Source organism: Bacillus sp. AL-1R (assembly GCF_052180195.1).
GTDB lineage: Bacteria > Bacillota > Bacilli > Bacillales > Bacillaceae_G > Gottfriedia.
In genome coordinates, this window is the sequence record NZ_CP197469.1 from 4,232,672 (window position 1) to 4,348,014 (window position 115,343).

118 protein-coding genes, 9 tRNA genes, 3 rRNA genes, 1 pseudogene, 1 riboswitch and 2 other annotated features are annotated in these 115,343 nt (G+C 35.7%); of the genes and pseudogenes, 13 read left to right on the forward strand and 118 right to left on the reverse strand.

From position 1 onward, the window contains the following. Positions 1 to 275 precede the first annotated feature (275 nt). From acpS to msrA, 9 genes and pseudogenes are all read right to left on the reverse strand, one after another. Positions 276 to 629: a holo-ACP synthase gene (acpS, locus tag ACSBO6_RS20135; protein WP_097978941.1), complete on the reverse strand. Its 354-nt coding sequence runs from the start codon at positions 627 to 629 to the stop codon at positions 276 to 278. A gap of 26 nt (positions 630 to 655) precedes the next feature. Further along, positions 656 to 1,621 (reverse strand): UV DNA damage repair endonuclease UvsE, encoded by a 966-nt coding sequence (uvsE, locus tag ACSBO6_RS20140; RefSeq protein ID WP_498843933.1) that lies wholly within the window; start codon positions 1,619 to 1,621, stop codon positions 656 to 658. 111 nt (positions 1,622 to 1,732) lie between these two features. Beyond that, positions 1,733 to 3,274, reverse strand: a complete 1,542-nt coding sequence (cshA, locus tag ACSBO6_RS20145) for a degradosome RNA helicase CshA (protein WP_098846280.1) — start codon at positions 3,272 to 3,274, stop codon at positions 1,733 to 1,735. A gap of 419 nt (positions 3,275 to 3,693) precedes the next feature. After that, positions 3,694 to 5,076 carry a UDP-N-acetylmuramoyl-tripeptide--D-alanyl-D-alanine ligase gene (locus ACSBO6_RS20150; protein ID WP_098846279.1) on the reverse strand — a complete coding sequence of 461 codons (1,383 nt, stop codon included), beginning with the start codon at positions 5,074 to 5,076 and terminating at the stop codon, positions 3,694 to 3,696. 79 nt (positions 5,077 to 5,155) lie between these two features. Continuing rightward, the gene (locus ACSBO6_RS20155; RefSeq protein WP_142339220.1) at positions 5,156 to 6,256 is read right to left on the reverse strand and encodes a D-alanine--D-alanine ligase; all 1,101 of its coding nucleotides are present in this window, start codon (positions 6,254 to 6,256) and stop codon (positions 5,156 to 5,158) included. 225 nt (positions 6,257 to 6,481) lie between these two features. After that, positions 6,482 to 7,753, reverse strand: coding sequence for an MDR family MFS transporter (locus ACSBO6_RS20160; protein ID WP_098846277.1), 1,272 nt, complete (start codon positions 7,751 to 7,753; stop codon positions 6,482 to 6,484). 168 nt (positions 7,754 to 7,921) lie between these two features. Continuing rightward, positions 7,922 to 8,149, reverse strand: coding sequence for a hypothetical protein (locus ACSBO6_RS20165; RefSeq protein ID WP_098846276.1), 228 nt, complete (start codon positions 8,147 to 8,149; stop codon positions 7,922 to 7,924). A 264-nt stretch (positions 8,150 to 8,413) separates the two neighbouring features. After that, complete coding sequence (gene msrB / locus ACSBO6_RS20170; protein WP_483295188.1) at positions 8,414 to 8,860, reverse strand: peptide-methionine (R)-S-oxide reductase MsrB; 447 nt, start codon at positions 8,858 to 8,860, stop codon at positions 8,414 to 8,416. Next, a pseudogene (msrA, locus tag ACSBO6_RS20175) lies at positions 8,846 to 9,361 on the reverse strand (peptide-methionine (S)-S-oxide reductase MsrA); the annotation flags it as partial. The gene msrB and the pseudogene msrA, both read right to left, overlap by 15 nt. A 150-nt stretch (positions 9,362 to 9,511) precedes the next feature. Here msrA and mscL point away from each other — a divergent pair. Continuing rightward, positions 9,512 to 9,913, forward strand: coding sequence for a large conductance mechanosensitive channel protein MscL (mscL, locus tag ACSBO6_RS20180; protein WP_098846274.1), 402 nt, complete (start codon positions 9,512 to 9,514; stop codon positions 9,911 to 9,913). Positions 9,914 to 9,995: 82 nt separating this feature from the next. Here mscL and ACSBO6_RS20185 read toward each other — a convergent pair whose 3' ends face one another. Continuing rightward, on the reverse strand, positions 9,996 to 11,207 hold the full coding sequence (locus tag ACSBO6_RS20185) for a C40 family peptidase (protein ID WP_498843934.1): 1,212 nt from the start codon (positions 11,205 to 11,207) through the stop codon (positions 9,996 to 9,998). A 207-nt stretch (positions 11,208 to 11,414) separates the two neighbouring features. Then, positions 11,415 to 12,734, reverse strand: coding sequence for a diaminopimelate decarboxylase (gene lysA / locus ACSBO6_RS20190; RefSeq protein WP_098846272.1), 1,320 nt, complete (start codon positions 12,732 to 12,734; stop codon positions 11,415 to 11,417). Positions 12,735 to 12,868: 134 nt separating this feature from the next. Then, positions 12,869 to 13,042: riboswitch (Lysine riboswitch) on the reverse strand. Positions 13,043 to 13,348: 306 nt separating this feature from the next. Here lysA and ACSBO6_RS20195 point away from each other — a divergent pair. Continuing rightward, positions 13,349 to 14,287, forward strand: coding sequence for a cation diffusion facilitator family transporter (locus ACSBO6_RS20195; RefSeq protein ID WP_098846271.1), 939 nt, complete (start codon positions 13,349 to 13,351; stop codon positions 14,285 to 14,287). Positions 14,288 to 14,359: 72 nt separating this feature from the next. Here the strand turns inward: ACSBO6_RS20195 and ACSBO6_RS20200 are convergent, their stop codons facing one another. From ACSBO6_RS20200 to ACSBO6_RS20210, 3 genes are all read right to left on the reverse strand, one after another. Next, the gene (locus tag ACSBO6_RS20200; RefSeq protein WP_098846270.1) at positions 14,360 to 15,016 is read right to left on the reverse strand and encodes a VC0807 family protein; all 657 of its coding nucleotides are present in this window, start codon (positions 15,014 to 15,016) and stop codon (positions 14,360 to 14,362) included. Between the two features lie 206 nt (positions 15,017 to 15,222). After that, the gene (locus tag ACSBO6_RS20205; RefSeq protein ID WP_098846269.1) at positions 15,223 to 15,690 is read right to left on the reverse strand and encodes a DinB family protein; all 468 of its coding nucleotides are present in this window, start codon (positions 15,688 to 15,690) and stop codon (positions 15,223 to 15,225) included. A gap of 129 nt (positions 15,691 to 15,819) precedes the next feature. Continuing rightward, positions 15,820 to 16,206 carry a DoxX family protein gene (locus ACSBO6_RS20210; protein WP_098846268.1) on the reverse strand — a complete coding sequence of 129 codons (387 nt, stop codon included), beginning with the start codon at positions 16,204 to 16,206 and terminating at the stop codon, positions 15,820 to 15,822. A gap of 177 nt (positions 16,207 to 16,383) precedes the next feature. On the opposite strand from ACSBO6_RS20210, the gene ACSBO6_RS20215 reads away from it, so the two are divergent. Then, the gene (locus ACSBO6_RS20215) at positions 16,384 to 17,028 is read left to right on the forward strand and encodes a TVP38/TMEM64 family protein (RefSeq protein ID WP_098846267.1); all 645 of its coding nucleotides are present in this window, start codon (positions 16,384 to 16,386) and stop codon (positions 17,026 to 17,028) included. Between the two features lie 110 nt (positions 17,029 to 17,138). Then, positions 17,139 to 17,447: a magnetosome magnetite crystal formation protein family gene (locus ACSBO6_RS20220; protein ID WP_098846266.1), complete on the forward strand. Its 309-nt coding sequence runs from the start codon at positions 17,139 to 17,141 to the stop codon at positions 17,445 to 17,447. Positions 17,448 to 17,559: 112 nt separating this feature from the next. Here the strand turns inward: ACSBO6_RS20220 and ACSBO6_RS20225 are convergent, their stop codons facing one another. The 3 genes from ACSBO6_RS20225 to ACSBO6_RS20235 all read right to left on the reverse strand — a co-directional run bounded on the left by ACSBO6_RS20225 (position 17,560) and on the right by ACSBO6_RS20235 (position 20,812). After that, complete coding sequence (locus ACSBO6_RS20225; protein WP_498843935.1) at positions 17,560 to 18,441, reverse strand: TVP38/TMEM64 family protein; 882 nt, start codon at positions 18,439 to 18,441, stop codon at positions 17,560 to 17,562. A 293-nt stretch (positions 18,442 to 18,734) separates the two neighbouring features. Beyond that, positions 18,735 to 19,565 (reverse strand): aldo/keto reductase, encoded by an 831-nt coding sequence (locus ACSBO6_RS20230; protein WP_498843936.1) that lies wholly within the window; start codon positions 19,563 to 19,565, stop codon positions 18,735 to 18,737. A gap of 44 nt (positions 19,566 to 19,609) precedes the next feature. Further along, positions 19,610 to 20,812 carry an MFS transporter gene (locus ACSBO6_RS20235; protein WP_353616069.1) on the reverse strand — a complete coding sequence of 401 codons (1,203 nt, stop codon included), beginning with the start codon at positions 20,810 to 20,812 and terminating at the stop codon, positions 19,610 to 19,612. 398 nt (positions 20,813 to 21,210) lie between these two features. On the opposite strand from ACSBO6_RS20235, the gene ACSBO6_RS20240 reads away from it, so the two are divergent. Next, the gene (locus ACSBO6_RS20240; RefSeq protein ID WP_098846263.1) at positions 21,211 to 21,576 is read left to right on the forward strand and encodes a winged helix-turn-helix transcriptional regulator; all 366 of its coding nucleotides are present in this window, start codon (positions 21,211 to 21,213) and stop codon (positions 21,574 to 21,576) included. 51 nt (positions 21,577 to 21,627) lie between these two features. On the opposite strand, the gene ACSBO6_RS20245 is transcribed toward ACSBO6_RS20240, so the two are convergent. After that, positions 21,628 to 22,299, reverse strand: a complete 672-nt coding sequence (locus ACSBO6_RS20245; RefSeq protein ID WP_098846262.1) for a DUF4352 domain-containing protein — start codon at positions 22,297 to 22,299, stop codon at positions 21,628 to 21,630. Positions 22,300 to 22,327: 28 nt separating this feature from the next. After that, a complete protein-coding gene (locus tag ACSBO6_RS20250; RefSeq protein ID WP_098846261.1) occupies positions 22,328 to 23,716 on the reverse strand; it encodes an alkaline phosphatase in 1,389 nt (462 codons plus the stop codon). Between the two features lie 292 nt (positions 23,717 to 24,008). Between ACSBO6_RS20250 and ACSBO6_RS20255 the strand changes: the two genes are divergently transcribed. Continuing rightward, positions 24,009 to 24,551: a copper resistance CopC family protein gene (locus ACSBO6_RS20255; protein WP_098846260.1), complete on the forward strand. Its 543-nt coding sequence runs from the start codon at positions 24,009 to 24,011 to the stop codon at positions 24,549 to 24,551. Beyond that, positions 24,548 to 25,630 (forward strand): CopD family protein, encoded by a 1,083-nt coding sequence (locus ACSBO6_RS20260; RefSeq protein WP_498843937.1) that lies wholly within the window; start codon positions 24,548 to 24,550, stop codon positions 25,628 to 25,630. Before ACSBO6_RS20255 ends, ACSBO6_RS20260 begins: the two co-directional genes overlap by 4 nt. Before the next feature lie 46 nt (positions 25,631 to 25,676). Here ACSBO6_RS20260 and ACSBO6_RS20265 read toward each other — a convergent pair whose 3' ends face one another. The 4 genes from ACSBO6_RS20265 to ACSBO6_RS20280 all read right to left on the reverse strand — a co-directional run bounded on the left by ACSBO6_RS20265 (position 25,677) and on the right by ACSBO6_RS20280 (position 27,977). Then, positions 25,677 to 25,841, reverse strand: a complete 165-nt coding sequence (locus ACSBO6_RS20265) for a hypothetical protein (protein ID WP_180232932.1) — start codon at positions 25,839 to 25,841, stop codon at positions 25,677 to 25,679. Positions 25,842 to 25,894: 53 nt separating this feature from the next. Then, the gene (mgsA, locus tag ACSBO6_RS20270) at positions 25,895 to 26,347 is read right to left on the reverse strand and encodes a methylglyoxal synthase (RefSeq protein ID WP_098846286.1); all 453 of its coding nucleotides are present in this window, start codon (positions 26,345 to 26,347) and stop codon (positions 25,895 to 25,897) included. A 419-nt stretch (positions 26,348 to 26,766) separates the two neighbouring features. Further along, entirely contained in the window at positions 26,767 to 26,931 is a 165-nt protein-coding gene (locus tag ACSBO6_RS20275) for an aspartyl-phosphate phosphatase Spo0E family protein (RefSeq protein WP_498843938.1), read from the reverse strand. Between the two features lie 146 nt (positions 26,932 to 27,077). Continuing rightward, positions 27,078 to 27,977: a LysR family transcriptional regulator gene (locus ACSBO6_RS20280; RefSeq protein ID WP_098846257.1), complete on the reverse strand. Its 900-nt coding sequence runs from the start codon at positions 27,975 to 27,977 to the stop codon at positions 27,078 to 27,080. Between the two features lie 958 nt (positions 27,978 to 28,935). Between ACSBO6_RS20280 and ACSBO6_RS20285 the strand changes: the two genes are divergently transcribed. The 5 genes from ACSBO6_RS20285 (at position 28,936) to ACSBO6_RS20305 (ending at position 34,663) form a co-directional block, all read left to right on the forward strand. Beyond that, entirely contained in the window at positions 28,936 to 30,135 is a 1,200-nt protein-coding gene (locus tag ACSBO6_RS20285; protein WP_498843939.1) for an epoxide hydrolase family protein, read from the forward strand. Between the two features lie 130 nt (positions 30,136 to 30,265). Beyond that, positions 30,266 to 30,814, forward strand: coding sequence for a pyridoxamine 5'-phosphate oxidase family protein (locus ACSBO6_RS20290; RefSeq protein ID WP_483295187.1), 549 nt, complete (start codon positions 30,266 to 30,268; stop codon positions 30,812 to 30,814). A 163-nt stretch (positions 30,815 to 30,977) separates the two neighbouring features. Beyond that, positions 30,978 to 32,468: a spore germination protein gene (locus ACSBO6_RS20295; RefSeq protein WP_098846254.1), complete on the forward strand. Its 1,491-nt coding sequence runs from the start codon at positions 30,978 to 30,980 to the stop codon at positions 32,466 to 32,468. Beyond that, positions 32,449 to 33,573, forward strand: coding sequence for a GerAB/ArcD/ProY family transporter (locus ACSBO6_RS20300; protein WP_098846253.1), 1,125 nt, complete (start codon positions 32,449 to 32,451; stop codon positions 33,571 to 33,573). The genes ACSBO6_RS20295 and ACSBO6_RS20300 overlap by 20 nt, the downstream gene beginning before the upstream one ends. After that, positions 33,563 to 34,663 carry a Ger(x)C family spore germination protein gene (locus ACSBO6_RS20305; protein ID WP_098846252.1) on the forward strand — a complete coding sequence of 367 codons (1,101 nt, stop codon included), beginning with the start codon at positions 33,563 to 33,565 and terminating at the stop codon, positions 34,661 to 34,663. The genes ACSBO6_RS20300 and ACSBO6_RS20305 overlap by 11 nt, the downstream gene beginning before the upstream one ends. A gap of 168 nt (positions 34,664 to 34,831) precedes the next feature. On the opposite strand, the gene ACSBO6_RS20310 is transcribed toward ACSBO6_RS20305, so the two are convergent. From ACSBO6_RS20310 to ACSBO6_RS20400, 19 genes are all read right to left on the reverse strand, one after another. Next, positions 34,832 to 35,410 (reverse strand): TetR/AcrR family transcriptional regulator, encoded by a 579-nt coding sequence (locus ACSBO6_RS20310; RefSeq protein WP_098846251.1) that lies wholly within the window; start codon positions 35,408 to 35,410, stop codon positions 34,832 to 34,834. 411 nt (positions 35,411 to 35,821) lie between these two features. Then, the gene (gene glmS, locus ACSBO6_RS20315; protein WP_498843940.1) at positions 35,822 to 37,624 is read right to left on the reverse strand and encodes a glutamine--fructose-6-phosphate transaminase (isomerizing); all 1,803 of its coding nucleotides are present in this window, start codon (positions 37,622 to 37,624) and stop codon (positions 35,822 to 35,824) included. Positions 37,625 to 38,157: 533 nt separating this feature from the next. Continuing rightward, positions 38,158 to 39,501, reverse strand: coding sequence for a phosphoglucosamine mutase (gene glmM / locus ACSBO6_RS20320; protein ID WP_098846249.1), 1,344 nt, complete (start codon positions 39,499 to 39,501; stop codon positions 38,158 to 38,160). Between the two features lie 13 nt (positions 39,502 to 39,514). Further along, on the reverse strand, positions 39,515 to 40,810 hold the full coding sequence (locus ACSBO6_RS20325) for a CdaR family protein (RefSeq protein ID WP_498843941.1): 1,296 nt from the start codon (positions 40,808 to 40,810) through the stop codon (positions 39,515 to 39,517). Then, on the reverse strand, positions 40,803 to 41,621 hold the full coding sequence (cdaA, locus tag ACSBO6_RS20330) for a diadenylate cyclase CdaA (protein ID WP_098846247.1): 819 nt from the start codon (positions 41,619 to 41,621) through the stop codon (positions 40,803 to 40,805). The genes ACSBO6_RS20325 and cdaA overlap by 8 nt, the downstream gene beginning before the upstream one ends. A gap of 332 nt (positions 41,622 to 41,953) precedes the next feature. Further along, entirely contained in the window at positions 41,954 to 42,853 is a 900-nt protein-coding gene (gene rocF, locus ACSBO6_RS20335) for an arginase (RefSeq protein WP_098846246.1), read from the reverse strand. Positions 42,854 to 43,093: 240 nt separating this feature from the next. Beyond that, a tRNA-Ala gene (locus tag ACSBO6_RS20340) sits at positions 43,094 to 43,169 on the reverse strand. Between the two features lie 20 nt (positions 43,170 to 43,189). Continuing rightward, positions 43,190 to 43,264 (reverse strand) — tRNA-Gly (locus ACSBO6_RS20345). 16 nt (positions 43,265 to 43,280) lie between these two features. Next, positions 43,281 to 43,353 (reverse strand) — tRNA-Lys (locus tag ACSBO6_RS20350). A 27-nt stretch (positions 43,354 to 43,380) separates the two neighbouring features. Then, positions 43,381 to 43,455: transfer RNA gene (locus tag ACSBO6_RS20355), tRNA-Gln, on the reverse strand. An 8-nt stretch (positions 43,456 to 43,463) separates the two neighbouring features. Next, positions 43,464 to 43,548 (reverse strand) — tRNA-Tyr (locus tag ACSBO6_RS20360). Between the two features lie 18 nt (positions 43,549 to 43,566). Continuing rightward, positions 43,567 to 43,642, reverse strand: a tRNA-Val gene (locus ACSBO6_RS20365). 9 nt (positions 43,643 to 43,651) lie between these two features. Continuing rightward, a tRNA-Glu gene (locus ACSBO6_RS20370) sits at positions 43,652 to 43,726 on the reverse strand. A 16-nt stretch (positions 43,727 to 43,742) separates the two neighbouring features. Then, positions 43,743 to 43,815, reverse strand: a tRNA-Thr gene (locus ACSBO6_RS20375). 13 nt (positions 43,816 to 43,828) lie between these two features. Beyond that, positions 43,829 to 43,903: transfer RNA gene (locus ACSBO6_RS20380), tRNA-Asn, on the reverse strand. Positions 43,904 to 43,914: 11 nt separating this feature from the next. After that, a 5S ribosomal RNA gene (gene rrf, locus ACSBO6_RS20385) occupies positions 43,915 to 44,030 on the reverse strand. Between the two features lie 120 nt (positions 44,031 to 44,150). Next, positions 44,151 to 47,088, reverse strand: a 23S ribosomal RNA gene (locus ACSBO6_RS20390). A gap of 153 nt (positions 47,089 to 47,241) precedes the next feature. Further along, positions 47,242 to 48,792: ribosomal RNA gene (locus ACSBO6_RS20395) — 16S ribosomal RNA — on the reverse strand. The 16S, 23S and 5S rRNA genes sit together here with 9 tRNA genes alongside, the layout of an rRNA operon. Before the next feature lie 345 nt (positions 48,793 to 49,137). Then, positions 49,138 to 49,314 carry a hypothetical protein gene (locus ACSBO6_RS20400; protein ID WP_180233024.1) on the reverse strand — a complete coding sequence of 59 codons (177 nt, stop codon included), beginning with the start codon at positions 49,312 to 49,314 and terminating at the stop codon, positions 49,138 to 49,140. 159 nt (positions 49,315 to 49,473) lie between these two features. Here ACSBO6_RS20400 and pdaB point away from each other — a divergent pair, with 159 nt between their 5' ends. Further along, entirely contained in the window at positions 49,474 to 50,241 is a 768-nt protein-coding gene (gene pdaB / locus ACSBO6_RS20405; protein ID WP_098848428.1) for a polysaccharide deacetylase family sporulation protein PdaB, read from the forward strand. Positions 50,242 to 50,262: 21 nt separating this feature from the next. Here the strand turns inward: pdaB and ACSBO6_RS20410 are convergent, their stop codons facing one another. From ACSBO6_RS20410 to ACSBO6_RS20785, 76 genes are all read right to left on the reverse strand, one after another. Beyond that, on the reverse strand, positions 50,263 to 50,850 hold the full coding sequence (locus ACSBO6_RS20410) for a KinB-signaling pathway activation protein (RefSeq protein ID WP_498843942.1): 588 nt from the start codon (positions 50,848 to 50,850) through the stop codon (positions 50,263 to 50,265). Between the two features lie 192 nt (positions 50,851 to 51,042). Then, a complete protein-coding gene (salA, locus tag ACSBO6_RS20415) occupies positions 51,043 to 52,104 on the reverse strand; it encodes an iron-sulfur carrier protein/transcriptional regulator SalA (RefSeq protein WP_098848430.1) in 1,062 nt (353 codons plus the stop codon). Between the two features lie 99 nt (positions 52,105 to 52,203). Continuing rightward, positions 52,204 to 52,914, reverse strand: coding sequence for an N-acetylmuramoyl-L-alanine amidase CwlD (cwlD, locus tag ACSBO6_RS20420; RefSeq protein ID WP_498843943.1), 711 nt, complete (start codon positions 52,912 to 52,914; stop codon positions 52,204 to 52,206). 58 nt (positions 52,915 to 52,972) lie between these two features. Further along, a complete protein-coding gene (locus ACSBO6_RS20425) occupies positions 52,973 to 53,404 on the reverse strand; it encodes a DUF2521 family protein (RefSeq protein WP_098848432.1) in 432 nt (143 codons plus the stop codon). A gap of 141 nt (positions 53,405 to 53,545) precedes the next feature. Continuing rightward, the gene (locus ACSBO6_RS20430; RefSeq protein WP_498843944.1) at positions 53,546 to 54,814 is read right to left on the reverse strand and encodes an S-adenosylmethionine decarboxylase related protein; all 1,269 of its coding nucleotides are present in this window, start codon (positions 54,812 to 54,814) and stop codon (positions 53,546 to 53,548) included. 163 nt (positions 54,815 to 54,977) lie between these two features. After that, a complete protein-coding gene (locus tag ACSBO6_RS20435; protein WP_498843945.1) occupies positions 54,978 to 56,273 on the reverse strand; it encodes a phage portal protein in 1,296 nt (431 codons plus the stop codon). A 248-nt stretch (positions 56,274 to 56,521) separates the two neighbouring features. Beyond that, a complete protein-coding gene (locus ACSBO6_RS20440) occupies positions 56,522 to 57,454 on the reverse strand; it encodes a response regulator (protein ID WP_098848435.1) in 933 nt (310 codons plus the stop codon). After that, a complete protein-coding gene (locus tag ACSBO6_RS20445; RefSeq protein WP_498844690.1) occupies positions 57,451 to 58,740 on the reverse strand; it encodes an ATP-binding protein in 1,290 nt (429 codons plus the stop codon). Before ACSBO6_RS20445 ends, ACSBO6_RS20440 begins: the two co-directional genes overlap by 4 nt. Positions 58,741 to 58,878: 138 nt before the next feature. Continuing rightward, the gene (locus tag ACSBO6_RS20450; RefSeq protein WP_098848436.1) at positions 58,879 to 60,573 is read right to left on the reverse strand and encodes an NAD-dependent malic enzyme; all 1,695 of its coding nucleotides are present in this window, start codon (positions 60,571 to 60,573) and stop codon (positions 58,879 to 58,881) included. A gap of 232 nt (positions 60,574 to 60,805) precedes the next feature. After that, positions 60,806 to 62,242 carry an aspartate ammonia-lyase gene (aspA, locus tag ACSBO6_RS20455; protein WP_098848437.1) on the reverse strand — a complete coding sequence of 479 codons (1,437 nt, stop codon included), beginning with the start codon at positions 62,240 to 62,242 and terminating at the stop codon, positions 60,806 to 60,808. Between the two features lie 18 nt (positions 62,243 to 62,260). Beyond that, on the reverse strand, positions 62,261 to 63,532 hold the full coding sequence (locus ACSBO6_RS20460; protein ID WP_098848438.1) for a cation:dicarboxylate symporter family transporter: 1,272 nt from the start codon (positions 63,530 to 63,532) through the stop codon (positions 62,261 to 62,263). 335 nt (positions 63,533 to 63,867) lie between these two features. Beyond that, positions 63,868 to 64,260: a 30S ribosomal protein S9 gene (rpsI, locus tag ACSBO6_RS20465; RefSeq protein WP_056467505.1), complete on the reverse strand. Its 393-nt coding sequence runs from the start codon at positions 64,258 to 64,260 to the stop codon at positions 63,868 to 63,870. Between the two features lie 21 nt (positions 64,261 to 64,281). After that, positions 64,282 to 64,719 carry a 50S ribosomal protein L13 gene (rplM, locus tag ACSBO6_RS20470; protein WP_088014592.1) on the reverse strand — a complete coding sequence of 146 codons (438 nt, stop codon included), beginning with the start codon at positions 64,717 to 64,719 and terminating at the stop codon, positions 64,282 to 64,284. A 158-nt stretch (positions 64,720 to 64,877) separates the two neighbouring features. Continuing rightward, positions 64,878 to 65,621 (reverse strand): tRNA pseudouridine(38-40) synthase TruA, encoded by a 744-nt coding sequence (truA, locus tag ACSBO6_RS20475; protein WP_098848439.1) that lies wholly within the window; start codon positions 65,619 to 65,621, stop codon positions 64,878 to 64,880. 12 nt (positions 65,622 to 65,633) lie between these two features. After that, positions 65,634 to 66,428, reverse strand: coding sequence for a cobalt ECF transporter T component CbiQ (gene cbiQ / locus ACSBO6_RS20480; protein ID WP_098848440.1), 795 nt, complete (start codon positions 66,426 to 66,428; stop codon positions 65,634 to 65,636). Beyond that, entirely contained in the window at positions 66,425 to 67,291 is an 867-nt protein-coding gene (locus ACSBO6_RS20485; protein WP_098848441.1) for an energy-coupling factor ABC transporter ATP-binding protein, read from the reverse strand. Before ACSBO6_RS20485 ends, cbiQ begins: the two co-directional genes overlap by 4 nt. Further along, the gene (locus ACSBO6_RS20490; RefSeq protein WP_098848442.1) at positions 67,267 to 68,109 is read right to left on the reverse strand and encodes an energy-coupling factor ABC transporter ATP-binding protein; all 843 of its coding nucleotides are present in this window, start codon (positions 68,107 to 68,109) and stop codon (positions 67,267 to 67,269) included. Before ACSBO6_RS20490 ends, ACSBO6_RS20485 begins: the two co-directional genes overlap by 25 nt. A gap of 113 nt (positions 68,110 to 68,222) precedes the next feature. Beyond that, on the reverse strand, positions 68,223 to 68,585 hold the full coding sequence (gene rplQ, locus ACSBO6_RS20495; RefSeq protein ID WP_056467487.1) for a 50S ribosomal protein L17: 363 nt from the start codon (positions 68,583 to 68,585) through the stop codon (positions 68,223 to 68,225). An 84-nt stretch (positions 68,586 to 68,669) separates the two neighbouring features. Then, complete coding sequence (locus tag ACSBO6_RS20500) at positions 68,670 to 69,614, reverse strand: DNA-directed RNA polymerase subunit alpha (RefSeq protein ID WP_056467484.1); 945 nt, start codon at positions 69,612 to 69,614, stop codon at positions 68,670 to 68,672. Between the two features lie 166 nt (positions 69,615 to 69,780). Next, complete coding sequence (rpsK, locus tag ACSBO6_RS20505; protein WP_056467481.1) at positions 69,781 to 70,170, reverse strand: 30S ribosomal protein S11; 390 nt, start codon at positions 70,168 to 70,170, stop codon at positions 69,781 to 69,783. Positions 70,171 to 70,199: 29 nt separating this feature from the next. Then, positions 70,200 to 70,565: a 30S ribosomal protein S13 gene (gene rpsM / locus ACSBO6_RS20510; protein WP_056467478.1), complete on the reverse strand. Its 366-nt coding sequence runs from the start codon at positions 70,563 to 70,565 to the stop codon at positions 70,200 to 70,202. 21 nt (positions 70,566 to 70,586) lie between these two features. After that, positions 70,587 to 70,700, reverse strand: coding sequence for a 50S ribosomal protein L36 (gene rpmJ, locus ACSBO6_RS20515; protein ID WP_000868344.1), 114 nt, complete (start codon positions 70,698 to 70,700; stop codon positions 70,587 to 70,589). 38 nt (positions 70,701 to 70,738) lie between these two features. Next, entirely contained in the window at positions 70,739 to 70,957 is a 219-nt protein-coding gene (gene infA, locus ACSBO6_RS20520) for a translation initiation factor IF-1 (RefSeq protein WP_056467475.1), read from the reverse strand. Positions 70,958 to 71,184: 227 nt separating this feature from the next. Then, positions 71,185 to 71,835: an adenylate kinase gene (locus ACSBO6_RS20525; protein WP_098848443.1), complete on the reverse strand. Its 651-nt coding sequence runs from the start codon at positions 71,833 to 71,835 to the stop codon at positions 71,185 to 71,187. A gap of 49 nt (positions 71,836 to 71,884) precedes the next feature. After that, positions 71,885 to 73,189, reverse strand: a complete 1,305-nt coding sequence (gene secY / locus ACSBO6_RS20530) for a preprotein translocase subunit SecY (RefSeq protein ID WP_098848444.1) — start codon at positions 73,187 to 73,189, stop codon at positions 71,885 to 71,887. 1 nt (position 73,190) lies between these two features. Further along, positions 73,191 to 73,631, reverse strand: a complete 441-nt coding sequence (rplO, locus tag ACSBO6_RS20535; RefSeq protein WP_056467467.1) for a 50S ribosomal protein L15 — start codon at positions 73,629 to 73,631, stop codon at positions 73,191 to 73,193. 30 nt (positions 73,632 to 73,661) lie between these two features. Then, entirely contained in the window at positions 73,662 to 73,844 is a 183-nt protein-coding gene (rpmD, locus tag ACSBO6_RS20540) for a 50S ribosomal protein L30 (RefSeq protein WP_088003827.1), read from the reverse strand. Between the two features lie 15 nt (positions 73,845 to 73,859). Beyond that, positions 73,860 to 74,360: a 30S ribosomal protein S5 gene (rpsE, locus tag ACSBO6_RS20545; RefSeq protein ID WP_098848445.1), complete on the reverse strand. Its 501-nt coding sequence runs from the start codon at positions 74,358 to 74,360 to the stop codon at positions 73,860 to 73,862. A gap of 20 nt (positions 74,361 to 74,380) precedes the next feature. Next, positions 74,381 to 74,743: a 50S ribosomal protein L18 gene (gene rplR / locus ACSBO6_RS20550; protein ID WP_098848446.1), complete on the reverse strand. Its 363-nt coding sequence runs from the start codon at positions 74,741 to 74,743 to the stop codon at positions 74,381 to 74,383. Positions 74,744 to 74,776: 33 nt separating this feature from the next. Further along, positions 74,777 to 75,313, reverse strand: coding sequence for a 50S ribosomal protein L6 (gene rplF / locus ACSBO6_RS20555; protein ID WP_098848447.1), 537 nt, complete (start codon positions 75,311 to 75,313; stop codon positions 74,777 to 74,779). Between the two features lie 30 nt (positions 75,314 to 75,343). Then, the gene (rpsH, locus tag ACSBO6_RS20560; RefSeq protein WP_056467453.1) at positions 75,344 to 75,742 is read right to left on the reverse strand and encodes a 30S ribosomal protein S8; all 399 of its coding nucleotides are present in this window, start codon (positions 75,740 to 75,742) and stop codon (positions 75,344 to 75,346) included. Positions 75,743 to 75,775: 33 nt separating this feature from the next. Then, a complete protein-coding gene (locus ACSBO6_RS20565; RefSeq protein ID WP_056467450.1) occupies positions 75,776 to 75,961 on the reverse strand; it encodes a type Z 30S ribosomal protein S14 in 186 nt (61 codons plus the stop codon). 34 nt (positions 75,962 to 75,995) lie between these two features. Then, the gene (rplE, locus tag ACSBO6_RS20570; RefSeq protein ID WP_098848448.1) at positions 75,996 to 76,535 is read right to left on the reverse strand and encodes a 50S ribosomal protein L5; all 540 of its coding nucleotides are present in this window, start codon (positions 76,533 to 76,535) and stop codon (positions 75,996 to 75,998) included. Between the two features lie 28 nt (positions 76,536 to 76,563). Next, complete coding sequence (gene rplX, locus ACSBO6_RS20575) at positions 76,564 to 76,875, reverse strand: 50S ribosomal protein L24 (protein WP_098121861.1); 312 nt, start codon at positions 76,873 to 76,875, stop codon at positions 76,564 to 76,566. Positions 76,876 to 76,931: 56 nt separating this feature from the next. Next, entirely contained in the window at positions 76,932 to 77,300 is a 369-nt protein-coding gene (rplN, locus tag ACSBO6_RS20580; RefSeq protein ID WP_088014602.1) for a 50S ribosomal protein L14, read from the reverse strand. A gap of 46 nt (positions 77,301 to 77,346) precedes the next feature. After that, complete coding sequence (gene rpsQ, locus ACSBO6_RS20585; RefSeq protein WP_056467437.1) at positions 77,347 to 77,610, reverse strand: 30S ribosomal protein S17; 264 nt, start codon at positions 77,608 to 77,610, stop codon at positions 77,347 to 77,349. Positions 77,611 to 77,631: 21 nt separating this feature from the next. Continuing rightward, positions 77,632 to 77,832: a 50S ribosomal protein L29 gene (gene rpmC / locus ACSBO6_RS20590; RefSeq protein WP_056467434.1), complete on the reverse strand. Its 201-nt coding sequence runs from the start codon at positions 77,830 to 77,832 to the stop codon at positions 77,632 to 77,634. After that, positions 77,822 to 78,256, reverse strand: a complete 435-nt coding sequence (gene rplP / locus ACSBO6_RS20595) for a 50S ribosomal protein L16 (RefSeq protein WP_098848449.1) — start codon at positions 78,254 to 78,256, stop codon at positions 77,822 to 77,824. Before rplP ends, rpmC begins: the two co-directional genes overlap by 11 nt. Positions 78,257 to 78,258: 2 nt before the next feature. Continuing rightward, positions 78,259 to 78,918: a 30S ribosomal protein S3 gene (rpsC, locus tag ACSBO6_RS20600; RefSeq protein ID WP_088014603.1), complete on the reverse strand. Its 660-nt coding sequence runs from the start codon at positions 78,916 to 78,918 to the stop codon at positions 78,259 to 78,261. A gap of 3 nt (positions 78,919 to 78,921) precedes the next feature. Then, positions 78,922 to 79,263, reverse strand: coding sequence for a 50S ribosomal protein L22 (rplV, locus tag ACSBO6_RS20605; protein WP_056467425.1), 342 nt, complete (start codon positions 79,261 to 79,263; stop codon positions 78,922 to 78,924). Positions 79,264 to 79,280: 17 nt separating this feature from the next. Next, positions 79,281 to 79,559: a 30S ribosomal protein S19 gene (gene rpsS, locus ACSBO6_RS20610; protein WP_069033610.1), complete on the reverse strand. Its 279-nt coding sequence runs from the start codon at positions 79,557 to 79,559 to the stop codon at positions 79,281 to 79,283. Positions 79,560 to 79,616: 57 nt separating this feature from the next. Further along, positions 79,617 to 80,447 (reverse strand): 50S ribosomal protein L2, encoded by an 831-nt coding sequence (gene rplB / locus ACSBO6_RS20615; RefSeq protein WP_088014604.1) that lies wholly within the window; start codon positions 80,445 to 80,447, stop codon positions 79,617 to 79,619. A 31-nt stretch (positions 80,448 to 80,478) separates the two neighbouring features. Continuing rightward, a complete protein-coding gene (rplW, locus tag ACSBO6_RS20620) occupies positions 80,479 to 80,769 on the reverse strand; it encodes a 50S ribosomal protein L23 (RefSeq protein ID WP_056467416.1) in 291 nt (96 codons plus the stop codon). Next, positions 80,769 to 81,392, reverse strand: a complete 624-nt coding sequence (gene rplD, locus ACSBO6_RS20625) for a 50S ribosomal protein L4 (RefSeq protein WP_498843946.1) — start codon at positions 81,390 to 81,392, stop codon at positions 80,769 to 80,771. The genes rplW and rplD overlap by 1 nt, the downstream gene beginning before the upstream one ends. A 27-nt stretch (positions 81,393 to 81,419) precedes the next feature. Then, positions 81,420 to 82,049 (reverse strand): 50S ribosomal protein L3, encoded by a 630-nt coding sequence (rplC, locus tag ACSBO6_RS20630; RefSeq protein ID WP_056467410.1) that lies wholly within the window; start codon positions 82,047 to 82,049, stop codon positions 81,420 to 81,422. A 33-nt stretch (positions 82,050 to 82,082) separates the two neighbouring features. Continuing rightward, a complete protein-coding gene (rpsJ, locus tag ACSBO6_RS20635) occupies positions 82,083 to 82,391 on the reverse strand; it encodes a 30S ribosomal protein S10 (protein ID WP_056467407.1) in 309 nt (102 codons plus the stop codon). Between the two features lie 337 nt (positions 82,392 to 82,728). Continuing rightward, positions 82,729 to 83,916 carry an elongation factor Tu gene (gene tuf / locus ACSBO6_RS20640; protein ID WP_098848451.1) on the reverse strand — a complete coding sequence of 396 codons (1,188 nt, stop codon included), beginning with the start codon at positions 83,914 to 83,916 and terminating at the stop codon, positions 82,729 to 82,731. A 132-nt stretch (positions 83,917 to 84,048) separates the two neighbouring features. Further along, entirely contained in the window at positions 84,049 to 86,127 is a 2,079-nt protein-coding gene (gene fusA, locus ACSBO6_RS20645; RefSeq protein WP_098848452.1) for an elongation factor G, read from the reverse strand. A gap of 236 nt (positions 86,128 to 86,363) precedes the next feature. Continuing rightward, entirely contained in the window at positions 86,364 to 86,834 is a 471-nt protein-coding gene (rpsG, locus tag ACSBO6_RS20650; protein WP_088014608.1) for a 30S ribosomal protein S7, read from the reverse strand. Between the two features lie 31 nt (positions 86,835 to 86,865). Continuing rightward, entirely contained in the window at positions 86,866 to 87,288 is a 423-nt protein-coding gene (gene rpsL / locus ACSBO6_RS20655) for a 30S ribosomal protein S12 (protein ID WP_056467392.1), read from the reverse strand. 245 nt (positions 87,289 to 87,533) lie between these two features. Further along, positions 87,534 to 91,142 (reverse strand): DNA-directed RNA polymerase subunit beta', encoded by a 3,609-nt coding sequence (gene rpoC / locus ACSBO6_RS20660; protein ID WP_098848453.1) that lies wholly within the window; start codon positions 91,140 to 91,142, stop codon positions 87,534 to 87,536. Positions 91,143 to 91,188: 46 nt separating this feature from the next. Beyond that, positions 91,189 to 94,719: a DNA-directed RNA polymerase subunit beta gene (rpoB, locus tag ACSBO6_RS20665; protein ID WP_098848454.1), complete on the reverse strand. Its 3,531-nt coding sequence runs from the start codon at positions 94,717 to 94,719 to the stop codon at positions 91,189 to 91,191. Between the two features lie 247 nt (positions 94,720 to 94,966). Then, complete coding sequence (locus ACSBO6_RS20670) at positions 94,967 to 95,566, reverse strand: class I SAM-dependent methyltransferase (RefSeq protein WP_498843947.1); 600 nt, start codon at positions 95,564 to 95,566, stop codon at positions 94,967 to 94,969. A gap of 110 nt (positions 95,567 to 95,676) precedes the next feature. After that, positions 95,677 to 96,036 carry a 50S ribosomal protein L7/L12 gene (rplL, locus tag ACSBO6_RS20675; RefSeq protein WP_098848456.1) on the reverse strand — a complete coding sequence of 120 codons (360 nt, stop codon included), beginning with the start codon at positions 96,034 to 96,036 and terminating at the stop codon, positions 95,677 to 95,679. A gap of 56 nt (positions 96,037 to 96,092) precedes the next feature. Further along, complete coding sequence (rplJ, locus tag ACSBO6_RS20680) at positions 96,093 to 96,593, reverse strand: 50S ribosomal protein L10 (protein WP_098848457.1); 501 nt, start codon at positions 96,591 to 96,593, stop codon at positions 96,093 to 96,095. Between the two features lie 43 nt (positions 96,594 to 96,636). After that, positions 96,637 to 96,773: a sequence feature (ribosomal protein L10 leader region), on the reverse strand. A 54-nt stretch (positions 96,774 to 96,827) separates the two neighbouring features. Further along, positions 96,828 to 97,517, reverse strand: a complete 690-nt coding sequence (gene rplA, locus ACSBO6_RS20685; protein WP_098848458.1) for a 50S ribosomal protein L1 — start codon at positions 97,515 to 97,517, stop codon at positions 96,828 to 96,830. A gap of 115 nt (positions 97,518 to 97,632) precedes the next feature. Next, the gene (gene rplK, locus ACSBO6_RS20690) at positions 97,633 to 98,058 is read right to left on the reverse strand and encodes a 50S ribosomal protein L11 (RefSeq protein ID WP_056467373.1); all 426 of its coding nucleotides are present in this window, start codon (positions 98,056 to 98,058) and stop codon (positions 97,633 to 97,635) included. 169 nt (positions 98,059 to 98,227) lie between these two features. Beyond that, positions 98,228 to 98,761 carry a transcription termination/antitermination protein NusG gene (gene nusG, locus ACSBO6_RS20695; RefSeq protein WP_098848460.1) on the reverse strand — a complete coding sequence of 178 codons (534 nt, stop codon included), beginning with the start codon at positions 98,759 to 98,761 and terminating at the stop codon, positions 98,228 to 98,230. Positions 98,762 to 98,875: 114 nt separating this feature from the next. Beyond that, positions 98,876 to 99,058, reverse strand: a complete 183-nt coding sequence (gene secE / locus ACSBO6_RS20700) for a preprotein translocase subunit SecE (RefSeq protein ID WP_098848461.1) — start codon at positions 99,056 to 99,058, stop codon at positions 98,876 to 98,878. Between the two features lie 125 nt (positions 99,059 to 99,183). After that, positions 99,184 to 99,330: a 50S ribosomal protein L33 gene (gene rpmG / locus ACSBO6_RS20705; RefSeq protein WP_082459366.1), complete on the reverse strand. Its 147-nt coding sequence runs from the start codon at positions 99,328 to 99,330 to the stop codon at positions 99,184 to 99,186. Positions 99,331 to 99,460: 130 nt separating this feature from the next. Beyond that, positions 99,461 to 100,111 (reverse strand): RNA polymerase sporulation sigma factor SigH, encoded by a 651-nt coding sequence (gene sigH, locus ACSBO6_RS20710; RefSeq protein WP_056467364.1) that lies wholly within the window; start codon positions 100,109 to 100,111, stop codon positions 99,461 to 99,463. Between the two features lie 65 nt (positions 100,112 to 100,176). Next, positions 100,177 to 100,656, reverse strand: coding sequence for an NYN domain-containing protein (locus ACSBO6_RS20715; RefSeq protein WP_483295215.1), 480 nt, complete (start codon positions 100,654 to 100,656; stop codon positions 100,177 to 100,179). A 34-nt stretch (positions 100,657 to 100,690) separates the two neighbouring features. After that, a complete protein-coding gene (rlmB, locus tag ACSBO6_RS20720; protein WP_088014618.1) occupies positions 100,691 to 101,434 on the reverse strand; it encodes a 23S rRNA (guanosine(2251)-2'-O)-methyltransferase RlmB in 744 nt (247 codons plus the stop codon). 1 nt (position 101,435) lies between these two features. Continuing rightward, positions 101,436 to 101,852 (reverse strand): Mini-ribonuclease 3, encoded by a 417-nt coding sequence (locus ACSBO6_RS20725; RefSeq protein WP_098848463.1) that lies wholly within the window; start codon positions 101,850 to 101,852, stop codon positions 101,436 to 101,438. A gap of 4 nt (positions 101,853 to 101,856) precedes the next feature. After that, positions 101,857 to 103,257 (reverse strand): cysteine--tRNA ligase, encoded by a 1,401-nt coding sequence (gene cysS / locus ACSBO6_RS20730; protein ID WP_498843948.1) that lies wholly within the window; start codon positions 103,255 to 103,257, stop codon positions 101,857 to 101,859. Between the two features lie 5 nt (positions 103,258 to 103,262). Further along, on the reverse strand, positions 103,263 to 103,901 hold the full coding sequence (cysE, locus tag ACSBO6_RS20735; protein ID WP_098848465.1) for a serine O-acetyltransferase: 639 nt from the start codon (positions 103,899 to 103,901) through the stop codon (positions 103,263 to 103,265). A gap of 82 nt (positions 103,902 to 103,983) precedes the next feature. Then, positions 103,984 to 104,202, reverse strand: a binding site (T-box leader). Positions 104,203 to 104,244: 42 nt separating this feature from the next. Further along, entirely contained in the window at positions 104,245 to 105,705 is a 1,461-nt protein-coding gene (gltX, locus tag ACSBO6_RS20740) for a glutamate--tRNA ligase (RefSeq protein WP_098848466.1), read from the reverse strand. A 42-nt stretch (positions 105,706 to 105,747) separates the two neighbouring features. After that, the gene (gene ispF, locus ACSBO6_RS20745) at positions 105,748 to 106,227 is read right to left on the reverse strand and encodes a 2-C-methyl-D-erythritol 2,4-cyclodiphosphate synthase (RefSeq protein WP_098848467.1); all 480 of its coding nucleotides are present in this window, start codon (positions 106,225 to 106,227) and stop codon (positions 105,748 to 105,750) included. Between the two features lie 11 nt (positions 106,228 to 106,238). Then, positions 106,239 to 106,925, reverse strand: coding sequence for a 2-C-methyl-D-erythritol 4-phosphate cytidylyltransferase (gene ispD, locus ACSBO6_RS20750; protein ID WP_098848468.1), 687 nt, complete (start codon positions 106,923 to 106,925; stop codon positions 106,239 to 106,241). A 20-nt stretch (positions 106,926 to 106,945) separates the two neighbouring features. Further along, complete coding sequence (locus ACSBO6_RS20755) at positions 106,946 to 108,016, reverse strand: PIN/TRAM domain-containing protein (RefSeq protein ID WP_098848469.1); 1,071 nt, start codon at positions 108,014 to 108,016, stop codon at positions 106,946 to 106,948. 50 nt (positions 108,017 to 108,066) lie between these two features. Beyond that, positions 108,067 to 109,140, reverse strand: a complete 1,074-nt coding sequence (disA, locus tag ACSBO6_RS20760) for a DNA integrity scanning diadenylate cyclase DisA (RefSeq protein ID WP_098848470.1) — start codon at positions 109,138 to 109,140, stop codon at positions 108,067 to 108,069. 2 nt (positions 109,141 to 109,142) lie between these two features. Further along, on the reverse strand, positions 109,143 to 110,522 hold the full coding sequence (gene radA / locus ACSBO6_RS20765) for a DNA repair protein RadA (RefSeq protein WP_098848471.1): 1,380 nt from the start codon (positions 110,520 to 110,522) through the stop codon (positions 109,143 to 109,145). A 179-nt stretch (positions 110,523 to 110,701) separates the two neighbouring features. Then, on the reverse strand, positions 110,702 to 113,143 hold the full coding sequence (gene clpC, locus ACSBO6_RS20770; RefSeq protein ID WP_098848472.1) for an ATP-dependent protease ATP-binding subunit ClpC: 2,442 nt from the start codon (positions 113,141 to 113,143) through the stop codon (positions 110,702 to 110,704). A 20-nt stretch (positions 113,144 to 113,163) separates the two neighbouring features. Next, positions 113,164 to 114,231 carry a protein-arginine kinase McsB gene (gene mcsB, locus ACSBO6_RS20775; RefSeq protein ID WP_098848473.1) on the reverse strand — a complete coding sequence of 356 codons (1,068 nt, stop codon included), beginning with the start codon at positions 114,229 to 114,231 and terminating at the stop codon, positions 113,164 to 113,166. Between the two features lie 5 nt (positions 114,232 to 114,236). Continuing rightward, positions 114,237 to 114,785 (reverse strand): protein-arginine kinase activator protein McsA, encoded by a 549-nt coding sequence (mcsA, locus tag ACSBO6_RS20780; RefSeq protein WP_098848474.1) that lies wholly within the window; start codon positions 114,783 to 114,785, stop codon positions 114,237 to 114,239. Positions 114,786 to 114,804: 19 nt separating this feature from the next. After that, positions 114,805 to 115,266, reverse strand: coding sequence for a CtsR family transcriptional regulator (locus ACSBO6_RS20785; RefSeq protein WP_098848475.1), 462 nt, complete (start codon positions 115,264 to 115,266; stop codon positions 114,805 to 114,807). Positions 115,267 to 115,343: the final 77 nt, after the last annotated feature.

The window sequence follows — 115,343 nt, forward strand, 5'->3', positions numbered from 1 at the left end:
AAATGTGCGCGAGTAGCTTAGAAGTAAAATCTAGATTTATTCATGCACGTTGCAACCTTGCTTCTCATATCCTCATAGAACTATATGAGGTCAAGCTTTAAAATATGCAGACTAGCATGACAAGCTAAATTAAAAAATTTAAGAAGATTTTATGATTGCAGAGGGCTGTAAGTGAGGACAATGGTGCAGGTACTTATATTAAAAATCCTTAAAATTAGCAATTTGGTCGGTACAAAAAAGTAAAGCCACTCAAACGAGTGACTTTTAAAAGTGTGTTATACCTGCTGTAAGACAACTTGAGCAGCCGCGTAATGTTCAGTATGCGTAATTGATAAAAACGGTATAAACGGCAAATCAACGGTTAAAACAGGCTTACCTTTTTCATCATTTAAGATTTCAATATCATGAAACCCTAATTCCTTCCCAATACCGGTACCAAAAGCTTTAGAACAAGCTTCTTTTGCGGCGAATCTTCCTGATAAAAATTCTAGTTTTCTTCGTTCTGATAGGTTTTCGTATATTTCATATTCTGCTTCTGTTAAAATTCTTTTCGCAAACCTTGGCTGTGAGCTTATTATTTCTTTCATTCGTTCAATTTCTACTAAATCTAATCCAATACCTACGATCATATTTTCCTCACCCTAACTTTCAAGTACTACGGTTTAAAATAAAAGCTTGAATCATTAATAATCTCAATAGACGGATGAGCTTTCAAATCATCCATTAATTGAAATAGTGCATTATCTTTTTGTTTTGCTTCAATCATACAATCAATTTGCCTAACCGAGCCATAAATATCATTTAAAAATGTTATAAACATGTTAGGGTCGACAAAATCAGCATGAGCTCGTTTGTCTTTCTCATCTCTAGGACTAGATATATGCATTTTCATCGGTAAGCTCGAAGCTTTCCAAGTATCGACCGCATAACTCCAATTTTTTATCCAGTCATCATTCGTATGATTAACTAGATGATGATGATAGTCAAATACAAGTGGAACTCCTAATTTTTCACAGGCAAATAATGTTTCATCAAACGTAAAGGTTGTATCATCATTTTCAAACATTAGCATTTTTTGAATTTGCGCTGGAACAAGGCTAAAATTCTCTATTAATTGTTCCAGTGATTTTTCCTTATCATCATACCCTCCACCAATATGGAGTACACATCGTTGTTCTGTATTAATCTTCATCGCTTTTAAAAGCTGATAATGCATTTTTAAGGTTTTTACAGATGATTTTAATAACTCTTCATCAGTTGAATTTAAGATTACGAAATGATCCGGATGAAAATCAATCCTCATTTCATTTGCAATCGCAAATTTACCCAACTCAAGTAAACTTTCCTTTAAAGGCTTTATGTAATTCCAATCCGCTACTTCTTCATGGTTAACTAATGGAATTAATTTACTACTTAGGCGAAAAAAAGATATATCATGTGCCTTATTGTGCTTAAGTAGTCTTAAGGAGTTATTAATATTTGTATTAGCAATTTGCTCTAGCTTACGAATAGCCGCATCTTTATCTTTTTGTTTTAAAAATTGAGCAACCGTCATTGTCTTTGAGGGAGAGGCGTTTTGTAAATTCATACTCATTGCGACATATCCAAGTCTAACCAACATATTTATTCCAACTCTCATACGTTTTTAGTTAGTGTATGGAATCTGTCAAAATTCACACAGTTTGCATTAAAAAAGGTACATGGATTATTATTCCATGTACCTTGAATTATCTTATTTGTTGCTATCTTGATGTCTACGTTGTCCGCCACGATTACCATCGCGAGAACCTTCACTACGTTTGTTACGGAAGTTTCCTCCGCGGTTGTCGCGATCTCCACGACGTCCATCACCGCGACGTCCATCTCCACGACGGCCTTCGCCACCGCCACGTCTGTTTTCACCACGACGGTAACCGCCGCCGTTTCCACCACGTCCGCCACGATCACGTTTTGAAACCATAGGTGGCTCATCAGTTAGGCGAATTGGAGTTTCATTTGGTTCTTTTGTTAACATTTTTAATGCAGCAGCTACTACGTTTACTGAATCATGCTCTTCTAGTAATTCTTCAGCAATACGTTTGTAGAACGCTAAGTTATCACTTTCCATAGTTGAAGCTAATTTTTCAGCAATAATGCGTTGTTGGCTTTCAATTGCTTCATCTAATGTCGGTGCAGTCATACGCTCCATACGTTTTTTTGTTGTACGCTCAATATTTTTTAATTGACCGAACTCACGTGGAGTGATGAATAACATTGCAATACCTGATTTACCTGCACGACCTGTACGACCGATACGGTGTACATAGCTTTCAGGATCTTGAGGAATATCAAAGTTATATACATGTGTAACGCCAGAAATATCTAATCCACGAGCAGCTACATCTGTTGCTACTAATACGTCGATTGAACCATTTTTGAATTTACGAAGTACTTGTTCACGCTTTGCTTGTGATAAATCACCATGAATACCTTCAGCAGCATAACCACGTAGATTTAATGCTTCAGATAATTCATCAACACGACGTTTTGTACGACCGAAAATAATAGCTAATTCTGGTGTTTGAATATCTAATAAACGTGTTAAAACGTCAAACTTTTTCTTTTCTTGAACTTCAATAAAATGTTGTTCAATGTTTGGCATTGTAACTTCTTTTGCTTTTACTTTAACGATTTGTGGATTTGTCATGAAAGTTTCTGCAATACGACGAATTGGGTCAGGCATTGTTGCAGAGAAAAGAAGTGTTTGTTTATTTTCTGGAACTTCTTTTAGGATTGCTTCAATATCTTCAATGAATCCCATGTTTAACATTTCATCTGCTTCATCTAAAACAACTGTATTTACATTGTTTAGGCGAATTGTACGGCGGTTAATATGGTCTTGAATACGACCAGGAGTTCCAACAATAATATGTGGGAATTTTTTTAATGAACGCATTTGACGATTAATATCTTGTCCACCGTATATTGGAAGGATTTTTACACCTTTATTCATACCAATTTTGTGTAATTCTTCACCAACTTGAATAGCTAACTCACGTGTAGGTGCGATAACAAGTCCTTGAACATCGTTACTATCTACATCAATTTTTTCTAGTAATGGAATACCAAAAGCGGCAGTTTTACCAGTACCAGTTTGCGCTTGACCAATTACATCATGGCCTTGTTTTGCTAATGGAATAGTCTGCGCTTGAATTGGAGTAGCTTCCTCGAAGCCTAATTTTTCAATCGCAAACAGGATCTTACTACTTAATCCTAATTCTTGAAATGTTGTCAATTTGGTTAATCTCCTTTGTATCTCAATTGATCTATAAAAATTTAAAAAATTATATGTTTCGTGACTGTTCATATGGAAGGTTCGTTTTTAGTGGAAAACAATAGTCCGAAGTATCATGAAAAGGAAACAATATCTACCCATTATACGGACATTCTAACTAAAAAGCAAATGAAGTTATATTCTAACAATTTGGTTTCCAGTCAATATTTTGCCCTTTTATTAACGTTAAATTCGCCATAAAATCATATTTAGAGCCTTCTTAACCCCTTTTATTACGAACAGTTTTCATATGTTAAATTACGCGTATAAAGTTTTCACTTCGTATATTTCAGGGACGCAACAAACAAAGAGCAAAACTAAGGGAATAAGGAGAATCTTTATTCCTATTTCCCTTGTTTTCAACTCCCTAGATTATATGATTACCCCTGATTTACTAACGCATTTACTACTTCTTCTAATTTCATTCCCCTAGAAGCTTTAACTAATACTAGGTCATTTGGTTGAACTTGTTGTAATAAATCTTCAATTAACTTATTTTTATCTTCGAAGCTTTTTACTCTTGAAGAGTCCATTTTTTCAAAAGCTGACGTTGCTGCAAATTTACTTAATGGTCCAAAAGTATAAAGAAAATCGAAATGAAGATTTACAACTTCTTCTCCAATTTCTTCGTGAAAAGCAATTTCTTGATCACCTAATTCTAACATGTCGCCAAATACAACAAATTTTCGATGATAACCCTTTAGTTCTGAAGCAAATAAAAGAGCCGCTTTCATAGATGTAACACTTGCATTATAGGCATCATTAATAATTGTTATTCCATTTTCATTCTTTAATAGTTCCATGCGCATTTTAGTCATTTCTAAATTCTGCATACCCGAACTAATTTCATCCCATGTTAACGAAAACTTTCTCGCAACTGCAATAGCTGCTAATGTATTACTAATATTATGTTTGCCTAGTACGCCCAATTTGAAACGGACATCCTTAGCTTTATTTATTTCAAATTCACTACCAGATTCATTCATTTCAATAAATGTTGGATAAACATCATTACTTTCACTAAAACCAAAAGTTTCAATTGTATAGATTAAATTTTTGTCTTTTGTACCTTCGATTAATAGTGGTTCATCACCATTAATGACAAGTAATCCATTTTTAGATAGCCCGCTAGCGATCTCAAGCTTCGCCTTTGCGATACCAGCTCTTGAGCCTAGTTCCTGCATATGAGACTCACCGATGTTTGTAATGATTGCTGCATCAGGCTCAGCTAAATTAGATAGAAATTCAATTTCTCCAAAATTGCTCATACCCATTTCTAAGACAGCGACCTCTGTATCTTCTTCCATCGCTAATACTGTTAACGGAAGTCCGATATGATTATTAAAGTTCCCTTGTGTTTTATGTACTTTATATTTTGCTGAAAGAATGCTAGTTAAAATGTCTTTTGTCGATGTTTTCCCATTACTTCCTGTAATACCAACTATTTTTCCATTCCACTCACGTAAATATGATTTAGATAGTTTCTGTAAAGCTTCTAACGTATCGTCAACTAAGATGACAGACGTGTTTGTTGGTATATTTGAAAACTTTCTAGAACAAAGTACTGCGCTTGCACCATTTTCAATTGCTTGAGGTAAAAATTGATGTGCATCGAATTTTTCACCGATTAGCGGTATAAATAATTTCCCATTTAAATCTACACGAGAGTCTGTTGAAACTCCTTTGATTGTTAAATCTTCACCTTGTAATTGGCTACCAGGGATCATATTAACAATTTGAGATAAAGTACGTATGATTGACATTGTCACCAACTCCTCTTCTAACCATTTTTCTTTTATTCACATGAAAACACTATTCAATCATGAATAGTGTTTTCAATTGTTAAATATTATATTTAATTTGTTGTTTTTGCTCGTAACGTTCAATTGCTAGGTCTATTAATTTTTCAATTAATTTTGGATATGTTAATCCAGTTGCCTGCCATAATTGAGGATACATACTGAACGGAGTGAATCCAGGCATTGTATTAACTTCATTCATTAATACGCCACCATCTTCAGTTACAAAGAAATCAGCACGAGTTAAGCCTGAGCCATCGATTGCTTTGAAAGCAAGTTCTGCATAATGCTTAATTTTTTCATATGTTTCTGTTTCTACAGGAGCTGGGATAATTAAACCAGTGTCGCCACTCTCATATTTTGCAGTATAATCATAGAATTCAACTGACGGTTTGATTTCGCCAACAACAGAACATTTAACTTGATCATTACCTAATACAGCAATTTCAATTTCACGTCCAACAATGTTTTCTTCAATGATGATTTTACGGTCAAATTGGAATGCTTCTTCAAACGAAGCTATTAGTGCTTCACGATTCTTAGCTTTTGTAATACCAACGCTTGAACCTAAGTTTGCAGGTTTAACAAATACAGGATAACCTAATTCTTTCTCAACCATTACATAGCAGGATTCTGCATTTGATTTCCACTCTGATTTTAAGAAATGTACATATTTAGCTTGAGGAATTCCAGCTTGAGCAAACAAGTTTTTCATAATTACTTTATCCATCCCAGCCGCTGAAGCTAATACACCATTTCCTACATAAGGAATATTTAATAGCTCAAGTAAACCTTGAACTGTTCCATCTTCACCATTTGGTCCATGTAATAATGGGAAAATAACATCAACTGGGCCAGTTGAATCTTGATTTGAAGCAGCAGGAATAATTGATGAAGTTAACGCAACAGGAGCGATTTCATTTACATGTTGATCTTCATTTGAGAATTTTAAAGCTGCAACACTTTCTACTTTCCCCTCAATTTGTTTCCCTTGTAACCATTCGCCTTGTTCTGTTATATAAATTGGATACACATCAAATTTTGTGTGATCTAAAGCAGAAATAACGGCAAAAGCTGTTTGTAATGATACTTTGTGTTCCGCAGATTTACCGCCATATAATAATCCTAACTTAATCTTCATGATGTTCCCCCTACTATTTTTTGCTCTCCCTATTGTACCACTTTATACAAATGTGTATAAGCTTTTATGGGTAGAAACCTATATTTCTTTACAACATATGCAATGATATCTGTTTTGTGATTTCATTACAACTAAAAAAAAGCATAGCTCTACTTGAACTATACTTTGTCTATTAGAGTAAAAAGCACTGTTCCTTTGACTAAGCAATCAAAGTGAGTGCCTTTGGAACTATTGCGCGATACCCTGTTGATTTTCTCTGATTGCTACTTTTTCATCAAGCGAGCGATACATTATACCTGAAAGTACAACTCCTGTTCCTAGAATGATAAATAGCCATATCCCTAATTTTAAATCGAATAAAAAGCCCCCAAGTAAAGGTCCAAGAAATCCACCTATCGTCCATTTCATGCTACCAACCGCCATATAGGTCGCTCTTAAATCTTCAGGTGCAATATTTGCCACAAATGTCATTTGAACTGGCGACATGACCATTTCCCCAAATGTGTAGTATATGAAGATCATTGCTAAGAAAAAAAGAATCATCCATTTCCCTAATCCTATTGATATGAATAATGGAGGTGCAAAACCGATTGATAAAATGCCTAAGCCAAATAAGATTGTTCCATAAAACATCGTTTTTCCAATTGAACGATTCGATAAATAACTTGAAATTGGAAATTGCAAAAGAACAACTAACAATCCATTTAGCGACATTAAAAATGGATAAGGATTCCACACACCAAAATGCGATTGAAAGCTTTGTTTAAAATAAAGAGGTAGCATCCCCTCAATTTGTGAGAAACCCATTGAAATAATCACACCTGTTGCTACGTAAAAAAGTAATAATTTATCTGAACTAATGATTTTCATAACTTGTTTAAAAGGTATTTTTGTTTCTTCTTTCTTTTCTTTAACATTTTTATCTACAGGAAGTGTTTCTTTTAATAGAATTAATTGCGCAATGCTATAAAGTCCTAAAGTGATTGCTGCAATATAAAATAAACTATCCTTAGAAAAGTAAACAACCGAACTTCCTAATAACGGACCGACCACAGTACCTACATTACTTCCAACCCTTAATAATCCATACGCTTCAGTTCTTTCTTCTGGTTCAGTTACATCAGCCACCATTGCAGAAGCTGCTGGACTAAAGAATGAGTTACTAATACCTAGTAAAATCGATAAAATTAAAAATGCCATATAGCCTTCTACTAAAGCAAAGGATACTAAAATAAGCGATGTTCCAAGGGTCGAAAAAACCATCATACGTTTTCGACCATATAAATCAGCGAGTCTACCACCTACCATCGAACCAAATAACGATGCGATAGGTGAAATTGACATAATAAATCCAACCTTTAGCATTGAATCAACTTTTCCTTCTAGATAGAGAGCAAAAAATGGCATAAGCATCATCATCGCACTACTCGTAATTGTTTCTCCTATCACTCGAATCCACACATTACGATCCATACCTTTTAACTTTTTATAAAAATTCATCCTAAGCGACACCTCCTAGTGCATCAAAACTTCCTTATTTAAATCGTATCGGAAGAATTTTAAGTTACAGATTACTTTATACACAGTTCTGGTAAAATATGTTACACAAAACAAAAGGGCGTTCAAATTGACTTTTTGCCAATTGAACACCCACTCTTTTTTTAACTTTTAAACTTGTTCTTTAGTAGAGACTGAAAACATCAATCCCAAAAAAGTACCTAATAGAAATAAGGTTGAACAAGAGCCCATCAATACTATGCTCACTGTTAGGCTAACGCCAGTATGTAAGAAACCGCTTCCAGTGAAATATAGTAAAAAAAGAATAAGACCAATAAAAAAGGCAATACCAGAATATTGAGTATATGTTTCAACGATTTCATAATCAGTGCGCTTCATAATGATTAACCTCCCGTTTCGGCTTTTTTGCGAATTGCAATACCCAATTTGTGACAACTTTGTGACACTTTTATATTAACACACTTATTTCTCAATTGTAAATATTTTCAGAAAACTTTTTAGAAATATTTAGGACAATATTTTATAACTTATGTTGATGTTAGATAAATACCCCCTACTAATAAGCAAATAAAAAAACCGAGACGAATAAACATCTCGGTTTAATTTTAATTATTTCAATTAGATGAAAAATATCCTTAGAGACTATTTAAGAAAGATACTCTTATAATTACCATAACCCTCTTCATCCATTTTTTCATATGGGACAAATCTTAAAGCTGCAGAGTTTATGCAGTAGCGAAGGCCATCAGGTCCTGGTCCATCATCAAAAACATGCCCAAGATGTGAGTCAGCTTCCGCACTTCTCACTTCAATACGCAACATCCCATGGCTATAGTCCTTCTTCTCTTCAATTTCACCTTTTAAAATCGGTTTTGTAAAACTTGGCCATCCACAACCTGAATCAAACTTGTCTAATGAACTAAACAAAGGGAGTCCTGATACAATATCAACATAAATTCCTTTTTCTTTATGATTCCAGAACTCATTTCTAAATGGTGGTTCAGTTGCATCTTCCTGCGTAACAGCATACTGAATTGGTGTAAGTTTTTTCTTTAACTCCTCTTGGCCCGTTTTCCAGTGTTCCTTTATAAATTTTTGACGACCAGACCCTTTAAAGTAAAGCTGGTAACGAACTGGGTGCTTTTTATAATAATGCTGATGATATTCTTCTGCTTCATAAAATGGTTTTGCAGGTAAAATTTCAGTTACAATTGGTTTCTTGAAAACACCACTTTTCTCTAGTTTATCTTTTGAAGCTAGAGCTTGTTCTTTTTGATTTTCATTATGATAAAAAATTGCCGTTTTGTATGAACTACCTCGATCATTAAATTGCCCACCTTCATCTGTCGGGTCAATTTGTTGCCAAAATAAGTCCAATAGCTTCTCATACGGATAGACTTCTGGATCAAATGTAATTTGAACAGCTTCATAATGACCCGTTAAATGAGTGCATACTTCTTCGTATGTTGGATTTTCTTTATCCCCACCTGTATAGCCTGAAACAACTTTTATAATTCCGTCCTGTTGATCAAATGGTTTTACCATACACCAAAAACATCCACCAGCAAATGTAGCTAATTCTGTGCCCATACCTATACCCCTCCTAAAAATTGTCATTAATTATATTTACCATATCTAAAAGCCAGTATAAATATTTTTGCTTAAAAAGAGTAATTGCTAACTTGAAAGAATTAAGATTTGTATGTAAACTTATACGATAATTATACAGGAGGAAATAAAATGTTAGAAGAATTTAAAAAGTTTGCTTTAAAAGGAAATGTGCTTGATTTAGCAGTCGGGGTAATTATTGGTGGTGCTTTCGGTAAGATTGTATCTTCATTAGTGGGAGATATTATGATGCCTCTAATCGGATTGATCTCTGGTGGCGTAGATTTCAAGAATTTAATGTACACATACAATCAAACTGAAATCAAATACGGAATGTTCATCCAAACAGTAGTCGACTTCCTTATCATCTCGATCTCAGTATTTTTCTTTGTTCGTTTAATTAATAAACTTTCATTTAAAAAGAAAGAAGTAGAGGAAGCTAAACCTGTTGTTCCTACTAAAGAAGAAGCTTTACTTATTGAAATACGTGATTTACTAAAGGAACAGGTTTCAAATCAAAAAGGTATAAGCTAAAGCTTATACCTTTTTAATTTTTCCGTAAGACAATATAAAAAACCTCGTACCATACTAATTATAATACGAGGTTAATAAACTATTAGAATTTTCCATAGCCTAAGAAGTGAGAACGAACCCAGCTATTACTTAAGCTGATTACGCTGATTCCTTTACTTCCAGCATGAACCATTTTATTTCCACCAATATAGATACCCATATGTGATGGACCATTAATATAAGTATTTTGTAAGAATACTAGGTCACCAGGTTGTGGAGAGCTGATTCTTGTAGCATTGCTCCAATATGTTTTTACATTTCCACGAGAGATGCCGTATCCATTATGTGAATATACATACCAGATGAAACCACTGCAATCAAAACCGCTTGGAGACGTTCCGCCAAATACATAAGGTACACCTTGGTATTTTAAAGCGTAATCTACAATTGAGTTTCCAGTTGCTGCTGGACCATCATTATTTGAACTTGTAGTAGGTTTTGAATCTGGTTTTTTACTAGTAGATTTTGTACTTGGTTTCGAATCAGAATTTGAACTAGATTTAGTAGCTGTAGTGCTAACGCTGTCATCTTCATCATCATCACTAGATAAAGCAGCTAGTTCAAGAGATTGTTGCTCAATACGTTGAAGACGTTGAACTCTCTCATCTTCTTTTGCATTCTCTAGTTCTTTAACAGCCAGCTTTAAGTTAGCTTCAGCAGTATTTAATGATTTTTGTTTTTCTGCTTGTGATTTAGAAAGCTCACTTTGTTGAGCAACTAAATCTTCTTTTGCTTTTACTAAAGATTGTTTCTTTTCATCAACAAGTCTTTTTTCTTTTTCTACTTCTGCTTGTTCAGACTTTTGTTCTTTAATGATATTTTGATCAGCTTCAAAAAGTGTTGAAATTGAATTTACTCGATTAAAGAAATCTACGATTGAATCTGAATCAAATAAAACATCAGTTACTAGATTAACTTTCGGTTGCTTTTGCATAGCAACTAAACGATCCTCTAATAAATCGTTACGTTTTTGAATTCTGTCTTGTAAATATGTAATTCTTGCATTTTTATCTTTAATAACTTCTTCTGTTTCAGAAATTTCTGCTTTTTTTGCTTCTATGTTTTGCTTAGTTGTTTTAATTTGATTATCTATTTTCGCTATCTCGTTGCTTAATTCTTTAAATTGTGATTGGAACTTATCTACTTCAGCTTGCTTTTTTTCTACTTTGCTATCAGCTAAAACTGAAGCATTTGGCGCTAATGATAATACTATTGTACTTGCCATTGCCAGCACTGCTAGTTTTTTTCTTAACATTTCAGCGTTCTCCTCTCGCTAATCTACGTACATATTTATACCATAGATTCCCGAAGAGAGTCGCAATTGTTACAATATTGTAATATAAATGATAAATATGTCTTTATATGTCGATAAATTATCATCTACTATTAAAGAAAACGAAACAAAACACTTCTATCTTTATAGAAGTGTCAGTAATTGAAACAACTATTACAAAACCGTTAATTATCTACTAGAGTTTTCGATGTACACTCTATCGTTTCTAACTAAATCTTCATATGTTTCTCGACGAACTACCTCTCTTGAAACACCATCTTTAACAAATACTACAGCTGGGCGGCGGATACGGTTATAATTATTAGCCATTGAATAGCCATAAGCACCAGTGCAAGATACAGCTAATATATCATTATTTTCTACAACTGGTAAGTTACAATCCCAAATTAGCATATCGCCACTTTCACAGCATTTACCAGCAATTGATACAACTTCTTTATTCACATCATTTGCTCGATTTGCAAGCATCGCTTCGTATTTTGATCCATATAGTGCAGGACGGATGTTATCAGTCATTCCCCCATCAACAGATACATATTTACGAATTGAAGGAAGAGTTTTTGTAGAACCAATCGTATAAAGTGTTGTTCCAGCTTCACCAACAATACTACGTCCAGGTTCTAACCATAATTCTGGTAATTTGTAGTCTAGCTCTTCACATTGTTGTTTAATAATCGTTGTAATTTTTTCTATATGGTTAGAAATAGCTAAAGGCTCATCTTCTGAAGTATATCGAATACCAAAGCCTCCACCTACATTTAATATTTCAGCTGTAAAACCTAAATCATTTTTAATTCCATTTAAAAAGCTCATTAATACATTAATTGCATGAACAAAACCATCTGGTTCGAAAATTTGAGATCCAATATGTGAATGTACCCCTAATAATTTTAGGTTATTTGAATTTAATGAAACTTCCACTGCTTCATTCGCTTGACCAGACATAATATCAAATCCAAATTTAGAGTCTTCTTGGCCGGTCATTACATATTCATGTGTATGTGCTTCAACGCCTGGCGTAACACGTAATAATATCGAAACTTCTTCATTACGTTGTTCAGCTAATGCCTGTAATACTTCTAACTCAAAGAAATTATCGACTACAAAACAACCGATTTTTGCATTTAAAGCTTCTTCAATTTCTTCAATTGTTTTGTTGTTTCCGTGAAAGTGAATTTTCTCAGCTGGATAACCTGCTTGCAGAGCTGTATATAACTCTCCACCAGAAACAACGTCTAAACATAGGCCTTCTCTTTCTATTAAGCGGGCTTGTTCAACACATAGGAACGCTTTACTCGCATATGCAACTTGATATTTCATTCCAGTTTTTCTTAAAGCTTCATGGAATTCCCTACATTTTGATTCAATTAACGCTTCGTCATAAATGTATAGAGGCGTACCGTAATTTTTTACTAAATCTACAGTATCACAACCTCCAATTTCTAAATGTCCTTCATTATTAATTCGACTATTACCATGTAAATACATCCGTATTCTCCCTTCAAGTCAAATGTAAGATCATTCTAAGAAGCTTCCTTCAATGTATTAGTGTATTAAAAAAGACACATGAAGGATATGTTCATGTGCCCATCGCTTTTAAAAAAGGACTTAGCCAATCACATCTCTTCAATAGCTCTTCACAAACACATGTGACAGTACTACATTTATTAAATGTAGTCCCAGAAATAAAATGTGTGGCAATTTATTTCTTCGGCATAGGATCCTTTCTCATTTCGTCAACAAACCCACAGTTCTCTAAAATGATACTCATATACAATGCAACCTCTACGAATAGACTGTTATTTTTTATATTAGTCTATGTATAACACAGTCTAAAAATAGATGTCAAACCATTTTTAAAATACTTGTCGATTTATATTCACTTTCACACACATTTTTATCTTTCCAAAAATAGCATTTATAATATAGAATATGTTTGATGCTAGAGAAAAGGTGATTCAAAAATGAAAAATCATTTCAAAATATATAATTTAACTTTTAAAAAAACAAACCACTAACAAACTGTTAGTGGTTTTTCTTTTTTGTTGCCTTATTACAAAACTCTTAACTTAAGTAGAAAAAATTGGACAGGGGTGAATAGATTGCGTTCAAGCAAAATAGCAGTACTTTCAATCTGTAGTAACACATTCATCGTTATATTAAAATTAATAGTCGGGATTTTTACTGGTTCCGTAGCAATTATCTCTGAAGCAATTCATTCTTTATTGGATCTAGTTGCTTCAGTCATTGCATTTTTTTCAGTAAGAATTTCAAACAGACCCCCAGATAAGGAGCATCCTTATGGTCATGGTAAGTTTGAAAATATTTCAGGTACGGTTGAAACAATCTTAATATTTGTAGCTGGTATTTGGATTATCATTGAATCTGTTGAAAAGCTACTTCATCCTACCTCAATTAAAATGCCAATAATCGGTGTAGTCGTCATGTTAATTGGAGCGTTAATCAATTGGAGAGTAGGAAAAATCGTTCAAAAAGTAGGAAATGATACTCATTCTGTAGCAATGCAATCAAACGCTTTGCATTTATTAACGGATGTTTATTCATCAATCGGAGTAGCAGTCAGTTTAATTTTAGTCAGTCTTACTGGTTGGGAGTTTCTCGACGCATTGATCGGAATCGGAATCGCAATTTATATAATGAAGGAATCGATCGAACTTGGACGTAAGTCATTTACCCCACTACTTGATACAGGACTTTCCACAGATGAGTTAAAACAAATCGAAAATGTACTAAATTCTTTTAAATCCCAATTTATCGAATACCATGACTTACGTACAAGGCGTTCAGGTGCACAGGAGCATATCGATTTCCATTTAGTATTACCATCACACATGAGCATTGAAGAGGCTCATTTACTATGTGACAAAATAGAAGATGAAATAAAAAAGGTTTTAGTAGATCCTAAAATATTAATTCATGTCGAACCCGAAAATGAAAGAATACAAAAACTTGATAGTTTAAATGCAAGATTAAGAGAAGAGCAGGAATTACAAGAAGTAGGAAATTCATTAGGGGGATAATTGAACATCAGAAATAAAAAAACCACAAGGATTTTATTCCTTGTGGCATTCATTCTATTTAAAAGACTTTTACTAAATGATAATTTCATCGGAATTTTGATCTGAGTCGTCTCCTTTTAATTTTTGAGCTCTCATCGTGACCATTGCATAGCCAATTGCCATTATTATGCCAAAAACATATCCACCAATTGTAAAGATAATTGTACGAGAGTAGTATGCTTTTAATCCATACGTATCTACCATCCACCATTGCGCAACAGCAAATACTATATCTTTAATAATCCATGCGACAAACAAGTACTGAAACACTTTAAATAGTGAAGGATGTTTATATAATTTTTTACTTTCTTCACGATCTTGCCCCTGTATTGCAGCAATATCAATCATAAAATAATATGGTAATGGTTTTTTCAAAGCCAATAAAATTAAAAATACAACTACAACCCCAAAGTGATAATACACATTGTACAAAATTAAGTTTTTTGCAGAACCTAATGCCATTAAATCAACGGCAGTACTAACAGTTAATGTTGAAATAATAAAAAGACCAGTAACATTAAACTGTTTAGTATACCAAAAACGAAATAAAGTATATAAAATCCCTGGAATCGTCGGTAGTAGCATCGCCCAATAGTCACTAAAATAGTTCTGTAAAACTTTATATAAAACAAGCGGAAATACTAAATACAAAATTAGATCGTAAATAATTAAATTACTTTCTTTCTTCATTATATATAACCTCGTTTTTTGGGCCGTTTTCGTCATAATTGTTGCTAACTAAAAAACAAAAATCAATTGGAAAGAGCCATATTTTATTTTGAATTAACACAATTTTCAAACTATCAAATTAACAAATTGTTAAACATGATTATAACAAAAAAATCTAAGAGCATAAACTCCTAGATTTAGTGCGTGGACAAAAGGTAAAAATAACTCTATTGGCCAAGTGATCTTTTTAAACCGTTTATTAATCCCGCATGTAGCCCTTCGTGGAAAATGTTAAAGCTAATCATGTCTCGAACAGTCTTTATTTCAAAACTACCTAATTTCATCTCTTTTGGAATGATTTCATCTAAGCGTCCTTCATATGTAGAAATAATTTGTTCAACTTGCTGTTCTAATAATGTAATAATTTCCTTAAATGATGGCGGCTCTTCTTGCCAGTCACTTGGTTTAGTTCCACCCTTAAAAAAATCAATGAATTCCGTTGAAAGTTGACCAGTATCACCAGTGTTTGCATAAAGTAATTGCTCATATGCCCCTAATACGTGACCTGCATTCCAAAGAATATTATTATTGAATCCTCCTGGAATTACATCTACTACTTCTGTTGAAACAGTACTAAGAACTTTCAAAGTATAAACTCTTGTAAACCTAAGTTGTTCAAAAATAGCATCTGCCATCTTGATCCCTCCATCTTATCATTACTGACCTTATCGTATCACGAATGAGGAATATTTTTCATAAAAAAGATGAACAAAAAAGAAGCCTCAAAACATGAGACTCCCTCCAGACTTAAACCTATCAATCCCTTAAAATAAAACCATTGATCCTGGACCAGTGAGTAATAACCCAACTGCAGCTGCAATAATTAATAGATTAAACTCAAATCCATTTGAACTATTCCAGAATCCGTTCTTTATATGAACCTTTATTACTGCTACTGCCATCACTACTATAATCAACCATGCACCTATTTCAGTATATACACCAGCCGCTACGAAGAATCCACCTACGATTTCTGCCACTCCTGTTATAAAAGCAAAAAATGCACCAGGTTTGATTCCAATCGACTCTAACCATTGTCCAGTTCCTTTAATACCATAACCACCAAACCAACCAAATACTTTCTGCACCCCATGACCTAATAAAATAATACCTAAAACAAGTCGAATAACTAATAGGCCTTCATCAAGCATATCTCCACCTCAATTCTCTTTGATTTGAGATATTTAGTGCTTAATTATTTTTATTCATTTTTTGACATGTTTATGACCTTTATTATTAATTTTTAAAAATGAATCAGTTTTCTTGTACTTGAGGAATAGAATACTATAACTGAAGATTTTCTAACTTAAAAGGAGAGAGCATACATCATGAAAAAAGTCGTTCCACTAACTGTAATCGGCTTTTGGATTTTAATGCTACTACTCGCTATTCGATATCATTTATTTCATTTGTCATTGCAAGATATAAAACACTATATTGCCAACTCTTCCATCAATCCTATGTTATTATTTGTCGCTATTTTTTGTGCCAGAATCTTTCTTTTCATTCCTAGCTCTTTATTAATTGTAGTAGGTAGCTTGTTTTTTCACCCGTTTGAAACCATTTTCTTATCATTAATCGGAATGGCCATCACAGAAACAATTATTTACTTATTAAGTAGAAGTATTTTAAGTGATTCAATTCAACAATTCATGGAAAATAAATATCCCTCTCTATTTGAAGAGATTATTTTGAACCGAAGGAAATACTTATTCCTAACAGTCGCAACTCCTCTAGCTCCAACAGATGGTGCTTGCTTTATCGCCGCCTCCACTAATATGAAATACTTGTCCTATATTGCAATTGTTTTTGCTGGTAATATTCCAATCGCAGTTCTTTATACCTTATACGGAAATTTCTTGCTTGGCTCTCCATGGATTACAATCTGTATTACCGCAACTATCATAGTCGGTTTTTTCATTTACATTTCTTTAAAAAAGAAACAAAAAAAGGATACACATTTCTCAGCCTAAACTTTTTTAATTAAGTATCAAAAAAATTGTTAATAAAAGAATCGATTTTTATATATAAATTAAACTATACTAAGATTAATTAAAATTTATTAAGAAATCGAGGTAAAAAGATGGAAACAAATAAGATTTTGTCCTCATTATGTTATTTTAGTGTATTCTTTGCGCCTTTCTTATTCCCAATAATTGTTTATTTCGTCGCAAAGGATCAACAACTAAAATCGCATTCTAAACGAGCCTTTTTTTCACATATTCTACCATTTCTAACAATTATTATTTTAGCGCTTATTTCCTTTTTCACATTTATGTCTTTGGGTGACGGAGCAGGTTTTGCTTTAGTTGGTGGATTTGTATTAGTACTAATCGTTAATTTAATTGTCTTTATATGGAATATCGTTCAAGGTATTAAAGTATTGATGTAAATTCGTCATGTTTTCTACATTATTTCTCAGGAAATTTTCAAATTCGACAAATGCAGTTTTTGAACTAAGTAAAAAGGCAATGTAATGGTTTAACCTTACATTGCCTTTTTTATTATTCACTTTCTGTTACGTAAGCTTCTTTTGAATTGGTTCGTTTAATTGTTTTCTTAATCATTAATGATAAAGAGAAGATGCAGGCAATTAAAATGGAACTAGTTAATACTATTTGTGATGTTGTTAAAGAGAAAATTTTAGCCAAATACACAGAGTATGATAATAGAGATGATGTAATTAATTTTGAAATCGAAGCAATTATAAGGAATTTTTTAAAAGAGACTTTGCTAATCCCTGCCCCGACACAAATAATTTCATCCGGTAAAATTGGAATAATAAACATTAATGTCAAAATAATTGTTTCATTTTTTTTGATATATTCCTGATATTTCTTTATCTGACTTTCTTTAACAAACTTCGAAACTAATTTAAGTCCACCTATTCTTGCTATGAAATACATAATGACAATACCTAAAGTTGAACCTAAAAATCCTAATAACGCTCCCGAAAACGATCCGATTACAGCACTACCTGCAGGAATAGTAAGGGCTTCTGGTAAAGGTAAAAAAATCGGTTGAGATAAACAGATTAAGAAAAATAATAATTTTGCCGTTGCTATATGATTGGTTAATATTCGCTCAATTCCGTACGCATCTACGAATACTAGAAATTGACTAGCATAAAATAAAATGCCAACTACCGTTATACAAAGTAGTAAACAAATTAGCGCTATTTTTGTAACCTTTAAAAATCTTTTATGATTCGATACTACCAGATAAAAATCTAAAAGCAGAATTACCATGATTGCTAAAATAATCGATATTTTATAGATCGTTATGACAGTAGGTAAACTAGTGACTAATATTACGATCGATATCGTAGCTAATACTATGTGTAACGTCAGTTCTTTCATTGTATTGAACTTAGTTTCTTTCTTCAAAGTAATCAACTCCTATACTACAACTTGACCGTTCTCCAATATTTTTCACTACTTATTTATCGTAACGAAACAATATATACTTTGAAACGAACTTAAGTATTAAACTTAGTAAGTCTTAAGTCTTATGGTGCGGAAGTTTTTGTAAATGAAATTGTTATATTCGAATATTCGACTCTTAATAAAAAATGCCTCTATGATTTAATTAATTTTTTGAGAATGTGCAAACACTTCACTTTATAAGAAATAAAAACGACTGCCAAAGAATTTAGCAGTCGTTTACGTTTATATTTTATTTAAAAATCAAAATTGTCAGGGTCTGGACCAACACGGTGATTTTGGTTCAGTGAGTTGATTTGGTTCATATCTTCTTCTGTTAGTTCAAAATCGAAAATATTTGCGTTTTCTTGAATACGATGTTCTTTGATTGATTTTGGTATGATGACAACACCATTTTGTAAATGCCAACGTAATACAACTTGAGCAATTGATTTATTATGTTTGTTTGCTATTTGTAATAAAGTTTCATTGTCAAATAATTGCCCTTGCATTAATGGCGCCCATGCTTCTACTTGAATTGAATTTTCTTTTAAAAATTCTCTTAGTTCAACTTGACTTAGCATTGGATGTAATTCAACTTGGTTGATCATAGGCATTATTTCAGCATTTGCCATTACTTCTTTCAAGTGGTGAATTTGGAAGTTACTCATTCCAATTGCTTTTACTTTCCCGTTTTTGTAAAGTGTTTCAAGTGCTTTCCATGATTCAACATATTTACCTTCAACTGGCCAGTGAATTAAATATAGATCTAAATAATCAAGACCTAGTTTTTTCAAACTTAATTCAAAAGCATCTAAAGTTGGTTGGTAGCCTAGATCAGCATTCCATACCTTTGATGTAATAGATAAGTCTTCACGTTTTAGACCATTTTCTTCAAGAGCTTCTCTAATACCTTGCCCTACACCTTCTTCGTTTTGATAAATCGCTGCAGTATCGATACTACGGTAGCCATTTCTTATTGCAGCTTTTACAGAATCAATTACCACTTGTCCGTCTTCTACTTGGAAAACTCCTAACCCAATTACTGGCATTTCTAAACCATTATTTAATTTAACTAAATTATTCATTTTTTATTTCTCCCTTTAAATTATTTATTTATTATTTTAAAAATTTACTTATTCTTTTCTAAAGAAGCGCTCCAGATGCTTAACCCAACAGCTCCTAATACCATGATCCCACCAATCCATGGTGTATGAATCAGGCCGATAGTATCTACAACTAAACCACCAATAAATGCTCCAATTGCAATACCTACGTTGAACGCTGCTATATTTAGCGCTGATGCAATATCTACAGCAGATGGGACATACTTCTCAGCTAATTTCACAACATAAATTTGTAGACCAGGTACATTCATAAAAGCAAGCAAGCCTAAGAAGAAAATCGTTACAATTCCTACTAGTTTAAATGGAGCTGTAAACGAAAGAATAATAAGAACAATAGCTTGAACAGCAAACATCCATGTTAGTGCTTTTAAAGGATTTTTATTAGCCGCTTTTCCACCGATCGTGTTACCAAGTGCTACTGCAATACCATAAACAAGTAAGATAATACTTACAGAGTTTGGAGCAAAGCCGGTAATTTTTTCAAGAATTGGTGACAAGTATGTGAAAGCTACAAACGTACCTCCATACCCTAAAGCTGTAATAGCAAAGGCTAAAAGTAATGGTCCATTTTTTAAAACTTTCAGGTTATCACTAAACTTTGATGCTGGTGGCTGTTTAATTGTTTTTGGAACTAATAACGCAATTGCAATGATTGCAATAACACCTAATATTGCTACGGCTCCAAAAGTTGATCTCCATCCGAAATGTTGACCAATAAATGTACCTAATGGAACACCCGTTACAGTCGCAACAGTCAAGCCTGTGAACATAAAGGCAATCGCACTTGCACGTTTATTTTCAGGTACTACATCGGCTGCAATTGTTGAACCGATTGAAAAGAACACACCATGCGAAAATGATGTAATGATTCGCGCAACTAACAATAGACCAAAACTACTTGAAAAGGCTGCAACACTATTCCCAATGATGAAAATAATCATTAATAGCATTAGTAATGATTTTCGACCAATTTTGTTTGTTAATGCAGTTAAAATTGGTGCTCCAAATGCAACACCCATCGCATATCCAGAAATTAATAATCCCGCTAATGTGATTGAAATGTTCAAATCACCAGCAAGAGTTGATAATAAACCTACAGGAACAAATTCCGTTGTCCCAATCCCAAATGCACTAATAGCAAGAGCCATTAACGCAGGAGTGCCACTTTTTTTCTCTTGTATCTTAATCGAAGCAGCAGTTGAACTCATATATAAATCCTCCTTGTTATTTTTATTGTGCGTTTTATTTTTAGTTTGAATACAAAGAGACATGGCGCCTGAATAAAGTCTCATTATCATTCAAAACATAAATGAAAAGAAATAGTAAAAGATTAACGTATTCCTCTATACATTTAAGGAACAATGGAAAAATACTTTTCGTAAATGTGTGTGTTAATCAATTAACTATTGTCATTATGACCGATAGGATTAAGTAAAAGAAGTATGTACTTTGAAGTGATATAGTTACTTTTTAGTAACATTTAAGAGAATAAAGGTTTAAAACAGTGAAAAATTCTCAAAAAAGTTTTTTATCGAACTAGAAACTACACAGTTTGCGAAGAGAATGTTATGATATTTGAATCATTAATAATGAAGGAGAGGAGAAAATGAAAAAATACAATATTCCGGTTGAAGCTTCGTTAGATGTAATCGGTGGTAAGTGGAAAGTTGTCATTCTATGTCATTTGACAAAAGGTACAAAAAGAACTTCTCAGTTGAAAAAATTGATGCCGAACATTACCCAAAAAATGTTAACTCAGCAGCTTAAAGAATTGCAGGAAGACAATATCGTTCACCGAAAAGTATTTAATCAAGTTCCGCCAAAAGTGGAATATTCCTTAACGGATTACGGATGGTCATTAAAAGAAGTATTAGACCTACTGTGCTCTTGGGGAGAAAATCATATTGAAACAATGTATCCTGATAAAAATGACGTACTCCTTCCACCAGTTGAGGATGAAATCACCTTATAAAATAAAAAACTCCTTTTTCTATTTTTTAGAAAGGAGTTTTTTTTGTGTAATCTAATGAAAATCCACTTTTATTTTTTGTGCTTTAGCAATCACTTTATGTTGATCATCTAATACATCACTAGTTGTTAACTCAATCCATTTCAAGCTAGGATCAGTATGATCAACAATAAATCCCATTGCGCCTTGTTTTGAACTATTTGGATTGATTTCTCCACCTAAATATTCAATATAGAAGTCATCTTTAAATTCCTTTACTTCATGATTACTTGTCATCAAATGGGCAACTGGACCAAAGTGTAATTGTTTATTCGAGTGATTTATGATTTCTACCTCAACCTTAATGAATCGAAAACTTTCATAGCTTTCTGTATAATAATGAAAATAATCCATAAGAGAATACGTTGGTAAGTTTTTAATCAGCTTAACTTGTTTAATTTTCATAACGATTGGTCCAATTGTGTAAGACTGATTTAATGAAGCAATGTCTTCTAAAGTAACTTCACCTTTCTCATCTTTTTGCGTTTGACCTTTAAGAATTAACCTCGTATCATCTGAAACCTGTGGATTTGTTACATATACATCGTCTAAAGTCTTTGCCCGGCTTTTGGAGATCGTTGAGACGTTTTTTATATTCTCTGCTGAAGCAGTTGTTTTCTCCTTCTCAACTAAACTACATCCTGTAAGCATGAATGAAAGTAAAATAAATGGAATCAATTTTTTCATCTAAATCCCCTTTCATCACTAAATCCCGTCATTTAACTGGATCTGTTTTTACTTCTTTACCATTCTTTAAAATTCTAAAGATATTTTTTGCTTGATCAGTATTATCAATTTTCCCTGCAAATAATTGGCTACCAGGTCCATACGCATAAACATTTACGTCTTCACCTGTGTGGCCACTAGTAGTCCATCCAGTTACTGAACGGTTATCAATAATTGCTTCGATTGCATTATCAATCTCTACCATATTTTTTGATTCTGCTGCTTTTTTTACAGATTGAATTTCTTCGGGCTTTAATTCTAAGTTAATATTCGATTTCAATGTTTTTTCTACATCTGCGCCTTTACTAATTTGTTCAGCCATGAAATCTGGCGTACGTTTTGCTGCAGCAACCGGTTCCCCGTGCCAATTGTAATCACCTTTTGCACCAATAGAATAGCCCCCAGTTGAGTGATCTGCAGTTGCAACGACTAATGTATGCTTGTCCTTTTTAGCATAAGCAATAGCAGCTTTAAATGCTTTTTCAAAGTCTTCCATTTCACTCATTGCCGCAACGATATCGTTATCATGTCCAGCCCAATCAATTTGACTACCTTCTACCATTAAGAAGAAACCGTCTTTATCTCTACTTAATTTATTAATCGCTGTATTTGTCATTTCACTTAATGACGGAGTAGATGCCTCACGGTCGATCATCTTTGGCATTCCACCAGGAGCAAATAAACCTAATATTTTATTGTTTTTATCCTTTAACAGTTGATTTTTATTCGTTACGTAAGAGTAGCCATCTTTTTTAAACTGCTTTGTTAAATCACGATCTTCTCGTACAAAGTTATTTAATCCGCCACCAAGCATGACATCTATTTTATGTCCACCTTTAATTAGTTCATCATAATAATCATCAGCAATTGCATTCATATTTTTACGACTTACATCATGCGCCCCATATGACGCTGGTGTAGCATGTGTAATTTCTGAAGTAGCTACAAGCCCTGTTGCTTTTCCTTTTTCCTTTGCAGCTTCTAGTACTGTTTTTACTCTTGCTCCATCATTATCTACGCCAATTGCAGCATTATATGTTTTAACTCCCGCTGACATTGCAGTTGCAGCTGCTGCCGAGTCAGTAATATTTTGTTTTGGGTCCTCAGGATATGTCATTTGTTGCCCTACTAAGTAATGATCGAATTCTGTTTGTTCAACTTCTTTTGTTTTTGGATTATCTTTTAAATAACGATAAGCAGTAGTATATGATACACCCATTCCGTCACCAATTAAAAAAATTACATTCCTAATTTCGTTCTTGTTTGCTTCCTTAGCTTGTACTGTATGGTTAGCAAATGAGCCAATAATTGAACCAAATGCCATAGTTGAAAGCACTGCCACTGGAATTAACTTTTTCTTAAGTTTGTTTTTAAACATAAAATAACCTCCTAAAAAATTAAATTTTCATTATTTTCCACTTCTTAATTTTAATGAAATTTTATTAATTTACTTTGGAGGTTCTGTAAATAATAAATTAATTTTCTTTATTAAAACTAACAATACTATTCTGTAATTAGTTACATCTACTTCACAAATACATCACATTTTTGAGCTAAAATGTGTAATTGAGAAGAGTGGTTAATTTAACTAAGATAATATAATTTCATAATTACAAGTTTTTACATTATATTAAATTAAGCACAAATTTTTACATAAGAAGGAGATTTATATGAAAAAAGGTTTATCAATCATTATTTTAATGCTATTTTTATTCCCTACTTTGGCGAGTGCGCATACTAAGCTTGTTTCTTCTAATCCATCAAATGGGCAAATTATCACCGAACCAATTAAACAAATCACACTTGAATTTGAAGAAGCTCTTGAGCAATTAGGTACAATCAAATTATATAAAGCTGGAAAAGCTACGACAGTCACAAATGTTTCTATTAAAGGTAATAAATTAATTGCTGATCTACCAAATGGGTTAGAAAATGGCGACTATAAGATTGAGTGGAAAGTATTAAGTGAAGATGGCCATCCAATAACAGGTCAGATTCCTTTCAAAGTAGAATTAAAGCAGGCTGAAACTAAAACGACAGCAGATACTAAAACAACTGACAAAGCAGTGAAGGATCAAACCCCAACTAAACAAAAACAAAAAGAAGCTACTCCTAAAAAAGAAAGATCTAAATATTTTATTCCACTAATTGCAATCGGTCTTTTTGGAATCGCATTAATGGTTGGTGGAGTTGTTCTTTGGAATAGAAAATGAGTTATACCATTCCAATCACTGAGTTCATAACATATATTCTTTATTCAATATTAGCAGGAAAGTTTGTATTAGATTTTGTTCCGTCAGACAAAAAACCAACAATCAACATTACAAAAGGTACAGTTTATTTAGTTATTGTCGGCATACTTTTCTTTTCACTATTTCCTGCTCTACAAATTATTACTTTTTTCCTAGATGATGTTCATCTTAAAACAGCCATTTATTCTGTATTCATAAAAACAGCTGTAGGTAATGCATGGATTTACTTGAGTATGTTTGCCATTATGCTTGTCATTAATATTTATAGCGATGGTAAAAGGTTTTTTAATTTCTTTTGGTTATTCATGATGATCTTAAGTATCGGTTATGCAGGTCATATTACCTCTATGAACTTTTGGGATGGTTTTATCTTTCAAAGTAGTCATTTTCTAATGGTTTCTATCTGGAGTGGAATTCTATTTAATGTTACATGGCTAGCTAAGGATTATAAAAACTATGGTAGATTCTTAAAATGGTTTACACCTTTAGCCATCATATGTGTCGTTATTATTTTCATAAGTGGTTTAGTGTTAATGCTAGAAGTCGTTAAATTAGAAGACTATTCGAATGCTTGGTTACTTCCTTATGGACAAATGTTACTTTTAAAGCACATTAGTATCATACCAGTATTGTTTTTTGCTTTTTTCAATGGTGTACTAATGCGAAAGTCCACTGAAGGTCCTTCAAGTACTATTCGTAGTTGGTTAAAGGCAGAGTATATTACAATTACGCTAGTATTCTTTTTTACGGCTATAATGGGCACTAAATCTCCACCGCATAATATTAACTTAACTTTGCAAAACGAGGGTCCGTCTAAATGGATTGAATGGATTATGGGGATTGACCTTACCTTACCTATTAGAATAGCTGTTACTTTTACGGTAGAAGGTACAATGTTAATAAGCATGGCAATCATCTTCTTAGGGTTATTAGTCATCAGTTTTATTAAAAAGACAAAAATCATGCTATCAATTGCATTTAGTCTATGCTTTGTGATTACAATGTATCTTGGAGTAATGTATAGCGTATCTATTCAGTAAAAAAAGATTGTACATCGTACAATCTTTTTTTACTGAACTTCTGCTATTAACGTCCGTGTCTCCATTTCGTTGGCTTTCCTGATGAAGGGCAGTTAGGGAATTTTTGTCCTGCTTGTAATTCAATATGCTCTCCGTCTTGGTCAGTATAATAGCCAGAAATCTTGACTGTTTCACCTGTATCATGTGTATGTCCAATTCCTTGATTATCCATCATAAACCTCCTTATAAACGAACTAGAATTACTATTTCCTTCATCAAAGTTTATTATTCGATTCCTTCATCTATTTTAAGATTTTTGCTTATATTTTCTTTATTTTGTTTACCATGTACAATGTTTCTCCACTTTAAATCCCCTCGCTCTAGACCATGGATTAATATTTCTGCAGTACCCATGTTTGTGGCTAAAGGAATTGAGTAAACATCACATAGACGAATTAAAGCTAAAATATCCGGTTCATGTGGTTGTGCTGTAAGTGGATCCCGAAAGAAGATAACAATATCCATCAAATTCTTCGCTATTAAAGCACCGATTTCCTGATCTCCACCAAGTGGTCCAGAATTAAAACGATGTATGTTTAAATTTGTATTTTCCATTATTCTTGTTCCAGTTGTTCCTGTAGAATATAATTCGTGTTTAGATAAAATAGATTCATATGCCATCGCAAAATTTACTAAGTCATTTTTCTTTTGATCATGTGCAATGAAAGCAATTTTCAAGGTCAACATTCCTTTCTTTTTGGAAAACACATTATTTTTTGTACTAAAAACAACACCTAATATGAATACTTGAATAGTACTATTATGTATTTCTACAATCCATTTTGCAATTACCAAGCCTAATCTTTGGCTTCCAATTCGTCTTAATCTTGCTTTATTGGATCTAAAAACAAGTCAAATATTCTAGCATAGTCTTCTCGTTTAGTTCCATTATCTAATTTCCTAATAAAATAGGGAGAAGAATCTTAACTAATAAAAAAGAGGCTATCGTAATTAATATACGAAAATAGCCTCATTACTTATTGTATTTCATCCTGATTCGGTTTTTTGATTACAACACGCTCATCATGAAACACTCCCAATCTTCATTATTTTAAAGGTTGTTAATATTATGATGACTCTTTTTGCGTGATTCATTCTTATATCTTTTTCATTACACTTTTATCATACCTATTTAATAAGCTATCTAAGTTTTGACTAATTTTTAATACTTCTGGATACGAAAAGGATTTTTGAATTGTTAATTTAACCACACGCATTCTTAGATTTTCAATTTCTTCAAGTAATTTATTTTCTTTACACATCCCCAAGATCCCTCTTTATCCCTGGACTTTTATTAATAAATTAAATTCTATTCTTGATGAAAAAACAGTTTAGTTCCCTACAGTTAACAAATACCAAGGCGGCCAGGTTTGAACCCTAGTTTCCTTTCTTCACTTTTTATTTATCTTTACACAATGACTTTCTTTCTACTAAATTTCTCTACATGTGAATTCAATAAATTTCTAAAAATATTCATTGCTGAACCGATAAACTTTTCCTTATGATGAATCATTACTACATTTCTTTGAAGCGAAGGGTTTAACTTTATTGCCATTAATTGGCCGTTATCCACTAGATTATAAAGTGTCTTTGATAAAATTGTGGCTCCTAACCCCTCCTTAACTAAGTTAACAATCGACGTTGCATCAGAAGTTTCAATAATTGGTTGAATCATTATACCCAAATTTCCACATATAGAATCAATCCATTTTCTAAGGCAATGATCTTTTTGGTTTATTATAAATGGTATATCTTTAAGATTAGTGATTTCGAGTAAGTTTACATCAGCTAGTATATGTTCAGAATGGACAACTAGATAGTATTCCTCTTCATATAATGGGATAATCTTTAGTCCATCATCATCTATTGGCATTATTGTTAATGCTAAATCGAATTCGTTTTGTCTTATTTTTTCGACAACATTATCTAAAACAAAAAACTGTATCTGTATATGGGGATACATGGAATGAAACTCAAGTAATGCTAGTAACGCAATTTGGCTTAATTCTCCTGATGGTGCACCAATTACTAACTTACCTCTATCTAGTTTTTGTAGTTCTTGTAATTGTTCATTCGCACCTTTGATTGTATTAAAAATTTGATGTGAGTGTTCTAATAAAATCTTACCCGCTTCGGTAAGAGCTATTTTTTTGCCTAATCTGTCAAATAATCTGACGCCAAGCTCATCTTCTAATCCTTTAATTTGATAGCTTAAGGTAGGTTGTCCTATCCCAAGTTTATCTGCAGTCTTAGTAAAATGCATCTCTTCACAAATCGCCACAAAATATTCTAATTGTTTCAACTCCATGTTATTCACCACCTTTTATTTTATTTCAACATAAAGAACATTTGTCTAAAGATGCCTACCATAATAAATAACTAAACATTTTCTAAGTTAATTGCCTTTAACATTTTTATTAGACTAGGCTTAATATTAAAAGTATTGTGTTTTATTAACAATACAGGATTTTCAATTAAAATGATTTAATTAATAAATGAACTCAATCCGAATGCCCTTTTATAAATATCTGGGTCATTTGAATTAGTGGTTTTCAAACTTTCCACTTGATTAATTTAGTCTTATAAATACAAAAGTGTTCTAATGATTCATCATCCATTGTTATTGATCATAATTATTTTTGAATGATAAAAAACTTTATTAACTACAATTTTTCTATGTCATTTAAACTAACTATTTTATTGAAAAATAGGACAAATGAATTAAAGTAATTTAATCACTTTTTTGATTTTCTTATTATCTTGATATAACCATATATTTTTTAGAACGAATGGTCAAGAATAGGTTGGTTCCAATTTTTTCTTTTTCTTCATTGAGCAAATGGTTTCAAGTTATGACTATAACTATCTTTATAAGTCCTAAAACTGGCTAAATAAATTTTTTATATGGGTTTTCCATTTATTATCCCTATTAAAGAACGAACGGTCAAAAATAATTCTTGACCGAACGTTCTTTAATGTGCTAAATTTGTTCTCGAAAGGAGGTTACATCGCAAGCAGGAAAAATAAAATCGTTTTAGTAGCTTATTCAATGGTTTTTTTATCATAAAAGCGTCCATTATGAACTGGTCTCGCATAGTTGGATTAAATAGAATTGATGTCTTCTGCTTAAATAAAAAATAAACCCTGACTATAACACTGTAGAATATAAAAGTTTAGTTTTGATGTTTGAATTATATTCATAAACAAGATGTTAATTTTAGTACCCTGAAGCACGACAAATAAATCAATAATAGGGAGAGATATAAATGACTCAAAATAAAACTTTAGAAAAAAATGCAATTCGTCCATTTCATGTGAATGTACCAGAAGAGGAATTAATTGAATTACGTAGACGCATCAATGCTACTAGATGGCCAGAGAAGGAAACTGTTTCTGATCAATCTCAAGGTACACAACTTGCAACAATGCAAGAGCTTGCACGATATTGGGCAAATGAGTATGATTGGCGCAAGGTTGAGTCTAAGTTAAATGCCGTACCGAATTATATTACTGAAATTGACGGACTAGATATTCACTTTATTCACGTTCGTTCGAAGCATGAAGATGCTATGCCGATTATCATTGCACACGGTTGGCCTGGTTCAATTATTGAGCAAATGAAACTAATAGAACCACTTACTAATCCTACAGCGCACGGTGGTAGTGCATCAGATGCTTTCCATGTAATCATTCCATCAATGCCTGGATATGGATTCTCAGGAAAACCAACTTCAACTGGATGGGATCCTAAACGTATTGCACGTGCATATGGAGAGTTGATGACTCGCTTAGGTTATAAGAAGTATGTAGCACAAGGTGGCGACTGGGGTGCAATTGTTGTAGATTTCATGGGTGCTCAGGAGCCAGATGGCTTAGTTGCAATTCACACTAACATGGCTGGCGTAATTCCTCCTGAAGTTGATGCGGCGATTTGGTCTGGAAACCCGCTGCCGTCAGGTCTTTCAGATGAGGAGAAAAAAGCAGTCTCTCAAGTTCTTGAAAATAAATTCGCATACGCATCTCTGATGGGTACTCGCCCACAAACGCTTACTGGATTAGTGGACTCCCCTGTAGGTTTGGCAGCATTTATGCTTGATCATGATTGGAAAAGCCTTGCCCTAATCACTAGATCTTTTGAAGGGGTTAAAGAAGGTCTAACGCGTGACGATGTATTAGACAATATCACACTTTTTTGGTTAACGAACTCTGCTATATCTGCTTCACGTCTATACTGGGAAAACGGTAAAGCTGGAATTTCATTCTTTGGAGTGAAAGGTGTAAAAATCCCTGTTGCTGTAAGCGTCTTTCCTGATGAATTATATGAAGCACCAAAGAGTTGGGCAGAAAAAGCATACCCGAACCTGTTCCACTATAACAGACTTCCAAAAGGTGGACATTTTGCAGCATGGGAACAACCAGAATATATAACATCAGAACTTCGTACAGCTTTCAAATCACAACGCTAAATTAAAGCAGTCCCCTTGGGCTGCTTTATAAATAGCTATTTTAAGACGAGTATGAAAAACATTAAATCAATCATTCCAGCCTATATTTTTTGCACTCTATGAATAATCAACTAAGAGGGAGATGGTTTCTTTGTTTTCACTTCGTAATTATGACCGTATTTGTACTGACCCAGTAAAAATTAAACACTTTCTAGAAGATGCACAAACTGGTTTTTTAGGTTTATCTTCCGAAAACGTTCCATATGTCATTCCACTTAACTTCGTTTGGCTGAATAACGCCATTTATTTTCATGGTGCATCTGAAGGAAGAAAAGTCACTTACATGGAGAACAATGCTTTAGCTTGTTTCACGATAGGAACGAGCTATGGTACAATTACTAGTCCTATACCAGCCGGGACGGACACAGCTTATATGAGTGTAATCATAGAAGGATCAATAAAACCCGTCTATGATTTAAATGAGGCAACGGCTGCTATGCAAGTAATGTTGGATAAATATGTGCCAGGCTATTATAGTCGCCCATTAAGTAGTAGTCATGTAGAGCGATATGTTTCCCCATTAGGTGGTAAAACGGGTATCTATAAGTTAGTTGCTAGCTCAGTTTCAGCTAAAGAAAAAGAAGAAATCACAAATCGTATGTTCCAAGATGGAATGACCGTACTTCCCCAACGGTCATAAAAGTAAAGTTCATACCTTTTTAAATCATATCTAAACTGCCATGGTTTTGTTTCCTGGCAGTTTTTTCTATTTAGGTCACTGTTCTATGTAGTATTTGAATACATACTTGTACAATTCTTGGTAAATATTATAAGGTATATTGGTTTAAAAGGAAGGTACTTGAATGAGTCGCTTTCGAACAAAAGATAAAAAGATTTTCTTACAAAAAGGTTTTGTTAGTTCTCATAATACTGAATTAGATTCTGAGGAGAATACAATTTCAGAAGCTACTTATGAAACAACACTAAATTATTTTGATGAAAGTTTTGATCTTGTCCATCGTTCATTTAATCAAAATGATATTAAAATTATTTATTTAAACTCTCTAGTTGACTCCAATACGCTAGAGAAAGAGGTACTTTCTCCTTTAAGAGAAATAGCATTTTATAATTATGAAAAACTATTTCAACAATCATTGTTTAGAATAGAAAATAATCAGAAAGAAGTAATCAATGGAATTTTAGACGGTAATGTTGCCTTGTTTAATGGAGAGGATACATATCTAATCAATGTATCCGGACTAGAGGAACGTGCCATTGCCCAGTCTGAAACGGAAACTGTTATAAATGGGCCACATGATTCGTTTAATGAAGCTTTAAATACGAATGTATCATTAATAAGAAGAAGAGTAAGAAGTCCTCGTTTGAAAATGATTAATCTATGTGTTGGAGAGATTTCTAAAACGAAAGTTCTTTTGATGTATATAGATGGTATTGCTGATTTAGATAAAGTGAATCATCTTAAAGAAAGAATTAAATCGCTCAAAGTTGATTCCATTACTGACTCTAATGTATTAATTCAAATAATAGATGATTATCAAAATTCACCATTTCCTCAATTTTATACGACTGAAAGACCAGATGTAGCCGTATCAAAATTATATGCTGGGAAGATCATTGGACTTGTAGATGATAGTCCGAATATTTTTTGCACCCCTTCTACATTCTTTGATTTTTTTGAATCAACAGATGACTATAACCAGCGTTGGATCATGGGGACTATGGTTAGGATTTTGCGATATATGGCTTTATTTATTACATTAATTCTTACAGCATTTTATGTTTCAATCTGTACATTTCATTACGAAATGATCCCACAATCCCTACTTCAGAGCATTATGCAATCTAGAAGTAGAGTTCCCTTTCCTCCTTTAGTCGAAGCAATATTTCTAGAAATTGTTATTGAACTGCTTAGGGAGGCTGGTGCAAGGCTTCCTACAAAAATAGGGCAAACAATTGGAATCGTTGGCGGTATTGTTATTGGACAAGCAGCTGTAGAAGCTGGAATTACAAGTAATATCTTAATTATTGTTGTTGCTATATCAGCCATTGCTTCGTTCATCGTCCCTAGTTATATTATGAGTGCTTCGATACGAATCGTAAGGTTTTTATTTATATTAATGGCTGGGTTTTTAGGGAATATTGGAATTTTCTTCGTTTTAGGAATACTGACCATTCATTTAACAGGTTTGACAAATTTAAAGTCGCCTTATTTTATGCCAATTTCACCAACCTTTGTCAAAGATTGGATGGATAGTATTGTGAGAGGGCCTTTTTACAAAATAAGGAAAGCTCAAACAAAGATGCATTACAAAGGTGATCGAGAAAGGAATTGATGGTGATCATATGAAGGAACGACTTCATCCACTTCAACTATCTATCTTAATTTACATGATGCAAAATGGACTTGTCCTATATAGCTTACCTCGAGTAATGGCAGAATACTTTGGGACCAACGGGTGGATAAGTATCTTTTTTATATTTATACTCGTAAATTTTAATATTTTTATGATTGTGATGATTTATAAACTAGGAAAAGGTCGTTCCGTATTTGAAATCATTGAGGCAACTGTTCCAAAATGGATTATGTTCCCCATCTATTTGTTTATTATTGGCGTTTGGGTTGGAATAGCAAGCATGGTGATGAGATTATATATCAATATTTTTAAAATGATGTTCTTTCCCGCTTTACCAGTTTCGATCTTTATCATTCTTTTTACTTTATTAAGTTTTCAATTATTACGGGGTGGAATTTACAAATTCACTAAAGCCATAGCACTTTTATTTTGCTTTGTAATACCGATGATTTTTTTAATTTTCTACCTTTTTCCAGAATTTAATTTTTCACGTTTTACTACTTTCTTTTTTAAAGGTCAGACTGATTTTCTCAAAGGATCACTTCAAGTTTACTCAGCGTTTTTAGGTATTGAAGTTTCAATTCTTTTTTTTCCAATGGTAGAAAAAAAATGGACAAAGGCCCTTTTTATTGGAAACTTTATGTCGATGTTAATCTATGTCATTATCCTATTTGTTAGTTTTGGGTTTTTTAGCTTTGATCAAATATTAAATGATATTTATCCTGTAATGACACTGTTTGAATATACTGAGGTTTCTTTTCTTTCAAGAGCCGAGAATCTATGCTTTTCTGTTTTTGCCTTTAAAATATTATCAACTGTAGTCATATATTACTGGGGCTCACAACAATTTTTAGGAAATATGTTCAAAAAATTGAAGCCCACTATTTGGATTTTAGTAATCTTAGCAAGTGGTTTTATACTTGCGTTGTTGCCGGATTCAGTAATAGATGTTGAACAGTGGTTAAATTGGTTGAGTTATTGTGGAATTGGCATAGCATGGCTCTTACCTATCATTGTATTGTTTATCCTTTTTATTGAGATTATTAGAAACCTAATTAATCGGGAGACAGCTAATGCAAAATAAAATTACTGTATTAATCGCAATATGCTGTTTATTTTTAACAAGTTGTGGAACTAGTAACGTTATTGAAGATTTAGCAATACTACAAGCTGGCGCTTACGATTTGTCGGAGAACGAAGAAAATCCTATCATAACAACAGTCCTTTTTCCTACAGTTTCAAAAGAAGGAAAATTCGGTACTCAAACGCTAACTGTATCCGGAAAGTCATCACATGATACTTTTATCAAACTTCAAAATCTAACGAACTTGAAGTTAGTCGGAGGACAAGGATCGATCATATTCGGAGAAAAATTGGCAAAAAAAGGACTGATAAATATCGTTAAATCCTTTACAAGGGATCCTGAATTCGGAACCCGAGTTAAATTTGCTATTGTGGAAGGCAAAGGAGAAGAACTTCTAAAAAAGAAAATAGCTTCGGTTCCAGATGTGTCTGAATATTTATATACATTCATTGATAAATTAGGTAAGCAAAACAAAATTTTAAATACTGATAAATATCGTTTTTTAAGGGATTATTACGATGACGGAATCGATCCAGTTTTACCTGTTTTTTCATATGAAGGTGAAAACATAGCATTAAAAGGATTAGGCACTTTTAGAGGCGATCAATATGTTAGGTTACTTCCATTAAGTGAAGCACAAATACTAAATTTTATAAATGACGATATTAATAATGGAAGTTTAATGATTAACATAAAAGATTCAGGAAAAATCGATCAGTTAATGTTAAGCAATATAAATTCTAAAAATGATAAAAAAGTAAACATCAACAAATTTACAAATACAACAGTTGTAATCAATTTATATTTAAAAGGAAGTATCCTTGAATACACAGGAACAATGGATTTGAGTAAAGAAAAAAATCAAAAAAAATTGGAGAAACAAGTCGAAAATTACTTAAAAACCAATTCAAAAAAACTTCTAAAAATATTACAAAAAGAACAGACAGACCCGATTGGAATGGGAACATTAGTACGTAATCACGTATCATATGAAAGATGGAACAAGATGGATTGGAATAAGGTATACAAAAACATAGATTACAAAGTAAATGTAAAAGTAGATATGACGAATACAGGGAAATCTAAATAAAACAAAAACGGCTCCGAAGTTTGGGGCCGGTTTTTTGTGACTTCGAAATTATGATCTGCTAGACGGATTGGGTAGTCTTTTTATTTTATTACTTTGGTCAGGTCTTTGTTGGCTCTCAAACACAGACCTGTGCTCACTAAATTGGTTTGGCAAGCAAAAAGTCCCACACTAATTATCAAGTACTGACAAATTTATTTCCATTATTTTGCGTAATTTTTCTCGGTCAGGATCAGTCTTAACCATTACACGAAATCCAATTATTGCATTAATAAAATAATAAGATAATTCTTTTGCATCTAATTTCTTAGAAAGTTCTCCCATTCTTTGACCTTCTAGTATAATGTCATGTATTAACTGCTCTGTAAAACCCCAACTTTGAAGAACCCAATCTCTTGCTTCTAAATCATGTTTTGCTAACTCAACCGCAGTATTCACTATTAAACATCCAGTAGGTAATTCTTCCTGTTTGTCAATTGACAATTCGAAAAATACTTGGATCGCTTCTTTGGCCGAACGGGTATTAGCTAGCTCCTTTATAAGCGTTTGCTGCGAAAACTCAATATAACGCTCTAATGATTTAAAATATAATGATTGTTTATCGCCAAAAGTGTCATACATACTCCCTTTGTGTATGCCCATATGCGAGACAAGATCTTGCATAGATGTCTTTTCGTAACCTTGTTCCCAAAATAACCGCATAGCTTTAAGTAGAACAGCATCTACTTCAAATTCCTTTGACCTTGCCATTTTACTATTCAACCTCCTTAATTTAAAAATAAACTAAATATGAGAATCGATAATTTCTTTATTATAAGTGTGTTGATTTAAAACTACTTAAGATTGGACTATTCTTATTTTGCCATTTCTAAATCCATCTAGTATTATACCCAATATTTGTAATTATTTCATATATATGGATAAAATACAGTAGCTATAAATAAAAGAAAAGGACTAATGGAATCCATCAGCCCTTAATTATTTTTAAATTAGTTTATTTAATCGGCTTTCTTATTACAACACGTTCATCAATTTCACTTACATGAAAATCATCTTTTGTAGGAATCCTATTTTCATCGTTAAATTTGATCACCGTTTTACACTCCCTGCTCAGTTTATTTTCAAATCTTTATTTTAGTATTTAATAGATTACTAATTTGATTATTCAACTGTAACTGATTTTGCAAGATTACGAGGTTTATCAACATCACAACCACGATGTAGTGCAGCATAGTAAGAAATTAATTGTAATGGTACTACTGAAAGGATTGGAGATAATTCTTCTTGTACTCTTGGTAAAATGAAGCGATCGCCTTCCATGTTTAATCCTTCCATTGAAATGATACAAGGGTTAGCACCGCGAGCAACAACCTCTTTCACATTTCCACGAATGTTTAAGTTTACTGATTCTTGTGTTGCTAATGCGAAGATTGGAGTTCCTTCTTCGATTAGAGCAATTGTACCATGTTTTAACTCTCCACCAGCAAATCCTTCTGCTTGGATGTAAGAAATTTCTTTTAGTTTTAATGCGCCTTCTAGGCAAACGAAGTAATCTACGTTACGGCCGATGAAGAATGCATTGCGAGTTGTAGCTAAATATTCTGTAGCAATTTTTTCAAACTCGTCTTTTTGGTTTGTAATTGATTCCATTGCATTTGCTACAATTCCAAGTTCTTTAACTAGGTTAAAGTTAACTGTTTTTCCTTTTTCTTTTGCAAGAGCATTTGCAACAATTGCAAGTACTGCTAATTGTGCAGTGTAAGCTTTCGTTGATGCAACAGCGATTTCAGGACCTGCGTGTAAAGCAAGAGTGAAATCAGCCTCACGTGATAATGTTGATCCAGGAACGTTTGTAATTGTAATTGCTTTATGACCTAATTTATTTGTTTGAACTAAACAAGCTCGGCTATCAGCAGTTTCACCACTTTGTGAAATATAAATAAATAATGGTTTTTCTGAAAGTAATGGCATATTGTAAGAGAATTCACTTGCAACATGTACTTCTACAGGAACTCCCGCCATTTTTTCAATAAACTGTTTTCCTACAAGGCCAGCATGATAACTAGTTCCACAAGCAACAATATATAATCTGTCAGCTTCTGCTAATGCTGCTTTAATTTCTGAGTTGATTACAAGCTCTCCGTTTTCATCTTGGTACTTTTGGATAATATTACGGATTACTAAAGGTTGCTCATCTGTTTCTTTTAACATGAAATGAGGATAAGTTCCTTTTTCGATATCGCTAGCATCAATTTCTGCTGTATATGGAGAACGTTCTTTAATATTTCCGTTAAGGTCCATTAATTGAACATGATCTTTCGTAACGACAATAACCTCTTTATCCATTAATTCAATAAATTGATCAGTAATTTGTAACATTGCCATTGCATCCGATGCAATAACATTAAACTCTTCACCAACACCAACTAGTAATGGACTTTTGTTTTTTGCTACATAAATTACGTCATCGTTTTGTTTATCTAATAATGCAATTGCATAAGAACCTTTAAGAAGCTTAAGTGTTTCTCTGAAAGCATCAAGTACAGATAATCCTTTTTTAATATGAAGTTCAACTAACTGAACAATAACTTCAGTATCTGTATCACTTGTAAATTCAATATCATTTAAATAATCGTTTTTTAATTGTACATCGTTCTCGATAACGCCATTATGAACAAGTGTAAAACGTTCAGTAGAGCTCTGATGAGGATGTGCATTACGTTTACTTGGCGCGCCATGCGTCGCCCATCTAGTATGACCAATACCAACATTTCCGTCCGTTTTTGAAGGAATTGACTTACGTAATACAGCAATTCTACCTTTTTCTTTATAAACTTCTACACCATTGTCAGTTAAAAGAGAAATCCCAGCAGAATCGTAACCACGATACTCTAATTTCTCTAAACCTTTTAATAAAATTTCTTTCGCATTATCATTTCCAATATATCCAACGATTCCACACATAATTACTATTGCTTAGTAAGTCCAAAAACAAGACATACAAATTGTATAGGAATGGAACGCTGTTTTCCTAACCGTTTAACTATTTAATTTTCTATTCCCTCGTCATGTTTCATAATGGTAGAGGACTTACAAGCAATATCCACCTACCTTTCATATTCCGCTCATTAGCGAGTTCAATTTTTTGTTTTAAACGGTGTATCAGATTATTTACGTTTGTGCACACAGTCACCCATGTGTTTTTCATAAATAATTTCGGTTGTGATACAGCAACCGGGAGTCATCCGCCGAAACTTCGATAAAACTCCACCTCGTCAACTACACATTCACGTCTAGTGTAGTTCTGGCGCTTTTTTAATACTTTATTATTTCTATACTCCTTTCCTGTTAGGAAAACAATAAAACAACTATACTATACTGTATTAAAAATGGTCAACAAGAATATGATGAAAAAAAATATAGAATAGCTGTATATAACAAAAATATGCATAGACTTACACAAAAGTGCTCATCAATGCATATTTTTTTAATTTATTTTATTCGCCAACTTCTTCTTTTACAACAGCAACAATACGTTCTACATATTGTTTACATTCTGCCTCAGAAGGAGCCTCAGCCATTACACGAATAAGAGGCTCAGTACCAGAAGGACGAACTAAAATACGACCATTGCCGTTCATTTCTTCCTCTACTTCTGAAATGGTTGCTTTAATGCGCTCGTTATTTAGTGCTTCATTTTTATCTGTAACGCGAACATTAATTAATAATTGTGGATACTTTTTCATTTCTCCAGCTAATTGTGATAAAGTTTTACCTGATTCTTTAACAATGCTTACAAGCTGAATAGCACTTAACATGCCGTCACCAGTCGTAATATGATCTAAAAAGATGATGTGTCCAGATTGCTCGCCGCCAAGATTGAAACCATTTTTTCTCATCTCTTCCATTACGTAACGGTCCCCAACACCTGTAACTGCACTTTTCATCCCATTCATTTCTACTGCTTTATAGAAGCCTAAGTTACTCATAACAGTTGATACGATTGTATTTTGTTTTAAACGGCCTTTTTCATTTAAGTATTTTGCACAAATATACATTATTTGGTCACCGTCAACGATTTCACCATTTTCATCAATTGCAATTAGACGATCTCCGTCTCCATCAAATGATAAACCGATGTCAGCACCTTTTTCTTTTACAAGAGCTGCTAAAGCTTCTGGGTGTGTAGAACCTACACCATCATTTATATTAAATCCATTAGGATTCGTTCCCATTGTAACAATATCTGCTTCTAAATCTGCGAATAAATATGGCGCTAATGAAGAAGTGGCACCGTGTGCACAATCTAGAGCTACTAATAGACCTGAGAAATCTTCATCAATTGTATTTTTCAGGAATTGTAGGTATTTTTGCCCACCTTCAAAATAATCACTAACTTGACATAAATCATTTCCAGTTGGTCTTGGTAGACGATCTACTTCTGCATCCATTAGTTCTTCAATTTCATCTTCTTGCTCATCCAACAATTTAAAACCGTCTGGACCAAAAAACTTAATCCCATTATCTGCAACAGGATTATGTGAAGCTGAAATCATAACACCAGCTTGTGCTCCAAGAGCTCTTGTTAAATAGGCAACACCTGGAGTAGAAATTACACCTAATCTCATAACTTCAGCACCAATTGATAATAAACCTGCAACTAGTGCTCCTTCAAGCATATGTCCTGAAACACGTGTGTCACGCCCAACAATAATTTTAGGTTTGACATTATTTTTTGTTAAAACATAACCGCCACAGCGTCCAATTTTATATGCTAATTCAGGAGTTAACTCTTTGTTTGCAACTCCTCGTACACCATCTGTACCAAAATATTTACCCATTTTAACTCTCCTTCTAATTCGATGACTGTCCTACATCGCCTGAATTCTCATTTTCATTTTCATCAGCTTGAGCAGATTTTTTATCAGTAATTTCAATCGTTATTGTATCAAACTCTAAACTATATTTAACTCCCTTTGGACCGGTAATAGTAAGCGCTACATCTCTGGTTCCTGGATCCAGTCCATTCACTTTTGCAGTAATGTTCAAGTCACTTGGATCAATTGCATCCAAGTCTTCTTTAAATCCTTTAGCTGTAACTTCTACTTTACCTAAAGAGGGCTTTATAAACTTATACTCATATTGATTATTTTCACCCACTAATTTAATAGGGATATTACTAAATTTCTTTTCTATTTCTTCATCAAAATTTACGTCTACATTAATCGTGCTTGATTCAACTCTAAATGCTCCATTTGGAGTAGGTACATTAACTTCATATGTGCCACTTTTATCAAATGAAGATACGTCTACTGGCACTACTATAGGTCCACTAAACTTGTCCAACCAATCTTTAGATGCATAAATTCTAAGTGAATCAACTTTACTAGTAAGACTACTTAGCTTTAAACCATCCTTAAGTGTTCCTGTTTGCACTAACTTAATCGGGAAGCTAGCACTTTCGGAAACAATTGGGACAGTTACTTCAACTTTTCTTGGATTTGTAGCAAACGGAAGTTGAACACCTTTTTTATTGAATAATTTAACAGGTAACACCTGACTAAATGTCTGATTTGCATCAGTAACATCCACACCAACGCTTGCATATGACACTTGTGATACTTCATCTCTGGATCCTACTATTGTAACTAAACCTGGTTTAACAATAGCATTCTCTGCTTTATATCCATGTTTAATCTCTTTTTCATTTAAATAAGCAACTTTAACTGAAACTGATTTTTCAATTTTTTCATTAATTGTGACCCTAACTGTTCTTGGTTTAATCGTTGCTTTTATTTTATCTGAAATATTTCTAATTTTTAAAGGAACTTCATATGTACCTAAAGCGTAAGAAGTTAGATCCAAATACACTTCGAAATCCTTCTTCATTTCAGCAGATTTTACAATACTATTAGGTCCATCTAATTGCACAGAAACATCTTTTGGAACACCAGTTACAATTAGATTGCGCTGATCATAAATAGGTGTTACTGGTACTTCTTTTACTAATTCTTTATTATTAACAAACGGTATGTCTCCTAATCCCGAAGTACTTGATTGTGGAACAAGATTGACAGACATAAAAAGTAATAATGTTACTAATAAAGCGATCCCTCTTAAAATCCAACGATTATCCATAAAGTTATCCATTACGCTTCACCTTCCAATTCCATTTAGATGTAGTGGACTCTTCTGGTGATTTCAGCTCAGTATTTAATAAATTTATAAGCTCGTCTTTTGATAATTCTCTGTATAGATTTCCATTCCTCGCTACTGAAACCGCACCTGTTTCCTCGGAAACTACAATTGTAATACTGTCAGTAACTTCACTAATACCAACTGCAGCTCGATGCCTCGTTCCTAATTCCTTTGAAATAAATGCACTCTCAGACAAAGGTAAATAACAGGCTGCTGCCGTAATCTTTTCACCTTGTATAATTACCGCCCCGTCATGTAAAGGTGTATTTGGAATAAAAATATTAATCAATAATTCTGATGATAAATTAGCATTCATTCTAATACCGGACTCTATATAGTCACCCATACCTGTTTGTCTCTCAAATGAAATAAGTGCACCGATTCTTCGTTTAGCCATGTATTCAGTGGCTTTTGCAATATTCTCAACAATATCATTTCGGTCATTAAACCCGTTACCTGTTGTTCTAGAGAAGAATCGACCACGTCCAAGTTGTTCTAGTGCTCTCCTTAATTCTGGTTGAAAGATAATAATAACCGCTAAGAATCCCCATGTTAGTGCTTGATCCATTAAAAATTGTAAAGTATGCAGTCCAAATAGGCTACTTAATACTTTTACGACAATAATGATTGTGACACCCTTTAAAAGTTGGACAGCCTTCGTCCCTTGAATAATGATAATTAATCTATATATAACAAACCAAACTATTAGTATATCTAATCCATTCTGTAAATACTGTAAAAAATTTATATTTAAAGAAGGCATCTTTTACCCTCCAAATTCTATAGAATAAAACTGTATCTTGAGTATTATACCATATTTTTGCAATACACAAAATTTATGAGTTATTAAATATATTAACAATACTTTAACGTCTATTTTAGTTAGATTAAACATCATTACAGTACTATTTACGTTGACTCTCTATAATAATAGAAGGAATGACCTAAATTTTTATGTGATTTTGAAGTTTTCTCAATGACAATTCTTCAAAGTTTATTGATAAAAAAAGAAGCTAGCACATGCTAGCTTCAGTAGATGAAAAAAAGGATTTCAACTAAACGACTTAAATTTACTCTCTTAAAGTGAATTTTATTTTATAGTAACTTTTCTCCTAATAATGAGCCGATCAATGCAACAGCTACGATAGCTGTTCTATTTCTTTCATCTAATATTGGATTAACTTCTACGAATTCAATTGAAGTAATAATATCAGCATCAGATAACATTTCCATCGCTAAATGACCTTCTCTATAAGTAATTCCTCCAGGAACAGGTGTACCAACTCCAGGAACGTGAATTGGATCTAGACCATCAAGATCTAATGATAAGTGTACACCATCACACTCTTTCAAGTGGTCAATGCTTTCTTCCATTACTTTCGTCATTCCTAATTTATCAATTTCATGCATTGTATAAACTTTAATTCCTAATTCTTTAATAATTGCTCTTTCGCCTTCATCAAGATCACGTGCTCCAATAATGATTACGTTCTCAGGTTTTACTTTAGGGAAGTAACCACCTATTTTCGTTAATAAATCGTGACCATGTCCTAAAGAAACAGCTAAAGACATACCATGAATATTACCAGAAGGAGATGTTTCAGCAGTATTTAAATCACCATGTGCATCAAACCAGATTAATCCTAAATTATTATAATGTTTTGATACACCTGCTAGTGTACCAATCGCAATACTATGATCTCCACCAAGTACTAGTGGCATTCTGTTTCTTTTAATAACTTCATCCACTTCTACTGCAAGCTTTTCACATGTTTCTTTTACTGATTTTAAGTTTTTTAAGTTATGTTCTGAATTATCTTCTTTAACTGGTGTACGTTCTACTAAGATGTCGCCTAAGTCTTCTACTTGATAAGACATTCTTTCAATACGTTCGTGTAGTTGTGCATATCTAATTGCACTTGGCCCCATGTCTACTCCACGTCTAGTTTGTCCTAAATCTAATGGTACCCCAATAATTGAAATATCTTTTAACATTTTTATTTCCCCCATCAACTAAATTCATAAAAGTAAACGCTTACTTTAGTTTGAAAAAATATAACTTTTCGACTATTAAAGTTATTAATTATATTAATAGTTTAAATCTTTTGAATCAAATGGGTCAACTCAACATTTTTTTGTATACATATGCATTTTTAGCTTTTAAATTGCTATATTATATGATTATATACAACAAAAAACCTTAGTCAAATGACTAAGGTTTAACTTTATGTATATTGGTGGAGCCTAGCGGGATCGAACCGCTGACCTCCTGCGTGCAAGGCAGGCGCTCTCCCAGCTGAGCTAAGGCCCCACTATTTAAGTATATGCGAATGGAGCGGAAGACGGGGCTCGAACCCGCGACCCCAACCTTGGCAAGGTTGTATTCTACCACTGAACTACTTCCGCACATAAAAAAAAAGAGTGAGCCATGAAGGATTCGAACCTTCGACCCTCTGATTAAAAGTCAGATGCTCTACCTACTGAGCTAATGGCTCGTAATAAATTACGATAAAATAAAAAAATGGCTGGGCTACCTGGATTCGAACCAGGGCATGACGGAATCAAAATCCGTTGCCTTACCGCTTGGCTATAGCCCAACAATAAATGGTGGAGGGGGACGGATTCGAACCGCCGAACCCACAGGGAGCGGATTTACAGTCCGCCGCGTTTAGCCACTTCGCTACCCCTCCGGTATTTATTAAATTAGATGGTGGAGGATGACGGGCTCGAACCGCCGACCCCCTGCTTGTAAGGCAGGTGCTCTCCCAGCTGAGCTAATCCTCCGTAATAAAATGGTGACCCGTACGGGACTCGAACCCGTGTTACCGCCGTGAAAGGGCGGTGTCTTAACCGCTTGACCAACGGGCCAGTACAACTTTTCCTAAGCTTCCAACCGGGCTCGAACCGGTGACCTCTTCCTTACCATGGAAGTACTCTGCCTGCTGAGCTATGGAAGCATTAAGTTAAAAATGGCTCCGCAGGTAGGGTTCGAACCTACGACCACTCGGTTAACAGCCGAGTGCTCTACCACTGAGCTACTGCGGAATAATCTTAGAACCAAGCGACGTTCTACTCTCACAGGGGGAAACCCCCAACTACCATCGACGCTGAAGAGCTTAACTGCCGTGTTCGGTATGGGAACGGGTGTGACCTCTTCGCTATCATCACTTGATTCAATTTCTTAAGGACATTAATTATTATATCAAATTTCATTTTAAAGTCAATAACTTTTTTGAAGTTTTTATAATATTTTTTGTACCCTCAAAACTAGATAATGTCATCATCAAACTTGTTAGTTAAGTCCTCGACCGATTAGTATCAGTCAGCTCCACGTGTCACCACGCTTCCACCTCTGACCTATCAACCTGATCGTCTCTCAGGGGTCTTACTAGCTTAACGCTATGGGAAATCTCATCTTGAGGGGGGCTTCATGCTTAGATGCTTTCAGCACTTATCCCTTCCACACATAGCTACCCAGCCATGCTCTTGGCAGAACAACTGGTACACCAGCGGTGTGTCCATCCCGGTCCTCTCGTACTAAGGACAGCTCCTCTCAAATTTCCTGCGCCCACGACGGATAGGGACCGAACTGTCTCACGACGTTCTGAACCCAGCTCGCGTACCGCTTTAATGGGCGAACAGCCCAACCCTTGGGACCGACTACAGCCCCAGGATGCGATGAGCCGACATCGAGGTGCCAAACCTCCCCGTCGATGTGGACTCTTGGGGGAGATAAGCCTGTTATCCCCGGGGTAGCTTTTATCCGTTGAGCGATGGCCCTTCCATGCGGAACCACCGGATCACTAAGCCCGACTTTCGTCCCTGCTCGACTTGTAGGTCTCGCAGTCAAGCTCCCTTATGCCTTTACACTCTTCGAATGATTTCCAACCATTCTGAGGGAACCTTTGGGCGCCTCCGTTACTCTTTAGGAGGCGACCGCCCCAGTCAAACTGCCCACCTGACACTGTCTCCGAGCCGGATCACGGCTCTAGGTTAGAATTTCAATACAGCCAGGGTAGTATCCCACCGACGCCTCCACCGAAGCTAGCGCTCCGGCTTCTCAGGCTCCTACCTATCCTGTACAAGCTGTACCAAAATTCAATATCAAGCTGCAGTAAAGCTCCACGGGGTCTTTCCGTCCTGTCGCGGGTAACCTGCATCTTCACAGGTACTATAATTTCACCGAGTCTATGGTTGAGACAGTGCCCAAATCGTTACGCCTTTCGTGCGGGTCGGAACTTACCCGACAAGGAATTTCGCTACCTTAGGACCGTTATAGTTACGGCCGCCGTTTACTGGGGCTTCAATTCAGAGCTTCTCCCGTAAGGGATAACCCCTCCTCTTAACCTTCCAGCACCGGGCAGGCGTCAGCCCCTATACTTCGCCTTGCGGCTTCGCAGAGACCTGTGTTTTTGCTAAACAGTCGCTTGGGCCTTTTCACTGCGGCTCTCCCGGGCATACACCCAAAAGAGCACCCCTTCTCCCGAAGTTACGGGGTCATTTTGCCGAGTTCCTTAACCATAGTTCTCTCGCTCACCTTAGGATTCTCTCCTCGCCTACCTGTGTCGGTTTGCGGTACAGGCACCTATTTCCTCGCTAGAAGCTTTTCTTGGCAGCGTAGAATCAGGAACTTCGGTACTATATTTCCCTCGCCATCACAACTCAGCCTTACGATGTGCGGATTTGCCTACACATCAGCCTAATTGCTTGGACGCGCATATCCAGCAGCGCGCTTACCCTATCTTTCTGCGTCCCTCCATCGCTCAAACGGAAATGAGGTGGTACAGGAATATCAACCTGTTGTCCATCGCCTACGCCTGTCGGCCTCGGCTTAGGTCCTGACTAACCCTGGGAGGACGAGCCTTCCCCAGGAAACCTTAGGCATACGGTGGACGGGATTCTCACCCGTCTTTCGCTACTCATACCGGCATTCTCACTTCTAAGCGCTCCACCAGTCCTTACGATCTAGCTTCAACGCCCTTAGAACGCTCCCCTACCACTGATACCATACGGTATCAATCCGCAGCTTCGGTGATACGTTTAGCCCCGTTACATTTTCGGCGCAGAGTCACTCGACCAGTGAGCTATTACGCACTCTTTAAATGGTGGCTGCTTCTAAGCCAACATCCTGGTTGTCTAAGCAACTCCACATCCTTTTCCACTTAACGTATACTTTGGGACCTTAGCTGGCGGTCTGGGCTGTTTCCCTCTTGACCACGGATCTTATCACTCGTAGTCTGACTCCTATGGATAAGTCATTGGCATTCGGAGTTTGACTGAATTCGGTAACCCGTTGGGGGCCCCTAGTCCAATCAGTGCTCTACCTCCAAGACTCTAACACATAAGGCTAGCCCTAAAGCTATTTCGGGGAGAACCAGCTATCTCCGAGTTCGATTGGAATTTCTCCGCTACCCACACCTCATCCCCGCACTTTTCAACGTGCGTGGGTTCGGACCTCCATTCAGTGTTACCTGAACTTCATCCTGGACATGGGTAGATCACTCGGTTTCGGGTCTACGACCACGTACTAAATCGCCCTATTCAGACTCGCTTTCGCTGCGGCTCCGTCTCTTCAACTTAACCTTGCACGGGATCGTAACTCGCCGGTTCATTCTACAAAAGGCACGCCATCACTCGTTAACGAGCTCTGACTATTTGTAAGCACACGGTTTCAGGTTCTCTTTCACTCCCCTTCCGGGGTGCTTTTCACCTTTCCCTCACGGTACTGGTTCACTATCGGTCACTAGGTAGTATTTAGCCTTGGGAGATGGTCCTCCCAGATTCCGACGGAATTTCACGTGTTCCGCCGTACTCAGGATCCACTCAAGAGGGAACGAGGTTTCAACTACAGGGTTTTTACCTTCTTCGACGGACCTTTCCAGGTCGCTTCATTTACCCCGTTCCTTTGTAACTCCGTATAGAGTGTCCTACAACCCCAAGAGGCAAGCCTCTTGGTTTGGGCTATCTTCCTTTTCGCTCGCCGCTACTTGGGAAATCGCTATTGCTTTCTATTCCTCCAGGTACTTAGATGTTTCAGTTCCCTGGGTCTGTCCTCAGTACCCTATGTATTCAGGTAAAGATACTACTCCATTACGAGTAGTGGGTTCCCCCATTCGGAAATCTCCGGATCAAAGCTTACTTACAGCTCCCCGAAGCATATCGGTGTTAGTCCCGTCCTTCATCGACTCCTAGTGCCAAGGCATCCACCGTGCGCCCTTTCTAACTTAACTAATTTTAAAACTAATTGAATTAAACTTACGCAGTTTAATGAATGACATTATCTAGTTTTCAAGGTACAAATGTTGAGAATGAACTCTCAAAACTAAACAAAACAATGAAGAAACATTTCATACATGAACCATCGGTTCATGATGTCTCCATAGAAAGGAGGTGATCCAGCCGCACCTTCCGATACGGCTACCTTGTTACGACTTCACCCCAATCATCTGTCCCACCTTAGGCGGCTGGCCCCTAAAAGGTTACCCCACCGACTTCGGGTGTTACAAACTCTCGTGGTGTGACGGGCGGTGTGTACAAGGCCCGGGAACGTATTCACCGCGGCATGCTGATCCGCGATTACTAGTGATTCCGGCTTCATGTAGGCGAGTTGCAGCCTACAATCCGAACTGAGAATAGTTTTATGGGATTAGCTCCACCTCGCGGTCTTGCAACCCTTTGTACTATCCATTGTAGCACGTGTGTAGCCCAGGTCATAAGGGGCATGATGATTTGACGTCATCCCCACCTTCCTCCGGTTTGTCACCGGCAGTCACCTTAGAGTGCCCAACTGAATGCTGGCAACTAAGATCAAGGGTTGCGCTCGTTGCGGGACTTAACCCAACATCTCACGACACGAGCTGACGACAACCATGCACCACCTGTCACTCTGTCCCCGAAGGGAAAGCCCTATCTCTAGGGTTGTCAGAGGATGTCAAGACCTGGTAAGGTTCTTCGCGTTGCTTCGAATTAAACCACATGCTCCACCACTTGTGCGGGCCCCCGTCAATTCCTTTGAGTTTCAGTCTTGCGACCGTACTCCCCAGGCGGAGTGCTTAATGCGTTAACTTCAGCACTAAAGGGCGGAAACCCTCTAACACTTAGCACTCATCGTTTACGGCGTGGACTACCAGGGTATCTAATCCTGTTTGCTCCCCACGCTTTCGCGCCTCAGCGTCAGTTACAGACCAGAAAGTCGCCTTCGCCACTGGTGTTCCTCCAAATCTCTACGCATTTCACCGCTACACTTGGAATTCCACTTTCCTCTTCTGCACTCAAGTTTCCCAGTTTCCAATGACCCTCCCCGGTTGAGCCGGGGGCTTTCACATCAGACTTAAGAAACCGCCTGCGCGCGCTTTACGCCCAATAATTCCGGACAACGCTTGCCACCTACGTATTACCGCGGCTGCTGGCACGTAGTTAGCCGTGGCTTTCTGGTTAGGTACCGTCAAGGTGCCAGCTTATTCAACTAGCACTTGTTCTTCCCTAACAACAGAGCTTTACGACCCGAAGGCCTTCATCGCTCACGCGGCGTTGCTCCGTCAGACTTTCGTCCATTGCGGAAGATTCCCTACTGCTGCCTCCCGTAGGAGTCTGGGCCGTGTCTCAGTCCCAGTGTGGCCGATCACCCTCTCAGGTCGGCTACGCATCGTCGCCTTGGTGAGCCGTTACCTCACCAACTAGCTAATGCGCCGCGGGCCCATCTGTAAGTGATAGCTAAAGGCCATCTTTCAATCAAGGAACAGGAGTTCCTTAATGTCATCCGGTATTAGCTCCGGTTTCCCGAAGTTATCCCAGTCTTACAGGTAGGTTGCCCACGTGTTACTCACCCGTCCGCCGCTAACTAACGGGAGCAAGCTCCCATTAGTCCGCTCGACTTGCATGTATTAGGCACGCCGCCAGCGTTCGTCCTGAGCCAGGATCAAACTCTCCATAAAAGTTAAGTTTAAATCTTGTATTGCTCAAAAAACTAATAATTGACGTTTACTTCATGTTTTGTTTAGTTTTCAAAGTTCACTTCATCGCTCGCAAGCGACTTTTTAATATTATCATTTTACATCATAGCCTGTCAACACTTTTAAAAAATTTTTTTAATTTGTTGAATCAGTTTATGTTGTCGTTGAAGACAAGAAATAATATACCACGTATCCAAATATAACGTCAACACAAAAATTACTTTTTTTTAATCTTTTTTATGAATTAATTAAAAAAGCTCACATGATTGCGAAAGTAAACAGTAATAATGCTTATTACTCTCCATACATTCATTAAAGAGAATTTACCTATAGCGGTAATCTATTATACACGTCATATAAGATTTTCTTCTTTTGGACCATTTCATTTTTTACTCTTTCATTTAAATTATTTGCTGATAACTCTTTCTCTAATTCATATAGTGAGCGAATTATGAGCGATTCGATCTCTAATACATGCTCCTTTTTTAGAAGTATTCCAAACATAAACCCCACTCCATTGTACTTTCGAATACTGCAATTTTAAAAAGTCCCAATTTTATTGTGCTAATACTTAAAACATTTAATCTTTCTTTTTATAGCATACAAGCTTACTTAATCTCATATCCTTTATATAAGAACTTGGACAAGAAAGAAGGCGATTTTATGCTTTTTTACTTTTACATCACTTCAAAAAGAAAACTAAAGCAATTTTCTTTAATTACTATTATTGCATTTTTCACAGCTTGCTTAGTTTATATACAAGCACCTAAAACATTTTCAACTTTTTCTACAAACAAAGGGCCAATGGCTATTTACAAAGGTGATGCCACACAAAAAAATGTAGCTCTTACTTTTGATATAAGTTGGGGCGATGAAAATGTACTTAAAGTATTAGACGTATTACGAAATCAAAACATTACGAATGCAACTTTTTTCTTATCGGCATCATGGGCAGAGAGACATCCAGAAATTGTTGAAACGCTCGTTAAGCAAGGTCACGAAATTGGGACACTTGGATATCGTTATAAAAGCTACACCCAATTAACTCCAGTTGAAATGCAAAGAGATTTAAATCATTCGGCAGAAGTATTTAATCGTCTAGGCGTAAAAGACGTGAAGTTATTTAGACCCCCAAATGGAGAATATAATAAAGAAGTTATCAAGCTTGCTGCACGGAACAACCTTTCTGTCATTCATTGGAGCATTAATACTGAGGACTGGAGAAATCCTGGAACAAATAAAATTGTGAAAAGCGTAGAAGACAATACCGACCCGGGAGACATCATATTGCTTCATGCAAGTGATTCAGCACTTCAAACACCAAAAGCTTTGCCATTAATTTGGTCCTATTTAAAAGACGAAGGATATAAAAACATAACTGTTTCTCAAATGATATCTAATACTAAAACAAATATTAAAATTGTTAAATAAAAAAGCTAAGAGAAATTCCTCTTAGCTTTTTAGTATTTTGTGTAGAGTTAATAACTGATACGTATTACAAATAAATAATGGTACTAACATTAGAATTAACCACGAAAGATCATTCTGTCTTAATGCAGGAACCCATTCAACGATTGTAACGACAATCATAAAAAATAATGCTGGGATAAACGCCCCTTTGTTCGTTTCTTTCATTTTTATATAAGAAACAATCAAGCTACCTACAAAAAGCACTATTGGAAAAATTAAATAGACAGTAAAAGCTTCTCCATTCGCATACTCTTTAAATCGAAAATATGCTAAATCAAATAACGCTAATATAATTAATATTATTTGAACAGAATTCCATAATGATTTAAATAAGCCTAATCCGAATCTATGTATTGTCAAATATGCAAAGAATCCCATCTGACTTACTGCACTGAATACTAATCCCAATATAAATAAAAATGATACTTCAACTAGTATTTTAATAAATCTACCATCTTGAATGTAACTTAAATACTCCTTATACCCATAAAGAATACCCGTTATGATTGTTGCAATTCCACCAACTAGTAAAGTTGTAAAAAATAATCGAACCAATTTCCGACTCGTCATTCGTTTCTTAATCCCCCGTTTTCACAAAGCTTCTGCTTTTCTTCTAAAATTAACGATTCATATAAAACTTTATTAACTATTTAATCAATATAAATACCCTTATAATTTATTTCATGTCTAAATATTAGCAATGGCCATACGATCACCATCGCTAACAAAAAACAAGCATACAAATTAAAAGGGTATAGTTTATTATTTATTTAATACGATTTTCTCGACTACTTGCTTAGCAATCGACGTATAGATTTTACCAGTTGGGTGGTCTTTATCATATATTGAAGGAGCAAAGTCCTCTTCATCCCAATCAGGCTGTTGTAAAGGTAATTGTCCTAAAAGAGTAGTTTGAAGCTCTTTTGCAAGCCTTTCTCCTCCACCTTTACCAAAAACATACTCTTTTTCGCCAGTTTTTTTACTTTCAAAATAACTCATATTTTCTACAACACCAATTATTTCATGATCTGTTTTTAATGCCATTACTCCCGCTCTAGCTGCAACAATTGAAGCTGTAGGATGTGGTGTCGTAACAATTATTTCCTTACAAGATGGTAACATACTATGAACATCTAATGCTACATCCCCAGTACCAGGTGGTAAATCTAGTAATAAATAATCTAAATCTCCCCATTCAACTTCTGTGAAAAACTGTTGTAGCATTTTACCAAGCATTGGACCTCTCCAAATAATTGGTGAATTATCTTCTACAAAGAATCCCATTGAAATGACCTTCACTCCAAAACGATCAACAGGAATGATACGCTCTCCTCTGATTACAGGTCTTGTCGTAATTCCCATCATATCCGGTACACTAAAGCCATAAATATCAGCATCGATTATACCTACTTTTTTACCTAATCTTGCTAAAGCAACTGCTAAGTTCACAGAAACAGTAGATTTACCTACTCCACCTTTTCCACTTGCGATTGCTAAAAATTGTACTTTTTTATTATCTAATAATGAAAGTGTTGAGTTATCTTGGTTGTCTCCAATAAACTGACCTTTTTCTTCATCTGTAAATTCAGTAAATCGAATTCCAACTGTATCAGCGCCATTCTGCTTTAATAACTGAACAATTTGTGTTTGAATTTGCATTTGTTCTGCTGTGCCAGTTTTCAATAACGCAATTTTAACGCTTACATGTTTCTTCTCTTCTTTTATCGAAATTTCTTTAACAGCATCTAATTCTTCTAATGATTTATTTAAAAATGGTTCATTAATCGTGCCTAAAAGTGATAATACTTGTTCATTGGTAAGCATATTTACACCTCGTTATCTTAATATACTAAATAGTATAACACATGTAACATAGTAAGTCCTAAGTAAGATGAATTAGTTAGTAAAAATGAAAACCACCGATTAATTCGGCGGTTCATTTTTATCTGTATAATACCTAATAACCCCTCTATATATAGCTGCAGCAAGTTTATCTTGATATTCATCATCTCTTAACTGCTGACTTTCTTCATAATTTGATAAAAAGCCCACTTCTACAAGCGCACCTGGTACTTTAGCATATTTCATCAAGTAAACATGATTAATAATTTTCGCTAATCGATGAGTATTATTTAGACTTTCTCTTAACTCAGCTTGGACGTATTTTGCAAATCGTTCATTTTCAATTAATGAACCATAAAAGAATGTTTGTGCACCTTTTGAAGATGTTCTTGGTAAGGAGTTTAAATGAATTGATATGTATAGGTCTGCGTTCGATCCATTAATAATTTCTACCCTTTTCCTTAAATCCACGCTTTTTCTCCTACTATACCCTTTCATTCCATCCTCTGCTAGATCGTAATCTCCATCTCTTGTCATAACAACCGTTGCACCTTGACCTTGTAAATAATCCCTCAGTTTGTTTGTTATTGATAGAGCAACAACTTTTTCAATAACATCTCCACCAGAAGCACCTCCATCTGGTCCACCATGCCCAGCATCCAAAACAATCACTTTTCCGTCTAAAGGTAGTCCTCTAAAATTCCAGGTCTTTGAAGTTTTTTGTAGAAAAGGTATACTCAAAATCAAAAAAACAAAGGTTACAATGATAACGATTAGATGCCATCTTTTCATTTTTTCTCCCCCTGATTGTCCTATAAAAAATATATGGGACAACTAGGAAGAATATGACTTACTTTGATAAACGAAGTCTGTGTCTTCTTTCTCCTTTTACATATCCATCTAACCACCAATTATTTAAAAAAGACTTACATTTATCAAACGGTTCTGTTTGAATATCATCCTTGCGACCAAATACGGATGAATAAAATAAATACGCTAACCATTCAGATTCTTTAGCTGACCTTCTTTTAACATTTTCGATTGGTTCACCGTAAAAACCAAATCGGCTATATCTTGCACCCAATAAGTATGTTTCCACCGCTAACTCTAAACAATAATCTTCTCTTGCTTTTCTTTGGTTAATGTCTGCGTCTATACAGTAGGAAAATGAATCCTTTAACTGGGTTTTTAATTGCATTATTTTTAGTTCTTTTAATAAGCTCTTTTCAAATTTAATTTGCTTTTCTCTTCTTTTTTCTCGGAAATTTGTTATTAGATTCATGATGAAACCTCCCCGTAGCCATAGTCTAAGACGAAAAGGTGTGCTTCATTCAAAAACTACATACTTAATTTCTTCCATAAAAAAATAAAAACTTAAGCTAATAAAAAAAGAGGGGTCACAAAATTCCCTCCCTCTTCATTTTTAATCATTGAATGATTTCATTCTTTGTAAAAGTAAACCATCACTTTTTTCATTTTCTCCGTATACAAACTGCGGCATATGATATTTTAAATACTGACCATATTTGCTATTTGTATTTAGTACTAATTCATCTACAAAGTAAGCACCATTTACTACAGTATCCAAACATAAACTAGCAACTCCTGCATATACTCCACATGCGACTTGAAGATAGGTTGCATTTGTACCGTAATTTGCAAATGAATCTTTATTGTTCATTACATTATAGATATAGCGCTCTTTATCTTCATACACGAGTAAAACTCCAACTACGTCCTCTCCTACTAATGGAGCTGTTGAAGGATCTAGAAGCTTTTTATCAAAACCCAATATTTCGTCAGTGTTTTTTAAATTATTTCTAATTAGATTCGTTGTATGCTCATTAACACGATACACAAAACCACTTTCTATGTTAAACAATTTGCCAATAATAAATACTTCTTCATGTGGCATAAGACAGCCATAAAAGACTTTTTCGCCCAATGTTACTTTAAATTCGACAGAATAAACATCATCATACAAGAAGATTGGAATATTTTGTTTAACAAACATAGGAAAGCTTGTGACTGCCTCTTCTAGGAAGCAATCTGGGGACCAAGTGGTGTATATTGTTTCTTTTTGAGCTAGTGAAGGGTTTTCATAAAAAGAATTATCATGTTCAACAATATAACATGCAAGAGGTTTTTCGAAAGGAAATTGGTTCATTAAATCGATTGCCATCCATTGTACAATTCCAGGATTCATCCCCGAACCAATAATGGCTGTAGTATTTTTAAACTTTCGTTTATTTTCCTCGAAGATACGTAAACGTTCTTTAAGCGGGAACCCGGAACTAATACTTTCATCTTCATCTACTATTTCACTTTCTAAAGCTGTGTTGACATACTTCACACCAAACTCATTACAACAGCGCAACATTTCAACAGAATCCGCTCTAGAAACATCAACTACAATAACTGTATTACTCTCTATAAGATGTTTTTTCATTAATTCACTATTATTAACATTCATTTCATGAAACGTAACTTTTTCTATTAGGTTAGGGATAATCCTTTCAAAATAAGTTATATCTTTTTGTTTCAAATCAATTAAATGAAACTTGGCATTTTTCATTATTAGATAAATCGGATCATTTTGATCCTTTGCCGCTTTATTAAATATAGAAAGTACTGCCTTTGCTACTCCGCCAGAACTACCTAATAGGGTAATAATCGCATCTTTTTCAAACATATAAACAACTCCATAAATTGGTTTAATTTTAGCTATTACTTTACTATATGAACCAATAGAAAAAGTGTTCGGACAAGTATCCTGTCGATCTATAACCTATGTTATCTTTCTAATTGAAAAAAAGCCTAACTAATAACTAGTTAAAAGCTTCTCATTTTTCTATTTAAGTATTTTTATCGTCTGGTTCTGGTTTCTCTAAAAGTTTCTTTTGTTCTTCCATACAAAACTCTTTAAATTTTTTGCACTCTTCTATACACTCTTGTCTGCATTTTTCAATTTCTTCTTCGCGTTTCTTTTCTCTTTCAACACGTAATTCAAATTCCCTATCACGTTCTTTTTGATCGATTGGGGCAGTATCATTTTTAAGAAGTGGAACGTTTCCTCTTTCAATTGGCCCAAACCCCATCAAAGAGCGCCATTCGTTAGGTGTTAGAGAAGCTCTTTCTACCATAACTGTAAAGGCTAATTTTGTTGTGATAGATGCAAATTCTAAATTAGATGCTTCAAAAACAATACGATTACCATTTTTTCGTTCTGCAGGGGTAAAGAATTTGCGTGTAAACTCATTATTTAGCTGGATGACTAAAGGATTAATTACGGCTTCATTGTAAGTATTCCATTCAACCTCATTAAATGTACTTTGAACAATTTTTTCGTTCGTATTAAAAAAACTATAGATTCGTCTGATTGCATCATTCGTTCTTTGTGCCTCTGGAGCATAATTACTTACGGGTACTTGTTGTAGTGTATAGATCGGCTCTGAAAAACCTGCTTTTACACCATCTCCAGTAAATTTCATATAATTGTTTACAAACTCATTCGTATTCGTAATCATATCTTCTTGATTTAGTACCTCTTTAAAGTTTAATAACCAGTATATAAAGCGGTTTTTACTTACATTTTCAACAATACTGTCATCTACCGAATCAATCACTTCTAATAACGGTAGTAAAGGATCATACGGGGGCGTGCCAAATAGATCATTACTATTAAAATCTTGTCTTAAATGAATGATATCGCTATAAGGTAAAATTAATACATTTTTCGTTTTGAATGTGAATTTTAAAAATATTAATCCCTGATTATTTTCGAGCACTTCAACTTTTGTACAAGGAATAGGAAAAATAGCGGTAGGATAACCAAAATCATTTCGCTTAATAAATGCAAACGCATTACTGTTTAAATCAAGTTGCGTTACCATTTTCTCTAAAAGTAATTGTCTAGACATAAAGGGATTTGGTTCTTGCAGTACATTATAAACCCAGGGGTCAGGGTTAATCTTGCATTCTCTATTGTTTTCTCTAACATGTGTTACTTTTAGTTTACCAATCGCATTAGCTTTAGGTCTAATACATGCCCTGATCACATCATTCTTAAATAATGTATCGCCTAATGTTAATTGGCCATCCCCTTCATCATTTAATAACTCAAAAGAACTAGTACTTGATTGAAAATTCATTTTCCCCATTATCCAATCGATTAAGCCAATATAAATCCCCCCTAACTAGATGGCCATTGGTATAATTTATTATGGTATATTATTTTATTCTTTCAAAACTCTTCTATGCTACATTTTAGAATGAATTATTAAAACTCTTTAATTTTTATCGTTTTAAGATATCAGTTTACTATTTAGTTTATTCTAGAAAGTAATCGTGCACAAAAAGACCCTCACTAAAATCATATGAGGGCTAACAAAATTTATTTTTAATATCTTTCAACTAAAAGCTGTTTTGATTCAAAGTATAAAACTTGTATAAATTTCTTTGCATTAATGCGAGTGTGTGATGATGAAGTCAAGGATGCTTGTTTCAATTCACTCATTCTTTGACGAACTGTTTCAAAATCAAAAAATTTTGAAGCATAATTTTCAAATTTAGGGTTTGCAAAATCTGTCAGTCCTATTGATGCCATATGGTTTAAAGATTGGTAAATCGCTCTCCGAACTCGTTGTTCTGATGATTTTCTTTCCCGCTCAACGTCTTCTTGAGAATTTACAATCCCTAGCTTTTTCAAACTGATATGAGTGTATATATCCTTAAGTGTAGGAAATCCTGCCTCTAGACCATAATTCGTTTCATATTCATATAGGTAATTGAGCATATCAAGTAAATCCTTGCTCCCATTTTCTCCAGCTATACCAAGTTCCGATAATAGAACCTGTCCCCAATCCGTAATCTTCTTTTTATCAGTCATCGATTTAGGTTGATTGATTGCATTTACATTGAAAACATTACTTAATGATTTTTGAATATCAAAAATCGATTGTTCTAGTCGAATACGCTCCAAGACCTTTCTAACGACTGATATTACTTCAATTTTGTTCAAAGGCTTAGTAATGTAATATTCAATTCCAAGAGAATAAGCTTCTCCAATTAATTCTTTAGACTCCACTTGGGAAATCATAATAATTTTACCTTTGAATGAAGATCCCATTCTCCTAATTGTTTCTATACCGTCCTGAAGAGGCATTAATAAATCGATAAATAAAATATCAACTTGATTGACTTCAAGCGTATTTGCATCTAAAAAATATCCGTCTTCCGCCTCACCAACAACTTCACCTAACTCTTCATCTTCTATGATCTGTGATAACATCGATCGAAAGACTTCATCATCATCCGTGATATAAAATTTCATAAATTCACCCTTTCTAAGGCGAGAGCTCCAATAGGTAGTCGAATCGTAAAAATGCATTCACTCTCTTTTTGATTGAGAACAACTTCTCCTCCCAGTTCTTCTGCCATTTCTTTAATATAGGATAAACCGATTCCCGTTGATGGGTTTCCATCTTCGCTATATTTAGAAGTAAATCCAGGTTTAAAAATAAGCTTCATATTTTTTGACGGAACTCCTGGTCCATTATCAATCACCTTACATTCAATCCAATCTTCAACTCTTTCAATTGATAAGACAACCGTCCCTTTTTGTTCTATGGCTTCCACTGCGTTCGCAACTAAATTATTAATAAATGATAGCATTAGGTAGATATGGTAGTGCGGATGCTGTCCCTTTATTTGAGAAACAAATTCAATTTTCTTTCCTAGCATACCTGCATATTTTTGATTAATCCGGATAATCATTGTTACTAAATCATTTACATTCATATATTCTGGTAAACTTTCACTTGTAATCAGTTTAGAAAGACCAGCGAAAATTCTTTGGTTATCTTTTTTTATTTCATGTACCTCTCCTGCAATCCTTAAAGATTTGCTCCCCCATTCTTCAATCGGAACTCCTAAATCTTGTTTATACTTACTCATGTCTCGATATAAATTGTAGGATTCTTTTGTGATTGTTTCGGCATTTTGTAACGTCTTTTTCAAATAAACAGACTCTACATACAAATTAGATAAATGCATAAGCATATTTTCATTTTCTTTACGTATTTGCGATTCCTTCAGTTTTAGCTCGTAAAGTTTCATCATATTGATAAATGCTAATACAAAAAAACTTCTAAACACAGCAATAATGATGATTTTGTTTAACTCTTCTATAGTAAGTGAAGCTCCTACACCATAAAGTTGAAGTATTAACTCGATTAAACTAGAGGTAATCTCAATCGTAATACCGAAAATCCCTATTAGTATCGGGTGCTGAAACCGATTTACCTTCAATAAATAAAAGAAAACAGAATATGAAACATAATATAAAAAAGTTGGAAATCTGACTGAATAAGCTGAGGCAAAATTAAAATCTTGCAATACTAACCAATCTAGCCCAACTCGGAATACGAAAACAGATATGCCTATTAAGAGTCCTATTAAAACAGAATGATACTTCCTAAAATATAATAAAGAAAAGAAAAAAATTGGGGTTCCAAAACTAACTCGAAATATATTATCAAATGGATGAAAGTTCAGTTCACCCGCTATCGGAACAATAACCATAAGTGCAATAACAATCCAAAAATCTTTACCTTGCATTACTTTTGATCCCAAATCCGCCACTTCCTGATTTTTGCTACTAGTATATCGCCTTGTTGTTATTAACACAATGATCCTCCATACTACTAAATTTCATAAGAAAATACAGCTTGATGATACAAGCTGTATTTTTGGTTTTTATATAGTGACCAATTCTTTAGTAGCTTTAATCGGTCGATATGCAGGTTCCCACATTGCGTTTCGTACAGCTTGCTCAATATCGTCGTGTACAACACGAGCTACACCGTCAGCAACTGCTGCTTTTGCTACTTCAATCGCAACTACTTCTGAAATAGTACGTAGATTCTCGATTTGTGGTAGTAATGGTGCACCTAATTTACTTACATCGATCATTTCCGCTACAGCTTCGGCAGCCGCTGCAAACATTCCATCAGTAATAATACTAGCACGTGAAACATTTGTTCCAAGTCCTAGACCTGGGAAAATAAGCGCATTATTTGATTGACCAATTACATAAACTGTTTTGTTATAAGTTACTGGAGCAAAAGGACTTCCTGTTGCTACCAAAGCTCTTCCTTCAGTCCACTTGATTAAATCAGATGGTTTTGCCTCAGCAAGTGGTGTAGGATTTGACATCGGTAAAATGACAGGTCTTTCAACATGTGCCGCCATATCTTTAATAATCTCTTCAGTGAAAGCACCGGCAACAGTTGAAGTACCAATTAAGATCGTAGGATGAACTTCGCTTACTACGTCAGCTAGGCTTGCACCTGAATTATTTTCCTCGATTGGGCGTGCATACGGTTGTTGGAAGTCGAATAACCCTTCCATATCCTCTGCAATCAATCCATTTCGGTCAATGCACCAAAATCTACGGTTTGCTGATTCGAATGAAAGACCTTCACGTACCATTGCATCACGAACTTGATCAGCGATCCCGATACCCGCTGCTCCTGAACCAAATACAACTACACGATGTTCGCTTAATGGAATACCAGATGCCTTTACTGCTGCTAGTACGGCTGCTAGTGATACAGCTCCCGTGCCTTGAATATCATCGTTGAAAGTACAAACTTGGTGACGATACTTATCTAATATATTTCTTGCATTTTTAGAGCTAAAATCCTCCCAGTGAAGTAAAGCACTTGGGAATTTCTCTACTGCAGTTTTTACAAACTTATCAATGAACGCTTCATATCGACTGTCGCGAACGCGAGGATGACGGTTACCAACATAAAATGGATTATTTAATAGCTCTTCGCGATCAGTACCAACATCTAAAATGACTGGCAATACTCGTGCTGGATCAATACCCGCAGCAGCTGTATAAACTGCTAATTTACCAATTGCGATATTAATTCCGCCAACTCCCCAGTCACCAATTCCTAATATTCCTTCACCGTCAGTAATAACGATTAAATCAATTTCATCTGCATTTGCCCCATAATTATCAAATGCTTGCGCAATACCATCTTCTTCGTTAATAGAAAGATACAAACCACGAGGTCTTCTATATTCATTACTATAACGTTGAATTGCTAAACCAACTGTTGGCGTATAAACAACCGGAAGCATTTCAGGTAAGTGATCAGTTAATACTCGGTAAAATAATATTTCATTACGATCATGCAAAGCTGATAATGCAACATTTTTATGCAAATCAGTAGGTTGTGACGAGAATTGCTCGTAAGCTCGTTTTGCTTGCTCTTCTAGCGTTAGTACAGCTGGCGGTAATAATCCTGTTAAACCTAATTCATTTCGTTCCTCTTGAGTAAATGCAACTCCTTTATTAAGCATTGGAACACCTAATAATTCGGCACCTCGCAAGGTAGTCTCCACTTCTCCATTCGAACCTACCTTGAATTTATGCATATAAATCCCATCCCTTTTCCATATTATTTATGTTTATCTTTTTTAGTTAAGCAAAAAAGGGCTATTCGCCCTTCACTTTGTAATCATTAATTGTCAGACTGCCAAAAAGTAACCTACTTCCTACGTGCAATACTAGTAGCAGCGCTAAATTTATATACATGGCAGTATAAGCACTGCAAACAAACAAAGCAGCATAAAAAGTAAGCATTTATCAGCAGTCTGACTAAATGATTTATTGACGTTCTAAAAGAACTGCACCAGCAATACCAGGGTGAGTCATTTCAAACGGATCTAAAATTAGATCAAGCTCTTCTTCTGATAATACGTCATATTTTAAGCAAAGTTCACGTACTGGCTTTCCTGTTAGAATTGCTTCTCTCGCTATTCTTGCAGCAACTTCATAACCGATATGTGGATTAACAGCTGTTATTAGACCAACGCTCTTTTCTACATATTCCTTCATTCTGTCTTCATTAGCTTCAATTCCTTTTAAACAATTATCTGTAAATACACGGAATGCGTTATTCATAATGCTAATTGATTGAAGTAAATTAAATACTAAAACAGGTTCCATAACGTTTAATTCTAATTGCCCTGCTTCAGACGCTAAACAGATTGTATGGTCATTTCCGATTACTTGGAATGCAACTTGGTTAATAAGTTCTGCCATTACGGGATTTACTTTACCTGGCATAATTGATGATCCAGGTTGACGTGCTGGCAATGAAATTTCACCAAGACCTGCACGTGGGCCTGAAGCCATTAAACGTAAATCATTCGCAATTTTAGACATATTCATCATACATACTTTTAGAGCAGCTGATACTTCTGTGTAAGCATCAGTGTTTTGAGTAGCATCAACAAGATGCTCAGCTCCAACAAGTGATAGGCCGCTTATTTCAGCTAATTGTTTTACAACTAATTCAATATAGCGAGGATCTGCATTTAAACCTGTTCCAACCGCTGTAGCCCCCATATTTACTTCATATAAGTGCTGACGAGATTGTTCAATACGTTTTATATCACGACCAAGAACACGAGAGTATGCTTCGAATTCTTGTCCTAAACGAATTGGTACTGCATCCTGTAAGTGAGTACGGCCCATTTTAATTACATGGTCAAATTCTTTTGCCTTTAAATCAAATACATCACGCATATAATTCATTGTTTTTAATAATTTTTCTAACATATTTAAAGTCGCAATATGAATTGCAGTTGGGAATGCATCATTTGTAGACTGCGACATATTTACATGGGTATTTGGACTAATGCAGAAATAGTCACCTTTTTCTTTACCTAGTATTTCAAGCGCACGATTTGCAATTACTTCATTTGCATTCATATTCATTGATGTACCTGCTCCACCTTGGATAGGATCTACAATGAACTGATCATGCCATTTACCTTCAATAATTTCTTGAGCTGCCTCTGCAATCGCATTTCCATTTCCCTCATAAAGGCGTTTTGTTTCTACGTTAGCAAGTGCTGCTGCCTTCTTTACAATTGCTAAAGCTTTAATTAGTTCTTCGTGAATTTTATAACCAGTAATAGGGAAATTTTCAACTGCGCGTAATGTTTGGACACCATAGTAGGCATCTGCAGGAATTTCTTTTTCCCCTAAAAAATCTTTTTCAATGCGTATGTTTGGTTTAATTTCAGTAGCCGCCATTTGTTTTTTCTCCCATCTTTACGCAACTTTTGATTCTTTAACAGAATCAATATATTGTCGCGCTTTATCTTTATCGTATTCGCCTTCCCATTTCGCCATCGTAATGGCTGCTAATGAGTTTCCTAATACATTTACTGCAGAACGAACCATATCTAAAATACGATCAATACCTGCAATTAATGCGATACCTTCTAAAGGTAATCCCATTGAACCTAGTGTAGCTAGTACTACTACGAACGATGCACCAGGGACACCGGCCATACCTTTTGATGTAAGCATTAGTACAAATAACAATGTTACCTGCTCCATAAACGACATGTGAATATTGTACATCTGAGCAACAAATAATGCAGCAAGAGCTTGGTAAATCGCTGAACCAGTTAAGTTAAACGAGTACCCTGTCGGTATAACAAACGATACAATTGCTTTTGGACAACCCATTTGCTCCATTTTTTTCATAATGTTAGGTAATACTGCTTCTGAACTTGCTGTTGTAAAAGAAAGAATCAACTCTTCCTTTAAAATCTTCATTAGTGTAAAAATATTCGTCCCTGTCATTTTAGCATTAATACCTAAAATAACAATAGCAAAAAATGCCACTGTGATATAAACAGCTACAACAAGTTTACCAAGTGGTAATAGAGTACTTACTCCGAACTTTGCAACTGTTACCGCAATTAATGCAAATACCCCAAACGGAGCAGTTTTCATAACTTGATTTGTAACCCAAAACATCGCTTCTAATACACCTTCAAAAAATCCAAGAACAGGCTTTCCTTTTTCTCCAATCGCTGCTACACCTAAGCCAAACAGTACAGAGAAGAAAATAATCGGTAGTAGATCACCTTGTGCCATTGATTCAAACACATTTTTTGGGAAAATATGAACCAGTGTCTCTGCAAAGCCACTTTTTTGTGTTGCAGTTGCTGTTTGTTCATATGCTGAAATATCACCTTTTTGCAGATGACTCATATCTACTCCTTTTCCCGGATGGAATAAATTTGCTGCAAGCAATCCAATTGCTAGTGCAATCGTCGTAATGACTTCAAAATAAAGAAGTGTTTTTCCTCCAAGTTTTCCTAACTTCTTTATATCCCCTACACCTGCTACGGCAACTATAAGAGCTGAAATTACAATTGGCATAACGATCATTTTAATTAAATGAATAAAGATATCACCAATCGGTTGAATATAAGATATTGCCTTTTCATTTCCGTATACTAAAGCTCCTACAACAATACCTAATATAAGAGCAACGAAGATCTGTGTAGCTAAACCAAATTTCTTCATATAAATCCCCCTTGTTAACGCTTTCATACATTGTAATGAAATACTTAACTAATTCTATATGCAAACCTACAAAACAATACAAAAACCTACAAACACATTTAAAATAATTATAAAAAGTTTCAAAAACGCTAAATAATTGACAATTTTATACAATGGGAAGACCTACTGAAAAGAAGTGCATGTAAAAACGCGGTATTCAAAAATAAAAACGGACAGACAACAATTATAAAGAAAAGGAAGTAAGCTGAGAGGGAGGGATTAAAATTTGTGGAATTCAAATAGAAAAAAACTCCTGTCCACAAAGTGGAGAGGAGTTTTGAACGTATAAATAAAAATTAACGTTTTGAGAACTGAGGAGCTCTACGTGCACCTTTAAGACCGTATTTTTTACGTTCTTTCATACGTGCATCACGAGTTAATAATCCAGCGCGTTTTAATGTTCCGCGGTATTCAGGATCAACTTGTAATAAAGCTCTAGAGATACCGTGACGAATTGCACCAGCTTGACCAGTGTATCCACCACCGTTAACGTTTACTAAAATATCATAGCTACCTAAAGTTTCAGTTGCAACAAGTGGTTGTTTAACAACTTCTCTTAATGCAGCGAATGGGATGTAATCTTCAAAATCACGACCGTTAATGATAACGCGTCCTTCGCCAGGAACTAAACGTACACGAGCTACTGAGCTTTTACGACGTCCTGTGCCATAGTATTGTACTTGTGCCATGTGAATGCCCTCCTTTTATAATTATCCGCGAAGTTCGTAAACTTCTGGTTTTTGTGCTTGGTGTGGATGCTCGTTACCAGCATACACGTGTAATTTTTTAATTTGAGCACGTCCAAGACGTCCTTTTGGAAGCATACCTTTAACAGCTAACTCAAGCATTTTAACTGGGTAGTTAGTACGCATTTCTAAAGCTGTACGCTCTTTTAAACCACCAGCATACATTGTATGACGGTAGTAAATTTTATCGTTTAATTTGTTTCCTGTTAATTCAACTTTCTCAGCATTGATGATGATTACGTTATCACCTGTATCAACGTGTGGTGTGAAAGTTGGTTTGTGCTTACCGCGAAGTAAAGTAGCTACTTCAGTTGCAAGACGACCTAAAGTTTTTCCTTCAGCGTCTACAACAAACCACTTACGTTCAACTTCGCTAGCTTTTGCCATATAAGTTGTGCGCATTCTAATTTTCCTCCTAATACAATATACATAAAGTAAAATTGTTTTTATTGTTTATCTTTAACACGACTGGTTCCGGGGCTAATCGTGGTTCTTAAAACAATACCGTATTTAATATTAAACTTTATACCTTCTAATGTCAAGCAAATGTTACACCAGGATTAGTTGTTATAATCAACTTTCCATAAAAATAGTCCATTAGGCGGTGAAGTCTTGCCAGCTTTGGCTCGGTCACGTGCTAATAATGCGTTTTTAACACTTTTTACATCACGCTTTCCTTGCCCCACTTCAATTAATGTTCCAACAATTATTCTCACCATATTATAAAGAAAACCATTTCCTTCAAGAGCAATGACAATCCCCTGATCAGTTTTATTAATAGTTCCTTTATATATCGTTCGTACTTTGTCCTTTACATCGGTATTTGATGCACAAAAGGAACTAAAATCATGAGTACCTAGTAAGCAATCTAATGCTTCTTGCATTTTTATAATATTTAGCTCATGAGGAAAAAAATAATGATGGTTTCTAGAGAAAACATTTTCGTCTTTTTCATTCCAAATAAAATAACGGTATTCTTTTCGAATAACGTCAAATCTCGAATGAAAATTATCATCGACGATTTCTACACATCTAACATATATATCTTTAGGCAATTGTGCATTTAATGCTTTTTTCCATTGTTCTGGTTGCAGTACATATTCACTATCAAAATGAATTACTTGTCCTACTGCGTGCACTCCCGTATCTGTCCTTCCAGATGCATGGATTCTTATTGGATTACCTTTGTGCATCTTTGTTAGAACTGTCTCAATACTCGTTTGAACTGTTCTCTGATTAGGTTGTACTTGGTAGCCATTAAATAATGTGCCATCATATGAAATTATACATTTAATTCGATTCATAACGTATCTCCATTACTTACGTAAAAACAATAATAATAAAAATAATAAAAGTAATACAACTAAGCATGCTGTATCCCGTAAATGCCACTTCATAACACGAAACTTTGTTCTTCCATCTCCGCCTTGATAACCTCTGGATTCCATCGCAACTGCTAAGTCCTCAGCTCGTTTAAATGAATGAATAAATAATGGGACAAGTAAAGAAACTAATGCCTTTAACCTGTCTTTTATAGGTCCTGAAGAGAAATCCACTCCTCGAGACGATTGTGCCTTCATAATCTTTTCGGTCTCTTCCATAAGCGTTGGAATAAATCGTAGTGAAATTGACATCATTAAAGCCATTTCATGCACAGGTAGGCCAAACCTTTTAAATGGATTAAATAATGACTCAAGCCCATCTGTAATTTCGATTGGATTTGTTGTTAATGTCAGTAAAGTAGTAATTGAAACTAATAGAAAAAATCTCAAAGATATATAAATACCTTGAATAATTCCTTCTTTATGAATCTCAACCCATCCAAAATGATAAATAAGTGGTCCCTCTTTATTTGTAAAAACATGTAATAAAAATGTAAACACAGCTAACAACCAGATTGCTCTTAATCCTTTTAAATAATAATTAAGAGGTACTCTTGATAGCAATACTGATCCGATTGAAAATAAAAATAAAATACCGTATGTTATAAAATTATTTGCAAAGAAAACGATACAAATAAAAATGAACATTGTTAGAAGTTTTGCTCTAGCATCTAGACGATGAATAAGTGAATCGATTGGAATATATTTTCCGATAATTAGACTATTCATTTTGTTTCCCCATTATAAAGATTCGCAATGTAATTAGCGAGTTGTTCGATTGTTAAACTTGTAGCTTTTTCATTAATGCCTAATTTTTTATTTAGCTCTTGGTGAAATTTTAACGAAAGTGGAATTTGTAATCCTATTTCCTCTAGTTCCTTTTCATAGGAGAACACTTCTAAAGGACTTCCCTTTAAATACGTGGTCCCTTTTTGGAGCACATGGATCGTATCAGCATATCGCGCTGCATCTTCCATACTATGAGTCACCAAAATGATCGTCAGACCCTTTTCTTTATGCATCTGGTAAAACATATCCATTAAAGCCTTTTGACCACTAGGATCAAGACCAGCAGTAGGTTCATCCAAAACTAAAACTTCTGGTTCCATTGCTAAAACACCTGCAATAGCAACCCTTCTCATTTGACCACCACTTAATTCAAAAGGTGACTTCATTAAATATTCTTCACTTAAGCCTACTTTTTCAATTAAATCTTTCGCTCTTTTTTTAGCTTCATCTTCAGATACACCAAAATTCATTGGACCAAAGCAAATATCTTTCTCTATCGTTTCTTCAAATAATTGCTGCTCAGGAAACTGAAAAACTAATCCTACTTTTTTTCTTAATGACTTCAAATTCTTGTTTTTCTTATCTGAAAAAAGGGTAATATCATCTATTTTGGCAATGCCCTCTGTTGGTTGTAAGAGGCCATTTAAATGTTGAAGAAAAGTAGATTTACCTGAGCCTGTATGACCAATTACAGCATAATATGACCCATCAGGTATCGTAACATCAATATCATAAAGAGCACGATGCTCGAAAGGTGTTTTCGGCTGATAAGTATAGCCTACTTTTTCAAAAGTAATTTGCATAATTCGCTCACCAAGCTTTCTTGCTCTAGATGGTCTTGTCTCAAAGGTAAACCTTTTTCAATTAATAAACTAGAAAGGTTATTTGTAAAAGGAGATACTAATCCAAGCGACTCTAAAGAAAATTCTGTTTTTAATAGTTCTTCTGGAGTAACGCTTTGAACTAAATGACCATCATGCATAATTAAAATACGGTCTGCATGTATTGCTTCTTCTATATCATGAGTAATTGAAATAACAGTCATATTAATTTCTTTATGTAAATCACGAATGGTCTCGATTACTTCTTTTCTACCAAATGGATCTAACATCGATGTAGCCTCATCTAATATTAATATACTTGGTTGAATTGCCAAAGCACCTGCTATTGCTACTCTTTGTTTTTGACCACCCGAAAGAGAGTGTGGCTCATGAAGTACAAATTCGCTCATATTAACAATGTTTAAAACATCCTCAATTCGACGATCCATTTCTTCTTTCTCAATCCCGTGATTTTCTAATCCGAATGCAATATCATCTATTACTGTCGTACCTACAAACTGATTATCTGGATTTTGAAATACCATCGCTATTTTCTTTCGGACGTCCCAAATTGTCTGTTCTGATAAGCTAACTTCCTCATCAATCACGATTTGACCATCTTCAGGTAATATTAGCCCATTTAAAAGTTTAGCCAATGTTGATTTTCCAGAACCATTTCGACCTACAATAGCAACCCATTCATTTTCTTTTATATTAAATGATACAGAATGAACTGCATTTGTTTGTGCCTGTGGATATTTAAAAGATATGTTATCTACTTTAATACTATCTTTTCTCATTTGTTCACCTATAATTTCTCATTGTTTATAGATATATAATAGTCTAAAAGTAAACAGAAAAAAAGGGCAACGACATGTTTACAAGAAACGTCGAGCCCTTTTGTATACGAATATTAAACTAATTCGATAACAACCATTGGTGCTGCGTCTCCACGACGAGGACCAATTTTTGCGATACGAGTGTATCCACCTTGGCGCTCAGTGTAACGAGGAGCGATGTCAGCAAATAATTTTTGTAAAGCGTCTTGACCGTTTTCAGCGTTAGCAACTTCATTACGGATGTAAGCAGCAGCTAGACGACGAGCGTGTAAGTCTCCACGTTTACCTAATGTAATCATTTTTTCAACAACTGAACGTAACTCCTTCGCACGAGTTTCAGTAGTTTGAATACGTTCGTTGATAATTAAATCAGTAGCTAAGTCACGTAACATAGCTTTACGTTGTGAACTTGTACGTCCTAATTTTCTGTATCCCATTTCTAGTTCCCTCCTTTGTAAGTAGTATCAAAATTGGGTCATATAGACATGAAGAGAACGCCTCTCCCTTTATCGAAGCTACAATCAGTCTTCTTTACGTAGGCCAAGACCTAACTCTTCTAACTTATGTTTTACTTCTTCTAAAGACTTACGACCTAAGTTACGTACTTTCATCATGTCTTCTTCTGTCTTATTCGCAAGCTCTTGTACGGTATTAATACCAGCTCGCTTTAAGCAGTTATATGAACGAACAGAAAGATCAAGTTCTTCAATCGTCATTTCAAGGACTTTATCTTTTTGATCTTCTTCTTTTTCGACCATGATTTCTGCATTTTTAGCTTCGTCAGTTAAACCTACAAAAATGTTTAAGTGTTCAGTTAGAATTTTTGAACCTAGTGCAATTGCATCTTTTGGTCCAATACTTCCGTCAGTCCAAACATCAAGTGTTAACTTATCGAAATTTGAAACCTGTCCCACACGTGTATTTTCAACTTGGTATGTGACACGAGACACTGGAGTGTAAATCGAGTCGATAGGAATAACACCTATTGCTTGATCCTCTCTCTTGTTACCATCTGCAGGGATGTATCCACGTCCACGTCTAGCAGTTAGACGCATACGTAAATGAGCATCTTTAGCAAGAGTTGCAATATGAAGATCTGGATTTAGAACTTCAACATCGCTATCATGCGTAATATCGGCTGCAGTAATTGGCCCCTCACCGCGTACATCAATTTCTAATGTTTTTTCTTCGTCTGAATAAATTTTCAGAGCTAGTTTTTTAACATTAAGAATAATTGTTGTAACGTCTTCTACAACACCTTCAACTGTAGAGAACTCATGTAACACGCCATCAATTTGGATAGCTGTTACAGCGGCACCAGGAAGTGAGGATAAAAGGATACGACGTAAGGAGTTACCTAGCGTTGTACCATATCCACGCTCAAGTGGTTCAATAACGAATTTACCATATTTGGAATCGTCACTGATCTCAACCGTTTCGATTTTCGGCTTTTCGATTTCAATCATTTTTTAAACCCTCCTTCAAAACGTCGAAACCCTCGGTTAGACGATGCTAACCGAAAGTCCCTATTAGGCAGTTCCTAATTGTGCACAACAAGAGATGTCTGTTAATATTTGCCAAACATATATCATAATCCATTATAGACAATTTTAGAAAATTTATACAGACAAATTATACACGACGACGTTTTGGTGGACGGCATCCGTTATGTGGAACTGGAGTAACGTCTCTGATAGCAGTTACTTCAAGACCAGCAGCTTGAAGAGCACGGATAGCAGCCTCACGACCAGCACCCGGACCTTTAACAGTTACGTCAAGAGTTTTTAAACCGTGTTCCATAGAAGCTTTAGCAGCAGTTTCAGCAGCCATTTGTGCAGCGAATGGAGTAGATTTACGAGAACCTTTGAAACCTAATGATCCCGCACTTGACCAAGAAATTGCGTTACCATGAACATCAGTGATTGTTACGATTGTGTTATTGAAAGTTGAACGAATATGAGCTGTACCAGCTTCAATATTCTTTTTCACACGACGTTTACGTACATTTGTTTTACGTGCCATGTTGAATACCCTCCTTTACTTAAAAAATATTATTTCTTCTTGTTCGCTACTGTACGGCGTGGGCCTTTACGAGTACGAGCATTGTTTTTAGTGTTTTGACCACGAACAGGTAAGCTACGACGGTGGCGAATACCACGATATGAACCGATTTCGATAAGACGTTTAATGTTTAAAGAAACTTCACGACGAAGATCCCCTTCAACTTTCAACTTGTCGATTAATTCACGAATTTTACCTAATTCTTCTTCTGTTAAATCACGTACACGAGTGTCTTCTGAAATACCAGCTTCAGCTAAGATTTTTTCAGAAGTTGCACGACCGATTCCGTATACATAAGTTAAAGAAACAACCACGCGTTTGTCGCGAGGAATATCTACACCAGCAATACGAGCCATTCTAGTGCACCTCCTTCTTTATTAACCTTGTTTTTGTTTATGTTTTGGATTTTCACAAATTACCATTACTTTACCACGTCTGCGGATAACTTTACATTTTTCACAGATTGGTTTTACTGATGGTCTCACTTTCATGATTTCAACCTCCTTGTAGATTACGGAGTGCATATTTATTATTTAAAACGGTACGTAATACGGCCACGAGTTAAATCATATGGAGATAGTTCTACAGTAACCTTGTCACCTGGAAGAATACGAATGAAGTTCATACGAATTTTACCAGAAACGTGTGCAAGAACGACATGACCATTTTCCAATTCAACCTTGAACATCGCATTCGGAAGTGTTTCCGTAACGGTACCTTCAATTTCAATTACATCATCTTTCGCCATTAGGGCATTCTCCTTTCTTCAAATCAGTAGCTTGCTTGTAGGCAAACATACGCTTAGGAACATTAAGCCAAAAGTGCTCTGATATGTTGGAGATTTTTGGCCTACTAAAGACCTATATTATATCTATCGTTCCAAGCCAAGCTATGTTTAAGCTTTTATAACAGTATCAGTTTTGACGAAACAACAATACGTCATACACAAGGAACGACGATCTTATCGTTCAATTATTAAACTAACTCTTTTAAAAGATTATCAATGTCATTAAAAACTTTATTAATCTCTTGTTCACCTTCAATTGTTTTTACATAACCAAGATTATTGTAGAAATCAAGTAAAGGTTGAGTTTGTTTGATATTTACTTCAAGACGATTTGCAACTGTTTCTTCATTATCATCCGCACGTTGATAAAGTTCTCCGCCACATTTTGGGCAAACACCCTCTTCAACAGGTGGATTGAAAATTAAATGATAAGTTGCTCCACAATCTTTGCAAATACGACGACCTGTCAAACGTTCAATTAAAAGTTGTTGGTCTACATGAATGTTTAACACGAAGTCAATTTTACGATTCATTACTTTCAGAGTCTCTTCTAGTGCTTCAGCCTGCGCAACTGTTCTAGGAAAACCATCCAATAAAAAACCGTTTTGGCAATCATCTTTTGCTAATCGTTCACGTACAATACCAATTGTTACCTCATCGGGAACAAGATGACCTTGATCCATAAACGATTTTGCTTGAAGACCTAGTTCTGTGCCGTCTTTAATCGCTGCACGGAACATATCACCAGTAGATATATGAGGAATGCCGTATTTTTCGACAATTTTCTCAGCTTGTGTGCCTTTGCCTGCACCAGGAAGCCCCATAAGAATTAAATTCATGGTTAATCCTCCTCAAAATTAGGTGAGCAATAGGGAATTATGCATTTCCCTATGCTCGATCTTTAATAAAGCCTTTGTAGTTTCTCTTAACAAGCTGACTTTCTAATTGTTTCATTGTTTCAAGTGCAACGCCGACTACGATTAGTAAACTTGTTCCTCCAATTTGTGCTGAAGGTGGTAAGTTCGCAATTTGACCAAATACAATTGGTAATAAAGCGATGACAGCTAAGAAAATTGCTCCTACGAAAGTTAAACGATATAAGACTTTAATGATATATTCTTGAGTGCTCTTACCTGGACGAATACCCGGGATGTAGCCACCTTGCTTCTGAAGATTTTCAGCCATTTGCTCTGGGTTTGCCTGAACAAAAGTATAAAAATATGTGAAAGCAACGATCAAGATTAAATAAAATGCCATACCCCATGGATTGTTATAAGTAAAATGCTTTTCAATCCAATCAGTTACATTGTTATTTGGTAAAAACGATGCAATTGTTGATGGAGTTATTAAAAATGAAACAGCGAAGATTACCGGAATAACCCCAGCGCCATTTACTTTTAATGGCAAGTGAGTAGTTTGTCCTCCGACATAGCTATTATTACCATTGTTTCGTTTAGCATATTGGATTGGAATTTTACGATTAGCTTGTTGGATGTAAATTACAGCTACGATTACTAATAGTAAAACTAAAACCACGATACCAACTTTCACGATGTTTAAAAATAGCGCGTCACCAGCATCTTTAAATTGTTGCTGATAGACTTGGCTTACTGTAGTAGGTATAGCAGCAACTATACCTGCAAAGATGATAACTGATATACCGTTCCCTACACCTTTAGCAGTAATCTGCTCACCTAACCACAATAAGAAAGCTGTTCCAGCTGTTAGTACAATTGCTATATAAAGATAGGTTGACCAACCTGGATTTTCAATTAACATTCCGCCAGTAATATTATTCATACTGATAGATAATCCAATTGCTTCTACAAAACCAAGAATAATTGTGATGTATCTAGTCAGTTGAGTCAATTTACGTCGACCAATCTCACCTTGCTTCGACCATTCAGTTAACTTCGGAACAACGTCCATTTGAAGTAACTGAATAATGATTGAAGCAGTAATGTAAGGCATTATACCCATTGCAAAAATCGAGAACTGTTTAAGAGCTCCTCCACCAAATGTGTTTAGAATACCAAAGACGCTTGAGCTATCTTGTGATGCTAAAACATCGGCGTTGACGTTTGGAACAGGTATAAACGTTCCAATACGAAATACAATTAACATTAATAACGTAAAGAATATTTTTTTTCTAATATCTGCAATGCGCATAAAGTTGGAGATTGTCCGGAACATTTTAGATCACCTCAGCATTTCCACCAGCTGCTTCGATTGCCTCTACAGCAGAAGATGAGAACTTGTGAGCTTTAACAGTAAGTTTAACTTCTAACTTACCTTTACCTAAAATCTTAATACCAGCTAATTCTTTACGAACAATACCAGTTTCGATCAGTAACTCAGGAGTTACTTCAGTTCCGTTTTCGAAGCGATTTAACGTTTCAACATTAACGATTGCGTAATCTTTACGGTTGATGTTAGTGAAACCACGTTTTGGTAAACGACGGAATAAAGGAGTTTGACCACCTTCAAATCCAAGACGAACACCGCCACCTGAACGAGCGTTTTGTCCTTTATGACCTTTACCTGCAGTTTTACCAGTACCTGAACCAATACCACGACCGATACGTTTAGATACTTTACGAGAACCTTCTGTAGGTTTTAATTCATGAAGTTTCATTAGGGCACCTCCTTACTTATTCATGTTCAATTAAATTTCTTTTACAGATACAAGGTGAGAAACTTTGTTAATCATCCCACGCATTGCAGCGTTGTCTTCTTTAACAACAGTTTGGTTTGTTTTAGTAATACCTAAAGCACGAACTGTTGCGATTTGATCTTGTTTGCGACCAATTACACTGCGAGTAAGGGTAATTTCTAACTTTTTAGCCATCGTTATCCCTCCTTATTAACCTAGTAATTCTTCTACAGATTTACCACGTAATTTTGCAACTTCATCCGCACGTTTTAAGTTACTTAAACCTTCGATTGTAGCACGTACAATGTTAACTGGTGTGTTAGAACCAAGAGATTTAGATAAGATATCATGTACCCCAGCAAGTTCTAATACCGCACGAACAGGACCTCCAGCGATAACTCCAGTACCTTCAGAAGCAGGTTTTAAGAATACTTCACCAGCTCCAAAACGACCAGTAATTTCGTGAGGAATTGTAGTTCCAACGATTGGTACATTAATTAGATTTTTCTTAGCATCTTCAACAGCTTTACGAATAGCATCAGGTACTTCTTGAGCTTTACCAGTACCGAAACCTACATGACCGTTTTTGTCACCAACAACTACTAATGCTGCAAAGCGGAAACGACGTCCACCTTTTACAACTTTAGCAACACGGTTGATCGTAACTAAGCGTTCTTCAAGCTCTAATTTATTAGGATCAATGCGACGCATGTGTGTCCCTCCTTCTTTTATTAAAATTGTAAACCAGCTTCACGAGCAGCTTCAGCTAAAGCTTTTACGCGACCATGATATAAGTAACCACCGCGGTCGAATACAACTTCAGTAACACCTTTTTCAGTAGCACGTTTTGCAACTAAGCTACCAACTAATGTTGCTGCTTCGATATTACCAGTACCATTTAAAGTTAATTCTTTATCTAAAGTTGATGCACTTGCTAATGTTACACCATTAACATCATCAATGATTTGAGCATAGATATGGTTGTTTGAACGGTAAACGTTTAAACGTGGACGTTCTTGAGTACCAGATAATTTAGTACGAACACGAGCATGTCTTTTTTTACGTACTGCATTTTTATCAGCCTTAAAGATCATCTTGGTCACTCCTTTCTCTTATCTAGTTATAGATTACTTCGCAGTTTTACCTTCTTTACGACGAACCATTTCGCCTTCGTAACGGATACCTTTACCTTTGTAAGGTTCTGGTGGACGTACTTGACGGATGTAAGCAGCAAGAGCGCCTACACGTTCTTTGTCGATACCTTTAATACTGATTTTAGTATTTGAAGGTACTTCGATTTCAACACCTTTTTCAGGAGTGATCTCAACAGGGTGAGAATAACCAACAGCTAGAACAAGTTTGTCACCTGTTTTAGTCGCACGGTAACCTACCCCAACTAATTCAAGGTTACGAGTATAACCATTAGTTACACCTTCAACCATGTTACCTAAGATAGCACGAGTTGTACCATGAAGAGCACGGTGCTCTTTGTTATCAGTTGGACGTGCAACTGTTAATACGTTCTCGTTAACTTCGATTGTCATATCAGGGCTAAAAGTACGAGTTAACTCACCTTTAGGTCCTTTTACTGTAATAGTATTGTTGTTATTAGTAAGAGTAACTCCAGCTGGAATTACAAGTTCTTTTTTACCAACACGAGACATTCACTACACCTCCATTCTCTCTGTGTTTTATTACCAAACGTATGCTAAGATTTCGCCACCAGTTTTTGCTTGACGAGCTTCTTTATCTGTCATTACACCTTTAGATGTTGAAACAATTGCAACACCTAAACCGTTAAGTACGCGAGGTACTTCGTCAGCTTTCGCATAAACACGTAAGCCAGGTTTAGAAATTCTTTTTAATCCAGTGATAACACGTTCGTTGTTCACACCATATTTTAAGAAAATACGGATGATTCCTTGTTTATCATCTTCAATGTACTCAACGTCACGGATGAAACCTTCACGTTTTAGAATTTCAGCAACTTCTTTCTTTAGGTTAGAACCTGGGAATTCTAATTTCTCGTGACGTACCATGTTCGCATTACGAATGCGAGTAAGCATATCTGCAATAGGATCTGTCATGACCATGTTCAGATAACCTCCTTCCTAATATCTATAGAATTACCAACTAGCTTTTTTAACGCCAGGGATTTGTCCTTTATAAGCAAGTTCACGGAAACAAATACGGCAAAGTTTAAATTTACGTAATACTGAGTGTGGACGTCCGCAACGTTCGCAACGTGTATACTCTTGTACTTTAAATTTTTGAGCACGTTTTTGTTTCGCAATCATTGATTTTTTAGCCACGTTTTCGCCTCCTCTTCTTTAGCGCTGGCTTTCATTATTTTTGAAAAGGCATTCCGAATAATGTTAGCATTTCACGAGCTTCTTCATCAGTATTTGCAGTAGTTACAATAACGATGTCCATACCACGTACTTTGTTTACTTTATCATAATCGATCTCTGGGAAAATTAATTGTTCTTTAACACCTAAAGTGTAGTTTCCACGGCCATCGAATGCTTTTTTAGAGATTCCACGGAAGTCACGTACACGAGGTAATGTTACAGAAATTAATTTTTCAAAGAATTCGTACATACGCTCACCGCGTAATGTTACTTTCGCACCGATAGGCATTCCTTCACGAAGACGGAATTGAGCGATTGATTTTTTAGCTCTAGTTACAACAGGTTTTTGACCTGCGATTAAAGTTAATTCCTCAACAGCAGTATCTAATGCTTTTGAATTTGAAACAGCCTCACCAACACCCATGTTGATGACGATCTTTTCAATTTTTGGCACTTGCATAACTGATTTATAGTTAAACTTGCTCATTAGAGCAGGAGTGATTTCATTTTGATATTTCTCGACTAGGCGGTTCATTCAGTTGACCTCCTTTCATAAATTTCTATTATTTATCAAGTAATTCGCCTGATTTTTTTGCAATACGTACTTTTTTACCATCCACTAATTGGTAACCTACGCGTGTAGGTACTCCAGTTTTTGGATCTAATGCCATAACATTAGAAACATGGATTGGTGCTTCTTTCTCGATGATGCCACCTTGTGGGTTAGCTTGAGTAGGTTTTGAGTGTTTTTTAATGATGTTAACACCTTCAACTAGTACGCGGTTCTTCTTTGGAAAAGCCGCAAGGATAACGCCTTGTTTTCCTTTGTCTTTACCAGAGATAACTTGAACTTTATCACCTTTTTTTACATGCATCTTCTTCGTGCACCTCCTTAATAAGGCTTTCTGAAGTATTTATTAAAGTACATTAATTAAAGTACTTCTGGAGCTAATGATACGATTTTCATGAAGTTGCTATCACGTAATTCACGTGCAACTGGTCCGAAAATACGAGTACCACGTGGGCTCTTATCATCTTTAATGATAACAGCTGCGTTTTCATCAAATTTGATGTAAGTTCCGTCTGGACGACGAACACCGCGTTTCGTACGAACGATAACAGCTTTAACTACATCACCTTTTTTAACAACGCCACCTGGTGTTGCTTGTTTTACTGAACAAACGATGATATCACCGATGTTAGCAGTTTTACGGCCTGAACCACCTAATACTTTAATAGTAAGTAATTCACGTGCACCTGAATTGTCAGCAACTTTTAAACGAGTTTCTTGTTGGATCATGTCAAATTGACCTCCTTTCGGATTAAGAATGATATCCGATCATCTATTAGATAATAACAGCTTCTTCTACGATTTCAACTAAACGGAAACGTTTTGTAGCTGATAATGGACGAGTCTCCATGATTTTTACGATATCGCCAACTTTTGCAGTGTTTAGCTCATCGTGCGCTTTATATTTCTTAGAATATTTAACGCGTTTTCCGTATAGTTTATGTGTTTTGTAAGTTTCAACTACAACAGTAATTGTCTTATCCATCTTATCAGAAACTACACGTCCTGTGTAAACTTTACGTTGGTTACGTTCGCTCACTGTGCAAACCTCCCCTCATCATTAATTATTAGAGTTAATTTCTCTTTCACGTACTACAGTTTTCATACGAGCAATTGCTTTACGAACCTCGCGGATACGAGCAGTGTTCTCTAATTGTCCTGTAGCTAATTGGAAACGAAGGTTGAATAACTCTTCTTTAAGAGATTTCACTTTTAATTCAATTTCAGCAGTGGTAAGATCGCGAATCTCATTAGTTTTCATTAGAATCACCACCATTGTCTTCACGTTTTACAAACTTACATTTTACTGGTAATTTGTGAGCTGCTAAGCGTAGTGCTTCACGAGCTACTTCTTCAGATACACCAGCGATTTCGAACATAACTTTTCCTGGTTTAACGACTGCTACCCAACCTTCAGGAGCACCTTTACCGCTACCCATACGAACCTCAAGAGGTTTAGCTGTGTAAGGTTTAGAAGGGAAGATTTTAATCCATACTTTACCGCCACGTTTCATGTAACGAGTCATTGCACGACGCGCTGCTTCAATTTGACGGTTAGTAATCCAAGAAGCTTCAGTAGATTGTAAACCGAATTCACCGAATGCTACTTCAGTACCACCTTTGGCACGTCCGCGCATTTTTCCACGATGCTCTCTTCTATATTTAACACGTTTAGGCATTAACATAATTAATTTCCTCCTTCCTCAGAAGCTTTCTTTTTTGTAGGAAGAACTTCACCTTTGTAGATCCATACTTTTACGCCTAGTTTACCGTATGTTGTATCTGCTTCTGCAGTTGCATAATCGATATCCGCACGTAATGTATGAAGTGGCACTGTACCTTCACTATATGATTCTGCACGAGCAATATCTGCTCCGCCAAGACGACCAGAAACTTGTGTTTTAATACCTAATGCACCAGCACGCATAGCACGTTGAAGTACTTGCTTTTGAGCACGACGGAATGAAACACGGTTTTCTAATTGACGAGCGATGTTTTCAGCTACTAATTTAGCATCAAGATCTGCTCTTTTAATTTCAATGATGTTGATATGAACACGTTTGCCAGTAAGGTTGTTTAAAGCTTTACGAAGAGCTTCAACTTCCGAACCACCTTTACCGATTACCATACCTGGTTTTGCAGTGTGAACAGTAATGTTTACACGGTTAGCAGCTCTTTCGATTTCTACTTTAGATACAGCAGAATCTTTTAAACGAGTGCTGATGTACTCACGAATTTTGATGTCTTCATGTAAAAGATCAGCGTAATCTTTCTCAGCGTACCATTTAGATTCCCAATCTTTAATAATACCTACACGAAGTCCGACTGGATTTACCTTTTGACCCATCGATTATCCCTCCTTCTTCTCTGATACCACGATTGTAATGTGGCTTGTGCGTTTGTTGATTGCGCTAGCACGTCCTTGTGCACGAGGGCGGAAACGTTTTAAAGTAGCACCTTCATCAACGAATACTTTTTCGATGTATAAGTTATTAACATCCATATCATAGTTATGCTCTGCGTTAGCAATAGCAGATTTTAATAATTTTTCTACAACAGGAGAAGCAGTTTTCGGCGTATGTCGAAGGATTGCGATCGCTTCGCCAACTTGTTTACCTCGGATTAAATCGACTACAAGACGAACTTTACGAGGAGCGATTCGAACTGTTCTCAGTACAGCTTTAGCTTGCATTGGAGTGCCTCCTCTCATTATCTTCTAGTTTTTTTGTCATCCGCATCGTGACCTTTGTAAGTACGAGTTGGAGCAAATTCACCAAGTTTGTGACCTACCATATCTTCCGATACATATACAGGTACGTGTTTACGACCATCGTATACTGCAATAGTATGTCCGATAAATTGTGGGAAAATAGTCGAACGACGTGACCAAGTTTTAACAACTTGCTTAGAGTCAGTTTCGTTTAATTTCTCAACTTTAGCTAATAAGTGATCATCAATAAATGGACCTTTTTTCAGGCTGCGTCCCATTGTGGTACCTCCCTTCGTGATTGACCTACGGTTCTAGTGAACCGTAGCACAATCGCGTTATTTTTTACGACGACGAACGATAAATTTGTCTGACGCTTTGTTTTTCTTACGAGTTTTATAACCAAGAGTTGGTTTACCCCATGGAGACATTGGTGATTTACGTCCGATTGGAGAGCGTCCTTCACCACCACCGTGTGGGTGATCAACTGGGTTCATTACAGATCCACGTACAGTTGGGCGTTTACCCATCCAACGAGAACGACCTGCTTTACCGATGTTAATAAGTTCGTGATGTTCGTTACCAACTTGACCTACTGTCGCGCGGCAAGTTGCTAATACCATACGTACTTCACCAGAATTTAAACGAACTAGTACATAACGATCTTCTTTACCTAATACTTGTGCAGAAGTACCAGCTGAACGTACTAATTGTCCTCCACGACCTGGTTTTAACTCGATGTTGTGGATTGTAGTACCTACTGGAATGTTAGCAAGTGGTAAAGCGTTACCTACTTTAATATCTGCTTCAGGACCTGAAACGATTTCCATTCCTACTACTAAGTTTTTAGGAGCTAGGATGTAACGTTTTTCTCCATCAGCGTAGTTAATTAACGCAATGTTTGCAGAACGATTTGGATCGTACTCGATTGTAGCAACTCGTCCTGGTATACCATCTTTATCTCGTTTGAAATCGATGATACGGTATTGACGTTTGTGTCCACCACCTTGGTGACGAACAGTAATTTTACCTTGGTTGTTACGGCCAGCTTTTTTATTAAGTGGAGCTAATAAAGATTTTTCTGGTTTGTCAGTAGTGATCTCAGCAAAATCATTAGTAGTCATACCACGGCGACCGTTAGTGGTTGGTTTATACTTTTTGATTCCCATCGTAATTTCCCTCCTTTTCTAGTAGTTAATATTAAACGCCTTCGAATAATGTAATTTCTTGGCTATCAGCAGTTAATTTAACGATTGCTTTTCTACGACGGTTTGTGTAACCAGCATGTTTACCCATACGTTTAAACTTACCTTTGTAGTTCATTACGTTAACTTTTTCTACTTTAACACCGAAGATTGCTTCAACAGCATCTTTAACTTCAGTTTTATTAGCTCTTACATCTACTTCGAAAGTATATTTTTTTTCAGCGATTGCTTCCATAGAAGCTTCAGTGATAACTGGGCGTTTGATAATATCACGAGGATCCTTCATTACGCAAGCACCTCCTCTACTTTTTCCACCGCAGCTTTAGTCATGATTAATGTATCATGATGTAAAACGTCGATTACGTTTACTTCATTTGCTGCAAGAACTGTGATTCCAGGGATATTGCGAGCAGATAAAGCCACGTTTTCATTTAGGTCAGCTGTTACGATTAAAACTTTCTTAGCAACTGATAAGCCAGTTAAAACAGTAACCATATCTTTTGTTTTTGGTGCGTTTAACGTTAAATCTTCAAGAACTAACATGTTTTGTTCTAATACTTTAGTAGATAAAGCAGATTTAATCGCTAAGCGACGTACCTTTTTAGGTAATTTATAAGAATATGATCTTGGAGTTGGACCGAATACGATACCACCACCACGCCATTGTGGAGAACGAATTGAACCTTGACGAGCACGGCCAGTTCCTTTTTGTCTCCATGGTTTACGACCACCACCACGTACTTCAGAACGTGTTTTAACTTTGTGAGTACCTTGACGTAAAGATGCACGTTGCATCATTACAGCATCAAATAAAGCATGTTCGTTTGGAGCGATTCCGAATACAGCATCAGCTAATTCGATTTCTCCTACTTGAGCACCTGTTTGATTAAACATAGTAACTTTAGGCATTTTATTTCCTCCTTTCTTCTAAATTAATTATTTAGATTTAACCGCAGTACGGATAGTTACGTAAGATTTTTTAGAACCTGGTACATTACCTTTTACTAATAGTAAGTTACGTTCAACGTCAACTTTAACGATTTGTAGGTTTTGTACTGTTACTTTTTCTCCACCCATTTGACCAGGTAAAGCTTTGTTTTTGAATACACGGTTCGGAGCAACAGGACCCATTGAACCTGGACGACGGTGGTAACGAGAACCGTGAGACATTGGTCCACGAGATTGTCCGTGGCGCTTGATGCTACCTTGGAATCCTTTACCTTTTGAAGTTCCAGTTACATCAACGATGTCACCATTTGCAAAAATATCTACTTTGACTTCTTGACCAACTTCATAAGCTGAAACGTCAGCGTTGCGAAGTTCACGAACGAAGCGCTTAGGTGCAGTGTTTGCCTTAGCAGAGTGCCCTTTTTCTGGTTTGTTAGCTAATTTTTCACGTTTGTCAGCGAAACCGATTTGGATAGCTTCGTAGCCATCAGTTTCAGTAGTTTTCTTTTGTAAAACCACGTTTGGAGTAGCTTCGATTACAGTTACTGGAATTAACTCGCCATTTTCAGCAAATACTTGTGTCATACCGATCTTTTTCCCTAAGATTCCTTTAGTCATAAGTCACACCTCCTGAATTTATATATAATGTTATTAAAGTTTGATTTCAATATCAACGCCAGATGGTAAATCTAGTCTCATTAATGAATCAACTGTTTGAGGAGTTGGATTCACGATATCGATTAAACGTTTGTGAGTGCGCATTTCGAATTGCTCACGAGAATCTTTGTATTTATGAACCGCACGAAGGATCGTGTAAACTGATTTCTCAGTTGGTAACGGAATCGGACCAGATACAGAAGCACCAGAACGTTTCGCTGTTTCAACGATTTTCTCTGCAGATTGATCTAAAATACGGTGATCATAAGCTTTTAAACGAATACGAATTTTTTCTTTTGCCATAATTTTCCCTCCTTTTTCGCCTATTTAAATAATAGACATACTCCATGGAAATTTCCTTACACTCGCCATGGCAAAGCGGCCGGGTGTATCAGCAACCTTCCACTTCTACGCAGTCAAAGACCAACATCATCTATTATACATAAAAAATAATGCTATTGCAAGCATTTGTTATAAGTTTAAATAAATAATGTTCTCGTCGTCTTCAGTACTTAGTTATTATATTATCTTCAATTATTAAAATCAAGCAAGAATCGGTATTAATACATATTTTAAATATTTCCAGTTTACTTATAAAAAAAGCTTAGAAGAATAGATCTTCTAAGCTTTTTAAGTTTAATTATTCAACGATTGTAGCAACTACGCCAGCGCCTACAGTACGTCCACCCTCACGGATAGAGAACTTAGTTCCTTCTTCAACAGCGATTGCGTTGATTAATTCAACAGTCATTTCGATGTTGTCGCCAGGCATAACCATTTCAACGCCTTCTGGTAATTGGATGATTCCAGTTACGTCAGTTGTACGGAAATAGAATTGTGGACGGTAGTTAGCGAAGAATGGAGTGTGACGTCCACCTTCTTCTTTAGATAAAACGTAAACTTCAGCTTTGAACTTAGTGTGTTGTTTAACTGAACCTGGTTTAGCTAAAACTTGACCACGTTGGATATCGTCACGAGCAACCCCACGAAGAAGTGCACCGATGTTATCTCCAGCTTCTGCTTGGTCAAGAAGTTTACGGAACATTTCAACACCTGTTACAGTAGTTGATTTTGGCTCTTCAACAAGACCGATGATTTCTACTACGTCACCAACTTTAACGATACCACGCTCAACACGACCAGTAGCAACTGTACCACGACCAGTGATTGAGAATACATCCTCAACTGGCATTAAGAAAGGCTTGTCAGTTTCACGAGTTGGAGTTGGAATGTAAGTATCAACTTCAGCCATTAATTCATGAATTTTAGCTTCCCACTCAGCATCTCCTTCAAGAGCTTTAAGAGCAGAACCTTTGATTACTGGAATGTCATCGCCAGGGAATTCGTATTCTGATAATAGATCACGGATTTCCATTTCAACTAATTCAAGTAACTCTTCGTCGTCAACCATGTCACATTTGTTCATGAATACTACGATGTAAGGTACACCTACTTGACGAGATAAAAGAATGTGCTCACGAGTTTGAGGCATTGGACCATCAGCAGCAGATACTACTAAGATACCGCCGTCCATTTGAGCAGCACCAGTGATCATGTTTTTAACATAGTCAGCGTGACCTGGGCAGTCAACGTGTGCATAGTGACGAGTTTCTGTTTCGTACTCAACGTGTGCAGTAGAGATTGTGATACCACGTTCTCTTTCTTCTGGTGCACCATCGATTTGATCGTAAGCGCGAGCTTCAGCTCCACCTACTTTAGCTAATACAGTTGTAATAGCAGCAGTTAATGTAGTTTTACCATGGTCAACGTGTCCGATTGTACCAATGTTAACGTGTGGTTTAGAACGTTCGAATTTAGCTTTAGCCATTCTAAAAAGCCTCCTTATAATGTAAGAAAATTATTTTTTAGTTTATATGATTATGCTATAAAGGGTAACTTGTACCCCTTATAGCTAACATCTAACATAAATAGTTATACATGATGAGAACTAAATAATCAATTACTCACCTTTAAATTTTTTAACGATTTCTTCAGAAATTGATTTTGGTACATCTTCGTAATGGTCAAATACCATTGAGAACGTTCCACGACCTTGAGTGTTAGAACGTAATGAAGTTGCATAACCAAACATTTCTGAAAGTGGTACCATAGCACGTACAACTTGAGCGTTACCGCGTGCTTCCATACCTTCAACGCGTCCACGACGAGAAGTAACATCACCCATGATATCTCCTAAGTATTCCTCAGGGATAACAACTTCTACTTTCATGATTGGTTCAAGTAGAACTGGGTTACATTTCTTAACAGCGTTTTTAAGAGCTAATGAAGCAGCTACTTTAAACGCCATCTCGTTTGAGTCAACATCATGGTATGATCCATCGAATAATTTCGCTTTAATGTCGATTAGTGGGAAACCAGCTAATACACCATTTTTAAGAGAATCTTCAAGACCTGCAGCTACAGCTGGGATGTATTCACGAGGAACAACACCACCAACGATTGCGTTTTCAAACTCGAAGCCTTTTCCTTCTTCGTTTGGTGAGAATTCAATCCAAACGTGTCCGAATTGTCCACGTCCACCTGATTGACGAACGAATTTACCTTCTACTTGTGCAGAAGAACGGAAAGTTTCACGGTATGCTACTTGAGGAGCACCAACGTTAGCTTCTACTTTGAATTCACGACGCATACGGTCAACGATGATATCAAGGTGAAGTTCACCCATACCAGCGATGATTGTTTGACCAGTTTCTTGGTCAGTATGTGCACGGAATGTTGGATCTTCTTCAGTTAATTTAACTAATGCTTGACCCATTTTATCTTGGTCAGCTTTAGATTTTGGTTCGATTGCAATTGAGATAACTGGCTCTGGGAACTCCATTGACTCAAGAATTACTAAATTCTTTTCATCACATAAAGTATCTCCAGTTGTAGTGTCTTTAAGACCTACAGCAGCAGCAATATCTCCAGCGTATACTTTCGAAATCTCTTGACGAGAGTTAGCATGCATTTGTAGGATACGTCCTACACGCTCACGCTTACCTTTTGTAGAGTTTTGAACGTATGAACCAGATTCTAACGTACCAGCGTATACACGGAAGAACGTTAATTTACCAACGTAAGGGTCAGTCATAATTTTGAATGCTAATGCAGCGAAAGGCTCATCATCACTTGATGGAACTACTTTCTCTTCATCAGTATCAGGTAATGTACCTTTGATTGCTGGTACATCTAATGGTGATGGTAAGTAATCAATTACTGCATCAAGCATTAATTGAACACCTTTGTTTTTGAAAGCAGAACCACATACTACTGGGTAGAATTGAACTGAACATGTAGCTGTACGAATAGCAGCTTTTAATTCAGGAATTGTGATTTCTTCACCTTCAAGATATTTCATCATTAATTCTTCATCAAGCTCAGCTACTGCTTCGATTAAACGTCCGCGGTATTCTTCAGCTTGTTCTTTATATTCTTCTGGAATTTCGATCGTTTCAATGTCAGTTCCTAAGTCATTGTTATACTTAATAGCTTTCATTTCAACTAGGTCAATAATACCCCAGAAATTATCTTCAGCACCCATCGCTAATTGGATTGGGTGTGCGTTAGCTTGTAAACGCTCATGTAACGTACCTACAGAGTATAAGAAATCCGCGCCGATTTTATCCATTTTATTAACGAATACTACACGTGGAACTCCGTAAGTAGTTGCTTGGCGCCAAACTGTTTCAGTTTGAGGCTCAACACCAGATTGAGCATCAAGTACTGCTACTGCACCATCAAGTACACGTAGAGAACGTTCAACCTCTACAGTGAAGTCTACGTGACCTGGAGTATCAATGATATTTACACGGTGGTTATTCCACTGAGCTGTTGTCGCAGCAGATGTGATAGTGATACCACGCTCTTGCTCTTGCTCCATCCAGTCCATTTGTGAAGCTCCTTCATGAGTTTCACCAATTTTGTGAATACGACCTGTGTAATAAAGGATACGCTCAGTTGTTGTTGTTTTACCAGCATCAATGTGAGCCATGATCCCGATATTACGAGTGTTATTTAAGGAGAACTCTCTTGTCATCAGGGTTCTTTCTCCCTTCCAGTATTAGTTAGGATTTTTTTAGTACAAGAAAAAGTTATTCCTGTACACATTTCATGTTATTAAGTTAAGCAAGCACTACAAGCAAGGAACTATTGTGTCATCCTAAGTTATGTAATCCGACGTTCACCTATTTAATCTAGCAAGCTAAATTAAAAATAGGTGAACGACTTAACCAACATTCATTATGTGCAGAAATAACTAAATTGCTTTTAATCTTACCAACGGTAGTGAGCAAACGCTTTGTTCGCTTCTGCCATTTTGTGTGTATCTTCACGTTTCTTAACTGCAGCACCTGAGTTGTTAGCTGCATCAAGAATTTCGTTAGCTAAACGCTCTTCCATCGTTTTTTCTCCACGAAGACGAGCATAGTTTACTAACCAACGAAGACCTAGAGTAGTACGACGCTCTGGACGTACCTCAACTGGTACTTGGTAGTTAGAACCACCAACACGACGAGCTCTAACTTCTAGAACTGGCATGATATTTTTAAGAGCTGCTTCGAATACTTCCATTGGTTCTTTACCAGAACGTTCTTGGATTAATTCAAAAGCTCCGTATAAGATAGCTTGAGATTTTCCTCTCTTACCGTCAATCATCATTTTGTTGATTAAACGAGAAACTAATTTTGAATTGTAAATTGGATCTGGCAATACATCTCTTTTTGCAACAGGACCTTTACGTGGCATGTGTTTTCCTCCTTTCGACTAATCTTATCTATTACTTCTTAGCTGCTTTTGGTCTCTTAGTTCCGTATTTAGAACGACCTTGCATACGCTTGTCAACACCTGCAGTATCTAACGCACCACGAACGATATGGTAACGTACCCCCGGTAAGTCTTTTACACGTCCACCACGGATAAGAACAACACTGTGCTCTTGTAAGTTGTGTCCGATACCTGGGATATAAGCAGTTACCTCGATTTGGTTAGTTAAACGCACACGAGCATATTTACGTAAAGCTGAGTTTGGTTTCTTTGGAGTCATTGTACCAACACGAGTACAAACACCACGTTTTTGTGGAGCTGATAAATCAGTTGATTTTTTCTTTAATGAGTTGAAACCTTTATTTAATGCTGGTGATTTTGATTTCCATACTTTAGAAGTACGTCCATTACGCACTAACTGGTTAATAGTAGGCATGAGTTTTCCTCCCTTCAAATATTTATAAGACCACACATCCAGGTGGTTCATAATAAGTTGAAAACAAAGTTTTTGCAAGAAGGAAGAAACCTTCCTTCTCACAAAAACAGTTTTAACTGTATATTCCTAAATTAGCCCCGGATCTAACCTGCTTAGATTAGCAGTGCTATTGTCTAGGAGCAACCTTGAATATAATATCATTTTTTATCAAATGATGTCAACTCAAGTTATAAAATATTTTAAGATTATTTTTCAACTAATACTTCTTCGTTCATTTCAACTGATTCAGTCAAATCTTTAACAAGATCAACTTTACGGTATCTGTTCATACCAGTACCAGCTGGAACCAACTTACCTATAATAACATTCTCTTTTAATCCTAGCAACTCATCACGTTTTCCTTTAATCGCAGCGTCTGTTAATACACGCGTTGTTTCTTGGAATGATGCAGCAGAAAGGAATGAGTCTGTTTCTAATGATGCTTTTGTAATACCTAGTAATAATGGGCGTGCAGTAGCTGGTTGTTTACCTGCATATAAAGCTTCTTTATTTGCTTCAGTGAACTGGTGAAGTTCTAATAATGTACCAGGTAATAATTCAGTTTCACCTGCATCCATTACACGAACTTTCTTCAGCATTTGACGTACCATTACCTCTACGTGTTTGTCACCAATTTCTACCCCTTGCATACGGTATACTTTTTGTACTTCACGTAGTAGGTACTCTTGAACAGCATTTGTACCTTTTACTTTTAGAAGTTCTTTAGGATCAATTGAACCTTCAGTCATTACTTGACCGCGATCAATCGTTTCACCTTCTTGAACTTTTAGTCTAGCGCCATAAGGAACTGGGTAATTTCTAGTTTCTACTGAACCTTGAACAATAATTTCTTGTTTATCTTTAGCGTCAGTAGAAATTGAAATAATACCATCAATTTCAGAAATAACCGCTTGACCTTTAGGGTTACGTGCTTCAAATAGCTCTTGAATACGAGGTAAACCTTGAGTAATATCGTCTCCTGCTACCCCACCTGTATGGAATGTACGCATCGTTAACTGTGTACCTGGTTCACCGATTGATTGTGCAGCGATAATACCTACTGCCTCACCAACCTCAACTTCAGCACCTGTAGCTAAGTTACGGCCATAACATTTTTTACATACTCCATGGTTAGTATTACATGTGAACGCAGAACGGATATTTACTTCTTCAATACCAGCATCGATAATTTCACGAGCTAAGTCTTCTGTAATTAAATCGTTCTCTTGAGCAAGTAATACACCTGTTTCTGGGTGGCGAATAGTTGAACGTAAATGACGACCAACTAAACGATCATATAATCCCTCAATAATTTCGTTACCTTCTTTAATTGCTTTAACGTGTAAGCCACGGTCAGTACCACAGTCATCTTGACGAACGATTACATCTTGTGCAACGTCAACTAGACGACGAGTTAAGTAACCTGAATCGGCTGTTTTTAGTGCTGTATCGGCAAGACCTTTACGTGCACCGTGTGTAGAGATGAAGTATTCAAGTACCGTTAGACCTTCACGGAATGAAGATTTAATTGGTAACTCGATGATACGACCAGCCGGGTTGGCCATCAGACCACGCATACCAGCAAGCTGAGTAAAGTTAGATGCGTTACCACGGGCACCAGAGTCACTCATCATAAAGATTGGGTTGCGTTTATTTAGGGAAGCCATCAGTTTGCCCTGAATAACATCCTTTGCATCACTCCAAATTGCGATTACACGGTCGTAACGCTCATCTTCTGTGATTAAACCACGACGGAATTGTTTTAGAACTTTATCTACCTTTTCTTGAGCTTCAGCAATGATTAGCTGTTTCTCAGGTAATACGATGATGTCAGATACACCAACTGTAATACCAGCTTTAGTAGAATATCTAAATCCAAGATCTTTCATGCGGTCTAGCATTTTTGATGTTTCAGTAATTTTGAAACGTTTAAATACTTCTGCAATGATGTTTCCAAGTATTTTCTTTTTGAAAGGAGCAATTTCTTCTCTGCTTTCAATAATTTCTTTAATATTTGAACCTTTAGCAACAAAATACATCTTCGGAGTTTCCTTCTCAAGGTTACTCTGAGTTGGTTCATTAATATATGGGAACGACTTAGGTAAGATTTCATTAAAGATTAACTTACCAACCGTTGTAATTAATAATGAATTATTTTGTTCTTCGGTAAATGTTTCGTTATTTAACGAATTAGCAGCAACAGCAACACGAGAATGTAAATGTACATAACCATTTTGGTATGCAATTAACGCCTCATTGATATCTTTAAATACCATACCTTCACCGACTGCGCCTGCACGCTCAAGAGTTAAGTAATAGTTACCTAATACCATATCTTGTGATGGTGTAACTACTGGTTTACCATCTTTCGGGTTCAGGATGTTTTGTGCTGCAAGCATTAGGATACGAGCCTCAGCTTGTGCTTCACTTGATAACGGTACGTGAACAGCCATTTGGTCACCATCGAAATCGGCATTGTATGCAGTACATACAAGTGGATGCAGACGGATTGCACGACCTTCTACTAATGTAGGTTCGAACGCTTGGATACCAAGTCTGTGTAGAGTTGGGGCACGGTTTAGTAACACCGGATGCTCACGGATAACGGATTCTAATACATCCCAAATCTCAGGGTGTAATCGCTCAATTTTACGTTTTGCAGATTTAATGTTATGTGCTAGACCACGCTCTACTAATTCTTTCATCACGAATGGTTTGAATAATTCAATTGCCATTTCTTTTGGTAATCCACATTGGTACATCTGTAAGTTTGGTCCTACAACGATAACCGAACGACCAGAGTAGTCAACACGTTTACCAAGTAAGTTTTGACGGAAACGTCCTTGCTTACCTTTTAGCATGTGAGAAAGAGATTTCAATGGACGGTTACCTGGTCCTGTAACTGGACGGCCACGACGACCATTGTCAATTAACGCATCAACTGCTTCTTGAAGCATACGTTTTTCGTTTTGTACGATGATGCTTGGTGCGCCAAGGTCTAATAAACGTTTTAAACGGTTGTTACGGTTAATTACACGACGATATAAATCGTTTAGATCTGAAGTTGCAAAACGTCCACCATCTAATTGAACCATTGGTCGTAATTCAGGTGGGATTACTGGTAGCACATCTAAGATCATCCAAGAAGGCTCATTACCAGAGTTACGGAATGCTTCTAAAACTTCTAAACGTTTAATTGCTCTTGTACGACGTTGACCTTGAGCAGTTTTTAATTCTTCTTTAAGTGAATCTACATCTTTTTCAAGATTAATATCACTTAATAATTTTTTAATTGCTTCAGCACCCATAGATGCTTGGAAAGTTTGACCGTAACGCTCACGATAAGCGCGGAATTCTTTCTCAGAAAGCAATTGTTTCTTTTCTAAAGGAGTATCTCCAGCTTCTGTTACTACATAAGAAGCAAAGTAGATTACTTCTTCCAGAGCACGAGGGGACATGTCTAAAACAAGTCCCATTCGGCTTGGAATACCTTTGAAATACCATATATGTGATACTGGTGCAGCTAATTCAATGTGACCCATACGTTCACGACGTACTTTTGCACGAGTTACTTCAACTCCACAACGATCACATACTACACCTTTATAACGTACACGTTTATATTTCCCGCAGTGACATTCCCAATCTTTCGTAGGACCGAAAATGCGTTCACAGAAAAGACCATCTTTTTCAGGTTTTAATGTACGGTAGTTAATTGTTTCAGGTTTTTTAATTTCCCCGTATGACCACGAGCGAATTTTGTCAGGCGATGCAAGTCCGATCTTCATATACTCGAAATTATTTACATCTATCAAGGGGCCTACCTCCCTTTCTGTCCTAAGGTTTTACCCTGTATAATACTTATTCTTTTACGTATTCCATATCCATCGCTAAATGTTCTGAAGCTTGATCATCATCATCTTCAGTATCACGCATTTCAATTTCTTCGTCTGTAGCAGACATCATCTTAACGTCCATACCAAGTGACTGTAATTCTTTAATTAATACTTTGAATGATTCAGGAACACCTGGTTCTGGTACATTTTCACCTTTAACAATTGCTTCGTATGTTTTCACACGTCCAACAACGTCATCAGATTTAACTGTTAAGATTTCTTGTAATGTGTAAGCAGCACCGTATGCTTCAAGTGCCCAAACCTCCATCTCACCAAAACGTTGTCCACCAAATTGTGCTTTACCACCAAGTGGTTGTTGCGTAACAAGTGAGTAAGGTCCTGTTGAACGAGCATGTAGCTTATCGTCAACCATGTGTGCAAGTTTAATCATATACATGACACCAACAGATACACGGTTATCGAATGGCTCTCCTGTACGTCCATCATAAAGTACAGTTTTCGCATCACGTGCCATACCAGCTTCTTCAATTGTTCCCCAAACATCTTCTTCACGCGCTCCATCAAATACAGGAGAAGCTACATGAATGCCAAGATATCTTGCAGCCATACCTAAGTGTAGCTCTAATACTTGACCGATGTTCATACGAGAAGGTACCCCTAATGGATTTAACATGATATCAACTGGCGTTCCATCCGGTAAGAATGGCATATCTTCTTCTGGTAAAATTCGAGAGATAACCCCTTTATTACCATGTCGTCCAGCCATTTTATCCCCTTCAGAGATTTTACGTTTCTGAACGATATATACACGAACAAGTTGGTTTACTCCTGGTGGTAATTCATCACCGTTTTCACGAGTGAATACTTTCACATCAAGAATAATTCCGCCTCCACCGTGTGGAACGCGTAAAGATGTATCACGAACTTCACGAGCTTTTTCACCGAAGATTGCATGTAGAAGGCGTTCTTCAGCAGTTAATTCAGTTACACCTTTAGGCGTTACTTTACCAACTAATAAGTCTCCGTCTTTTACTTCTGCACCAATTCGGATAATACCACGCTCATCAAGATTTTTAAGTGCATCTTCACCAACGTTTGGAATATCACGAGTGATCTCTTCAGGTCCTAATTTTGTATCACGAGCTTCTGATTCATATTCTTCAATATGAACTGAAGTGTAAACATCTTCTTTAACAAGACGGCGACTCATAATGATCGCATCCTCGTAGTTGTAACCATCCCATGTCATGAATGCTACTAACACGTTACGTCCTAGTGCTAATTCACCTTTTTCCATTGAAGGTCCATCTGCAAGAATTTCACCTCTTACTACTTCGTCACCAACACTTACGATCGGGCGTTGGTTATAACAAGTACCTTGGTTAGAACGCACGAATTTTAACATACGATATTTATCAAGGTCACCTTTAACTTTTTGTCCATCTACTTCTGAGTAGCGACGTACCCAAACTTCTTTCGCTTCAACACGTTCAACGATACCTGGGTGTTTACAAATTACTGCAGCACCTGAGTCTTTTGCTGATACGTATTCCATACCTGTACCTACGATTGGAGATTCAGGGTTTAATAATGGTACTGCTTGACGTTGCATGTTTGCTCCCATTAGGGCACGGTTTGAGTCATCGTTCTCTAAGAAAGGAATACATGCTGTCGCAGCTGATACTACTTGTTTTGGAGATACATCCATATAGTCAATACGCTCACGTTTTACAACAGTGTTGTCACCACGGAAACGAGCAACTACATCTTCATCTAAGAAACTACCATCTTCACCTAAACGAGCATTCGCTTGGGCAACTACATAGTTATCTTCTTCGTCAGCAGTTAAATAGTCAATTTTATCAGTTAGACGTCCAGTTTCAGGGTCTACACGACGATATGGGGTTTCAATGAAACCAAATTGATTTACTTTTGCATAAGAAGATAATGAGTTAATTAATCCGATGTTTGGTCCCTCAGGCGTTTCAATCGGACACATACGACCATAGTGAGAGTAATGAACGTCACGCACTTCAAATCCTGCACGTTCACGTGTTAAACCACCTGGTCCAAGTGCTGATAGTCTTCGTTTATGAGTTAATTCAGCAAGAGGATTTGTTTGGTCCATGAATTGAGATAACTGCGAGCTACCAAAGAATTCTTTAATTGAAGCAATTACAGGGCGAATATTAATTAATGCCTGTGGAGTAACTGCGTTCGTATCTTGAATTGACATACGTTCACGTACTACACGTTCCATACGAGATAGACCGATACGGAATTGGTTTTGAAGTAATTCACCAACTGAACGTAAACGACGATTACCTAAATGGTCAATATCGTCAGTGTCACCTACGTTATGTAGCAGGTTAAAGAAGTAAGAAATTGAAGCAATAATGTCTGCAGGTGAAATGTTTTTCACACTTTTGCTTACATTCGCATTTCCAATAACTTGAATAACTTGTTCACCATCTTCTACAGGAGCGTAAATTTTAATAGATTGTAAAGTAATCTCATCTTCTAATACGCCACCAGCAGGGTGAGCAACCTTTTCACCAATATTCTTTTCTAAGAATGGAAGAATACGGTCTAACGTACGGCGATCAAGAGTTGTCCCTTTTTCTACAATAATTTCACCAGTTTCTGGATCCACTAATGTTTCTGCAATACGTTGGTTAAACAGTCTATTTTTAATGTGTAATTTTTTATTTATTTTGTAGCGTCCAACGCTAGCTAAGTCATAACGCTTCGGATCAAAGAAGCGAGTAATTAATAGGTTTTTAGCGTTTTCTACTGTAGGTGGTTCACCCGGACGTAATCTTTCATAGATTTCAAGAAGCGCCTTTTCGGTGCTATCTGTATTATCTTTTTCAAGTGTATTACGTAGGTATTCATTTTCGCCTAATAAGTCTAGAATCTCTTGGTCTGTACCAAACCCAAGCGAACGTAGTAGTACCGTTACAGGTAATTTTCTTGTACGGTCAATACGTACATAAACTACATCCTTCGCGTCCGTTTCGTACTCTAACCAAGCACCACGATTCGGAATAACTGTAGCCGTAAAACCTTTTTTACCATTTTTGTCGATCTTTCCACTATAGTACACACTTGGAGAACGTACTAATTGTGAAACGATTACACGTTCAGCACCATTAATAATGAATGTGCCTGTGTCCGTCATCAGTGGGAAATCCCCCATGAAAACGTCTTGCTCCTTAACTTCGCCAGTTTCCTTATTTAATAGGCGAACTTTCACTCGAAGTGGAGCAGCGTAGTTTACGTCACGCTCTTTCGATTCTTCTACAACATACTTCGGCTCACCTAGGCTGTAATCAATGAACTCTAATGATAGATTACCTGTGAAATCCTCAATTGGTGAAATGTCTTGGAACATTTCTCTCAAACCTTCATCTAAGAACCATTGGTAAGATGCTGTTTGAATTTCAATTAAGTTAGGTAACTCTAAAACTTCACTGATACGAGCATAACTTCTGCGTTGGCGGTGTCGTCCATATTGAACTAGTTGACCTGTCAACATATTCACCCCTTAAATCAAGAGTATTTAAAACAAAAAAATAGTAACAAATAAGCAGAAATAACCCCTTACTTGTTAAACAAAAAATAAAATGGTTTCAAAATGAAAACCATTTATTAAACTCAACGACAGTCATTTTACTATCATTTCCAAAGAATATAGAAATATACTCACTTTCAAAAAAAATCATTTTTGAAAATAAATATATATTGGCATTTAATAATACTATCACAAGCAAAAAATACAGTCAATCTTTTTTGCTTTTTATGATATAATATCCTTTATCTTTTTTTACTACTTCAACCTCATCAAAAGTTTCTTTCAATAAATCAAGAGCAGATGGCGCTCCTTGCTTCTTTTGTATAACAACCCAAAGCTCTCCACCCGAGACCAATCTTTCATGAGCACCTTTTAAAATTTCATGAACAACACTTTTTCCAGCACGAATTGGAGGATTTGTTAAAATAGCAGCATATTCACCACTTACGTTTTCATAGATGCTACTTTCATAGATTTTTACATTTTCTATTTTATTTACATCCGCATTTTCTTTTGCTAATTCAATCGCCCTTAAATTCACATCAACCATTTCAACTATTCGATTAGAATCATCTTTTGCAATCGATAATCCTATTGGACCGTAACCACATCCGACATCTAAAATATCACCTTCAACTTGAGGGAATGTGAACGCGTTGATTAAAACACGTGATCCAAAATCAACTTCATTCTTAGAAAAAACACCAGAATCAGAATGGAATTTCAACTCATTTCCTCTCAGAGTAAACGAAAATATCTTTTTATCAGTTTTACTATTCGGTTGATTTGTAAAATAATGATCTGCCATAAAAAAATCCTTCTTCCATATATATACTTATCAACAGTCTTCCCAAAAATAATTCCATATGTACAAAAAAAGCTCGCATAAATGCGAGCTTTCTTAAAAACTTTTAGAAATTACTTAACTTCTACGTTAGCGCCAACTTCTTCAAGTTTAGCTTTCATTTCTTCAGCTTCTTCTTTGCTGATTCCTTCTTTAATTGCTTTAGGAGTGTTGTCAACTAATTCTTTAGCTTCTTTTAATCCTAAACCAGTTAATTCACGAACAACTTTGATTACTTTGATTTTTTGGTCGCCAGGGCTTGCTAATACTAAATCAAATTCAGTTTTCTCAGCAGCAGCTTCTACAGCGCCACCTACCATAGCTACAGGAGCAGCAGCAGTTACGCCGAACTCTTCTTCGATTGCTTTTACTAAGTCATTTAATTCTAATACAGTCATATTTTTAACTGCTTCAATGATTTGTTCTTTAGTCATTGTTAATTTCCTCCTTGTTTATACCTTTAAATTATATATTTTAAGCGATCTTGGCATTATGCGCCTTGTTCTTCTTTTTGTTCTGCAACTGCTTTAGTTGCAAGAGCGAAGTTGCGGATTGGTGCTTGTAGCACGCTAAGCAACATAGAAAGTAAACCTTCGCGAGATGGAAGTTCAGCAAGAGCCTTAACTTCTTCAACAGTAGCAACGTTTCCTTCGATTACACCAGCTTTGATTTCTAAAGCTTCATGTTTTTTAGCGAAATCGTTGATTACTTTAGCAGGAGCGATTACATCCTCCATGCTAAACGCGATTGCGTTTGGACCAGTTAATGATTCGTTTAAACCAGCTAAGCCAGCCTCTTCAGCAGCACGACGAGTTAAAGTGTTTTTGTAAACTTTGAACTCAACGCCAGCTTCACGTAATTGCTTACGTAATTCAGTTACTTCAGCAACGTTTAAACCACGGTAGTCAACAACAACTGTTGCTTTGCTATCACGTAATTTAGCAGATACTTCAGATACAATTTGTTTTTTAGCTTCTAATACTGCGCTCATTTATTACACCTCCTGTGGATTTTAGTGTGTATACCGCAAAAGTGTAACCATAGCAAAACCTCCACGAACTTTTCGAAAAAAAGACATGGAGGTTGTATATGCACGAATTTATCAGTTATACACCTCGGTAGGATATTAAGCTATAGCACCTACTGTCTACGGTAGTCTATTTAATTAGCAAGACAATCTCCATTATAGAGAGTTCTTGTCGAATTGTCAACTTTGTTTTTTATCTTAGAAACTAGCTGTGTCTACTTTAATACCAGGGCCCATAGTTGAAGTGATTGCTACGTTCTTCATGTATGTTCCTTTAGCAGCAGCAGGTTTAACTTTTAACATAGTTTCAAAGATTGTTGTAAAGTTTTCTACTAACTTTTCGTTTTCGAAAGATACTTTACCGATTGGCACGTGAATGTTACCAGCTTTATCAACACGGTATTCAACTTTACCAGCTTTGATTTCGTTAACAGCTTTTGTTACGTCAAATGTAACTGTACCTGTTTTAGGGTTTGGCATTAAACCTTTAGGTCCTAATACACGTCCTAATTTACCAACTTCAGCCATCATGTCTGGAGTTGCTACTACTACATCAAAATCGAACCAACCTTGTTGGATTTTGTTAATCATGTCAGCATCGCCTACGAAATCAGCACCAGCAGCTTCAGCTTCTTTAGCTTTTTCACCTTTAGCGAATACTAATACACGTTGTACTTTACCAGTACCGTGTGGAAGAACTACTGCACCACGAATTTGTTGGTCAGCTTTCTTTGGATCTACTCCTAAACGGAATGCTACTTCAACTGTTGCATCAAAGTTAACAGTTGCAGTCTTTTTAACAAGTTCAACAGCTTCGTTTACTGGGTAAACAGCTGTACGATCTACTAATTTAATAGCTTCTTGGTATTTTTTACCTTTGTTAGCCATGTTTTATTCCTCCTAATGTGGTTTTAACGGATTTTCCTCCCACGAATAAAGGTTGCGATAAAACACATCAAATGATGTTCGCAACCTCCTCAATCACACCTTATTGAAGATGGGATTAGTCTTCAATAACGATACCCATACTACGTGCAGTACCTTCTACCATACGCATAGCAGCTTCAACAGAAGCAGCATTTAAGTCAGGCATTTTTTGTTCAGCAATCTCACGCACTTTATCGCGTTTAACTGTTGCTACTTTTTTACGATTTGGTTCACCAGAACCAGACTCGATACCAGCCGCTACTTTAAGAAGCACAGCAGCAGGAGGAGTTTTCGTAATAAATGTAAACGAACGATCTTCGAATACAGTGATTTCAACAGGAATAATTAGACCAGCTTGGTCAGCTGTACGAGCGTTGAACTCTTTACAGAATCCCATGATGTTAACACCTGCTTGTCCTAGTGCAGGACCAACTGGTGGTGCTGGGTTTGCTTTCCCTGCAGGAATTTGCAATTTTACCATTTTAATTACTTTTTTAGCCACGAGACACACCTCCTTAAGTCCGTGATGTGGTAATAGGGTTTTACACCCTCCCACTCATATCGTTTTGCATTTACATGCATATTCTTATACAGAAGTTAATATCATCATTTCGATGCATATTGACCTTTAAAAGTCTAACATTTTAAAATTAAAAATGCAAGGTCTTGTATTATAATTTTTCAACAAGATGTAAATCCAGTTCAACTGGCGTTTCTTTATTAAAGAATTCTACTAACACAGTCACTTTTTTCTTTTCGAAGTCGATTTCCTTAATCGATCCAGTGTAATTAGCAAATGGACCTTCTTTTAATCGAACCACTTCATTAATATCTAAATCAAAATCAATTATTTGTTCATCTAGACCCATATGTTTTAGAATATGTGTAATTTCTTCTTCTAACAGTGGAGTTGGTTTTGAACCAGATCCAGCCGAGCCAACGAAACCAGTTACTCCCGGTGTATTACGAACAACATACCAAGAATCATCAGTCATCACTAGTTCAACTAGTACATAACCTGGAAATACTTTACGTTTTGTTACTTTCTCTTTACCGTTCTTCATTTCTACTTCTGATTCTTCTGGAACTATTACACGGAAAATTTTATCCTGCATTCCCATTGTTTCTACACGTTTTTCTAAATTTGCTTTTACTTTATTCTCATATCCTGAGTAAGTATGAACTACATACCATCTTTTTTCCATGTTAGAGGACTACTCGTCCTTCCCTCCCCGGTCAACTTTCTTTGCAAATTAAAAAACCCGTCACCGGGCTTTTTTTTAAACATTATCACTCATTATAGCACAATTAGTTTTAACTTATTCAAGAATAAGTCGAATTAGTTTAGAAAGTCCTGTGTCAACTACAGCAAAGAATACTACAAAGAATAAAACTGTAGCTAAAACTGTAACTGTTGAATTAACTAATTCTTTACGTTTAGGCCATGAAACTTTTTTCATTTCACTTTTTACTTCGCGAAAAAACTTACCGATACGACCCACAGATGCAACCCCCATATATACTAGTTTAGAGATTTACGAAACGTCCGCCTTGTCCAAAAAAGTGCTAAATCTTTAGTTTAAATAATGAATAAGGACATTCGCAATTATCATTTATCTTACTTCATTTATTTTGTTTCTTTATGTGTGGTATGCTCATTGCATGTTTTACAAAACTTTTTCATCTCCAAACGTTCTACAGAAGAGGAATTCTTCATCGTGGAGTAATTTCTATTATTGCAATTAGCGCACGAAAGGACAACTTTTTTTCTCATGGTGACACCAACCTAATTCATCTATAATTATCCATTAAAAATGTACCATGCGAACTATAAACTGTCAAATTCATTTCTAACCATTGTATTCCTATCTATTATTGAGATATAAAGGAATTTCTTGATCTTACTAAACTGACAGTTCTCTTATTTCCATATATCTTTCAAGCTTTCGTTTCACTCTTTGTAATGCATTATCAATCGATTTCACATGTCTATTTAACTCTTCTGATATTTCTTGGTAAGATCGACCATCTAAATAGAGTGATAATACTTTCCTTTCTAAATCGCTTAATAATTCAGACATTTTAAGCTCTATGTCCACATTTTCTTCTTGGTTGATAACAAGTTCCTCTGGGTCCATGTTTTTTGTTTCTGTTAAAACATCCAGTAAAGTACGATCAGATTCCTCATCATAAATAGGCTTGTCCAATGAAACATAAGAATTTAACGGGATGTGCTTTTGTCTAGTAGCTGTTTTAATCGCTGTAATAATTTGTCTTGTTATGCATAATTCTGCAAACGCCTTGAAGGACGAGAGCTTGTCTTCTTTATAATCACGAATTGCTTTGTATAATCCAATCATACCTTCTTGTATGATGTCTTCACGGTCTGCTCCTATTAGGAAATAAGACCTAGATTTTGCTTTAACGAAATTTCGGTACTTTTGGATTAAAAATGTTAGTGCCTCTTGATCACCTTCTCGAACATATTCGAGAATTACCTCATCTTCTAAAGGTCCATACTCTATCATTAGCTTCAATTCCTGTTCAACGTTCAAAATTAGCACCTCCGACCAAACAATTTAATTAAATTATACAGCACAAAGAAGAAGGAAACAATAAGTCATCGTTCCCCTCTTCGCCATTTTTCTAAAATTTCTGTTTGTTCGGAATTTAAAGTCTTGCTAATTGTCAGTCTTTGATCAGGTATTTCACTAATTCGACTACTTATCATTTTTTTATTTTGAGTAACCGATCGATATAGTTCCATCGCAGGTATACGAAATGCACCTTGTCCAAATATTTGCCATTGCTCAGTAAAGTCAGATGTCGCAACATAAATATGATGGTTAACATGACGAAGCTCAATTGCAAGTTTTTCAATTTTTTCATCAGCCGTCTGATTTTTTCGAGTAAAAATCACTTCAATCTTTGAATTCTTGTCGATCTTTTCGATTCCATTAACAAAATGAGCATCAAATACAACAATTATATGCATCCCTGTATATGCCTTATACTCAGCGAGTTGAGTAATTAGATAATCACGTGATTTGTCAAAGTCAATTTCTCGAAGTTTCCTAAGATTCGGCCAAGCTCCAATCATGTTATAACCATCTACAATAAGTATCTCTTTCTTTTTACGATCCAAGCGGGTGTCTCTTACGATGTATTTCATACATTAATAAACTAGCCGCAACAGACGCATTTAACGATGTAACTTTACCGACCATTGGTAGCTTAATGAGGAAATCACATTTTTCCTTTAAGATCCTGCTCATACCTTTACCTTCGCTACCAATAATTAACCCAAGAGAAATTTGGCCATCCATGTTACGATAGTCATCAGCACCTTTTGCATCTGTGCCAAAAATCCATACTCCTCTTTCTTTTAATTCATCTACAGTTCTTGCTAAGTTTGTTACTCGAGCTACTGGAATGTATTCGATCGCTCCAGTTGAAGCTTTTGCAACCGCTGAAGTTAAACCTACCGCTCTTCTCTTTGGAATAATAATTCCATGAGCACCAACTGCATCTGCAGTTCTCATAATTGAGCCTAAATTATGAGGGTCTTCAATCTCATCAAGAATTAAGAAGAACGGTTGTTCATTTCGACTACTAGCAACTTCAAATAAATCATCAATTTCCACATATTCATATGCAGCTACTTGCGCTACGACACCTTGGTGATTTCCTTTAACCATTCCATCTAATTTCTTGTTTGGTGCAGTTTGAACAATCACTTTGTTTTGGTTAGCTAATTCTAAAAGTTTATGGATTTGACCTTTATTTGCACCTTCGCTAACCCAAATTTTATTTATATCTCGACCTGAACGTATTGCTTCCATAACTGGATTACGTCCAATAATAAATTCCTCAGACATATTATGCTCCTTTATCATTCTCAATATATTGAATTGCAAAATGTACAATTGTATTGAGTCTTTCTTCATTTTTTAATAAATAATGGTATCCAATTAACGCTTCCATTGCGGTTGCATATCGATATGTTTGTACATCAGTATTTTTTGGTACAGTTCCTGACTTTGCATTACGACCCCTTTTAACAACTGCAACTTCTTCTTCTGACAATATTTCAGTATATAGCATTTCTCTAATTACTTTAGCTTGTCCTTTCGCAGAAACAAATCTTGTTGCTGCTCGGTGTAGTTGATTAGGTCTTACTGTTCCTTTTTCAAGGAGGTGATGACGTACATAAATTTCATATACAGCATCACCTATATAAGCAAGTGCTAAACTGTTTAGTTGTTTAGCATCAATATTTTGGTTACTTTCGATCATGAAATTATCCTCTTTTCCAGCGAATACCTTGAGGAGTATCTTCAATGATAATATTCATTTCTTTTAATTGGTCACGAATTTGGTCCGCTAATGCAAAATCACGATTTTTTCGTGCATCTGTTCGTTTTTGAATTAATGCTTCGATTTCATCATCTAGCATTGCTTGTTCTTCAACTAACGTAATGCCTAGTACATTTGATAATTCATCAAAAGTTGCTATTAATTGATTTAATACATTTGTAGACGTATGTGTCTGTAGTAAATATTGATTTGCCAATTTAGCTAACTGATATAAAACTGAAATGGCATTAGCCGTATTAAAGTCATCATCCATTACTTTTGTGAAGATTGTTTTTTCATCTGCTATTTCTTTTAACCACTTATTGTCATCTTCTGTTAAATTCGTACTGCTTTCTAAACGATGCTTACTATTTTGGTAAGCTGTTTTAATACGTTCAAAACCATTTTTAGCCTCTTGTAAAATTTCCTCGCTATAGTTAATTGGATGACGGTAATGCACTGATAACATGAAGAAACGTAATAACATCGGATCAATGACTTTAATTATGTCATGTACTAATACAAAGTTCCCCAATGATTTAGACATTTTTTCGTTATCAATATTGATGTATCCATTATGCATCCAATAATTTGAAAAAGTTTTCCCACTTAAAGCTTCTGACTGAGCGATCTCATTCTCATGGTGTGGGAATGATAAGTCTTGACCACCTGCATGAATATCGATAGTTTCTCCAAGATATTTCTTTGCCATTGCTGAGCACTCAATATGCCATCCTGGTCTACCTTTCCCCCACGGACTTTCCCAAGAAATTTCACCTGGCTTTGCTGCCTTCCATAAAGCAAAGTCTAATGGATCTACTTTCTTTTCACCAACTTCAATTCTTTCACCAATTCGAAGGTCTTCAATTGATTGGTGTGAAAGTTTACCATAACCATCAAATTCCTTCGTTTTGAAATAAACATCACCTTCGGATTCATATGCATAACCTTTTTTTACTAACTCATCGATGAACTCGATTATAATGTCCATATTATCCATTACGCGCGGATGATTCGTTGCTGTTTTGCAGCCTAGCGCTTGAACATCTTCAAAATATGCATTAATAAAACGATCTGCTATAGTTGGGACATCTGAACCTAATTCATTTGCTGCTTTGATTAACTTATCATCAACATCTGTGAAATTTGAAACATAATTTACTTCGTATCCACGATATTCAAAATAACGTCTTACTGTATCAAAAACAATTGCAGGTCTTGCATTACCAATGTGTATATAATTATATACTGTTGGTCCACATACATACATTTTGACCTTGCCTTCTTCTATAGGCTTAAATTCTTCTTTATTCCTTGTTAATGTATTATAAATTTGAATTGCCATAAGTGTTACTTCCTTTCAGATATTCTCATTAGGCTTCTTAGCTCTTCTAATTCCGCTTCTAGTTGTAGTAATCGATCTGCTACTGGGTCAGGTAGATCAGAGTGATCAAATTGATTATTTACTCTAATTCCATCTTGAACAACTATCTTTCCAGGTATACCAACAACCGTAGTATTATTTGGAACATCCTTTAGTACAACTGAGTTTGCACCGATTTTTGCATTTTCTCCGATTGTGATTGACCCTAGAACCTTTGCTCCCGTAGCTACAAGTACACCATTCAATAAGGTTGGATGTCTCTTACCTTTCTCCTTCCCGGTTCCACCTAATGTTACTCCTTGATAAATCGTAACATCATCACCTATTTCACATGTTTCTCCAATTACGACTCCCGCTCCGTGATCGATAAAAAACCGTCTACCAATTTTCGCACCTGGGTGAATCTCGATACCAGTTAAAAAACGCGCAAACTGTGAAATACTTCTTGCAATAAAGTGCCATTTTTTTCGATAGAAATAATGCGCAAATCGATAAAGCCATAAAGCATGTAAACCAGCATACGTAAGAATAACTTCTAAATAGCTAGTAGCGGCTGGGTCGCGTTCAAATATCGTCGCTACATCTTCCTTCATGTACTTTAGCATCTTCATTTCCCCTTAAAGAATTTATTAAGAATTTGATTTTTTTCTCTATAAAAATAAAAAGCGTCCCTGTGTACATAAAATACACAGAGACGCTTTACGCGCGGTTCCACTCTGTTTAGATAAAATAAATTATCTCAACTCATGTAATATAACGGTTTCCACCGCCTTAGCCTACTAAAACGTATTTTTCGGCTAAGGACTCAAGGGGGCACTTCCATGATTATCGTTAAAATCACTTCCACCAATGTGATTCTCTCTAGGTAACGAGTAATCATTTACTTTTCCCTTTCAACATTTTACCTATATGAATATTACTTATATATATTACAAATTAATCAAAATGTTAACCAATTATTTGTTGTAAACGAGCAATAACTTTTTCTTTTCCTAATAAAGTCATAGCTGCTGGTAATTCTGGACCATGACATTGACCAGTTGTTGCAACACGGATTGGCATAAATAACTTTTTACCTTTTTGTCCAGTTGACTTTTGAACTGATTTCATTGCAGCTTTAATCGAATCAACTGTAAATTCTTCAGAAGCTTTTAGTTCTTCAACTAATGCTGAAAGTACTTCCTTTACTTGCTCTTCAGAAATAACAGCTTGCTCTTCTTCACCGAATGTTAAGACCTCTTTGAAGAATAAGCTTGATAGTTCTACAATTTCGGCTCCAAAACTCATTTGGTCTTGATATAAAGCTACTAAATTTGTAACCCATAGATTTTCATCTGCAGTGCGTTCTTCACTTACAAAACCAGCTTTAATTAGATGTGGTAATGCAATTTCTACAACTTTTTCTAATGGTTGTTCTTTAATATATCGATTATTAATCCAAGTTAATTTTTGCTTATCAAACATAGCTGGCGCAGAACTTAAACGGCTAGGATCGAAAATTTTAATAAATTCATCCTTGCTGAAAATCTCTTCCTCGCCAACTGGTGACCAACCAAGAAGAGCAATAAAGTTAAATAATGCTTCTGGTAAGTAACCAAGATTTTGATATTGCTCAATAAATTGTAATACAGATTCGTCACGTTTTGAAAGCTTTTTACGGTTTTCGTTCACAATTACAGCCATATGACCAAAATCTGGAGCATCCCAATTTAATGCACGATATACCATTAATTGTTTAGGCGTATTAGAAATATGCTCTTCACCGCGTAGTACGTGACTAATCTTCATTAATGCATCGTCAACTACTACAGCGTAGTTATAAGTAGCGATTCCGTTCTTTTTAACAAGAACCCAGTCTCCGATATCTTTTGATTCAAATTTAATATTTCCACGAACGATATCTTCCCATTCATACGTTTCGTTTGCTGGTACTGCAAAACGAATAGTATACTCTGCACCTGCTGCCTCTTTTACAGCTCTTTCTTCAGCTGTTAAATGACGACACTTCCCGCTATAACGTGTAGTTGGATGACCAGCCGCTAATTGTGCTTCACGTTCCGCTGCAAGCTCTTCCTCTGTACAATAGCACTTGTATGCATGACCATTCTCAATTAATTCATTGGCATATTGTTTGTACAAGTCTAGTCTTTCTAATTGACGATAAGGACCGTATTCGCCACCTTTATCCGGACCTTCATCCCAATCGATCCCTAACCAGTGTAAATATTTCGCTTGACTTTCTTCGCCACCTTCAACATTACGTTCAATATCAGTATCTTCAATACGTAATACCATATCACCATTAAAATGCTTAGCAAATAAATATACATATAATGCTGTACGGGCATTTCCAATATGTAAATGACCTGTCGGACTAGGTGCATAACGAACTCTTACTCTATTTGACATTTATAGACACTCTCCACTGAATAATTAATATACTTTATTAGTTTAAGCCTTCTTTTGTAACAATACAACCGCTTGGGATGCAATTCCTTCTTTTCTTCCTGTAAAACCTAATTTTTCAGTTGTTGTTGCTTTTACATTAATACAATCAGATGTCGTTTCAAGCAGTTCTGCAATTCGCTCTCTCATTAATTCGATATATGGAGCCATTTTAGGCGCTTGAGCAATAATCGTACAATCCGCGTTAACTAACTCATAGCCTTTATCCTTAACAAGATGGAATACGTGTTGAAGTAGTTTTGCTGAATCAGCATCTTTAAAAGCTGGATCTGTATCCGGAAAATGTCTACCTATATCTCCTTCACCAATAGCCCCTAGCAATGCATCCGAAATTGTATGAAGAAGAACATCTGCATCAGAATGACCTAATAAACCTAATTCGTATGGAATCTCAATTCCACCAATAATTAACGGGCGATTTTCTGCAAAAGCGTGAACATCAAACCCTTGTCCAATTCTAAACATGTAAACACCTTCTAACTTCTATATTGTTCATAGATTGTTTTTGCAAAAAACAAGTCTTCTTTAGTTGTTACTTTAATATTGTTATAATCTCCATTTACTACAAAAACTTTACTTCCGTTCCACTCGACTAAGCTTGCATCATCAGTTCCTAAATAACCATTTTCGATTGCTTTTTGATGCGCTTCTATTAAGCAATTGTATGTAAAAGCTTGGGGAGTCTGTACTCCCCAAAGTGTAGAACGATCAATTGTTTCAACGACTTCATGATCAATCACTTTCTTTATTGTATCTTTCATTGGAACAGCACAGATGACTGCCTCATGTTCATTCATCTTTTCAAGAATCCGATCAATCACTGCATTTGTTACAAATGGTCTCGCCCCGTCATGTACTAAAATAAAACTTTCAGTATCCTTTATTGAAACTAAACCATTATAAACACTTTCTTGCCTTTCTGCTCCACCATTTACGTAGGTTATTTTATTTTGAATACAACTTGGCAAATTTAATGTTTCAAAAAACTGTTTTTCTGATTCTTTAATCGGTAAGATAATCTCATTGCAACGATCATCTTCGCCAAAAACTTTTAAAGTTAATTCAATAATTGGCGAGCTAATTATTTTAAGAAATAATTTATTATAACCTGCACCCATTCGTGAGCCAGAGCCCGCTGCTGGAATGATGACCTTATATTGCATTTTACGTATACCCCTCTAACTTACTTTACCTTTGCAAAAATCATACGACCTGCAGAAGTTTGTAGTACGCTCGTAACGACTGTCTCTACTCGTTTACCAATTGATTCTTTACCATCTTCAACAACAATCATTGTACCATCGTCTAAATATGCAACACCTTGTAGTTTTTCTTTACCTTCTTTTACTACAAAAGCAGTTAATACTTCCCCAGGTAATACTACTGGTTTAATTGCATTAGCTAGATCGTTAATATTCCAAACCTTAATTTGCTGTAGTTCACTTACCTTATTTAAATTAAAGTCATTTGTCACTAAAATACCATTTTTTAATTTAGTAAGTTTTACTAACTTAGCATCTACTTCGGGAACATCTTCAAAATCCCCTTCGTAGATTTCAACTTTCATAGCTAGCTCTTTTTGAATTCTATTTAGAATATCTAATCCTCTTCGTCCTCTATTTCGTTTTAACGTATCTGAGGAATCAGCTATATATTGTAATTCTGCTAATACAAATTGTGGAATCACAATAGTTCCTTCAATGAATCCAGTTTGACAAATATCAGCAATACGACCATCGATGATTACACTAGTATCTAAAATTTTAACTGGTATATCAAAAGATGCATCTTGCTCTTCAGCAGCTTTTTTCTTAGCTTTTGAAGATAGAGTAAATAAACTCAATAATTCTTCTCTCTTTTTAATCCCAACTTGAAAACCTAAATATCCTAATAAAATCGTAATAACGATTTGAATAATTGATGAAACATACTGTAATCTAATTGAGTCAATTGGCAATGAAATAAGAAATGCCAGAATAAGTCCAAAAACAAGTCCTAAACTACCAAACAAAATCATTGAAATAGGAGCTTTTAATAATTTCTCCTCAATATACTTGATAAACGTTACTGTTGGATCAACTAACCAAAGCGATAAAATAAAAAAGATCACTGCTCCACTTAAAGCCTGCACATAAGAATTTTGCAATATATTAGGTAACTCTGTTTTCAACAGTTTATCTAATAGTGGAAAAAGTACTAAACCTAAAGTACTTCCGACAAAAATATAAATAACTTGAACGATCCTCTTTATCAACTCGCCACCTCCTTTAAATAAATAATTAACTCTATCTTAGACGAAGTAACTTAGTTATGTCTATTGATATACAGTTGCTCTTGAATTCGTTTTAACCCTTCTTTGATTTTTTTTGCACGAATTTCACCAATTCCATCAACATCATCTAACTCAGCAAGAGTAGCCTTGTAGATTCCTTTAAGGTGCTTAAATCGCTGTGTTAAGTTTTCAATCACTAGCGGCGGCAGTCTAGAAATTTTCATCAACATCCGATACCCTCTAGGTTCTACCATTTCCTCAAGATTAGTGTTATTTGGATAACCTAACAATTTAATAATGTCATGATCCTCTAACAATTCTTCGTTTGCGAGCTCTTGGAGTTTTTGCAAAATACTTTTAGGATCTTCTTCCTTACTATAATGATAATCCTTTATTAAAAGTAATGCCTCCTCCTCAAGGTCCGAAATGATCTCAATTAACTGTAATTCAATCAGCCTTCCTTCATCACCAAGTTCAATTACATAGTTATTAATTTCATTTTTAATTCGAAGTACCATTTCAACACTATGTAACACATTTACAACTTCAAATAATGTAACTAGCTCTTCAAATTCTAAAATGCTAAGTGAAGTAATCCCTTGATTCCACACAATTTTATATTTTTCAAGGGTTTGAATCGCCTGATTAGCTTTTGTTAAAATCACGCCAATATCTCGCAGCGTATAGCGTAAATTACCTTTATATAAGGTAATCACATTACGTCTTTGCGAAATAGCAATGACTAAGTTTCCTGTCTGTCTTGATACTCGTTCTGCAGTTCGATGACGCATACCAGTTTCTTTTGTAAATATTGATTGATCTGGTATTAATTGTGCATTTGCCAACAGGATTTTTGTCCCTGTTTCATTTAAAATGAGTGCTCCATCCATTTTAGCTAATTCATATAAGCTAGCTGGAGAGAAAGGGTCATTAATATGAAAACCTCCATCGACCATTTCCTTTGTTTCATCATTAAAGCCAAGTACAATTAATCCACCAGTCTGAGCTCTAAGTACATTATCAATGCCATCTCGCAATGGTGTACCTGGAGCAATCATTTCTAAAACTGGCAACATTGATTTAGCTTTTTGTTTTTGATCCTCCATCTCTACCCTCCTAACACGTATTTTAATGCTTCATGTACCGTATTAACACCTATTATTTCCATTCCTTCAGGAAAACTCCACCCACCAATATTTTTTGATGGAATTATCGCTCTTTTAAATCCTAGTTTAGCTGCTTCTTGTACTCTTTGCTCTATTCTAGATACCCTTCTAACTTCTCCTGTTAAACCAATTTCACCAATGACTACATCTGTTGGATTAGTAGGTTTATCTTGAAAGCTTGATGCTATACTTACCGCAACAGCTAAGTCTACAGCCGGCTCATCTAACTTCAGTCCTCCGGCAACCTTTAAATAAGCATCTTGATTTTGTAATAAAAGACCCATTCTCTTTTCTAATACAGCCATAATTAACGACACTCTATTGTGATCTATCCCTGTTGCCATTCGCCTTGCATTTCCAAAACTCGTTGGAGAGACAAGTGCCTGTAGTTCAACAAGTACAGGTCTAGTTCCTTCCATAGAAGCAACAACAGTGGAACCTGCTACTCCAAAAGGTCTCTCTTCTAAAAATATTTCTGATGGATTCAGCACTTCTACTAATCCTAACTCTTTCATCTCAAAAATCCCTGTTTCATTAGTAGATCCAAAACGATTTTTAACTGCTCTTAATATTCGATATGTATGATGTCTTTCACCCTCGAAATATAACACTGCATCTACCATGTGTTCTAGTAGTCGTGGGCCGGCAATTGCCCCCTCTTTCGTCACATGACCTACAATAAAAATTGGGATCCCTTTTGTCTTAGCGATTTTCATTAATTCTGAAGTACACTCTCGAACTTGTGAAACACTACCAGGAGCAGATGTTACTTCCTGTAAATAGATTGTTTGAATCGAATCAATTACAACAAAATCAGGAGACATCTCATCCATATATCGAGCAATATAAGACAAATCTGTCTCGGATAAAACATATAAGTTTTGTGTAGCGACACCTAATCGCTCTGCTCTTAATTTTATTTGCTTCTGAGATTCTTCACCTGAAACATATAAAACTTTATGATCCTTTTTAGCCAATTGTGAGGAAACTTGTAAAAGCATCGTTGACTTACCAATTCCCGGGTCACCACCAATTAATACTAATGAACCTAAAACGATACCACCACCTAAAACACGGTTAAACTCATCAAAGGAGGTTTCGATACGAGTTTCAGTTCCTATTTCCACTTCCATGATTGAAATTGGTTTCGTTCCTTCTACTGTAGCATTCGTATTAAATGTCAGCCTTCTTGAACTAGCAGGCTGTTCTATAAATTCAACCATTGTATTCCACTCGTTACATGCAGGACACTTTCCGACCCACTTAACTGATTCATATCCACAAGACTGACAAACGAATTTAGTTTTATTTTTTTTAGCCATATGTATAGTTCCTCTTTTGTTACTATGATTTTCTATATTAATAGAGTATGTATTCAAAGTCTATCGTAACGCTTTTTTGATATAAGAAAAAGGGCTTCACGCCCTTTTTCACAAATTAGATAACTTTACAATTAATTTGTTCAATTATCCTTCTTAAAAGGTATGAACTTTGTAATTGCTTATTGATTTACAGTTTCAGCCGCTGATCTAATCACATATTCATTATCCTTTACATCAAGAATAACTTTTCGGCCTTTTTCAACATTTCCTTTTAATAGTTCTTCAGATAAACGATCCTCTACTTGTTTTTGAATTGCTCTTCTTAAAGGACGAGCTCCATATTCTGCATCGAATCCTTCATCTGAAATTTTATCAATTGCTGCATCTGATAACTCTAGTTCAATTTCTTGTTCTTTTAAACGCTTAGTTAAGCTGTTAACCATTAAGTGAACAATTTCTTTAATATGTTTCTTCTCTAATGAATGGAAAACGATTGTTTCATCGATACGGTTTAAGAACTCAGGACGGAATGCTTTTTTCAGTTCCTCTAATACCTTTCCTTTCATATCTTTGTAATCTTTTTCTCCATCGTTAATATTAAATCCAACATATTTATTTGCTTTTAAAGCACTTGCACCAACGTTGGATGTCATAATAACTAGTGTGTTTCTAAAGTCAACTGTACGGCCTTTTGAATCAGTTAGTCGACCGTCCTCTAATACTTGAAGTAAGATATTAAATACATCTGGATGTGCTTTCTCAATTTCATCTAATAGAATTACTGAGTATGGTTTACGTCTAACTTTCTCAGTCAATTGACCACCTTCATCATATCCTACATACCCTGGAGGTGCCCCTACTAATCGAGATGTTGCATGTTTTTCCATATACTCTGACATATCAATACGAATCATCGCGTCTTCATCGCCGAAAATTGTTTCAGCTAATGCTCGAGCCAACTCTGTTTTACCTACCCCTGTAGGACCTAAGAAAATAAATGAACCAATTGGTCGTTTTGGATCTTTTAGTCCAGCTCTTGCACGACGTACAGCTTTAGAAACTGCTACTACAGCTTCTTCTTGACCAATTACTCGTTTATGAAGAACACTTTCCATATTTAACAGTTTATCTGCCTCTGTTTGCGCAAGTTTTGTAACTGGAATATTCGTCCATGATGATACAACATTTGCTATATCCTCAACAGTTACTTCAGAATTTTCTTTGCCTTGTTTCTCTTTCCATTGGCGTTTCGTATCTTCTAATTGTTCACGTAATCTTTGTTCTGAGTCTCTTAATGATGCTGCTTTTTCAAATTCTTGACTTTGAACAGCCGCATCTTTCTCTTTACGAACTTCCTCTAATTTTAATTCCAATTCTTTTAAATTTGGTGGTGTTGTAAAGCTACGTAATCGTACTTTAGAACCTGCCTCATCAATAACATCAATTGCTTTATCTGGTAAGAAACGGTCTGTAATATAACGATCAGATAGTTTTACAGCCTCAATAATTGCTTGATCAGAAATTGATACTCTATGATGCGCCTCATAACGGTCACGTAATCCTTGAAGAATTTGAATTGACTCCTCTACACTTGGCTGATCAACTTGAATTGGTTGGAAACGACGCTCTAATGCAGCATCTTTTTCGATATATTTACGGTATTCATCAATTGTTGTTGCACCGATGCATTGTAGTTCACCTCGTGCTAATGACGGCTTTAAGATGTTTGATGCATCAATTGCACCTTCCGCTCCACCTGCACCAATTAATGTATGAAGTTCATCAATGAAAAGAATGATATTGCCAGCTTGGCGAATTTCATCCATTACTTTTTTCAGACGATCTTCAAATTCACCGCGGTACTTAGTTCCAGCTACGACAGTACCCATATCAAGTGTCATTACTCGTTTATCTCTTAAAATCTCCGGTACTTCATTATTAACAATTTGTTGAGCCAATCCTTCTGCAATTGCTGTTTTACCTACACCAGGCTCACCAATTAATACTGGATTATTTTTAGTACGTCGGCTTAACACTTCAATTACTCGCTGAATTTCTTTACCACGACCGATTACTGGATCTAAGCGACCCTCTCTAGCCGATACAGTTAAATCACGAGCTAAGCTGTCTAATGTCGGTGTATTTGCTTGATTAGCAGATCCATTTTGATGATTAGACGAGCTTTCATTGCTACCTAATAACTGAAGAACTTGTTGACGAGCTTTATTTAGGCTTACACCAAGATTATTTAAAACTCTTGCTGCTACGCCTTCTCCTTCTCGAATTAGTCCTAAAAGGATATGCTCTGTTCCTACATATGAATGACCTAGTTTACGAGCCTCATCCATTGATAATTCAATCACTTTTTTAGCTCTAGGAGTGTAGTGTACAGTCTGAGCAACTCCTTGACCACGTCCTATTAATGTTTCTACTTCTTGTTGTACTTTCTCTGGGCTTAAACCAAGTGCAAGTAATGCCTTTGCAGCAATCCCTTCACCTTCTCGAACAAGTCCTAGTAAAATATGTTCTGTACCTATATTTGAGTGTCCAATTCGGATTGCCTCTTCTTGAGAAAGAGCTAATACTTTTTGAGCACGTTCTGTAAATCGACCAAACATCATAATTGGTTCCTCCTATATAATTAGTTATTTTTGTTAGATAGTCTTTCACGTATTAGTGATGCTCTTTTGATATCCCTTTCTTCGGGGGTGAGTTGACCACCTACATACTGTTGTAATATACCAGGTTGAGTTAATATCATTAATTCATGTAAAAAGTTTTTCGATAAACCATCAATTAAACCTAAATCAATCCCTAATTGTACATCCGATAAACACTTAGCACTTTCCTTTGTTTCTATAATTCTTCCATATTTCAATGTACCTAGAGAACGAAAGACTCGATCTTCTAAAAGAATTAAAGAAGTTCTTGCGAGTGCATCTCTTGCTGATTTCTCGTGTTTGATCAGTTGTTGTACGATTGTGGTTAAATCCTCTATAATTTCTTCTTCCGATTTCCCTAATGTAATTTGATTCGAAATCTGAAAGATATTACCTAATGCTTCGCTACCTTCACCATAAATTCCTCTTACTACTAACCCAAGTTGATTAATAGTTGGAATTAAACGGTTAAATTGTTTTGTGATGACCAATGCTGGAAGATGCATCATCACGGAGGCCCTTAATCCGGTACCAACATTAGTAGGACAGCTGGTTAAATAACCAATTGTTTCATCAAAAGCATATTCAAGCTGACTTTCTATATAATTATCAATATGATTCGCTTGAGTAAGTGCCTCTCTAAGTTGTAAACCTGGAAATAGAGCTTGAATTCTTAAATGGTCTTCTTCATTGATCATAATGCTAATTTGTTCATCCTGAGATAGTATACATGCACCATGTACTGACTCTTGAACTAAATTAGGACTTATTAAGTGTTTTTCGATTAACACTCTTTTCTCCACTGGTTCTAACTTATTAATTTCAATATATTCAAAAGGTCCTTTTGGTAAAGCTGTACTACCTTCAAAATAATGTTTAACTAAATGACAAATTTCTTTAGCCTTGTCTTGGCTAAGTAATGTTGGATATAAATATGCACTGAAGTTTCTAGCTAACCTAATACGACTACTTAAAACGATATCGTCATCAGGACCTTCTTGTTTCATCCATGGACTGATCGCTTCATTAATAATTCGTTTAATAGACATGTAACTTACTCCACCTCCTTTTGAAGGGCTTGTAAATCTTTTTCAATTTCACGAATTTCATCCCGAATTTTTATTGCTTGCTCAAACTCTTCATTATCAATAAGAGTTTTCATTTGGGATTTCAAGTCTTGTAGCTTCCTTTTCAAGGAAATCGCACCGTTAATCTTTTGAGGTATTTTCCCTGTATGCGATACATTACCACTATGAATTCTTTTAACAATTGGTTTCATCTGATCCATGAATGTTTCATAACAAGTTGAACAACCTAAACGGCCAATTTTAGTAAACTTTTGAAATGTCATTTTACATCTAGGACATTCAACTTGGGAATCATGATGAAACTTATTTTTCTTCATTTCATAAATACCAGTATTACCTTTAAATAATCCAGCTAACAAATCATTTACAGAATAACCACCTATTTCAGAAAAAATATATTTATTGTTCGATTCATTTGCGCATCTCTCACATAAGTGAATATCTGTTTTCTCACCATTAATAATTTTAGAATAGTGTAATGTTGCCGGACGTTCTTTACATTCCTGACAAATCATTATGGGCAACCTCCATATTCTATTTATACTTTAAACTTCTTAGCATTGCCTTGAACATTCTTGCTCTTAATTCGTCTCGATAAGGTAAATTTACCATTATTACAGAGCGATCTAGCACACTTAACATCATTTTTGCCTCGCGCGCAGTAATTACATTTTTTTCAAGTAGTAAGCGAATATAATCCTCCGCGCTAGACTGTGCAATTTTGTTAGTGAAGCTACTTAATATTTGATCAATTACGCTTGCTTTGTCATGAAATTGCACCTTAATAATTCGAATATACCCTCCACCGCCACGTTTACTTTCTACTACATATCCTCTTTCTAGTGTGAATCTTGTATTAATTACATAATTTATTTGAGAAGGTACACAATCAAATTTATTTGCTATTTCACTTCTTTTTATCTCGACATAATCTTTATCAGATATGTCAAAGTAGTGCATTAGATATTGTTCAATAATATCTGATATATTCTTCATCTATTTACCACCTTTACTGACTTTGACTATCTTTGACTATTATTATATTCCTTTCATGAAAAATTTCAACTATTATC

Bases quoted from the DNA above. Each gene is read 5' to 3' on its own strand.
- ACSBO6_RS20265 (WP_180232932.1), bottom strand. From the start codon at position 25,841: ATGGATAATCAAGGAATTGGACATACACATGATACAGGTGAAACAGTC.
- uvsE (WP_498843933.1), bottom strand. From the start codon at position 1,621: ATGTTGGTTAGACTTGGATATGTCGCAATGAGTATGAATTTACAAAAC.
- ACSBO6_RS20250 (WP_098846261.1), bottom strand. From the start codon at position 23,716: ATGTTTAAAAACAAACTTAAGAAAAAGTTAATTCCAGTGGCAGTGCTT.
- rpmG (WP_082459366.1), bottom strand. From the start codon at position 99,330: ATGAGAAAAAAAGTTGTCCTTTCGTGCGCTAATTGCAATAATAGAAAT.
- rplX (WP_098121861.1), bottom strand. From the start codon at position 76,875: ATGCATGTAAAAAAAGGTGATAAAGTTCAAGTTATCTCTGGTAAAGAC.
- rlmB (WP_088014618.1), bottom strand. From the start codon at position 101,434: ATGTCTGAGGAATTTATTATTGGACGTAATCCAGTTATGGAAGCAATA.
- cwlD (WP_498843943.1), bottom strand. From the start codon at position 52,914: ATGAAAAGATGGCATCTAATCGTTATCATTGTAACCTTTGTTTTTTTG.
- rplJ (WP_098848457.1), bottom strand. From the start codon at position 96,593: ATGAGCGCAGTATTAGAAGCTAAAAAACAAATTGTATCTGAAGTATCT.
- rpsS (WP_069033610.1), bottom strand. From the start codon at position 79,559: ATGGGACGCAGCCTGAAAAAAGGTCCATTTATTGATGATCACTTATTA.
- rplM (WP_088014592.1), bottom strand. From the start codon at position 64,719: ATGCGCACAACTTATATGGCAAAAGCTAGCGAAGTTGAACGTAAGTGG.
- rplB (WP_088014604.1), bottom strand. From the start codon at position 80,447: ATGGGAATCAAAAAGTATAAACCAACCACTAACGGTCGCCGTGGTATG.
- ACSBO6_RS20160 (WP_098846277.1), bottom strand. From the start codon at position 7,753: ATGAATTTTTATAAAAAGTTAAAAGGTATGGATCGTAATGTGTGGATT.
- tuf (WP_098848451.1), bottom strand. From the start codon at position 83,916: ATGGCTAAAGCTAAATTCGAACGTTCTAAACCACACGTTAACATTGGT.
- rplR (WP_098848446.1), bottom strand. From the start codon at position 74,743: ATGATCTTTAAGGCTGATAAAAATGCAGTACGTAAAAAAAGACATGCT.
- lysA (WP_098846272.1), bottom strand. From the start codon at position 12,734: ATGTATTTACATGGTAATAGTCGAATTAATAATGAAGGACATTTAGAA.
- rplP (WP_098848449.1), bottom strand. From the start codon at position 78,256: ATGTTAATGCCTAAACGTGTTAAATATAGAAGAGAGCATCGTGGAAAA.
- ACSBO6_RS20295 (WP_098846254.1), top strand. From the start codon at position 30,978: ATGAGTCGCTTTCGAACAAAAGATAAAAAGATTTTCTTACAAAAAGGT.
- pdaB (WP_098848428.1), top strand. From the start codon at position 49,474: ATGCTTTTTTACTTTTACATCACTTCAAAAAGAAAACTAAAGCAATTT.
- ACSBO6_RS20165 (WP_098846276.1), bottom strand. From the start codon at position 8,149: ATGAAGCGCACTGATTATGAAATCGTTGAAACATATACTCAATATTCT.
- rplW (WP_056467416.1), bottom strand. From the start codon at position 80,769: ATGAAGGATCCTCGTGATATTATCAAACGCCCAGTTATCACTGAAGCT.
- ACSBO6_RS20185 (WP_498843934.1), bottom strand. From the start codon at position 11,207: ATGTTAAGAAAAAAACTAGCAGTGCTGGCAATGGCAAGTACAATAGTA.
- truA (WP_098848439.1), bottom strand. From the start codon at position 65,621: ATGAATCGAATTAAATGTATAATTTCATATGATGGCACATTATTTAAT.
- ACSBO6_RS20240 (WP_098846263.1), top strand. From the start codon at position 21,211: ATGAAAAAATACAATATTCCGGTTGAAGCTTCGTTAGATGTAATCGGT.
- rpmC (WP_056467434.1), bottom strand. From the start codon at position 77,832: ATGAAAACTAATGAGATTCGCGATCTTACCACTGCTGAAATTGAATTA.
- rpmJ (WP_000868344.1), bottom strand. From the start codon at position 70,700: ATGAAAGTGAGACCATCAGTAAAACCAATCTGTGAAAAATGTAAAGTT.
- ACSBO6_RS20410 (WP_498843942.1), bottom strand. From the start codon at position 50,850: ATGACGAGTCGGAAATTGGTTCGATTATTTTTTACAACTTTACTAGTT.
- rpsG (WP_088014608.1), bottom strand. From the start codon at position 86,834: ATGCCACGTAAAGGTCCTGTTGCAAAAAGAGATGTATTGCCAGATCCA.
- salA (WP_098848430.1), bottom strand. From the start codon at position 52,104: ATGCTTACCAATGAACAAGTATTATCACTTTTAGGCACGATTAATGAA.
- ACSBO6_RS20200 (WP_098846270.1), bottom strand. From the start codon at position 15,016: ATGAAGAAAGAAAGTAATTTAATTATTTACGATCTAATTTTGTATTTA.
- rpsL (WP_056467392.1), bottom strand. From the start codon at position 87,288: ATGCCTACTATTAACCAGTTAGTGCGTAATGGACGTACTTCTAAAGTA.
- glmM (WP_098846249.1), bottom strand. From the start codon at position 39,501: ATGGGTAAATATTTTGGTACAGATGGTGTACGAGGAGTTGCAAACAAA.
- mscL (WP_098846274.1), top strand. From the start codon at position 9,512: ATGTTAGAAGAATTTAAAAAGTTTGCTTTAAAAGGAAATGTGCTTGAT.
- mcsA (WP_098848474.1), bottom strand. From the start codon at position 114,785: ATGATTTGTCAGGAATGTAAAGAACGTCCGGCAACATTACACTATTCT.
- rplC (WP_056467410.1), bottom strand. From the start codon at position 82,049: ATGACTAAAGGAATCTTAGGGAAAAAGATCGGTATGACACAAGTATTT.
- cdaA (WP_098846247.1), bottom strand. From the start codon at position 41,621: ATGCCTTCTTTAAATATAAATTTTTTACAGTATTTACAGAATGGATTA.
- rpsH (WP_056467453.1), bottom strand. From the start codon at position 75,742: ATGGTCATGACAGATCCTATTGCAGATATGCTTACTCGCATTCGTAAT.
- rpsE (WP_098848445.1), bottom strand. From the start codon at position 74,360: ATGCGTCGCATTGATCCTAATAAATTAGAGCTTGAAGAACGCTTAGTT.
- ACSBO6_RS20280 (WP_098846257.1), bottom strand. From the start codon at position 27,977: ATGGAGTTGAAACAATTAGAATATTTTGTGGCGATTTGTGAAGAGATG.
- ACSBO6_RS20430 (WP_498843944.1), bottom strand. From the start codon at position 54,814: ATGTTTGAAAAAGATGCGATTATTACCCTATTAGGTAGTTCTGGCGGA.
- rpsK (WP_056467481.1), bottom strand. From the start codon at position 70,170: ATGGCACGTAAAACAAATGTACGTAAACGTCGTGTGAAAAAGAATATT.
- fusA (WP_098848452.1), bottom strand. From the start codon at position 86,127: ATGACAAGAGAGTTCTCCTTAAATAACACTCGTAATATCGGGATCATG.
- ACSBO6_RS20325 (WP_498843941.1), bottom strand. From the start codon at position 40,810: ATGGATAACTTTATGGATAATCGTTGGATTTTAAGAGGGATCGCTTTA.
- rplO (WP_056467467.1), bottom strand. From the start codon at position 73,631: ATGAAACTTCATGAATTAAAACCTACAGAAGGTTCTCGTAAAGTATCT.
- ACSBO6_RS20275 (WP_498843938.1), bottom strand. From the start codon at position 26,931: ATGTGTAAAGAAAATAAATTACTTGAAGAAATTGAAAATCTAAGAATG.
- ACSBO6_RS20425 (WP_098848432.1), bottom strand. From the start codon at position 53,404: ATGAATCTAATAACAAATTTCCGAGAAAAAAGAAGAGAAAAGCAAATT.
- cbiQ (WP_098848440.1), bottom strand. From the start codon at position 66,428: ATGAATAGTCTAATTATCGGAAAATATATTCCAATCGATTCACTTATT.
- disA (WP_098848470.1), bottom strand. From the start codon at position 109,140: ATGGAGGATCAAAAACAAAAAGCTAAATCAATGTTGCCAGTTTTAGAA.
- ACSBO6_RS20260 (WP_498843937.1), top strand. From the start codon at position 24,548: ATGAGTTATACCATTCCAATCACTGAGTTCATAACATATATTCTTTAT.
- rpsI (WP_056467505.1), bottom strand. From the start codon at position 64,260: ATGGCACAAGTACAATACTATGGCACAGGACGTCGTAAAAGCTCAGTA.
- rplA (WP_098848458.1), bottom strand. From the start codon at position 97,517: ATGGCTAACAAAGGTAAAAAATACCAAGAAGCTATTAAATTAGTAGAT.
- ACSBO6_RS20670 (WP_498843947.1), bottom strand. From the start codon at position 95,566: ATGGCAGATCATTATTTTACAAATCAACCGAATAGTAAAACTGATAAA.
- ACSBO6_RS20490 (WP_098848442.1), bottom strand. From the start codon at position 68,109: ATGAGAAAAGATAGTATTAAAGTAGATAACATATCTTTTAAATATCCA.
- glmS (WP_498843940.1), bottom strand. From the start codon at position 37,624: ATGTGTGGAATCGTTGGATATATTGGAAATGATAATGCGAAAGAAATT.
- rpmD (WP_088003827.1), bottom strand. From the start codon at position 73,844: ATGGCTAAAAAGTTAGAAATTACCCTTACTCGCAGTGTAATTGGTCGC.
- ACSBO6_RS20210 (WP_098846268.1), bottom strand. From the start codon at position 16,206: ATGCTTGATGAAGGCCTATTAGTTATTCGACTTGTTTTAGGTATTATT.
- ispF (WP_098848467.1), bottom strand. From the start codon at position 106,227: ATGTTTAGAATTGGACAAGGGTTTGATGTTCACGCTTTTGCAGAAAAT.
- rplE (WP_098848448.1), bottom strand. From the start codon at position 76,535: ATGAACCGCCTAGTCGAGAAATATCAAAATGAAATCACTCCTGCTCTA.
- ACSBO6_RS20255 (WP_098846260.1), top strand. From the start codon at position 24,009: ATGAAAAAAGGTTTATCAATCATTATTTTAATGCTATTTTTATTCCCT.
- ACSBO6_RS20460 (WP_098848438.1), bottom strand. From the start codon at position 63,532: ATGAAGAAATTTGGTTTAGCTACACAGATCTTCGTTGCTCTTATATTA.
- ACSBO6_RS20715 (WP_483295215.1), bottom strand. From the start codon at position 100,656: ATGATTGGAGCTTGGCCGAATCTTAGGAAACTTCGAGAAATTGACTTT.
- rplN (WP_088014602.1), bottom strand. From the start codon at position 77,300: ATGATCCAACAAGAAACTCGTTTAAAAGTTGCTGACAATTCAGGTGCA.
- ACSBO6_RS20435 (WP_498843945.1), bottom strand. From the start codon at position 56,273: ATGAATTTTCAATCAAGTACTAGTTCTTTTGAGTTATTAAATGATGAA.
- ACSBO6_RS20220 (WP_098846266.1), top strand. From the start codon at position 17,139: ATGGAAACAAATAAGATTTTGTCCTCATTATGTTATTTTAGTGTATTC.
- rpsC (WP_088014603.1), bottom strand. From the start codon at position 78,918: ATGGGTCAAAAGGTAAATCCAGTCGGACTTCGTGTAGGTATTATTAAA.
- ACSBO6_RS20230 (WP_498843936.1), bottom strand. From the start codon at position 19,565: ATGAATAATTTAGTTAAATTAAATAATGGTTTAGAAATGCCAGTAATT.
- ACSBO6_RS20285 (WP_498843939.1), top strand. From the start codon at position 28,936: ATGACTCAAAATAAAACTTTAGAAAAAAATGCAATTCGTCCATTTCAT.
- infA (WP_056467475.1), bottom strand. From the start codon at position 70,957: ATGGCGAAAGATGATGTAATTGAAATTGAAGGTACCGTTACGGAAACA.
- rplL (WP_098848456.1), bottom strand. From the start codon at position 96,036: ATGACTAAAGAACAAATCATTGAAGCAGTTAAAAATATGACTGTATTA.
- ACSBO6_RS20215 (WP_098846267.1), top strand. From the start codon at position 16,384: ATGAAAAAAGTCGTTCCACTAACTGTAATCGGCTTTTGGATTTTAATG.
- rocF (WP_098846246.1), bottom strand. From the start codon at position 42,853: ATGTTAAAAGATATTTCAATTATTGGGGTACCATTAGATTTAGGACAA.
- clpC (WP_098848472.1), bottom strand. From the start codon at position 113,143: ATGATGTTTGGTCGATTTACAGAACGTGCTCAAAAAGTATTAGCTCTT.
- radA (WP_098848471.1), bottom strand. From the start codon at position 110,522: ATGGCTAAAAAAAATAAAACTAAATTCGTTTGTCAGTCTTGTGGATAT.
- rplF (WP_098848447.1), bottom strand. From the start codon at position 75,313: ATGTCTCGTGTTGGTAAAAAAGAACTTGTAATTCCAGCTGGAGTTACT.
- ACSBO6_RS20235 (WP_353616069.1), bottom strand. From the start codon at position 20,812: ATGAGTTCAACTGCTGCTTCGATTAAGATACAAGAGAAAAAAAGTGGC.
- rpsM (WP_056467478.1), bottom strand. From the start codon at position 70,565: ATGGCTCGTATTGCTGGTGTAGATATTCCTCGCGACAAACGCGTGGTT.
- secY (WP_098848444.1), bottom strand. From the start codon at position 73,189: ATGTTCCGGACAATCTCCAACTTTATGCGCATTGCAGATATTAGAAAA.
- ACSBO6_RS20400 (WP_180233024.1), bottom strand. From the start codon at position 49,314: ATGTTTGGAATACTTCTAAAAAAGGAGCATGTATTAGAGATCGAATCG.
- ACSBO6_RS20310 (WP_098846251.1), bottom strand. From the start codon at position 35,410: ATGGCAAGGTCAAAGGAATTTGAAGTAGATGCTGTTCTACTTAAAGCT.
- ACSBO6_RS20450 (WP_098848436.1), bottom strand. From the start codon at position 60,573: ATGCATAAATTCAAGGTAGGTTCGAATGGAGAAGTGGAGACTACCTTG.
- cysS (WP_498843948.1), bottom strand. From the start codon at position 103,257: ATGGCAATTCAAATTTATAATACATTAACAAGGAATAAAGAAGAATTT.
- nusG (WP_098848460.1), bottom strand. From the start codon at position 98,761: ATGGAAAAAAGATGGTATGTAGTTCATACTTACTCAGGATATGAGAAT.
- rpsJ (WP_056467407.1), bottom strand. From the start codon at position 82,391: ATGGCAAAAGAAAAAATTCGTATTCGTTTAAAAGCTTATGATCACCGT.
- ACSBO6_RS20785 (WP_098848475.1), bottom strand. From the start codon at position 115,266: ATGAAGAATATATCAGATATTATTGAACAATATCTAATGCACTACTTT.
- mcsB (WP_098848473.1), bottom strand. From the start codon at position 114,231: ATGTCTATTAAACGAATTATTAATGAAGCGATCAGTCCATGGATGAAA.
- rplQ (WP_056467487.1), bottom strand. From the start codon at position 68,585: ATGGGATACAGAAAATTAGGACGTACAAGTTCACAACGTAAAGCTATG.
- rplD (WP_498843946.1), bottom strand. From the start codon at position 81,392: ATGCCTAAAGTTACTATGTTTAATCAAACAGGTGCTCAAGTAGGAGAA.
- ACSBO6_RS20445 (WP_498844690.1), bottom strand. From the start codon at position 58,740: ATGCAAGGTAAAGATTTTTGGATTGTTATTGCACTTATGGTTATTGTT.
- acpS (WP_097978941.1), bottom strand. From the start codon at position 629: ATGATCGTAGGTATTGGATTAGATTTAGTAGAAATTGAACGAATGAAA.
- rplV (WP_056467425.1), bottom strand. From the start codon at position 79,263: ATGCAAGCTAAAGCTGTACTGAGAACAGTTCGAATCGCTCCTCGTAAA.
- ACSBO6_RS20150 (WP_098846279.1), bottom strand. From the start codon at position 5,076: ATGTCAATCATACGTACTTTATCTCAAATTGTTAATATGATCCCTGGT.
- ACSBO6_RS20485 (WP_098848441.1), bottom strand. From the start codon at position 67,291: ATGCAAATTACTTTTGAAAAAGTAGGCTATACTTATCAGCCGAAAACA.
- cysE (WP_098848465.1), bottom strand. From the start codon at position 103,901: ATGCTAAAGTACATGAAGGAAGATGTAGCGACGATATTTGAACGCGAC.
- ACSBO6_RS20245 (WP_098846262.1), bottom strand. From the start codon at position 22,299: ATGAAAAAATTGATTCCATTTATTTTACTTTCATTCATGCTTACAGGA.
- ACSBO6_RS20305 (WP_098846252.1), top strand. From the start codon at position 33,563: ATGCAAAATAAAATTACTGTATTAATCGCAATATGCTGTTTATTTTTA.
- aspA (WP_098848437.1), bottom strand. From the start codon at position 62,242: ATGGCGGCTACTGAAATTAAACCAAACATACGCATTGAAAAAGATTTT.
- ACSBO6_RS20725 (WP_098848463.1), bottom strand. From the start codon at position 101,852: ATGATCGAAAGTAACCAAAATATTGATGCTAAACAACTAAACAGTTTA.
- gltX (WP_098848466.1), bottom strand. From the start codon at position 105,705: ATGTCAAATAGAGTAAGAGTTCGTTATGCACCTAGTCCGACAGGTCAT.
- ACSBO6_RS20525 (WP_098848443.1), bottom strand. From the start codon at position 71,835: ATGAATTTAATTCTTATGGGGCTTCCTGGTGCAGGCAAAGGCACACAA.
- ACSBO6_RS20500 (WP_056467484.1), bottom strand. From the start codon at position 69,614: ATGATTGAAATCGAAAAGCCGAAAATCGAAACGGTTGAGATCAGTGAC.
- ispD (WP_098848468.1), bottom strand. From the start codon at position 106,925: ATGCAATATAAGGTCATCATTCCAGCAGCGGGCTCTGGCTCACGAATG.
- ACSBO6_RS20205 (WP_098846269.1), bottom strand. From the start codon at position 15,690: ATGGCAGATGCTATTTTTGAACAACTTAGGTTTACAAGAGTTTATACT.
- ACSBO6_RS20440 (WP_098848435.1), bottom strand. From the start codon at position 57,454: ATGAAATTTTATATCACGGATGATGATGAAGTCTTTCGATCGATGTTA.